Annotated in this window: 92 protein-coding genes, 1 tRNA gene and 1 other RNA gene (2 of these 94 cut by a window edge); 46 read left to right on the forward strand and 48 right to left on the reverse strand. The window is 40.3% G+C overall.

The features are described 5' to 3' along the window. The 3 genes in view from OQX61_RS12085 to OQX61_RS12095 are tightly spaced (at most 44 nt apart) and all read left to right on the forward strand, a layout consistent with a single transcriptional unit that may run on beyond the window. Window positions 1-968 carry the 3' portion of an iron-containing alcohol dehydrogenase gene (locus tag OQX61_RS12085; protein WP_265841946.1) on the forward strand. The gene continues 181 nt to the left of window position 1, outside the view, so only the last 968 of its 1,149 coding nucleotides appear in the window; its start codon lies beyond the left edge, outside the window; its stop codon occupies window positions 966-968. 44 nt (window positions 969-1,012) lie between these two features. After that, window positions 1,013-1,729, forward strand: a complete 717-nt coding sequence (locus OQX61_RS12090) for a gamma-glutamyl-gamma-aminobutyrate hydrolase family protein (RefSeq protein ID WP_265841948.1) — start codon at window positions 1,013-1,015, stop codon at window positions 1,727-1,729. Beyond that, window positions 1,726-3,090, forward strand: a complete 1,365-nt coding sequence (locus tag OQX61_RS12095; protein ID WP_265841950.1) for an aldehyde dehydrogenase family protein — start codon at window positions 1,726-1,728, stop codon at window positions 3,088-3,090. The genes OQX61_RS12090 and OQX61_RS12095 overlap by 4 nt, the downstream gene beginning before the upstream one ends. Window positions 3,091-3,190: 100 nt before the next feature. Here the strand turns inward: OQX61_RS12095 and OQX61_RS12100 are convergent, their stop codons facing one another. Further along, window positions 3,191-4,228 (reverse strand): Atu2307/SP_0267 family LLM class monooxygenase, encoded by a 1,038-nt coding sequence (locus tag OQX61_RS12100; RefSeq protein WP_265841952.1) that lies wholly within the window; start codon window positions 4,226-4,228, stop codon window positions 3,191-3,193. Between the two features lie 153 nt (window positions 4,229-4,381). Further along, a complete protein-coding gene (locus tag OQX61_RS12105) occupies window positions 4,382-5,347 on the reverse strand; it encodes a polysaccharide deacetylase (protein ID WP_265841954.1) in 966 nt (321 codons plus the stop codon). 115 nt (window positions 5,348-5,462) lie between these two features. Between OQX61_RS12105 and OQX61_RS12110 the strand changes: the two genes are divergently transcribed. The 11 genes from OQX61_RS12110 to OQX61_RS12160 all read left to right on the forward strand — a co-directional run bounded on the left by OQX61_RS12110 (window position 5,463) and on the right by OQX61_RS12160 (window position 17,204). Further along, window positions 5,463-5,651, forward strand: a complete 189-nt coding sequence (locus tag OQX61_RS12110; protein ID WP_265841956.1) for a hypothetical protein — start codon at window positions 5,463-5,465, stop codon at window positions 5,649-5,651. 432 nt (window positions 5,652-6,083) lie between these two features. Further along, on the forward strand, window positions 6,084-6,647 hold the full coding sequence (locus OQX61_RS12115) for a helix-turn-helix transcriptional regulator (protein ID WP_265841957.1): 564 nt from the start codon (window positions 6,084-6,086) through the stop codon (window positions 6,645-6,647). A gap of 76 nt (window positions 6,648-6,723) precedes the next feature. Then, window positions 6,724-7,311, forward strand: a complete 588-nt coding sequence (locus OQX61_RS12120; RefSeq protein WP_265841958.1) for an AraC family transcriptional regulator — start codon at window positions 6,724-6,726, stop codon at window positions 7,309-7,311. A 215-nt stretch (window positions 7,312-7,526) separates the two neighbouring features. Beyond that, a complete protein-coding gene (locus OQX61_RS12125) occupies window positions 7,527-8,597 on the forward strand; it encodes an efflux RND transporter periplasmic adaptor subunit (RefSeq protein ID WP_265841959.1) in 1,071 nt (356 codons plus the stop codon). A 21-nt stretch (window positions 8,598-8,618) separates the two neighbouring features. Next, on the forward strand, window positions 8,619-11,735 hold the full coding sequence (locus OQX61_RS12130) for an efflux RND transporter permease subunit (RefSeq protein WP_265841960.1): 3,117 nt from the start codon (window positions 8,619-8,621) through the stop codon (window positions 11,733-11,735). Continuing rightward, entirely contained in the window at window positions 11,735-13,078 is a 1,344-nt protein-coding gene (locus tag OQX61_RS12135; protein WP_265841962.1) for a TolC family protein, read from the forward strand. Before OQX61_RS12130 ends, OQX61_RS12135 begins: the two co-directional genes overlap by 1 nt. 86 nt (window positions 13,079-13,164) lie before the next feature. Then, a complete protein-coding gene (locus OQX61_RS12140; RefSeq protein ID WP_265841964.1) occupies window positions 13,165-14,589 on the forward strand; it encodes an MFS transporter in 1,425 nt (474 codons plus the stop codon). Then, window positions 14,590-15,654 (forward strand): ferredoxin--NADP reductase, encoded by a 1,065-nt coding sequence (locus OQX61_RS12145; protein WP_265841965.1) that lies wholly within the window; start codon window positions 14,590-14,592, stop codon window positions 15,652-15,654. An 80-nt stretch (window positions 15,655-15,734) separates the two neighbouring features. Further along, on the forward strand, window positions 15,735-15,938 hold the full coding sequence (locus tag OQX61_RS12150) for a heavy-metal-associated domain-containing protein (RefSeq protein ID WP_265841967.1): 204 nt from the start codon (window positions 15,735-15,737) through the stop codon (window positions 15,936-15,938). A 12-nt stretch (window positions 15,939-15,950) separates the two neighbouring features. Then, a complete protein-coding gene (locus OQX61_RS12155) occupies window positions 15,951-16,403 on the forward strand; it encodes a heavy-metal-associated domain-containing protein (RefSeq protein WP_265841969.1) in 453 nt (150 codons plus the stop codon). A 75-nt stretch (window positions 16,404-16,478) separates the two neighbouring features. Continuing rightward, a complete protein-coding gene (locus tag OQX61_RS12160; protein WP_265841970.1) occupies window positions 16,479-17,204 on the forward strand; it encodes a hypothetical protein in 726 nt (241 codons plus the stop codon). 116 nt (window positions 17,205-17,320) lie between these two features. Here the strand turns inward: OQX61_RS12160 and OQX61_RS12165 are convergent, their stop codons facing one another. Further along, complete coding sequence (locus OQX61_RS12165) at window positions 17,321-17,728, reverse strand: hypothetical protein (protein WP_265841971.1); 408 nt, start codon at window positions 17,726-17,728, stop codon at window positions 17,321-17,323. 298 nt (window positions 17,729-18,026) lie between these two features. On the opposite strand from OQX61_RS12165, the gene OQX61_RS12170 reads away from it, so the two are divergent. Continuing rightward, window positions 18,027-20,387 carry an outer membrane beta-barrel family protein gene (locus OQX61_RS12170; RefSeq protein WP_265841972.1) on the forward strand — a complete coding sequence of 787 codons (2,361 nt, stop codon included), beginning with the start codon at window positions 18,027-18,029 and terminating at the stop codon, window positions 20,385-20,387. A gap of 71 nt (window positions 20,388-20,458) precedes the next feature. Here the strand turns inward: OQX61_RS12170 and ssrA are convergent. From ssrA to OQX61_RS12185, 3 genes are all read right to left on the reverse strand, one after another. Then, window positions 20,459-20,825: a transfer-messenger RNA gene (ssrA, locus tag OQX61_RS12175) on the reverse strand. A gap of 28 nt (window positions 20,826-20,853) precedes the next feature. After that, entirely contained in the window at window positions 20,854-22,056 is a 1,203-nt protein-coding gene (locus OQX61_RS12180) for a pyridoxal phosphate-dependent aminotransferase (protein WP_265841973.1), read from the reverse strand. 62 nt (window positions 22,057-22,118) lie between these two features. Beyond that, window positions 22,119-22,511, reverse strand: a complete 393-nt coding sequence (locus OQX61_RS12185) for a DUF1573 domain-containing protein (protein ID WP_265841974.1) — start codon at window positions 22,509-22,511, stop codon at window positions 22,119-22,121. A gap of 132 nt (window positions 22,512-22,643) precedes the next feature. Between OQX61_RS12185 and OQX61_RS12190 the strand changes: the two genes are divergently transcribed. Continuing rightward, window positions 22,644-25,067, forward strand: coding sequence for an alpha-ketoacid dehydrogenase subunit alpha/beta (locus OQX61_RS12190; protein WP_265841975.1), 2,424 nt, complete (start codon window positions 22,644-22,646; stop codon window positions 25,065-25,067). Between the two features lie 137 nt (window positions 25,068-25,204). Here OQX61_RS12190 and aroC read toward each other — a convergent pair whose 3' ends face one another. The 6 genes from aroC to OQX61_RS12220 form a co-directional block, all read right to left on the reverse strand. Next, window positions 25,205-26,299, reverse strand: a complete 1,095-nt coding sequence (gene aroC / locus OQX61_RS12195) for a chorismate synthase (protein WP_265841976.1) — start codon at window positions 26,297-26,299, stop codon at window positions 25,205-25,207. A 24-nt stretch (window positions 26,300-26,323) separates the two neighbouring features. Beyond that, window positions 26,324-27,577: a 3-phosphoshikimate 1-carboxyvinyltransferase gene (locus OQX61_RS12200; protein WP_265841977.1), complete on the reverse strand. Its 1,254-nt coding sequence runs from the start codon at window positions 27,575-27,577 to the stop codon at window positions 26,324-26,326. 2 nt (window positions 27,578-27,579) lie between these two features. Further along, entirely contained in the window at window positions 27,580-28,719 is a 1,140-nt protein-coding gene (locus tag OQX61_RS12205; protein ID WP_265841978.1) for a chorismate mutase, read from the reverse strand. A gap of 48 nt (window positions 28,720-28,767) precedes the next feature. Continuing rightward, the gene (locus tag OQX61_RS12210) at window positions 28,768-29,604 is read right to left on the reverse strand and encodes a prephenate dehydratase (RefSeq protein ID WP_265841979.1); all 837 of its coding nucleotides are present in this window, start codon (window positions 29,602-29,604) and stop codon (window positions 28,768-28,770) included. 403 nt (window positions 29,605-30,007) lie between these two features. After that, the gene (aroB, locus tag OQX61_RS12215; RefSeq protein WP_265841980.1) at window positions 30,008-31,072 is read right to left on the reverse strand and encodes a 3-dehydroquinate synthase; all 1,065 of its coding nucleotides are present in this window, start codon (window positions 31,070-31,072) and stop codon (window positions 30,008-30,010) included. Next, window positions 31,072-31,278 (reverse strand): RNA-binding S4 domain-containing protein, encoded by a 207-nt coding sequence (locus OQX61_RS12220; RefSeq protein ID WP_265842157.1) that lies wholly within the window; start codon window positions 31,276-31,278, stop codon window positions 31,072-31,074. Before OQX61_RS12220 ends, aroB begins: the two co-directional genes overlap by 1 nt. A 97-nt stretch (window positions 31,279-31,375) precedes the next feature. Here OQX61_RS12220 and OQX61_RS12225 point away from each other — a divergent pair, with 97 nt between their 5' ends. Continuing rightward, window positions 31,376-32,560 (forward strand): proline dehydrogenase family protein, encoded by a 1,185-nt coding sequence (locus OQX61_RS12225; RefSeq protein WP_265841981.1) that lies wholly within the window; start codon window positions 31,376-31,378, stop codon window positions 32,558-32,560. A 110-nt stretch (window positions 32,561-32,670) separates the two neighbouring features. On the opposite strand, the gene OQX61_RS12230 is transcribed toward OQX61_RS12225, so the two are convergent. The 3 genes from OQX61_RS12230 to OQX61_RS12240 form a co-directional block, all read right to left on the reverse strand. Continuing rightward, on the reverse strand, window positions 32,671-34,176 hold the full coding sequence (locus OQX61_RS12230) for a catalase (protein WP_265841982.1): 1,506 nt from the start codon (window positions 34,174-34,176) through the stop codon (window positions 32,671-32,673). Between the two features lie 114 nt (window positions 34,177-34,290). Beyond that, window positions 34,291-34,608 carry a DUF962 domain-containing protein gene (locus OQX61_RS12235; RefSeq protein WP_265841983.1) on the reverse strand — a complete coding sequence of 106 codons (318 nt, stop codon included), beginning with the start codon at window positions 34,606-34,608 and terminating at the stop codon, window positions 34,291-34,293. Between the two features lie 50 nt (window positions 34,609-34,658). Then, the gene (locus OQX61_RS12240; RefSeq protein ID WP_265841984.1) at window positions 34,659-35,294 is read right to left on the reverse strand and encodes an HAD family phosphatase; all 636 of its coding nucleotides are present in this window, start codon (window positions 35,292-35,294) and stop codon (window positions 34,659-34,661) included. Window positions 35,295-35,361: 67 nt separating this feature from the next. Between OQX61_RS12240 and OQX61_RS12245 the strand changes: the two genes are divergently transcribed. Then, window positions 35,362-35,435, forward strand: a tRNA-Ile gene (locus OQX61_RS12245). 161 nt (window positions 35,436-35,596) lie between these two features. Here OQX61_RS12245 and OQX61_RS12250 read toward each other — a convergent pair. Beyond that, window positions 35,597-35,965, reverse strand: coding sequence for a helix-turn-helix domain-containing protein (locus tag OQX61_RS12250; RefSeq protein WP_265841985.1), 369 nt, complete (start codon window positions 35,963-35,965; stop codon window positions 35,597-35,599). Window positions 35,966-36,071: 106 nt separating this feature from the next. On the opposite strand from OQX61_RS12250, the gene OQX61_RS12255 reads away from it, so the two are divergent. From OQX61_RS12255 to OQX61_RS12265, 3 genes are all read left to right on the forward strand, one after another. Then, entirely contained in the window at window positions 36,072-37,025 is a 954-nt protein-coding gene (locus OQX61_RS12255; RefSeq protein ID WP_265841986.1) for an alpha/beta fold hydrolase, read from the forward strand. 392 nt (window positions 37,026-37,417) lie between these two features. After that, window positions 37,418-38,383: a hypothetical protein gene (locus OQX61_RS12260; RefSeq protein WP_265841987.1), complete on the forward strand. Its 966-nt coding sequence runs from the start codon at window positions 37,418-37,420 to the stop codon at window positions 38,381-38,383. A 305-nt stretch (window positions 38,384-38,688) separates the two neighbouring features. Then, window positions 38,689-39,594 (forward strand): AraC family transcriptional regulator, encoded by a 906-nt coding sequence (locus OQX61_RS12265; protein WP_265841989.1) that lies wholly within the window; start codon window positions 38,689-38,691, stop codon window positions 39,592-39,594. Here OQX61_RS12265 and OQX61_RS12270 read toward each other — a convergent pair. Next, entirely contained in the window at window positions 39,582-40,397 is an 816-nt protein-coding gene (locus OQX61_RS12270; RefSeq protein WP_265841991.1) for a hypothetical protein, read from the reverse strand. The two genes, OQX61_RS12265 and OQX61_RS12270, sit on opposite strands and share 13 nt — an antisense overlap. Further along, window positions 40,394-41,203: a phytanoyl-CoA dioxygenase family protein gene (locus OQX61_RS12275; RefSeq protein WP_265841992.1), complete on the reverse strand. Its 810-nt coding sequence runs from the start codon at window positions 41,201-41,203 to the stop codon at window positions 40,394-40,396. Before OQX61_RS12275 ends, OQX61_RS12270 begins: the two co-directional genes overlap by 4 nt. Window positions 41,204-41,522: 319 nt before the next feature. On the opposite strand from OQX61_RS12275, the gene OQX61_RS12280 reads away from it, so the two are divergent. The 3 genes from OQX61_RS12280 to OQX61_RS12290 are packed head-to-tail and all read left to right on the forward strand — an operon-like array spanning window position 41,523 to window position 48,397. Further along, complete coding sequence (locus OQX61_RS12280) at window positions 41,523-44,636, forward strand: TonB-dependent receptor (protein WP_265841993.1); 3,114 nt, start codon at window positions 41,523-41,525, stop codon at window positions 44,634-44,636. Between the two features lie 10 nt (window positions 44,637-44,646). Continuing rightward, window positions 44,647-46,272: a RagB/SusD family nutrient uptake outer membrane protein gene (locus tag OQX61_RS12285; RefSeq protein ID WP_265841995.1), complete on the forward strand. Its 1,626-nt coding sequence runs from the start codon at window positions 44,647-44,649 to the stop codon at window positions 46,270-46,272. Further along, entirely contained in the window at window positions 46,265-48,397 is a 2,133-nt protein-coding gene (locus tag OQX61_RS12290) for a hypothetical protein (protein WP_265841996.1), read from the forward strand. Before OQX61_RS12285 ends, OQX61_RS12290 begins: the two co-directional genes overlap by 8 nt. A 274-nt stretch (window positions 48,398-48,671) precedes the next feature. Here the strand turns inward: OQX61_RS12290 and OQX61_RS12295 are convergent, their stop codons facing one another. Then, window positions 48,672-50,315, reverse strand: coding sequence for a serine hydrolase (locus OQX61_RS12295; RefSeq protein WP_265841997.1), 1,644 nt, complete (start codon window positions 50,313-50,315; stop codon window positions 48,672-48,674). A gap of 52 nt (window positions 50,316-50,367) precedes the next feature. After that, entirely contained in the window at window positions 50,368-50,754 is a 387-nt protein-coding gene (locus OQX61_RS12300) for a DUF6249 domain-containing protein (protein WP_265841998.1), read from the reverse strand. A gap of 68 nt (window positions 50,755-50,822) precedes the next feature. Between OQX61_RS12300 and OQX61_RS12305 the strand changes: the two genes are divergently transcribed. The 4 genes from OQX61_RS12305 to OQX61_RS12320 all read left to right on the forward strand — a co-directional run bounded on the left by OQX61_RS12305 (window position 50,823) and on the right by OQX61_RS12320 (window position 53,531). Beyond that, on the forward strand, window positions 50,823-51,407 hold the full coding sequence (locus OQX61_RS12305; protein ID WP_265841999.1) for an RNA polymerase sigma factor: 585 nt from the start codon (window positions 50,823-50,825) through the stop codon (window positions 51,405-51,407). Further along, the gene (locus OQX61_RS12310; protein ID WP_265842000.1) at window positions 51,404-51,745 is read left to right on the forward strand and encodes a hypothetical protein; all 342 of its coding nucleotides are present in this window, start codon (window positions 51,404-51,406) and stop codon (window positions 51,743-51,745) included. The genes OQX61_RS12305 and OQX61_RS12310 overlap by 4 nt, the downstream gene beginning before the upstream one ends. 139 nt (window positions 51,746-51,884) lie before the next feature. Continuing rightward, window positions 51,885-52,658 carry a GDSL-type esterase/lipase family protein gene (locus OQX61_RS12315; protein WP_265842001.1) on the forward strand — a complete coding sequence of 258 codons (774 nt, stop codon included), beginning with the start codon at window positions 51,885-51,887 and terminating at the stop codon, window positions 52,656-52,658. A 321-nt stretch (window positions 52,659-52,979) separates the two neighbouring features. Then, a complete protein-coding gene (locus OQX61_RS12320; RefSeq protein ID WP_265842002.1) occupies window positions 52,980-53,531 on the forward strand; it encodes a ferritin in 552 nt (183 codons plus the stop codon). Window positions 53,532-53,662: 131 nt separating this feature from the next. Here the strand turns inward: OQX61_RS12320 and OQX61_RS12325 are convergent, their stop codons facing one another. Further along, the gene (locus tag OQX61_RS12325) at window positions 53,663-57,631 is read right to left on the reverse strand and encodes a hybrid sensor histidine kinase/response regulator transcription factor (RefSeq protein ID WP_265842003.1); all 3,969 of its coding nucleotides are present in this window, start codon (window positions 57,629-57,631) and stop codon (window positions 53,663-53,665) included. Window positions 57,632-57,930: 299 nt separating this feature from the next. On the opposite strand from OQX61_RS12325, the gene OQX61_RS12330 reads away from it, so the two are divergent. The 7 genes from OQX61_RS12330 to OQX61_RS12360 all read left to right on the forward strand — a co-directional run bounded on the left by OQX61_RS12330 (window position 57,931) and on the right by OQX61_RS12360 (window position 71,653). Next, a complete protein-coding gene (locus OQX61_RS12330; RefSeq protein WP_265842004.1) occupies window positions 57,931-59,301 on the forward strand; it encodes a glycoside hydrolase family 88 protein in 1,371 nt (456 codons plus the stop codon). Between the two features lie 5 nt (window positions 59,302-59,306). Then, the gene (locus OQX61_RS12335) at window positions 59,307-60,569 is read left to right on the forward strand and encodes a DUF2264 domain-containing protein (protein ID WP_265842005.1); all 1,263 of its coding nucleotides are present in this window, start codon (window positions 59,307-59,309) and stop codon (window positions 60,567-60,569) included. A gap of 82 nt (window positions 60,570-60,651) precedes the next feature. Further along, window positions 60,652-63,627, forward strand: coding sequence for a SusC/RagA family TonB-linked outer membrane protein (locus OQX61_RS12340; RefSeq protein WP_265842006.1), 2,976 nt, complete (start codon window positions 60,652-60,654; stop codon window positions 63,625-63,627). Between the two features lie 11 nt (window positions 63,628-63,638). Further along, complete coding sequence (locus OQX61_RS12345) at window positions 63,639-65,273, forward strand: RagB/SusD family nutrient uptake outer membrane protein (protein WP_265842007.1); 1,635 nt, start codon at window positions 63,639-63,641, stop codon at window positions 65,271-65,273. A 33-nt stretch (window positions 65,274-65,306) separates the two neighbouring features. Continuing rightward, window positions 65,307-68,345 (forward strand): TonB-dependent receptor, encoded by a 3,039-nt coding sequence (locus OQX61_RS12350; protein ID WP_265842008.1) that lies wholly within the window; start codon window positions 65,307-65,309, stop codon window positions 68,343-68,345. A gap of 6 nt (window positions 68,346-68,351) precedes the next feature. Further along, window positions 68,352-70,085: a RagB/SusD family nutrient uptake outer membrane protein gene (locus tag OQX61_RS12355; RefSeq protein ID WP_265842009.1), complete on the forward strand. Its 1,734-nt coding sequence runs from the start codon at window positions 68,352-68,354 to the stop codon at window positions 70,083-70,085. Window positions 70,086-70,249: 164 nt separating this feature from the next. Then, a complete protein-coding gene (locus OQX61_RS12360) occupies window positions 70,250-71,653 on the forward strand; it encodes a hypothetical protein (protein WP_265842010.1) in 1,404 nt (467 codons plus the stop codon). 45 nt (window positions 71,654-71,698) lie between these two features. Here the strand turns inward: OQX61_RS12360 and OQX61_RS12365 are convergent, their stop codons facing one another. Continuing rightward, entirely contained in the window at window positions 71,699-72,784 is a 1,086-nt protein-coding gene (locus OQX61_RS12365; protein ID WP_265842011.1) for a choloylglycine hydrolase family protein, read from the reverse strand. A 413-nt stretch (window positions 72,785-73,197) separates the two neighbouring features. Here OQX61_RS12365 and OQX61_RS12370 point away from each other — a divergent pair, with 413 nt between their 5' ends. Next, window positions 73,198-73,665: a nuclear transport factor 2 family protein gene (locus tag OQX61_RS12370; protein ID WP_265842012.1), complete on the forward strand. Its 468-nt coding sequence runs from the start codon at window positions 73,198-73,200 to the stop codon at window positions 73,663-73,665. A gap of 21 nt (window positions 73,666-73,686) precedes the next feature. Here OQX61_RS12370 and OQX61_RS12375 read toward each other — a convergent pair whose 3' ends face one another. Then, window positions 73,687-74,208 carry a protease gene (locus tag OQX61_RS12375; protein WP_265842013.1) on the reverse strand — a complete coding sequence of 174 codons (522 nt, stop codon included), beginning with the start codon at window positions 74,206-74,208 and terminating at the stop codon, window positions 73,687-73,689. Window positions 74,209-74,453: 245 nt separating this feature from the next. Between OQX61_RS12375 and OQX61_RS12380 the strand changes: the two genes are divergently transcribed. Further along, window positions 74,454-75,206 (forward strand): substrate-binding domain-containing protein, encoded by a 753-nt coding sequence (locus OQX61_RS12380; protein ID WP_265842014.1) that lies wholly within the window; start codon window positions 74,454-74,456, stop codon window positions 75,204-75,206. Window positions 75,207-75,211: 5 nt separating this feature from the next. On the opposite strand, the gene OQX61_RS12385 is transcribed toward OQX61_RS12380, so the two are convergent. The 4 genes from OQX61_RS12385 to OQX61_RS12400 all read right to left on the reverse strand — a co-directional run bounded on the left by OQX61_RS12385 (window position 75,212) and on the right by OQX61_RS12400 (window position 77,752). Further along, window positions 75,212-75,568, reverse strand: a complete 357-nt coding sequence (locus OQX61_RS12385) for a VOC family protein (RefSeq protein WP_265842015.1) — start codon at window positions 75,566-75,568, stop codon at window positions 75,212-75,214. A 236-nt stretch (window positions 75,569-75,804) separates the two neighbouring features. Next, the gene (locus OQX61_RS12390) at window positions 75,805-76,269 is read right to left on the reverse strand and encodes a hypothetical protein (protein ID WP_265842016.1); all 465 of its coding nucleotides are present in this window, start codon (window positions 76,267-76,269) and stop codon (window positions 75,805-75,807) included. 82 nt (window positions 76,270-76,351) lie between these two features. Further along, on the reverse strand, window positions 76,352-76,810 hold the full coding sequence (locus OQX61_RS12395) for a hypothetical protein (protein WP_265842017.1): 459 nt from the start codon (window positions 76,808-76,810) through the stop codon (window positions 76,352-76,354). Window positions 76,811-76,918: 108 nt separating this feature from the next. Beyond that, on the reverse strand, window positions 76,919-77,752 hold the full coding sequence (locus OQX61_RS12400) for a DUF6266 family protein (protein ID WP_265842018.1): 834 nt from the start codon (window positions 77,750-77,752) through the stop codon (window positions 76,919-76,921). 471 nt (window positions 77,753-78,223) lie between these two features. Here OQX61_RS12400 and OQX61_RS12405 point away from each other — a divergent pair, with 471 nt between their 5' ends. Both OQX61_RS12405 and OQX61_RS12410 read left to right on the forward strand, forming a co-directional pair. Then, window positions 78,224-79,306, forward strand: a complete 1,083-nt coding sequence (locus tag OQX61_RS12405) for a glycoside hydrolase family 76 protein (protein WP_265842019.1) — start codon at window positions 78,224-78,226, stop codon at window positions 79,304-79,306. Between the two features lie 126 nt (window positions 79,307-79,432). Next, entirely contained in the window at window positions 79,433-81,265 is a 1,833-nt protein-coding gene (locus OQX61_RS12410) for a sugar-binding domain-containing protein (protein ID WP_265842020.1), read from the forward strand. Window positions 81,266-81,317: 52 nt separating this feature from the next. Here the strand turns inward: OQX61_RS12410 and OQX61_RS12415 are convergent, their stop codons facing one another. The 4 genes from OQX61_RS12415 to OQX61_RS12430 all read right to left on the reverse strand — a co-directional run bounded on the left by OQX61_RS12415 (window position 81,318) and on the right by OQX61_RS12430 (window position 89,725). Next, on the reverse strand, window positions 81,318-82,082 hold the full coding sequence (locus tag OQX61_RS12415; RefSeq protein WP_265842021.1) for a response regulator: 765 nt from the start codon (window positions 82,080-82,082) through the stop codon (window positions 81,318-81,320). Further along, window positions 82,067-85,234, reverse strand: a complete 3,168-nt coding sequence (locus tag OQX61_RS12420; RefSeq protein WP_265842022.1) for a sensor histidine kinase — start codon at window positions 85,232-85,234, stop codon at window positions 82,067-82,069. Before OQX61_RS12420 ends, OQX61_RS12415 begins: the two co-directional genes overlap by 16 nt. A 68-nt stretch (window positions 85,235-85,302) precedes the next feature. After that, window positions 85,303-86,448 (reverse strand): NAD(P)/FAD-dependent oxidoreductase, encoded by a 1,146-nt coding sequence (locus OQX61_RS12425; RefSeq protein ID WP_265842023.1) that lies wholly within the window; start codon window positions 86,446-86,448, stop codon window positions 85,303-85,305. 28 nt (window positions 86,449-86,476) lie between these two features. Continuing rightward, the gene (locus tag OQX61_RS12430) at window positions 86,477-89,725 is read right to left on the reverse strand and encodes a LodA/GoxA family CTQ-dependent oxidase (protein WP_265842024.1); all 3,249 of its coding nucleotides are present in this window, start codon (window positions 89,723-89,725) and stop codon (window positions 86,477-86,479) included. A 470-nt stretch (window positions 89,726-90,195) separates the two neighbouring features. Here OQX61_RS12430 and OQX61_RS12435 point away from each other — a divergent pair, with 470 nt between their 5' ends. Both OQX61_RS12435 and OQX61_RS12440 read left to right on the forward strand, forming a co-directional pair. Continuing rightward, window positions 90,196-90,900, forward strand: a complete 705-nt coding sequence (locus OQX61_RS12435) for an FkbM family methyltransferase (protein ID WP_265842025.1) — start codon at window positions 90,196-90,198, stop codon at window positions 90,898-90,900. A 90-nt stretch (window positions 90,901-90,990) separates the two neighbouring features. Continuing rightward, window positions 90,991-91,452 (forward strand): DinB family protein, encoded by a 462-nt coding sequence (locus OQX61_RS12440; protein ID WP_265842026.1) that lies wholly within the window; start codon window positions 90,991-90,993, stop codon window positions 91,450-91,452. A gap of 75 nt (window positions 91,453-91,527) precedes the next feature. Here OQX61_RS12440 and OQX61_RS12445 read toward each other — a convergent pair whose 3' ends face one another. Genes OQX61_RS12445 through OQX61_RS12465 form a run of 5 tightly spaced genes read right to left on the reverse strand, consistent with a single transcriptional unit; the run spans window position 91,528 to window position 95,570 of the window. Further along, entirely contained in the window at window positions 91,528-92,358 is an 831-nt protein-coding gene (locus OQX61_RS12445) for a sulfurtransferase (RefSeq protein WP_265842027.1), read from the reverse strand. A gap of 55 nt (window positions 92,359-92,413) precedes the next feature. Next, on the reverse strand, window positions 92,414-93,730 hold the full coding sequence (locus OQX61_RS12450; protein ID WP_265842029.1) for a HAMP domain-containing sensor histidine kinase: 1,317 nt from the start codon (window positions 93,728-93,730) through the stop codon (window positions 92,414-92,416). Between the two features lies 1 nt (window position 93,731). Next, a complete protein-coding gene (locus OQX61_RS12455) occupies window positions 93,732-94,406 on the reverse strand; it encodes a response regulator transcription factor (RefSeq protein WP_265842030.1) in 675 nt (224 codons plus the stop codon). Window positions 94,407-94,417: 11 nt separating this feature from the next. Then, window positions 94,418-95,260 (reverse strand): hypothetical protein, encoded by an 843-nt coding sequence (locus tag OQX61_RS12460; protein WP_265842031.1) that lies wholly within the window; start codon window positions 95,258-95,260, stop codon window positions 94,418-94,420. A gap of 10 nt (window positions 95,261-95,270) precedes the next feature. Beyond that, window positions 95,271-95,570: a hypothetical protein gene (locus OQX61_RS12465; RefSeq protein WP_265842032.1), complete on the reverse strand. Its 300-nt coding sequence runs from the start codon at window positions 95,568-95,570 to the stop codon at window positions 95,271-95,273. A gap of 205 nt (window positions 95,571-95,775) precedes the next feature. Here OQX61_RS12465 and OQX61_RS12470 point away from each other — a divergent pair, with 205 nt between their 5' ends. Both OQX61_RS12470 and OQX61_RS12475 read left to right on the forward strand, forming a co-directional pair. Beyond that, window positions 95,776-96,576, forward strand: coding sequence for a DUF4382 domain-containing protein (locus OQX61_RS12470; RefSeq protein ID WP_265842033.1), 801 nt, complete (start codon window positions 95,776-95,778; stop codon window positions 96,574-96,576). A gap of 43 nt (window positions 96,577-96,619) precedes the next feature. Further along, window positions 96,620-97,117, forward strand: coding sequence for a hypothetical protein (locus tag OQX61_RS12475; protein ID WP_265842034.1), 498 nt, complete (start codon window positions 96,620-96,622; stop codon window positions 97,115-97,117). A gap of 54 nt (window positions 97,118-97,171) precedes the next feature. Here the strand turns inward: OQX61_RS12475 and OQX61_RS12480 are convergent, their stop codons facing one another. The 7 genes from OQX61_RS12480 to OQX61_RS12510 form a co-directional block, all read right to left on the reverse strand. Beyond that, window positions 97,172-97,342 carry a quinol oxidase subunit 4 gene (locus OQX61_RS12480; RefSeq protein WP_265842035.1) on the reverse strand — a complete coding sequence of 57 codons (171 nt, stop codon included), beginning with the start codon at window positions 97,340-97,342 and terminating at the stop codon, window positions 97,172-97,174. 70 nt (window positions 97,343-97,412) lie between these two features. Next, complete coding sequence (locus OQX61_RS12485; protein WP_265842036.1) at window positions 97,413-98,399, reverse strand: metallophosphoesterase; 987 nt, start codon at window positions 98,397-98,399, stop codon at window positions 97,413-97,415. Window positions 98,400-98,491: 92 nt separating this feature from the next. Then, a complete protein-coding gene (locus OQX61_RS12490; protein ID WP_265842037.1) occupies window positions 98,492-98,938 on the reverse strand; it encodes a hypothetical protein in 447 nt (148 codons plus the stop codon). Between the two features lie 33 nt (window positions 98,939-98,971). Continuing rightward, a complete protein-coding gene (locus tag OQX61_RS12495; protein WP_265842039.1) occupies window positions 98,972-100,918 on the reverse strand; it encodes a RagB/SusD family nutrient uptake outer membrane protein in 1,947 nt (648 codons plus the stop codon). A 34-nt stretch (window positions 100,919-100,952) separates the two neighbouring features. Then, window positions 100,953-104,444 carry a SusC/RagA family TonB-linked outer membrane protein gene (locus tag OQX61_RS12500; RefSeq protein ID WP_265842040.1) on the reverse strand — a complete coding sequence of 1,164 codons (3,492 nt, stop codon included), beginning with the start codon at window positions 104,442-104,444 and terminating at the stop codon, window positions 100,953-100,955. A 222-nt stretch (window positions 104,445-104,666) separates the two neighbouring features. Next, window positions 104,667-105,803, reverse strand: coding sequence for a FecR family protein (locus OQX61_RS12505; RefSeq protein ID WP_265842041.1), 1,137 nt, complete (start codon window positions 105,801-105,803; stop codon window positions 104,667-104,669). A 131-nt stretch (window positions 105,804-105,934) separates the two neighbouring features. Further along, window positions 105,935-106,534, reverse strand: coding sequence for a sigma-70 family RNA polymerase sigma factor (locus tag OQX61_RS12510; RefSeq protein WP_265842043.1), 600 nt, complete (start codon window positions 106,532-106,534; stop codon window positions 105,935-105,937). Window positions 106,535-107,267: 733 nt separating this feature from the next. Between OQX61_RS12510 and OQX61_RS12515 the strand changes: the two genes are divergently transcribed. Together OQX61_RS12515 and OQX61_RS12520 are read left to right on the forward strand one after the other, a co-directional pair. Then, window positions 107,268-109,955 carry an amino acid adenylation domain-containing protein gene (locus OQX61_RS12515; protein ID WP_265842044.1) on the forward strand — a complete coding sequence of 896 codons (2,688 nt, stop codon included), beginning with the start codon at window positions 107,268-107,270 and terminating at the stop codon, window positions 109,953-109,955. A 23-nt stretch (window positions 109,956-109,978) separates the two neighbouring features. Next, a complete protein-coding gene (locus tag OQX61_RS12520) occupies window positions 109,979-110,428 on the forward strand; it encodes a GNAT family N-acetyltransferase (protein ID WP_265842045.1) in 450 nt (149 codons plus the stop codon). On the opposite strand, the gene OQX61_RS12525 is transcribed toward OQX61_RS12520, so the two are convergent. Further along, window positions 110,425-111,078 carry a Pr6Pr family membrane protein gene (locus OQX61_RS12525; protein ID WP_265842046.1) on the reverse strand — a complete coding sequence of 218 codons (654 nt, stop codon included), beginning with the start codon at window positions 111,076-111,078 and terminating at the stop codon, window positions 110,425-110,427. The genes OQX61_RS12520 and OQX61_RS12525 overlap by 4 nt on opposite strands. Before the next feature lie 189 nt (window positions 111,079-111,267). Between OQX61_RS12525 and OQX61_RS12530 the strand changes: the two genes are divergently transcribed. Beyond that, window positions 111,268-112,008, forward strand: coding sequence for a hypothetical protein (locus OQX61_RS12530; protein WP_265842047.1), 741 nt, complete (start codon window positions 111,268-111,270; stop codon window positions 112,006-112,008). An 87-nt stretch (window positions 112,009-112,095) separates the two neighbouring features. Here the strand turns inward: OQX61_RS12530 and OQX61_RS12535 are convergent, their stop codons facing one another. The 4 genes in view from OQX61_RS12535 to OQX61_RS12550 are tightly spaced (at most 6 nt apart) and all read right to left on the reverse strand, a layout consistent with a single transcriptional unit that may run on beyond the window. Continuing rightward, the gene (locus OQX61_RS12535) at window positions 112,096-112,350 is read right to left on the reverse strand and encodes a hypothetical protein (protein ID WP_265842048.1); all 255 of its coding nucleotides are present in this window, start codon (window positions 112,348-112,350) and stop codon (window positions 112,096-112,098) included. A gap of 5 nt (window positions 112,351-112,355) precedes the next feature. Then, a complete protein-coding gene (locus OQX61_RS12540; RefSeq protein WP_265842050.1) occupies window positions 112,356-113,657 on the reverse strand; it encodes a hypothetical protein in 1,302 nt (433 codons plus the stop codon). Between the two features lie 6 nt (window positions 113,658-113,663). Further along, window positions 113,664-114,635, reverse strand: a complete 972-nt coding sequence (locus OQX61_RS12545) for a hypothetical protein (RefSeq protein ID WP_265842051.1) — start codon at window positions 114,633-114,635, stop codon at window positions 113,664-113,666. A gap of 6 nt (window positions 114,636-114,641) precedes the next feature. Next, window positions 114,642-115,343, reverse strand: the 3' portion of a protein-coding gene (locus OQX61_RS12550; RefSeq protein ID WP_265842052.1) for a hypothetical protein. 324 nt of this gene lie beyond the right edge of the window; the window shows 702 of its 1,026 coding nt (coding positions 325-1,026); its start codon lies off the right edge, out of view; its stop codon occupies window positions 114,642-114,644.

The raw sequence follows: 115,343 nt of genomic DNA on the forward strand, positions 1-115,343 counted from the left end.
ATCATTGCGCTGTAGTGGTTTTCAGTGAGATTCATAAAAATCCGGTGAAGAGTGATGTTTATAAAGGAACGGAGGTTTGGGACCAGAATTCAAGAGATTGTGTGATCGGAATTGGTGGTGGTGCAGCTTTAGATGTGGCCAGAGCTATCGTTTTACGGGTGAACCATCGGGAAGATTTATTCAAGTATGATGATTTGATTGGTGGTGATGTGTTTGTAACGAATGAGGTGCCCCATTTTATTACCGTTCCTACGACTTCCGGTACCGGGAGTGAAGTAGGTAGAAGTGCAATTATTTCTGATGATGAGACGCATCAAAAGAAGATTTTGTTTTCGCCGAAGCTGATGGCTAAAATTGTATTCGCAGACCCTTTGTTGACGATGGATTTACCGCCACACATTACCGCTGCGACCGGAATGGACGCACTGACTCACAATATGGAAGCTTTCCTCGCCAAAAATTACCATCCTTTATGTGATGGAATTGCACTGGAAGGGATTGGCTTGATTAGAGACTCCTTGGTAACTGCCACACTTCAGCCAGATGTGGAGAGTCGCAGTAAAATGTTATTGGCTTCTATGATGGGTGCCATCGCTTTTCAAAAGGGTTTAGGTGTGGTTCATTCTCTGGCACATCCACTTTCTTCTTTATTAGATACCCATCATGGTTTAGCGAACGCAGTGAATATTCCCTACGGAATGGCCTTTAATATTGCTGGTTTTGAGGATAGATTTGCCAGGATGGCAAGGGCACTAGGCTTGAAAGAGAAAACCGGTGAAGCAGTGGTAAATTACCTTTTTGAACTCAATGCTAAGTTGGGTATTCCCCGTCATTTGAGGGATATTGGGGTTTCAATGGAACATATTGATACCCTGGCTGATCTCGCTTTTGCAGATTTTGCACACCCAAATAACCCTAAGCCAGTGAGCCGGGAGGATTTTAAAGCCTTGTATTTAAAGGCGCTGTAGGTTTTATTGTACCAGATTTAGTAATTACAAAAATGATTTGATCCATGCGGAAAAAGATAGGAATTAGCTTTACGGAAGCTGGTTTTCAAAATTATTGGAATTGGTTTACTGCGGTTGATCTGGGGGAAGATCTGGAATTGCTGGAACTCTCTTTTGAAAAAGGAAACACGGAAGATATTGCGAAATGCGATGGTTTTGTGCTAACAGGAGGGATCGATGTGACCCCTGCCATTTCTGGCGGAGCAGAAGATTATCCTTACCGGCCAGCGCAGTTCTCCCCGGAAAGGGATGAATTTGAAAAACAGATTTATGCCTTTGCAAAAGCAGAACAATTGCCTTTATTGGGCATTTGCAGGGGAATGCAATACATCAATATTCTGGAAGGAGGCGCTGTTTTTGATGACATCGGAGAACCGGAGAATGCAATTCATAAAAAAGGAGCAATAGATAAAGTTCATGAGGTGAAGGTGATTGAAGGCTCTTTATTAGCCGGTATTACCATGGAGAATAAAGGTATCGTGAACAGTGCGCACCATCAGGCAGTAGACCCGGATCGTCTCGCTGAAAACTTAATGATCAATGCCTATTCGGTTTCAGGAAATGGCATGGTGGAAGGCTTAGAGTATAAGGATAAAAAGAACCATGGCTTTATGCTTGGGGTACAATGGCATCCGGAAAGAATGGAGGAAAAGGAAATCCAGCCTTTCTCTCAAAAGATCAAAGAACAATTTATTCAGGAAATAAGAACCCATCGAAAATGAACATTATAAATCCAGCTACTGAAGAAATCATTAAGACAGTTCAGGAAGACAGCCTTGCTTTATTGCATGAAAAATATGCGGTTCTCCGTCAGGCACAAAAAGAATGGGCAAAGAAAAGTTTAGCGGAACGATTGAGTGTTGTACAGCGCTTTTTTGACCTGTTAGGGGTAGAAACAGAAGGTTTGGCTGCGGTATTGACTGCTGAAGTGGGGAAACCAATACAGCAGTCGCGGAATGAAATTAAGGGGGCAAGAACGCGGATTTCCTGGATGATAAATAATGCGGAACGTTATTTATCTGAAGAATTGGTAACGGATACAGCAGCGCTTCAGGAGAAGATTTCTTACGAGCCTTTAGGTGTGATTTGTAATATTTCTGCCTGGAATTATCCTTATCTGGTAGGCGTAAATGTGTTTGTTCCGGCACTGATTGCCGGAAATGCTGTGCTGTATAAACCTTCTGAATATGCAACGATAACAGGACTTGAAATTGAAAGGTTATGGGAAAAGTCGGGATTACCCGATGGCATTTTTAAGGTCGCTATTGGTGGGAAGGAAACAGGGGAGGCTTTGCTGGATCTTGATTTCGATGGTTACTTTTTTACAGGTTCCTACCGCACCGGAAAATATATTTATGAAAGGGTAGCTAAGAAAATGGTGCCTTGTCAGCTCGAATTAGGAGGGAAGGATCCGTTATATGTGGCAAATGATGTGCCTGATGTGGCTGCGGTAGCCATAGGGACGGCGGATGGTGCGTTTTATAATAATGGTCAGAGTTGTTGTGCTGTGGAGCGTATTTATGTTCATGAAGATGTTTATCAAGCTTATGAAACTGCATTTTTGAAAGAAGTAGAATCCTGGAAAATAGGTTTGCCAACAGAAGAAGTCGTTTACATTGCTGCGTTAACGAGGAAGGAGCAGCTGGATGTGTTAGAGGATCAGGTACAGGATGCGTTGTCAAAAGGAGCGATACTGTTGTGCGGAGGGAAAAGAAGGCCGGGGAAGGGCTATTATTTCGAACCAACGGTATTGATCGGGGTAACCAATGAGATGAAAGTGATGCGGGAAGAAAGTTTCGGTCCGATCATAGGTATCATGAAGGTGAAAGATGATCAGGAAGCGATTGCGCTAATGAAAGACAGTGATTATGGTCTGACTGCCGCGGTATATTCTGCTGATGGGGATCGCGCTCAGCGGATTCTTGGCGATATTGATGCCGGTTCCGGATATTGGAATTGTTGTGACCGGGTAAGTGCAGGTTTGCCCTGGAGTGGCAGGAAACATTCCGGTTTTGGCGCTACGCTTTCTCATCAGGGATTACGCGCTTTTGTGAAGCCGAAAGCCTGGCATCTGAGGAAATAAGTTGCCTCCGGTATTTTGAAGGCAACTTAACGTAATTATTTATCTTCTCTGGTAGCCTTGCTTTTTGTGTAGTTTTTCATGCTGATCCAGGCAGATATGCTTAAAGTTTAGCCCTGGTTTCTTTTCTGATGACCGGGGCAATCTGAGTGCCCAGTAATTCAATGGTTTTCAATACCTGTTTGTGCGAAATAGATCCGGTTACAAGTTGCGCCAGGAATCTCGTGTTTTTGAAAAGTTCATACTGATGCATGATTTTATCAATCGCCTGTTGTGGACTTCCTACCACCAATGGCCCATCAGTACGCAGATAATCGAATTGATGTCTGCTCATCGGCGACCATCCTCTGTCTTTACCTACGCGGTTCATCAATTGCTCATAAGATGGGTAAAACTCATCGGCAGCCTGTTGTGCGTTTTCTGCTACGTAAAACTGCGAACTAATCGCCAGTTGAAGTTTAGCGGGATCATGTCCGGCTTCCTTCGCTGATTTACGGTAGAGGTTGATAAATGGTACGAATTGCTCTGGTGGGCTACCCAGGATGGCTACTGCCATAGGAAGGTTCATTTTTCCTGCCCGCTGTGCCGATGCCGGTGTGCCACCTACGCCGATCCATACCGGTATTGAAGGTTGGATGGGACGTGGATATACGCCTCTGTTTACAATAGAACTGCGGTGCTTTCCTTTCCAGGTCACGATTTCTTCCTCATTTAGCTGAAGTAATAAGGCTAGCTTTTCCGTGAAAAGTTCATCGTAATCATTCAGGTTATAACCGAATAAGGGGAATGATTCTGTAAATGATCCTCTACCCGCAATAATTTCAGCCCTTCCGTTGGAGATTAAATCTACGGTAGTAAAGTTCTGAAAAGTCCGTACGGGATCTGCCGAACTCAATACGGTTACGGAGCTTGATAATTTTATGTTTTTAGTGATGGCCGCTGCCGCAGCCATCATAATCTCAGGAGCAGAAATGACAAAATCGGAACGATGATGCTCTCCGAATGCAAAAACGTCGAGACCGACTTCGTCTGCAAGCTTTACTTCTTCTAATAATTCCTGAACCCTTTTATGCGCGTTAACTGCTTTTCCTGCTACGCGATCAGGTTGTAATTCTCCAAATGTACTGATCCCAATTTCCATGTGTCAATTTTAATGTGCTTTGCTTTTATGATTTTAATGCAGCTTGCTATTCGGTTTTTAATGCTGGCGTTGTATTTTATTGGTACTGATTTCTCCTACCCTAAGTGATAACCAAGAGGCCTGTTTTTAGTTTTAATTTATACCCTGATTTTATTATTTGAATTCATTTTCAACACTGGTTCTCAAATCATAAAGTAGCCATTGTTGCTGGTTAATGGTTGCTTTCTCAGCTACCAATAGCTTGAGGAAGTCCTTAACACCAATCGGTTCATTACCGTTGCCATGAATAAGCACAATACTTCCTGCGTGGCTCTGCTGTCCTTTTGCAAGCCAGGCATCGCTTCCAATTGGAATAATACCATAGCTGGTCACTTTGTCTACTAACTTTTGATCCGATACCAAACCTGGAAACCTAAAGAATACCGAAGGTAGTAATCCCCTTTCGATCATGGCCTGTTCCATCCCTAATATTTCAAAATTAAGGTCAGTTCCCGGTTCCATCAGAAAGTTGAGCGCTAACGGAGCTTTTGGATCATAATGATGGTTATAGGTATGGTTAGTCCAGGTGATACTTAAATCTCCCGACTTTTCAAGTCCCTGTAACCAGGTGATGTCGGCGCTATGGCTTAGCATAAACTTTCCGGTGAGGGATAAGGCCACAGGAACAGGGCGCTCTTGTTTTTGAAATGCAGCGATCAATGAACTGAAAATACTTCTGTCCAATGGTTTATGGGAAGGGCATAAATCTATGGTAAGCGTAATCCCTTTTTCCTTTGGAAAGCCATGTGTAATTCCTGCATCCTGAAGGTTTAGTGATTGTTGTTGCGCCGTTTTAATGGCCTTATAATAGGGTGTTTTTTTGAGGTATGTTTCAAATTCTGGAAATGTAACCGGCCTTACTGAAATCTGTTTACTGCTTATTATTTGCGTTTCCAGGGTCTGTGGATTCACAATGAGGTAGGAGTGCTGACCTGATTCTTCAAATTGTCGTAAGACAAGTATCTTTTTTCCGCCGTAACTGCCGGTTGCAAAGTAAGTTTTGTACTGTTTTATTTCTTTTTGAGCCAGAGAAATAAGGCTACAGAACAAGAGTATCAGCGTGACGTATAATTTTATCATCTGTTGATGGTATAGAATTATGATTAAGATAGCGATATTTGCCAGATATCAGGCTTAGCTATGGGAATTTTAACGCCTGTTTTACCAGAACCATTGTCAAACAAAAGAACACATCATGACGGAAATTGAATTTTTAGATTATTGCAAAGCCCAGGTTAGCGGGGAACTTAAAGAAGAAGATATTGTATTAATGCTGACTGCCTGGGGGAAAATTAAATATTCTATCGGATACAATCAGGCATTGAAAGATAGTGATACTGAGCTGGATAGTTCAGTGAATGATGTTAATCAGGAAGAAGAGTAAATTCTTAGCATTTCGTAATTATGATTTTACATCAATCTCTTTTAATTATTGGCACTATTTCTATTGTGAAATTAGTGCTTTATCCAGGTTTAGTGATTGTTATGGTCATTTTCTTCAGGAAAGCTAATCAGGACAAATCAAAGTTTGGGATAAACCTCAAAAGAGTTTATTGCCCTGTATGTAAAACGAAACAGTCAATAATCAGGATACCTAAGAACAAGATGCAAATGCTTTATGGTGGAACTACTTGTCCGAAATGCCAGACTAACCTTGACAAGTATGGGGATATCATATTGTAATTCGTACAGTTATTTCCTGTTTTAACTTTCCAGGGTGTCTGAAGATTAACCGGATTTTCAGGCTGAAATTATATAAGTTTTTTCAGAAATTATGTAGTTTTTGCCCCTTATAAGTAAGCTATGTTTGCTTTAAATGAAGGTGTCAATCAAGAATATGGTATGTTGCAGGTGCATCACAGTTGTCAGACAGGGCTTTGAAAAGATGCATGTAACACCCGTCCGGGTGCTGATGGGGGAAGTTGAATTAGCAGAGGATCTCTCTATCATACAGCTTTGTTATTTAAAGAATTGGTTGTCAGAAATGGGGTTTGAGTTATTAGACGACCGTAAAATGGTGCTGGTAGAAAGAGTCAAGAATCTCATTATTGAAATTATTCATGGGGCTGATCGAGTTAATCTAACCATTAAATTATCCTACCTGATTCAGCAAAAGATCCGCATAGATTATAATTACATCAGCTCACTTTTTTCCAATATTGAAGGCATCACTATTGAGCAATATATCATTCTGCAGCGTATAGAAAGAGCCAAAGAATTTTTAGAATACAATGAACTTACGTTAAGTGAGATTGCTCATAAATTAGGTTATAGTAGTGTCCAGTATCTTTCTACTCAGTTCAAAAAAGCCACGGGTTTTACCCCTTCTCATTTTAAAAAGATAAAAGAAAATACGCGCAAGTCATTAGACAAGTTGTAAATTCTATAAACTATTCCCTAAATAGTGTAACCTCAATTTTATCCTGTGTTTTATTTTTGAGTATAAATTTTTTGTTATGAAAAAGAACAATAAGTTATTCATTAAAGGGATGGTTTGTAACCGCTGCATTACCGTGTTAAGCGATGAACTATTCAAACTCGGTTTAGATGTTTCGAGTATAAATTTGGGCGAGGTCATCTTAAAAGAGAATAACAAAACTCCTGTTGATGAAGAAACCGTAAAAGCGGTTTTACAAAAGCATGGATTTGAGCTGCTGACTGATAAGAATGAGCAATTGATCAGCCATATTAAACATGCTGTCGAACTTGGTATCAACGAACAATCTGAAACCGGAGACCCGGTAAGATTTTCAAAGCTGATTAGTGATGAATTACAAAGAGACTATGATTCCCTGAGCGCCATATTTTCCATTGCCCAGGGTAATACACTGGAAAAGTATATTATACAAAAGAGAATTGAGGAAGTAAAGGCACTTTTAGTGTATACCGATAAGTCTTTAACCGATATCGCTCATACCCTTGGCTATAGCAGTGTGGCTTATCTGTCGAGGCAATTAAAGAAAAATACGGGATTCGATTTTGCACATTACAAAAGAATCAGGCGAGACAAACTTGCCATTATGAAGAAAAGTAAGCGCGAATAATCTTAATAAGATGAAGCTTGAAAGGAAGCACTCAATCAGATAAAAAACATAAAAAAACTCTAATGCCCGGCCTTTAGCCGGGCATTTTTTTTTAAAATATTCCTCCAGAAATTCTATAACACTTAGCCGCAATAGTATAAAGCTGAGGGTAGGCTATGCCCCTAGATTTGTACCCATTAAAATAACTATTTGTTCCACCATTTATTAATCCTATCATGTTAAAAGATACAAATAAACTAAAAGTTATTTTCCTTCCTGTGCTCTGTAGCATGCTGCTGGTTGCCTGTGAGGCCAGTAAGGAAAAAACGCAAAAACCCTCTGCTGCGGCAAGTGCTGAGGCGAACAAATTAGACGTGGATGCCATCGTCGTAAATGAAGAAAACCTGAATCATGAAGAAGTCATTGTGGGCACGATGGCTCCATTCCAGGAAGTTGCTATCGTTAGTGAAATCGCACAGAAAATTATTCAGGTTGCTTTTCAGGACGGAGGATATGTCAATAAAGGCCAGTTGCTTTATAAATTAAACGATGCCGACCTGAAAGCCCGGTTAAAGGGATTGAATTCCGAGCTTCAATTAGCCCGCCTCAATGAGCAAAGGATAGCCAATCTGCTAAAAACGGAAACGGTAAATCAGCAGCAATACGATGAAACAGCGGTGAAATTACACGCGCTGGAAGCCCAACGGGAAGTACTCCAGGTAGCACTGAATAAGACCGAAATCAAGGCCCCTTTTTCAGGGAATATCGGTATTTCAAAGGTCGATCCGGGTTCTTTTGTTTCACCGGGAACGGAACTGGTGAGCCTGCAGGACCATGGTACCATTAAGATAAACTTCTCTGTACCGGAAAAGTACCTTCCACTGGTTAAAACAGGTAGTAAAATTAATTTTACAACCGCAGTTTCTGATCAGCAACAGTCAGCCAGCATTAAAGCGACTGAACCGGGCCTTAACGCCCAAAACAGGGCATTACAGGTACAGGCAATCACTGCTAATCCTGGTGGAAAGTTTCGGTCAGGTTTGTCTGTTAAGATCCATTTTTCGACCTCCGCAAAAGATGCAAAAGCGATTAATTTACCAACTGAAGCACTCATCCCAGGCGAAGCAGGATATAGTGTTTTTGTAGTTAAAAATGGCTCGGCCAAATCAATGCCGGTCAGTATTGGCAACAGAACTGAAACCGTAGCCACTATCATCTCTGGTTTAAACAATGGCGACAGTGTCATTGTGTCCAATCTTCTTCGTCTTGGCGACGGTGTGCCGGTTCAGGCTGCTGTGTCCAAATAATCTATTTCAAATATTAAAGACATGAGTTTATCATCATTAAGTATAAAAAAACCGGTTCTGGCGGGTGTGTTTTCCGCCTTTATCGTTGTTATGGGGATTGTTGGCTGGAAATACTTAGGAGTCAGGGAATATCCCCTCACAGAACCACCAGTGATCTCAGTGGTTACCTATTATCCGGGTGCGAGTCCTGATGTGATTGCTTCCAAAATTACCAAACCCATGGAAGAATCTATTGCCGAATCCAATGGCGTCAGAACAATTTCTTCTGAATCCAGGGAGCAGGTAAGTGTGATTTCTATAGAATTTAACAGAGATATCGACCTGGAAGATGCGCTGAATGATGTCCGCGATAAAGTGGCCAAATCCAGAAAACAGCTTCCTGCCGATGTAGATCCGCCTGTTGTTGAAAAGGCTTCCTCACCCGATAACCTCGTTGCCTTTTTAGAGGTAGAAAGCGATACCAAGGACATCAGGGAAGTCAGCCACCTTGCGGCTACGGTCATAAAAGACAGAATGCAGTCTATTCCAGGCGTAAACAGTGTTGCCGTTGTTGGGGAACACAAGTATGCCATGCGACTACAGTTTGACCCGGCTAAACTGGCCGCTTATATGCTCACGCCCGAAGACATCCGACAGGCATTGTCAAGAGAGAACATTGACCTGCCTTCCGGAAGAATAGAAGGTGCAAACAATGAGCTAAGTGTACGTACCCTCGGCCGTTTAACTTCGGTGGAAGATTTCAATGAAATGATCATTAAACGCGAGGGTAATACCGTAGTTCGCTTAAAAGATATTGGATCTGCGAAACTGGGAGAAGAAAACGAACGAACTGCAATTATCAATGAAACCGGCAATTTAAACCGTGTTGGTGTCGGCATTGCCGTCCAGATTCAAAGGGGTGCTAACGCGATTAAGGTCGTGGATGAATTTCATACCAGATTAGATCAGTTACGTAAAGAAGTTCCCAAAGAGTATCGTCTGATTGTTGGTTTCGATTTCACCAGCCCTGTGCGTAAATCCATTAAGGAAGTAGAAGAAACTCTTTTTATAGCCTTCGGTTTAGTGGTGCTGATTATCTTTCTTTTCCTCCGCGACTGGCGTTCTACCATTATCCCGGTACTGGCCATTCCGGTTTCCATCCTTTCGGCATTTTTCATTATGTATGTGGCCGGATTTTCCATCAATGTACTTACCCTGCTGGGATTAGTGCTTTCGATAGGTTTGGTGGTTGATGATGCGATTGTGGTACTGGAAAATATCTATAAAAAGATCGAAGAAGGCATGTCGCCAATTCAGGCTGCTTTCAAAGGTTCTAAAGAAATTTATTTCGCGGTAATCTCTACCACCATCACCCTGGCTGCGGTATTTATGCCAATTGTTTTTATGGGTGGGATCAGTGGCCAGTTGTTTAAAGAATTTGCCATTGTGGTATCGGGTTCCGTACTGGTTTCCGCTTTTGTGGCCTTAACGCTTTCGCCAATGTTAAGTGCCTTGTTGTTGAAAAAGAACGACAAGCCAAACTGGTTGTACAGAAACACAGAGCCCTTTTTTATCCGCTTAAATAATGGTTATGCGAATTTATTAACTGCCTTTATGAAACGCCGCTGGTTAGCTCCTGTATTTTTAATCGGTACGGCCAGTCTTATTTATTTTATTGGGAAAAAGCTCCCTTCTGAGCTTGCTCCGATAGAAGACAGATCGAACATGAGTTTGATCGCTATTGCCCCGGAAGGTGTTTCTTTTGATTACATGCAAAAGAGAATGATCGAAGTCGGGAAATTTGTGAACGATTCTACGGGTAGCAGGTTGTATCAAACGTATTCTATGGTCGGTATTTCCTTTATTCCGGCGCCGGCACCAGTTAATATCGCTGTCCAGAGTATTTATCTGAACGATCCTGGAAAAGGTAAAGCTTCTACCCAGGATTTATACAATAAATACGCCATGGCATCTGGTCAGTTCAAGGGTTTTCTTTTATTCCCTTACCTGCCACCTACAATTGGTACGCGTTATGGCGGTGGTATGCCGGTACAGTACGTACTTCAGGCGCCAACATTGGATAGCCTGAACAAGGTGCTTCCGAAGTTTCTGGCTGCCGCAAGACAGAGTAAAAAGCTCATGTTCGTAGATGCCGATCTGAAAATTAATAAACCAGAATTAAAGATCAATATAGACCGGCAAAAAGCCGCCTTAATGGGCGTTTCTGTGCAGGAAATCTCAAGAGCTTTACAGCTTTCGTTCTCTGGCCAGCGTTATGGTTATTTCCTGCGATCAGACAGGCAATACGAAGTGATCGGTCAGGTAGAACGCAAGAATAGGAACGACATCAGTGATCTTCGTTCCATTTATGTTCGTTCCGCTGATCAGCAAATGATCTCTTTGGATAATCTGGTGACGATTGATGAAGGTATCAGTCCGGCTGCGATTTATCGCTATGACCAATATACTTCTGCCACTGTTTCTGCCGGATTAGCACCAGGTGTAAGTCTGGAAGCTGGTATTGAAGAGATGGCACGCATCAAAAAGGAAGTATTGAACGAAAACTTCAAAACGAGTTTAGCGGGTCAGTCCAGAGATTACGAAGAAAGTCAGGGCAATATCGCATCTACACTTATTCTGGCCCTGTTGCTGGTTTATATGATCATGGCCGCACAATTTGAAAGTCTGCGTGATCCGCTCATTATCATGCTTACCGTGCCGATGGCCGTAACAGGTGCAATCCTGAGTCTATACTGGTTTGACCAGAGTTTAAATGTGTTCAGCCAGATCGGAATCATCACCCTGGTGGGATTAATTACTAAAAATGGTATCCTGATCGTAGAATTTGCCAATCATTTGAAAGAACAAGGACTTTCAAAATATGATGCGGCGATACAAGCTGCGGTATCTCGTTTCCGTCCCATTCTGATGACCTCTCTGGCGATGATATTTGGTGCCTTGCCAATTGCCCTTACGGTGAACAGCCGTCAGTCGCTGGGAATTGTAATTGCAGGCGGATTGACCTTTGCGGGGATTCTTACCCTGTTTATTATCCCTGCGGTTTATTCTTACCTGTCAGGAACCAAGCGTAAAGAAGTGGTTGAAGAAGAAAATGAGGAAACGGAATCAGCGCATGCTGACCTATTAAAACAATTATAATGAAAAGGAAAATTTTAAATATACCACTGGCTTTGCTGCTTCTGTTTTCGGGCAAAGCTTTACATGCCCAGGAAAGAGAGTTAAGTCTTGCGGAGGCATTAGCAATGGCCGCAAAGGGCAATAAAGAACTTCAGATACAAACGCTGGAAGAGATTCGTTATAAGGAGATTACCCGGGAAACGAAGAGTCGGTTACTACCCGGTATTTCGGCAACTGCGGGCTATTCCCGTTACTTCGACCGCCAGGTAATCTTTCTTCCGGGCACATTTGCCGGCACCACTAATCCTGTCCAGGATGTTGCAGTGGGAGGGAAGAATGCTTTCAATGGGTTTTTATCCTTAAATCAGCCCGTATTTATGGAAAATGCGCGCCGCCAAAAGCAGGCCGCTGAGCTCAATGAAAAGATTCAGAAAGAAAAAACAACTGACCTGGAGAGCCGGTTGGCTTTTCAGATCTCAGCCAGTTATTTTGACCTGCTGTTAATGAACAGCCAGCTCAGTTTACAACAGCAAAGCTTGTCGCGGAATAACAGGGCCCTGGTAGATACCAGAGCATTGTTTGCGCAGGGGAGAAGCCTGAAAGTAGACACCTTGAGAAGCTATATCGCAGTTGAGAATTTAAGGTCATCGATATCCTATCTGAGAAACAACATCGAGGTCAGTGGGATTCAGTTAAAAAGGCTGATAGGTTTAAATGAGGCTGTAGAAATTAAGCCGACTGACAGTCTGAATGTGGAACAGGATCAGGCGGAATTTTATACGTTGGACCAGGCTTTAAAAACCGCTGAATTGAATCGCCATGATATCAGACTGCAAAAACTTTCTATTGAACAGCAGGAAAAGCAATTGTCTGTCAGCAAAGCAGAACGCCTGCCCCAGGCTTCTATTATAGGACAGTACCAGTTGCAGTCACAGGCTGATAACCTGAGTTTAGGAAGTTATACGGTACCCCGCACTTCATTTCTGGGATTTCAGGTTACTGTACCGATTTTTAACGGAAACCGTACCAATGCGCAGATCAATCAGGCCCGCATTAAAGTACGGCAGGAAAACATCCGGTTAAATGATGTGAAGGAAGAAATGAATGCGGAGTTGGCGGCCATCATCAGCAGGTGGAAGGAAGCCAATGCACAGCTCCATATTCAAAAAACAACGGTAGATGCGGCAGAGTTAAATTATACCATGATGAACGACCGTTATCAAAACGGATTAAGTTCCAGACTGGAGTTAACCGATGCCGAATTGGCCCTGACACAAGGTAAAATCAACTATTTACAGTCGGTATATCACCTTAAGGTGCTGTATGTTGAGTTACAGCGATCTTTGGGTTTATTAAAATTATAGGGATCCTAAAACTCTATAACATATTCCGGTAATTGTATAAAATCCCGGAGGCGGTGTTCTCTAATTTTGGCACAAATAATAAATTTATGTCAAGAAATAAAACACAACCAATTATAGAAGTGCTGCCTTACGCCAAGCGATGGGCAGCACTTTCTTTGCTATGTATGGCTCAGTTCATTGTAATTATGGATACCTCCATCATAGGGGTGGCCTTACCGGCCATCAAAACCGATCTGGGTTATTCGCAAACCGGACTTCAATGGATATTTAATGCCTACGTTATTGTTTTTGGCGGTTTCCTGCTTTTAGGTGGCCGTTTGTCCGACCTGTTTGGCTCCCGCAAGGTTTTCATGTGGGGATTTGCAATTTTAACGGCTGCTTCCCTTTTAGCTGGAGTTGCCTGGTCAGAAGCCATTTTAAATACCGGTAGAGCATTGCAGGGTCTTGGTGCTGCTTTTATCGCGCCAGCAGCATTAACGCTGGTTTTAACCAAATTTACTGACCCAAAAGAACTGAATAAAGCCCTGGGATTCTGGGGTGCTGCCGCTGCGGCAGGTGGTTCTGCCGGTGTATTCTTTGGTGGTGCGATTACGCAATGGCTTTCCTGGGAATGGGTTTTCCTGATCAATATCCCTTTGGGCCTGATCGTGCTGGCACTAAGCCCTGGTTTATTACTTAAAGGCGCAACGCGAAAAGGAAAAGTAGATGTTCTTGGCGCTGTACTGGCTACAGCAGCATTAATCCTGATGGTGTATGCTATTGTTTCTGCTGAAGCTGCGGGCTGGGCTTCGCTTCAAACCATTGGACTACTGGCTTTAGCGGTAGCGCTGTTTATCGTCTTCCTTGTCGTACAAAAAAACAAAAAGGAGCCATTGGTACCCCTATCTATTTTCAAGGTGCCTAACCTTTCAGGCGGTAATCTGGTGATGGGCCTATTGGCAGGAGCATGGATTCCACTATGGTTTTTCCTGAATCTTTATTTACAACAGGTATTGAATTATTCAGCTTTCCATAGCGGCCTTGCCTTACTGCCAATGACCTTTGCCATCATGATCCTAATGATGGGGGTTACCGGAAAGCTGGTCGCAAAATTTGGTTTTAAAAGCACCCTTATCGCTGGTTTTATAGCGCTTACGGCTTCCCTGATTCTTTTTAGTACGGTTCCCGTAGATGGATCTTTTATGGTTAACGTATTACCGGCATCGCTGTTAGGAGCACTGGGAATGTCGCTGGCCTATATTCCCGGAACGATCGCTTCCATGTCGGGCGCCAAACCGGAAGAAACCGGACTGGCTTCTGGCCTGGTGAATACCAGTTATCAGATTGGTTCGGCGATGGGACTTGCGATTATCGTCGCGATTATAGCCTCAAAAACGGATATGGTACAGGCCGGGGGGACAGCAGATATAAGTCTATTGAATGAAAGTTTCCGTACTGCATTTAAATCTGCGGCTGTAGTAAGTGGCTTAGGCGCATTAATCGCTGTTTTTTCCATCAAGACATTCAAATAAATGAAAAGGTATAAAATGATCTGGCCATGCCATAAAGTGATCAGGGAGACAAAAGATGCGGTAACCCTTGAATTTGACATATCAGGATCAAAATTCAAATACTTACCCGGGCAATTTATTAATATCAGCCAGGTGGTAAATGGAGAGAAAATAACCCGTTCCTATTCTTTGTCGTCCTCACCAGATCTTGACCCTTATCCTGCCATCACTGTAAAACGGGTAAAAGATGGACTGCTGAGTAATTACCTCGTTGATAATGCGGAGCAAATCCGCGAATTGGAAATAGAAGGGCCTTACGGTTCATTTGTTGCGCTTAAAAGCAGTTATCAATGTAAGGATGTGGTGTTATTATCAGGGGGAAGTGGCGTAACACCGCTTCTTTCTATTGCTAAGTCCTTATTAAGTAAATCACCTGAGGTTAAGGTTACCTTAATTTATGCAAACCGGAATTGGCCCGACGTGATCTTTGCAGCTGCGATTGAAGCATTAACACTTCAATATAAGGAGCGGCTAAGCCTGGTCCATTCCCTATCACAGCAGGATGGAGCAAAGCCTATGTTCACAGGAACTTTAATTGAGGATAGATTGAGCAAGTTACTGGTCAAAAAGCTATTGATGAAGGCAATTACCGGAAAACCAGCAGACAGTCAATTCTTTCTTTGCGGGCCTTCAGGGCTGATGAAAATCTATCAGGAGGCATTAGAATCTTTACATGTTCCCGAAACAGGGATTTTTATGGAACGATTTACTGAGGAGGAGGTACCTGCGGAACAGCTAAATCTGCCTGAGATCACACGCGAAGTACTGGTTCATTTTTATGAGCAAACTCATTTGATTGAAATCGCGCCGGGAGCAACGTTGTTGACTGCTGCACTAAAAGAGGGGATTGCTTTCGGGCATTCCTGTAGAGCAGGAAGTTGTGGTGCCTGTGTCGCTATATTAACTTCAGGAAAGGTTAGGATGGCTAAAAACTATGCGCTAACGAAAGAGGAAGTCGCGCAAGGCATGATTTTGCTGTGCCAGAGCTACCCTCTGACTGAGGATATTACCATCGAGTTTGATTAAAATTTCATAAAATATTGCGGCAATTGTGTAAAAGCTGTACCTGTCCCGGGAGATAACTTTGTACTATAAAACTAATGATTATGGAAACACTTAATTTAAAGATAAGCGGAATGGCAAGTGCTCATTGTGTTGGCGTAGTAAGAAATATAATAGTTAGACAAGACGGTGTAGCTATTGAAAATATCGAATTCGGACAAGCAACTGTAAGTTATAACCCGGAGAAAGTTAAACCAGAAACCATTATTCAGGAGATTGAAAAGATGGGATATAAGGTTGATCAATAAATTGTCCGGGAAATGAAACTGCTAGGTTTAGACATCAGCGACCTGAAGGATGGTTATTGCATTTCAACAGTAACACTTTCCGTATTAAAGACTCCCGGAGCATATCTGATTGCGGTACTGCCAGGTGTTATGGTCATCTCCTATGAACCCCTGTTAACCTCTGTCGAGAAAATAACCAGGGCTGTAACACGACTGGGATATAAGATTAAAAGAATAGTTCAACAAAATACATTAACACAAATATTAGCATCAATGAAAACATTAAAATTTAAAACGAACATCAAATGTTCGGGATGCCTGGCAAGAGTTTCTCCGATTCTGAATGAGGCCATAGGAGAAGACAACTGGGAAGTAGACGTGAAAACACCGGAAAAAATATTGACTGTTGTCTCCGATGAGGTGGATGAAAGCTCCATCATTTTTGCAATTAATGAAGCCGGTTTTATTGCAGACCGCTTAAATTAAAAATAGTAAATCAGAGAATAAGTTGCTCCCTGGAGCAGCTTATTCTCCAGTAATCACATTCTAAATAATAAGGATATGGAAAATAGCGAATACAATATGGAACTCAGTACTGAGCCACAACACATTGTTCCGGAACAAGAAACCAGTTTAACCTTAACGCTTCAAAAACCGGTAAAATTAGAATTGTCGCATGAACAGAAAATTCACCTGATCATCGTGAATGAAGACCTTTCGTATTTTAACCACATTCATCCGGTAGAAACTATCGCAGGTTATACGGTTAAAACAACGTTCCCTGCCAGTGGTAAATTTTATCTTTTTGCGGACTATAAGCCGGAGGGAAGTCCCCAGGTGGTTAGTAAACTGGAAGTATATGTCCCGGGTTCCGCGCCATCTCCTGCTATATATCGGGAAGAAAAACTAACTGGAAATTCAGGGGCTTATAGCATCTCTCTGATTGCGGATGAGGGTAAGTTTACAAGCGGCCACATGATGATTGATGGTATCCTGAAAAAGGATGGAGCAGAAATTGATCCGGCAACAATAGATGATTTCTTAGGAGCAAAAGCCCATGTCGTATTAATCAGCGCTGAGGATAAAGCATATATCCATGCTCATCCTGAGGTGGAAAACGGAAGGTATAAATTGCATGCTTCCTTTCCGAAACCAGGTGTTTACAGAGGCTGGATACAGTTTCAGGCCGAAGGAAGGGTACACACAACGGATTATGTGATCAACGTTGTTCAAGGACAGCATCATATTGGAGGCGGACATGCAGAAGCATTAAAAGCACATCACTAATTTTTAAACATCCCCCTCAATTTTTTTAATTACAAAGCCCTCCAGAGATACACTGCCCCCAAAAAGTTAGACACTATTTGGGGGCAGTGTAAGATGAAGGGCTTTGTGATATTTGTTTAATCGTTATTGATCAACTCTTCATCAAACAGTTCAAAAAACAGATTCTGTAATTTATGAACGTGTTGTAGTGTTTTAAAATCTCCGGTATCATCATTTGATGGTACTTGCTTATAGCAGTCATAATACTCATCTTCTGCCACATGAAATAGGAAGAAATTGAAATCCTCATGCTGAAAGTAACCACCACCATTGTCTTTAAAACCAAGTTTGTTAACCAGCCAGTCAGCGTCCAATAGGATAGGCTTAACCTGATCCTGACTGCATTCTACCATTGCAATCTCTGTTTTGTAGGCTATCTTTTGACCTGGCAGTATACCGAGTACTTCGCAAGGACTGGCGATGTCATTTAAGCCCTTAGCGTCTGTAAAAACGTAATTGCCAATTCTTAATTCGTTTAAATTCATATCTTTTTGTAAATAACTGATCTGCCTTAAAACAACAACATACTTTGAAAGTCTGAAAGTTACCAGGTAAGGCGCCTTAAGTTAGGTTTGCGAAGCTAAGGTTCTTTCTGTATACATTTGTGCCGTTAAATTGTAATTACCCATTTTAACATATTTAGCCTCTGAATTTCATTTTTTTTGACATAAGGTCAAATATCTTGTGATTGATTTGCCTGAGGTGTTCTTCTGTTTTTTATATCAAAATTATATTGTTTTTCTGAAAAAAAACCTTTGCTTTACGATATAGAAAATATCATGTATGTCCAGTAGATTGTTTTTATTTTTATTATTCATTTTTGTTTTTATTGTGGATATTGGAGCGTGTTTGGCTCAAAATTTCACTTTAAAGGGAAGGGTTGTTGGTAATAGTCAAAATAACATTAAATATGTCAACGCCTTATTATTGAGGAGTGATAGTGTTATCGCAGGAAAAGCTGTAACAGATAGTTTAGGTAGGTTTTCTATAATTGTCGAAAAAGGTAATTATGTTTTTGTTGTAGAGCAGTTTGGCGTTAGGCTTTTAAAGAAGGATATTTTTTTGAATCAGGATACAGACATGGGGGAGATAAAAATTAATGAAACTGTTGTATTGGAGGGGGTTGCTATAAACGGTCGCCGGAAGTTAATTGAGCGAAAGGTGGATAGATTGGTTTTTAATGTAGAGAAATCGGTCTACAGTTCAGGAACAAATGTTTTAGATGTTTTAGCTAATACTCCGTTAGTTTCTGCTAATGATCAGGGAGTTAGTGTAATCGGAAAAGGATCTGTAAAGGTTATGATAAATGACAGAATCCTTCAAATGTCAAATCAAGAGTTGGCCTCCTATTTACGGACATTGCCTTCGAATGATATTTCAAAAATTGAAGTTATAACTTCTCCACCAGCTAAGTATGATGCAGAGGGAAACAGTGGGCTAATCAACATTGTCACAAAGAAAGTGCTTAAAGATCTATTTAGTGGTAATCTATCTACAACTTTTGTGAAGAATTCAAAAGAATCATATCAGAATAATTTAGGTTTAAACTATAACACTACTAATTTTCAGAGCTCATTAGGGTTAAGGCATTCCGATAGAAATATGGGGGTTTATGAAAACCAAGATGTATTATTTAATACTGGAAAGGCGCTCAATAATCATACAGACCGGGTAGACAACAACAAGAATTTAGGGGTTAATATAGATATGGCTTTTAAAACATCTAAAAGAAACACCATAGGTTTAGTCTATGACTACAGCAATACCAGGAACACCTACGAAAGTACAAACAAGGTTTCTTATTTAACGGGTTCTGTATTGGATTCATTGCTTACTACTAGCTCCTCCTACAAGAATCCGTCAGATATCCATGTACTAAGTGTGTATGATGATCTTGTCCTGGACTCGATAGGTTCCAGGCTTAGTTTTGCACTTAACTATTTTAATAATAAACCAGAAACCAATCTTGAATTTGTAACTAATAACACCGTGAATACTTTACGTGTTTTAAATACAAGCGGATTGTGGTACAAGGTCTTGTCGGGGCAAATAGATTATGCGCTGCCTGCAAAATGGGTAAACCTGGAGTCTGGATTGAAATTCACACGATTTGACAACAATTCTGATATAAAGTACTTGGAATTTAGAGATAATCAATATGAGCTCAATAATGATGGAAATAATCAATTTCAATTGATTGAGGATAACTATGCCGCTTATCTTTCCTTAAATAAAAACCTAAATGATTATTGGACTGTAAAAGGAGGGTTAAGGTATGAATACACTGACTTAAAATCTTCTGCCTCTTCCGGAAACACTAATTATACAACAAATTACGGGAAATTATTTCCGACTCTTAATTTAATGTATAAGACTAATAGTAATACATATACACTAAATTATAACAAACGGATTAACCGTCCCCGACTGCGTCAACTGAATCCTTTTAAATGGTATTCTAACCCGTATATATACATTGTAGGTAATCCACTTCTACAGCCATCCATCAGCCATAATCTTGAATTTAATTACCTATATGATGGCATGTTTACGGCTAGCGTTTTTGGTACACAACAGGAAAATGCATTTGGCTCCATCATAAAAATTGAGGAAGGAATAAAAGAGACAAAAATGGAAAATATTTATACCATTCGAAACCTTGGGCTCAATATGTCATTTGAGAGAGATATTCTATCCAAATGGAATTTATCAGTAACTACGGTTGGGTTTTATTCCAAGGCTGCGAGTAGTTATCGTGAAGTCGCGCCATTAGAGGGCTGGTCTGCTAATTATTCTATCAATAATACTTTTACTATTTCAAAACAAAACTCCTGGTTATTCTTCCTGAATTTCCGTCATATATTATCAGGTACAGAATCAAACGTAGAAAGTCGACCCTTAACTAATCTCACCCTCGGAACAAGGTTTAACTTATTCCAGGATAAATTAACTTTTAACCTGCGGGGAAGTGATTTACTAAAAGGGGACATCAGTAAAGGGCATTTGATCTACAATGACTTTGTACAATACTATAACAATTACTATGATAACAGGAGTTTCACGGCTAGTATAAGCTATAATTTTGGTGCAGGAAAATCATCAGGCAGGAATATGAAATTTAATGATCAATACAGGGCCAACTAAAAGTAGCAGGAGCAGACCGAAAAGCCTTAAAACAACAACAGGCCGGCAAGTTTATGTCTTGCCGACCTGTTTTGTGGAGCCGAAGGGGTTCGAACCCTTGTCCAGTTGTGTGTTAAGTTATGCCTTCTACATGCTTGTTTTCCAATTTATTGTCGGGAGCAGACGGGCCGGAAACCTACCTTGTCTTTTTCCTTAGGTATTTTATCTCGCCGCTATACCATACCTTATAGCAGCCAGCATTGTTATTTCGATGCCCCATATTCTAACCTAACAATGCAGCAGTCAGAGGGACAAAAGCTAGCGAAATTCTAAATTAGGCAGCTAAGGCGTAGTTATTTTCGCCAATTATAGTGTGAACGTTCTCTTTTAAGTGCTCTCCGTACAACGCACTGCATGCTAACATACGTAGCGCCACCCTGTCAAATCCAAAACGGCCCCATGTGTTAGTAACACAAATCTACGAAATTTATGCCATAGTTCTACCAGGATATTGTTTTAATGCAATTTCAAGACAATCCATAGACTTGTTAATATCATCAGTATTTAATACATATGCCATTCTCACTTCGTTTTTTCCGGAACCTGGAGTTGAGTAGAATCCTGTAGCAGGAGCCATCATAACGGTCTGTCCTTCATGCTCAAAGCTTTCCAGCATCCACTGACAAAATACATCAGCATCATCAATAGGGAACTTTGCTACCACGTAAAATGCACCACCTGGATTCGGACAAAAAACACCTTCAATAGCGTTCAATCTTTTTACAATCGTGTCTCTGCGAAGTGTATATTCTTTATTAACGGCTTCAAAATAACTATCAGGGGTATCCACAGCTGCGGTTCCTGCAATTTGTTCCACCATACCCGGACTTAATCTTGCTTGCGCAAATTTTAACCCTGATTGGATCACTTCCTTGTTTTTGGTAATCAGACAACCTAATCTTGCGCCACAAGCACTGTATCTTTTAGATACGGTATCAAGGACCACTACGTTTTCATCAAGACCATCTAAGTGCATTGGAGAGATAAACTCTTTTCCATCATAGCAGAATTCGCGGTAAGCCTCATCAGAGAATAAGAATAAATCGTATTTCAGACAAAGTTCTTTCAACGCTTCTAATTCTTCTTTTGAATACAAGTAACCAGTAGGGTTATTAGGATTACAAATGATGATTGCTTTGGTACGAGGCGTGATTAATTTCTCAAATTCAGCGATAGGAGGAAGGGCAAAGCCATTCTCAATATGTGATAAGATCGGTTTTACCACCACATTGCTCATACAGGCAAAGCCATTGTAGTTCGCATAGAAAGGTTCTGGAATGATGATTTCATCACCTTCGTTTACGCAGGTTTGCATAGCGATAGTGATCGCCTCAGATCCACCAACGGTTACCAAAATATCCGCAGGAGTGATATTGTAACCTAATTTATTATAGTATTCTGCTAATTTGGTTCTGTAAGATAATGTTCCTTCAGATGGCGTATAAGCCCATACATCGAAGTCTATGTTTTTGATGGCATTTAACATGCCTTCCGGTGTTGCAATATCCGGTTGTCCAATGTTCAAATGAAAAACTTTTTTACCATCCTTTTTTGCCTGGTCAGCAAATGGAGTTAGCTTTCTGATTGGTGATGCGGGCATTTGAAACCCTTTTTCTGAAATGTTAGGCATATCGCAAAAATAAAAGACCTCGTTGTATAACGAGGTCTTAATAAAAAATATCGTTTATAAAATTACTTGGTTGGAGCAGTTACGGTTTCACCTTTAATGTATAAAACTTTAGTAGTGGTTTTAGCATTTGAAGTGATGGTAATCGCTTTGCTAAATGGCATTGCAGCACCAGTTGGGTTATAAGTAACTTTAATAGTACCCGCTTCTCCTTTTTTAACAGGAACCTGCGTGTATTCAGGAACAGTACAACCACAAGTAGTCTCTACTTTTGAAATAATCAATGGTTGATCTCCGATGTTAACGAACTTAAACTCAATGGTTGCAGCTTTGTTTACAGGGATTTTACCAAAATCGTTCAGCTCCTTGTCAAATTTAAATTCAGCTGGTTTTGTTTGAGCGTTAGTAGCAACACTTACTCCTAAAATTAATGTAAATAATAGTAATAACTTTTTCATGATTATGGTGATTTAAAGCAAATTTAAACTTTTGATTCATAAATCAAAAAGTATTCCAATATATAAATTACAGAACAGCCATAAGTCATACTTTAGATTTTATGTATCTTTGTGCCCTAACTAATATTGCTTATGATGCCGGATATTACACCTACTACCAATCCTATTGATGCTTCAGAGTTAAGTTTTGATGACTTTAAGACTATTGTGGTAAACGATTATAAAATAGCTTTCGAAAGTAGACAAGCCAGTTTATTAGGTCGTAAGGAGGTATTAACGGGCAAGGCTAAGTTTGGTATTTTTGGTGACGGAAAGGAAATTCCTCAGATTGCCATGGCCAAGGCCTTTAAGAATGGAGACTGGCGCTCCGGATATTACAGAGACCAGACTTTTGCATTTGCTACAGGCATTTGTACCATCAAAGAATTTTTTGCCCAATTATATGCCAACCCTAGTGTTGAAGCTGAACCTGCATCCGCAGGCAGACAAATGAACTGTCACTTTGCAAGCCGTACTATTGATGAGGACGGAAACTGGAAAGATCAGACAGCCATGAAAAACTGTTCTTCAGACATTGCACCTACAGGTGCACAAATGGCGAGATTAGTCGGACTGGCTTATGCCTCGAAACTGTTCAGACAAAATGAAGAACTGGATTACCTGAAAAACTTCTCTGTAAAAGGAAATGAAGTGGCTTTCGGAACAATTGGCAATGCCTCTACTTCCGAAGGTATCTTTTTCGAAGCAATCAACGCAGCCGGAGTATTGCAAATACCTATGGCCATCTCTATCTGGGACGATGGTTACGGAATTTCTGTTCCTGCAAAGTATCAAACCACTAAAGAAGATATTTCTGAGATTCTTAAAGGTTTCCAAAGGGATGAAAATGCCGGTGGATATGAGATCTATAAAGTAAGAGGCTGGGATTACCCGGCTTTATGTGAAACCTACCAGAGAGCAATCGATGTATGCCGTACAGAACATGTTCCGGTAATGATCCACGTAACAGAAGTGACACAACCACAAGGACATTCTACTTCTGGTTCTCATGAGCGCTATAAAGATAAAGCACGTTTAGAGTGGGAAAAAGAGTTCGATTGTATCGTTCAGATGCGTAAATGGATGATTGAATCAGCCATTATCTCTGAAGATGAACTTGTCGAAATGGAAAACACGGCTAAGAAAATGGTTCGTGATACCCAAAAAGAAGCATGGGATGAGTTCCTTGCCTCTATAAAAACTGAAAAAGATCAGGTAATTGAACTGATCGATAAGGTAGCTAACGGAAATCCTGCAATCAGCAAAATTACCGCGCAACTGGCCGGTACGCCGGATGCAATGCGTAAAGAAGTGATTTCTTCCGCCAGAAAAGCATTGCGCTTAACGGTTCAACATTTATCAACAGAAAGAACGGAGCTGCTGCAATGGTATAATGAACAAAGTGAGCTTAACGCAGAAAGATACAATTCAAAACTATTTACCGATGGAAAAGAAAGCCCGTTCTTAATTGATATGCTTCCTGCTGAATACAGCGATTCCAGCAAAATGGTAGATGGCCGAGAATTGTTAAACGCTTGTTTTGATGCGAACTTTGGCCGCGATCCAAGGTTAGTGGCTTTTGGTGAGGATTTGGGTGCTATTGGTGATGTAAATCAGGGTTTTGCTGGTCTACAGGCTAAATATGGCGACCTGAGAATCACCGATACAGGCATCAGAGAGATGACTATTGTTGGACAGGGAATCGGATTGGCAATGAGAGGTTTAAGGCCAATTGCTGAAATTCAATACCTGGACTATCTGTTATTCGCCCTGAATGTATTGAGTGATGATCTGGCAAGTTTATCTTACCGCACTAAAGCCGGACAAAAAGCACCGGTAATTATCAGAACCCGCGGTCATAGATTGGAAGGCGTATGGCACTCCGGATCTCCTATGGGACTGATTCTTGGCTCATTGCGTGGATTACACATCTGTGTGCCTCGTAATATGACTCAGGCTGCCGGTATATATAACACGTTGTTCAGATCTGATGAGCCTGCTTTAGTGATTGAATGCCTTAATGGTTATAGATTAAAAGAGAAACTTCCTGAAAATGTAGGCGATTTTACTGTTCCATTAGGTAAAGCCGAAGTGATTAAAGAAGGAACTGATATCACAATTGTTTCTTACGGATCAACATTGAGAGTGGTAGAAGAAGCTGCCGAAGAACTGGCTCAGTTTGGTATTTCTGTAGAAATCATCGACCCTCAGACTTTACTTCCTTTTGATACAGATAAACTTTGTGCGCAGTCCTTAACTAAAACCAATAAATTATTGGTTGTTGATGAAGATGTGCCGGGTGGTGGATCTGCTTTTATCTTACAACAGATTTTAGAAGAGCAACAGGGTTATTATAGCCTGGATGCACAGCCAAAAACGATCAGTGCAAAAGCACATCGTCCTCCGTATGGTTCTGATGGTGATTATTTCACTAAACCTTCAGTAGATGATATCGTAGAGACTGTTTATCAAATGATGCACGAGCATAATGCCGCTAAATTCCCCGCTATATTTTAATCGTACTTAGAAAGATACGATCATAAAAAAGTATGATCAAAAAAAAAGGTGTTCCTCAACAGAACACCTTTTTTTTTGATCATTTGATTAGCATGATCTGATATTTTAACAGGACACACTGTTTTTTTAGCGCTGGATTAATCCAGTTTACTACTCTTATTTCTAAGGAACTGATCTGCCAATACCAAGGCTGCCATTGCTTCCACAATCACAACTGCACGAGGTACTACACATGGATCATGACGACCTTTTCCTTTAATTTCTGCGGCTTCACCCGCTGCATTAATGGTCTGTTGATTGTGCATAATCGTTGCTACAGGCTTAAATGCGACTGTAAAGTCAATTTCCATCCCGTTAGCTATACCTCCCTGAATTCCTCCGGAGAAGTTGGTTAATGTTTTAGGCTGATCTTTTCCAACAAGGAAGATGTCATTGTGTTCTGATCCTCTCATTTCGCTTCCGCTAAATCCTGAACCATATTCGAAGCCATGTACCGCATTGATGCTCAACATTGCTTTTCCAAGGTCTGCATGCAATTTATCAAAAACAGGTTCGCCTAAGCCAACCGGACAGTTTCTGATGATACAGCTTACTTTTCCGCCAATAGTATCTCCATCTTTTCTAATCTCATCAATACATTCGATCATCTCCTTTGCCGTAGCCGGATCTGCGCAACGTACGATGTTCTCTTCTCTGATCGCTAAAAGCTCATCTATTGTTAAAGAAGATTCCAGATTTGGTGCATTGATCTTGCCTACTGCTGATACATGAGCAAAGATTTCAATGCCCTGGTGTTTTAAAAACAACTTGGCAATGGCACCAGCAGCTACGCGTGCAGCGGTTTCTCTGGCAGAGGAACGGCCACCACCACGGTGATCGCGGATACCATACTTAGCATCATACGTATAATCGGCATGAGAAGGACGGTAAACATCTGTATTGTGACTGTAATCTTTACTACGTTGATCTTCATTCGGAATCAGCATCGCAATAGGAGTACCGGTACTTTTCCCTTCAAATACACCAGAAAGGATTTGAACAGTATCGCTTTCTTTCCTTTGTGTGGTGATTTTTGATTGTCCAGGTCTGCGCTTGTCCAGTTCCGACTGAATAAACTCCAGATCTATGGGCAATTGTGCCGGACAACCATCTAAAATAACACCAATAGCTGCACCATGTGATTCGCCAAAAGTGCTGATGCGAAATAATTGTCCGAATGTATTACCTGCCATTTTTCGTTAGTTTTATAGGTTAATTTAAATCACTGTAACTGTAAATCCTGCTTTTTCCAGGTCTTTCCAAAAGTCAGGGTATGATTTCTCCACCACATCCATTTCTTCCAGTACCACTTCTTTGATCAGCAAACTCAGCGGAGCAAAAGCCATCGCCATGCGGTGATCTTCATAAGTACCGAAAGTAACGCGCTCAGGGAAATGAAGGTTTTCGCAGTTTAAAGTATAAACCAGGTTGTCCTCATTTAAAGTTACACCAATTTTTGCAAGTTCATTTTGTAAAGCTTTAACACGGTCAGTTTCCTTAATTTTCAAGGTCTCCAGTCCGGTGAAAGCAAGGTTTTGCTTCAAAGCTGCCGCGCATACAATAATCGTTTGTGCTAAATCCGGACAATCTTTAAGGTCTAAAACCTCGTCGCTGAAATTCTTATCTGTAGAGCTAAGTGTGATTCCCTCAGCTGTAGTTGCCGTTTTTACCCCAAAAGCAGTCATAATAGACCTGATCCGGCTATCGCCTTGCAAGCTTTTTTCCTTTAAATAAGGAAGCGAGATTTCTGCTTTTGTGGCCAGACAAGCAATGCTGTACCAGTAAGAAGCAGCGCTCCAATCTGGTTCCACTACTAGTGTTGCAGGTTTAAAAGGTTGTGGTTTGATGCTGATATTCTGGCCATCCCATGAATGACTGATGCCAGCTTCCTGCAACATATTCAAGGTCATGTTTACATAAGGAAGGGAAGTTAATTCACCTTCAATCTGTAAAGTAAGGCCCTGCTCCAGGGTTGGGGCAATCATTAACAAGGCAGAAATATACTGACTGCTAATGTCACCTTTAATTTTTACAGTTGCCGTGGTTTGTTTTAATGGGCCTTGAATGTTCAATGGCGGAAAGCCATCTTTTTCAGCATAACTGATATCGGCACCTACTGCTTTTAAAGCTTCTGCCAGAATACCGATCGGACGTTGTTTCATTCTTTCGGTACCAGTCAGCAAAAACTGCCCTGGAAGGGTAGGAAGGTAAGCCGTTAAAAAGCGCATGGCAGTACCCGCAGGTCCCACATCAACGGTTTGTTGATGTGGAGTTGCGGTTGAAATCTGATTTAAGATGCGTTCAAGTGTAACGGAATCGGCAGCGATAGACATATTCTCTACTTTAACCGCTCCTTTACTTGAAGCACTAATGATTAATGCCCTGTTGCACTCGCTTTTTGAACCCGTAAGGGTGATCTCTGTATGGATTTCTGTGTTTCCGGTAAAAGAAACAAGTGCATGCTTACTCATTCTTAAGATTTAACTTCTGTATGTGTTTCTGCTGCAATACCTTTTTCTGCTTTGCCAGCATTCATAATTTCTGTTTGCTTACGGATAGACTCACCGTGAACCAATTCTAAGAATTTCTCTGTAAAGTTCAGGTCTAGTTTCAATGCTTTTGCAAATGCTTTTCCTTTGTTCATGATCGAATCCCAACGGTTAACCTGTAAGATCGTTACCTGGTTATCACGTTTGAACTCACCAATTTTACCTACGATCGCCATACGCTCACCTAGTTTTTGTAACAATTGATCATCGATTTTGTCGATTTGCTTACGTAAGTCAGCCAATTGATCTACAAATACTTCGTTCTGAGATTCTGGTTCACGAACAGTTAAACGCTCTACTAACTCGCTTAAAGCAGCAGGAGTAACTTGTTGTTTTGCATCTGTCCAGGCTACTGAAGGGTCAACATGTGACTCAATCATTAGACCTTGCATGTCTAAATCAAGTGCTTTTTGTGAGATGTAAGGGATTAATTCGCGGTTACCGCAGATATGACTTGGATCGTTGATGATCGGAAGATCAGGACATAAAGTTTTCAATTGAATAGCAAGTTCCCACATTGGTTCGTTACGGAACGAGCTTTTCTCGAATGAAGAGAAACCACGGTGAATAGCACCTAATTTAGTGATACCAGCACCATTGATACGCTCTAATGCGCCAATCCATAATTGAAGATCAGGATTAACAGGGTTTTTAACCAATACAGGAACGTCAACACCTCTTAAAGCGTCAGCAATTTCCTGTACACAGAATGGATTTACAGTTGAACGTGCACCAATCCAAAGGATATCTACACCAGCTGCTAAAGCTTCTTCCACATGTTTTGCATTGGCAACTTCTACTGCTGTAGGTAAACCTGTTTCTGCTTTTGCTCTTTTTAACCACTCTAATCCAATGCTTCCGATACCTTCGAATTCTCCCGGACGTGTACGTGGCTTCCAGATACCAGCTCTAAGTACAGATACTTTACCTGTTGCAGCTAATAAATGTGCAGTAGTTAATAATTGCTCTTCAGTTTCTGCACTACATGGTCCTGAAATGATTAGTGGTTCGTTGTTGGTGTTCAACCAAGTACTGATTGGCTGGATGTTCAATTGTAATTTCATCTTTTTGGGGTTTAATTTTTGTATGTTTTATGAAGGGTTATCTATTTATTATACTTTATCGTTTCTCATGTATTCTCCCATGATATTGAAGTTTACGGTGTACTTCAGCGTTTGACGGATGGCTTTGTCGTATTGCTCATTGTTTGTCCATTCCATATCTACGTAGAAGTAGTATTCGTTTCTTTTTCCAAGAACCGGCATACTCTGGATCTTAGTTAAGTTCACATCCTGCTCTGCAAAGATGTTAAGCACTTTAGATAAAGCTCCAACATGGTTACCTACCTGGAAGCAGATTGATGCTTTATTGATTTCCGCCAAATCATCTGTTTTGTCTTTTTTTAACACAAGGAAACGGGTATAGTTCTTTTTGTTAGACTCGATTCTTCTTTCGATGATGTTCAGTCCGTATAATTCTGCAGCTAAGGTGTTTGCGATAGCTACGGTATCAGTTAATTGTTCTTCTTTAATTCGTTTTGCACAAGCCGCTGTATCGTTGCTTTCAATCACCTGGATATTTGGAAAGTCATCGAAGAAATCTACACACTGACGAATCGCAATAGGGTGGGAAGTTGCAAACTTAATGTCCTCAAATTTAACACCTGGTAAAGCCATCAGGTGCAATTGAATCGGCAGGTAAACTTCACCAACGATTGCGAAATTGTATTCACGGATCAGGGTGTAGTTTGGTAAAAGGCTTCCTGCAATAGAGTTTTCAATAGCCATGATCACGAAATCAGACTGCTTGTTTTCCAGGCTTTCACAAGTCTGCTTAAAAGAATTACATTCTATGGTTTCAATGTCTTTTCCGAAGAACTTGAAAGCGGCCTCTTCATGAAATGACGCTTTAATACCTTGAATTGCTACTCTTGTTTTTTTCTGTTTCATTTTGACTGATTGAATTTCTGTGGTTCTTTAAGCTTGCGGAAGATTTGTTTTTGTTTGCTTCTGCGGGTTTAAATTTTTGGGTTAAAAAAAAAGTCCCGGCTTTAGGCCGGGACTTTTCATATACACTCTTATCTTATGATTCATGTTGCATATCAGTCCCGGCTCTTACTAAAATAGTAAAAGTAACCAAACCAATATGTAGTAACATTTTTCATCTCGATTGTTTTTTCGTTTTCGTTTTTCCAAATGTACTAACAAAATTTAATTTGTCAATACTTTCTTTAAAAAAATTATTTATGGTGTGTCGGGTGTTATTTGTTGTATTACAAAACATTAGCTGTTTCTGCTTCCCGAAGTCTAATATTTTTTTTCTAAAAAACGCAGCTAAAATTGGTTTCTGACCTTATTTAGCCTGATTATTATAGTAAGCTAAAGCCTCCAGAATATCCTGTTCTGTAACGATACAATTATAATCACAAGCCCCTGTTTTACTTAGTAAAGAAAACATAATTTGTCCATGTTCGTTCTTTTTATCGCTCTGCATGAAACCTAAAAGGTCGGTAAAGCTCTCTTTTTTGATGTGATATGCAGGGTAAATACTTAGAATATATCTGGTAATGTCTTCCAGTTCTTCTTTAGTCAGGGTGTTGTTGGTGCTCGATAAATAAGCTTCCGCAACCATGCCTATCGCGATAGCTTCCCCGTGGGTAAGTGGCGCTTTATCGTTGATCAGGGCATAACTTTCTACCGCATGACCAATGGTATGACCAAAGTTTAAGATTTTACGGCGACCTTTTTCCTGAGGATCCTCAGTAACCACTTCATTCTTGATTTCTACCGAACGGTAAACTTCAACAGGAGCGATGTTTTTATAGTCAGCAGCCTTTAAACGCTCATAATAATCCGCATCTACAATCAAACCATGCTTGATCATTTCTGCAAATCCAGATAGCAATTCTCTTTCAGGAAGCGTTTTCAGGAAGGACGTTTCGATAAATACAGCTTGTGGAAGGGCAAAAGTACCCACCATATTCTTTACATTATCAATGTCGATACCAGTTTTTCCGCCTACAGAAGCATCTACTTGTGCCAATAAGGTGGTTGGGATGTTGATGAAATCAATGCCTCTTTTATAAGTTGAAGCAATGAAACCACCCATATCTGTAATCACACCTCCACCGAGGTTGATCATCAAACATTTGCGGTCTGCTTCAAAATCTAATAAGGTCTTCCAGATACCAATACAAAAATCAATGTTTTTGTTCTCTTCTCCAGGATCGGTTTCAATCAGGTCGAAGTTGGTATAGTCGTCCAGCATTCCTTGTAACAAGGGCAGACAAAATTCCGAAGTATTCCTGTCAACGAAGATAAATACCTTACTGTAGTTACCTTCTTCTATGATTTGTGCTAATGGCGCAAGTTCCGATTCAAAATGAATGTTATGGCCTGAGCTTTCTATAACGTTCATTAAATTACTTTTATTTGTTGACCCATAAAGCTGATTACGTCGCCTACGCGTACTTTCAATCGCTTACGAAAGTCTACTTTACCATTATATTTTACCAAACCGTCTTCTACAACCGTTTGTGCTTCGCCACCACTTTGTACTAGTGAAGTTGCTTTTAGCAACTGAATGAGTGGAATAAACTCACCTTCTAATTTGAATTCTATCATTATACCTGCAAATTTACAATTATTTATAAAGTCTTGTACCATGGATAGCCGTGGAATTTATACTTTTGCATGCAATATGACTAACCATACGACTTAAATGGAAATTTTCCCCAAAAAAACATTAAACTTTGACAACACTGAGGTCGCTTTTCGTAATAAATCCAATTCAGACCTAAACGCTGGATACTGGCTTTTTAAAGTAATCAGCAGTAATTTTTTAACAAAAGTTGGTCCTCCAATTACCAATTTTTTCCTGAACATAGGTTTGCCTATAAAATCAATCATCAAGGCAACTATTTTTAAACATTTTTGTGGCGGAGAAACAATTGCGGAGTGTGAACACACCATTGCGCAACTTGCTGTCGGAAATGTAGGTACCATTCTGGATTATTCTGTAGAAGGAGAAGAGGAAGAATCGGTATTTGATTTTACTTGTGAGGAGATCATCAGAACGATAGAAAGAGCGGCAGGAGACAAACGTCTTCCAATCTCTGTATTTAAAGTAACTGGTATCGGCCGTTTCGCATTATTAGAGAAGCTAGATGCAAAACAAACTTTAACAGCTGCTGAAGAAGCGGAATATGCTAAAGTGAAAGCGAGATGCGAAAAGATTTGCAGGGTAGCCTATGATAAAAACGTACCAATCATGGTGGATGCAGAGGAAACCTGGATTCAGGATACGATTGATGAGCTGGCAATTGATATGATGCGTTTATTCAATAGAGAACGTATTATCATTTACAATACTTATCAAATGTACCGTCATGATAAACTGGCTGATATGAAAGCAGATCATTTGATCGCTAAAGCAGCAGGTTATATCCTTGGTGTGAAAATGGTAAGAGGTGCTTATATGGAGAAAGAACGCAGAAGAGCGGAAGAAATGGGTTATTTATCACCAATTCAACCTAATAAAGCGGCTTCCGACAGAGATTATGACGAATCATTAAACTATTGCATGGCTCATATTGAGGAGATCGCTATTGTTTGTGGTACGCACAATGAAGACAGCTGTAGAGTGCTTGCAGACCTGTTGGATAAGCACAAGGTAGATCACAACCATCCTCATGTGTATTTTGCACAGTTATTGGGAATGAGTGATAATTTAAGCTTTAACTTGTCTGATGCTGGTTATAATGTGGCTAAATATGTTCCTTACGGGCCAATTAAAGCAGTTATGCCATATCTTTTCAGAAGAGCACAGGAAAACACTTCCATTGCCGGACAAACGAGCAGAGAGCTTGGTTTGATCATGAAAGAGAAAGAACGCAGAAGATTGTAATCTGATTATAAATGAAAAGCCCCGTCTGATTTTAGACGGGGCTTTTTCATTGGAGACTATTTCATTTGAAACAATTTCGTAGAATACGGTTTTGCAACAAGGATTTTTGACTAATGCCTAACCGGCATGGCCTGTTCTACATCCACACCAAGACCTTTTGCAACAGCCATTCCCAATTGAATGTCTGCTCTAAAGAAATGACACAACTGTAAATTAACAATCTGTGCTTTTTTAGGGCCGCTGATACCATTCATAGCACCAACAATATTGTTCACCAGATTTGTACGGTCTTCCGGGCTCATTACCTTGCGGTAAAGGTCGCCTGGCTGCGTATAATGATCGTCATCACCAGGACCTGCATTTCTATCGTACCAATCGGCAACGTTAGAATCTAATTCCCAGGCTGGTTCTTTATAGCTTTCATCAGGAATTACATCCCCAAAACTGTTCGGGTAGTAGTTCGGATCGTCGTTTCCATTATCGTCAATGCGCATTTGTCCATCACGATGGTAATTGTTTACCATGAAAGGGCAAGCATTTACAGGGATTTGCTCATAGTTTACTCCTAAGCGGTAGCGATGTGCATCCGCATAAGATAATATACGTCCCTGGAGCATTTTATCCGGAGAATAACCAATACCATCTACTGTATTAGAAGGCGCAAAAGCGGCCTGTTCTACATGAGCGAAGTAATTTCTTGGGATTTGATTCAATTCAAGTACACCTACATCTATCAGTGGAAAATCGCCATGTGGCCATACTTTAGTCAGGTCGAAAGGGTTCCATCTAAACGTTTTAGATTCGGCTTCCGTCATCACCTGGATTTTCAGGTCCCATTTAGGAAAGTCTCCACGGTCAATTGCGTCTACAAGATCACGCTGAGAATGGTCCATATCCTGGGTACGCATCGCGTCAGCTTCCGGACCGGTAAAGTTTTTGATGCCTTGTTGTGTTTTAAAGTGGAATTTTACCCATACGCGTTCATTGTCTTTATTGATGAAGGAGTAAGTGTGACTTCCAAAACCATCCATATGACGAAGCGAGTAGGGGGTACCACGATCAGACATTAAGATCATTACCTGGTGTAGACTTTCCGGGTTTAGCGACCAGAAATCCCACATCATCGTAGGGCTTTTCAGATTTGTTCTTGGATCTCTCTTTTGAGTATGGATGAAATCACTGAATTTCTTAGGGTCTTTGACGAAGAATACCGGTGTGTTGTTGCCAACAAGGTCCCAGTTTCCGTCTTCAGTATAAAATTTAAGGGCAAAGCCACGTGGGTCTCTTTCGGAATCCGCACTACCTTTTTCTCCGCCAACGGTAGAGAACCTTAGAAATACTTTACATTCATTACCAATTGCTCCGAAGATTTTGGCTTTTGTATATGGAGTGATGTCATGTGTTACTTTAAACGTACCATAGGCCCCGGTACCTTTTGCGTGAACTACGCGTTCAGGAATCCTTTCCCTGTTAAAGTGGGCCATCTTTTCATGGAGAATAAAGTCTTGAAGCAGCAATGGTCCGCGGCTTCCAACAGACTGAGTATTTTCATGTTCGGCATAAGGTCTGCCGGATGCAGTAGTGAGTTTACGCTTGTTCGTATTGTTATTTTCCATAAACGGTGATTTAAGTGTTTTTATAAATCTATGGATAATAACTATCGGTATCAAACTGTAAATATCTATACTGATATAGAGTTTTTCTATGAAGATAATCGGGATTGCTCTATTTTACCTGACCTTGAAATCCTGATTTCCGCAGAGTAATTCCCAGAACAGTAAAAAGTCACTGGCAAGGCTAAACATCGGATATTTGAAGGTTGATGGCTTGTTCTTTTCGAAAAAGAAATGGCCGATCCAGGCAAATCCGTATCCCAGGAATGGCGTCGCTAAAATGAAACGCCATTCATGAAACAGGATTCCTGTAAATACAGAAAGGATAACGAGGCCTGTTCCTATAAAATGTAACACACGACTGGTTAAATTTGTATGCTCTGTCAAATAGTAAGGGTAAAATTCTTTCAGAGTTTTAAACTTTTGTTCAGTCATTGCGATGGATTTTTATTTAGGCCCGCAATTTACGTTTTTTTTGGGAGGCATTAAAGGATATCGTGCTCCATTAATACTTCTTCAAGGTATTTCGGGTGCTTTGTCATCAATAAGGTCTGCATACCTGCTGCTTTTGCGCCTACAAGGTGCTGCGGACTGTCGTCAATAAACAAAGTCTCTTCCGGATTGAGGTTATTCTCTATTAATACTTTTTCAAATATTTCTACATGCGGTTTCCTTAAGAACATGTGTTGAGAGTAATACGCTTTTTCAAATAAACCACTATTGTCTGGCATATCGAATTCCCTTTTCAGGTAATCCACGATCCAGTTGTAATGGATTTCATTGTTATTACTCAGCAAAAATGTGCGGTATTTGTCTTTCACTTTTAACAGGACTTCGTGCACATTTTCCGGAACTCCGATCAATAAACTGTTCCAGGCCGCATCAATTTGCTCATCTGTGATGGCTTTATTTGACGATGCGTCGCGTATTCCGGCTCTAAATTCGGCTGGACTGATGGCTGCGGTCTCAAAATTGTTAAAAATATCGTGGTGACTTTTATGCGCGAAAAAGTCGTCGATATTCTCGATACCAAGTTGTATAAGAGCTTTTTGAGCCCGTTTAAAGTCTATTTCAAAGATGACATTGCCGTAATCGAAGATGATATTTTTTATTTTTTTCATAGAAACTGTTTCCAAAATTCGATTCAAATATGTAACATTGCATTCGCAAAATCAATAAGATTTTTCAGGGCCGTTAGCTCAGCTGGTTAGAGTAGAAGACTCATAATCTTTTGGTCCAGGGTTCGAGTCCCTGACGGCCCACTGCTTAAAAAGCCGTTTTTCGATAAGAAGAACGGCTTTTTTTGTTTATTTCTGAACTGATTTTACACCAGTAGCACATGATTTAAAGCTTAACTTTCTTAAGACCATTTTTAAATTGTTGTCCAGACAGGAAGTCGAGGGAAGCCGGAAATGATTCCGGTTTAATTTTCTTTTACGCTCATGGCTCTGATTACTCTTTCGCGATGCTGCATTCCCCAGGACGCCATTTCATTGATGATTGGCTTAAGCGAATAACCATACTCTGTTAACTCGTATTCAACGGTTACCGGTTTGGTGTTCAATACCGTACGCTTTACCAGGCCATTCAACTCTAACTCCTGCAATTCTTTGGAGAGCATTTTTGCTGCAATACCATCTATGCTTCCTATCAACTCCATGAAGCGTTTTTTACCAAAGCTCAGTGAGCCAATCAGCCTTATCTTCCATTTCCCGCTTAATACATCCATCGTATCGCGGATCGCCAAATGATGCGCGGAACAGGCGTCCATATCCAAGAGTTCTTTATCCATTTTAATGATAGTTTCTATGAGGAAACCAGTTTCCTTAAGTAAACCCATTACAAATATAAACCATGTCCACTATATATTTGCCGATGAATTTTAAGAATAAATACAAATGGATCATATTGTAAAATTTCCTCCGGTTGTTTCTGTAAGCCCGATTACCTTAGAAGCTCCTGGCCGCGACTATCCACTGCAGGTGCGGGCCTCAGTGCCTGCTTATGGTGAACAACTACCTGTAATTGTTTTTTCACATGGTTTTGGCTCTTCTATGGATGCTTACGCTCCCCTTGTCAATTATTGGGCTGCTCATGGCTTTGTTGTTATTCAGCCTACTTTTCTCGATTCCCGAACAATCAACCCTGACCCCAGGGCCGAACATAGTGAGGCCATCCAGGCATACTTGCAAGATCCGCGAAAACCGATGATGTGGCGCTATCGTGTTGAAGATGTCAAGCGGGTGCTTGACCAGCTTGATTTTATAGAAAATTCTGTTCCTGGTCTAAAAGGACGCTTGGACCAAAACCGGATTGCAGCAATAGGCCATTCGTTCGGAGCCCAAACCACCGCGACGTTATTAGGCACGAGAGTGATCAATGCCGATGGCAGTTTAACTGAAGATATGCTCGATCCAAGGATAAAAGCAGGTGTACTTCTTAGTGCAGGTGGCCGCGGCGGTGAAGCGCTAAGTTCATTTGCCAATGAACATTTTCCGCATCTAAACCAAAGCTACGTTCAAATGAATACGCCAACGCTTGTTGTTGCCGGCGACCAGGATAAATCTCCATTGACGACCATGGGGCCTGAGTGGTTTACCGATGCCTATAAACTAAGTCCGGGGGCAAATAGCTTGGTTACCCTGATTGGGGGCGAGCATATGCTTGGCGGGATTTCAGGCTATTTGGTAACGGAAACAACCGATGAGAGTCCTGACGGGGTAGAAGCTGTACAACAACTTACCACAGCTTACTTGCGGTCTGTTCTTTATCATAGTGATCCGGCATGGTCTTCAGCTTGCACTGACTTTCAGGAGAACCCTAATCCAATAGTTCAAATAACAAGTAAATAATTTTTCTCTTGCCCGGCAAGAGGCACTGCCCGGTCGAATTCTTAGGTTACTAATGTCAAGTCTCTTGCTTCAAAAATAATCTGCTGGCGTTATATTATTATCAAACAAATCAGCGATTAAATCAGATAGGAAATGGTTCGCGGTCTAAAGCGCATCTATTTTGGAGACAGTATGCGCTGTGGTGTATGAACACCACGAGGAAGGGAGTTCTTTAGTTTGCTTATTCTTTTATGGAAAGCTGATTTATATTTCCCAAAGTGTTTAGCTTTATGTATCTAAATTAAAAGGGATTTTGAGGTTACCTGTACGGGGGACCTGAGGCTTGGCCATTTGGAAGTGAATAGTACTTTGCATACAATGCTTTATAATTAACCAAATAACTATTGATCAAATTGAAAAAAACAGAATTAAAAGAGAGACTGACCCAATATAGTATAGATATCCTCAATCCCGAAAACTTTCATGATAAACTCGCCCCTGCAGTAATGGGTTATGCTGATCTTTTATTTGAGGAATTCAACCTTGATGGTTCGACTGGAAGAGAACATATTCAAACGCTTAATGGCAATGCAATAGGCGCTTTTTGGGCCGCAAAATGTATCAGGGAGATTTTTAGAACCCAACGCTTTTCAAGGGCCCTTTATTCATCTGTGTTAGGAGTGATAGGCCAAAATAGAAAACCAATCCATGTTCTGTATGCTGGAACCGGCCCATTCGCAGCACTTGCATTACCGATTATGATGATGCTCAAGCCTGAAGACGTACAATTTACATTTCTGGAGATTAACCCTGAAAGTATTGAGGTACTAGAAGAGGTTATTGACTTATTCGATTTGCATGCTTATGTTAAAAACATTCATCAATGTGATGCTTCGTTATGGGATGTGCCCTCATCTGGGATTGATATTGTAATCAGTGAAACGATGTCCCGGGCTCTGATTGCAGAACCTCAGGTGGCGATCATGCTCAATCTTGCAAGCCAATTGCCTAAAGAAGTTGTCTTTTTACCTGAAGAGATTAAAGTATCACTTTGCAAGCTAAGCAGGGATTCCAGAGAACCGGAAAGAATTGCTGAATTAATCAATTTTAATAAAGCATCGATTTATTCGATTATCGAGAATTCCTCAATGAGAAACTGGAACTTCAACGATCAGAATATTCAAACCAACATATCTGAAGGCGACCAGCTCTACTTTATGACGGAGATCAGGATTAATGATGGTAACATTCTAAATTTAAATGATAGCTCACTAAATCTGTTGGAGAAACTAAAGGTCAATAAAAAACTAGGAGTGATAAACTTGAATGTTAAATACGCTCTTGGTAAAAGGCCTGGTTTTAGTGTAATAGAAAAATAAAGAAGATTGATAGGATTCAAATTGATTGATAAATCAGCGATTAAACATAAATGACTTTTAGTACAACTTGAAATAAAAATTTAGCGGAACGGACAAGAGTTTATTTATTATGATGGGAAAAAGAAGAGCGTAGTACTAATACCAATATCTGGATAAGAAGCTTGTTGAGGCTTTTTATTATCAATTAGTGACGATCAGGTTTTAAATTGCCGGAGTAGGGTTAAATAGGAAAAACAACGTTATATTTATCATGGGAAGGGGAGTTTTTTTGAGTGTTTACGACACTATTATTAAACAATTAATCAATGACAGCGCATAATACCTTTTTTAAATATTTGAGTATTAGTGAAAGGGAAGAAAGGTGGGGGATGTACATCACGTCGGTTGGTTACTCAAAAGTTGAACCCAACGAAAATTATCCTAATCAAGCCCATCCTCAAAGCCATGAACTGATCTGGAATAAAGGGCGCATCTTGAATGACTTTTATATTGTCTTTATTTCCAGAGGAAAAGGGGTGTATGGTTCCAAAAGTACACCTCCGAAGGATATCAATGAAGGTACTTGCTTTTTTCTTTTTCCAAAGATCTGGCACCGCTATAAACCTGATATTAAATCTGGCTGGGAAGAATACTGGGTTGGTTTCAATGGCTCCTATGCTCAACAGCTTATGCAGGCAGATTTTTTTAGTGCTAATGACCCTTTAGTTAACATTAAACTTAATAGAGATATTCTTGTCCTCTTTAGGCGCTTGCTAGATACTGCAAAGGAATCCTTAACAGGATACCCACAGCAGCTTGCCGGGATAACCATGCAGCTTCTTGGTTTGGTGAATACTATTTCTCAGCATATCGAGTTTGACAATGACCCTGTTGGTCGCCTGATTTCGAAAGCGAAATTCTTGCTGGAAGAATCCTTCGAAAATCAATTGGATATGGAGCATCTGGCAAATCAGTTACCTATGGGTTATTCATCGTTCAGGAAAGCATTCAAAAAAATCACGGGCGAGTCTCCAAATCAATATCACCTTAACCTAAGACTAAATCGTGCAAAAGACCTCCTGTCATCTACAGCTTTGAATATTAATGAAATAGCAGATCAAACAGGGTTCGAAAATGTCTTTTATTTTTCAAAGCTATTTAAAAAAAAGAATGGAGTATCGCCGAATTTATTTCGTAAAATGAATTGTCAAACTGATCATCAGGTTCTGTAACGCTCCATAAGAAACTTTTTCATAAAAAGGTTTAGTGCAAACTGGTGTTCAATGGGCGAAAGCTTGTCGGGATTGCTCATCATATAAGGGAAGGGGCCAAATTCAGTTGTAAATGTCATTATTTCACGACCTTTCTGTTTATTGACGGCAACGATTTCATCCCACCAACCTGCAAATTTATCCAAAGCATAGCGCCATTCTGGTAATCCGGGGTCAGGAACCTGTGGCCCCTGTTCATAGCCCACCCTTGCATGGATATGAATGGATGATTCAATAACCGCTTTAACTGCCGTTGTAAAATTATCCAGCAGACTTTCAGTTACACATACCCAATGAGAAAGGTCCGCGGTTACCGGAAAACCAGGCCGCTTTTTTGCCATGCTTAAAAACATTTGCGGGCTGTAACCCAGTCGGCCGCGATGGGTTTCATGTGCAACCACAATACCAGTCTTGTCAGTAAATTCTGCTGCCAGATCCAGGAGTATGGTATGTTGTTGCAAGCTGAAATAATCATGCCCGGTATGTGAATTAATAAGCACCGGGCCAGGCTCTGCACACCTTCGCAGCTCCTTTAAAAAGGAGGTTTGAAAGGCTTTAAACGTTGAGCCCCTGGCTTGATGTTGATGTGCTACGATCAGTAATTCATTCTTTTGTAAGTAATCAAACAATACTTTCTTTTCAACTGAGTCATCGGGTATCCAGGTATCCAAACCGTCATAGCCGGCATTTTTTATCCGGTCTAGCATTTGTCGGAATCCCATGGCTTGTAAACCCCAGGTTGGACAAAGTATTTTGATCATCATTTTTTATAGATTAAGGGGTTGATCTCCTCATCATTCAATGGGCTACCTATCTGGAGGTTTTTTAGCTGTTCCTCATTCAATATATTTGGTATCCCATTATATACGTTTCCATCTGGCATATAAGCGCAGGTCATTGCCCTCCTTTGCCCGGAAGTCATATTGGCGTGCGCCCCGTGGATAGTAAGTCCATTATGGAAAGAACAACTTCCAGCTTTCATAGGCGCTGGTACTGATCTCGACTTTGAAAATTCAGGATACATTGTAAATATGACCCCCATATTTTTTCCTATACCAGGATTTTCGAAAGTGGTTTTAAGATAGGAACCAGGAATGAAAAACAGGCAACCGTTCTCATAGGTCGCATCGTCAAGTGCTACCCAGATAGACAATGCTCGTTTATCACTAAAAGACCAATAAGGGGTGTCCAGGTGCCATGAGGTTGGATTTGCCCATGGTTTCTTAATCAGGGCCTGGTCATGCCATATTCGGATGCCATCCACATCAGCAAGCTCTGCTGCCATCTTGCCAAGTCGCTCATCAAGCATGATCTGGCGCATTTTATCATTGTCTTTCCATAGATTGATCAATTGCGCAAATACGTTGTCATAATAAGATTTGTCGGCATCATCCCCTTTACCATAGACCTCTTCTCTGTCCGGCATCTTTCTTCCTGCTCTTTTTTCCAGGGCTTCATCCAGAGCTTGTCGCCAAAAACCAAGTTCTTCTGCTGATAAAAAGTCTTCGATAATTAAAAAACCATCTCTTTTATAGTGTTCTTTCTGGTTTAGGGTTAGGTCGCTTTTCATAAATGTTTTCTATTGTTTCAAAACTCAAAACTATAGGTTTCCAATAGAGCTGGACAGTAAATAAATGACAATATTTTATACTTTTTGATATTTCTGTTGTACAGAATACAGTTTGTCCCGGGGTCCATGATTCCTAAAACATGATTTGTCAAAAAGTATAAAAAAAAGTCAATTTAGGATATACGGCAGATTTTAACTGTCAATACTTTTGATGTATTCGAAGCAGTGTTCAAAAACATAGATAAAACCAAACCTATGTGTTTTTATACATCCTGTCAAATTGCAAACTATTCCTAACCAAATATTAAACCAAACAATTATGAAAAAAAGATTTCTACAAATCGCTGATTGGCGGAAGGTTCTGCTGCTTGGAATGGCGTTCTTCTATGGGAATGTCGCTATTTCCAATACATCCACCACAGCACATTCTGCCGGAGACCTGATGCGTTCTGCCTACCAATTGATAACGATCAAAGGGAAAGTGACGGACGAACTGGGGATGCCAATCCCAGGGACCACGGTACGCCACAAAGAAACCGGGGGAACTACAGCGACAAATGCTGATGGTGAATATAATATCAATGTGCCTCAAAGCTCTGGTACCCTGGTTTTCTCTGTTGTCGGCTACCAAACAAAAGAAGTAGCGCTTAAATCTAATACCGTTATCAATATTACCATGGAGGCGGTTGCAGGAAACCTGAATGAAATAGTGGTTGTTGGTTATGGTACGCAGAAAAAAGCAACAGTTACCGGTTCTGTAGTATCCGTTAAGGGCAGTGAGATTGTTAAAAGTCCTGCCATTAATGTGGCAAATTCATTAGCTGGCCGTTTACCGGGTGTTATCATTAATAATCGTTCGGGTGAACCAGGACGCGACAATCCGTCAATCAGTATCCGTGGCCGCAGTACAACAGGGAATTCATCTGCACTGGTTATTATAGATGGTGTGGAGCGGAGTGGTTTGGGGCAAATCAACCCGAATGATATTGAAAGTATTTCGGTACTTAAAGATGCGTCAGCGGCAATCTACGGAGCGCGCGCAGCTAACGGAGTTATATTGGTGACTACTAAGCGCGGAAGTGCTAATGCTGCACCTACCGTTAATTTATCATATAATCAGGGGTTCACAGGGCCTACAAGAAATCCTGTAATGGCAGATTCTTATACCTTTTTTAATGTTTACAATGAAATTGAAGCGGGGGAGGGCCGCCCTGCAAAGTATACTGCGGAGGAGCTGGAGAAATTTAAAGCCGGAACAGATCCCGGGTATGCCAATTTTAACTGGTATGACTTCATTGTGAAAAAATGGACCCCTCAGCACAGAACCGATCTTTCTGTTTCTGGTGGTAGTAATGGTACACAATACTTTCTTTCATTCGGTGAAGTGATGCAGGATGGCCAGTATAAGTTTGGATCAACTAAGGTAAAACAGTATAATTTGCGGTCAAATGTAGATGTACAAGTCAGCGATAATTTTAAAGTTGGAATGAATTTGGCCGCACGCTTTGATGACAATCATTTCCCTTACCGGAGTATGAATGAGCTCAATAGTCATATCTTTCTGTACCAGCCAAATTGGGTGCCATACTGGCCAGGAACAGATCTTAAAACGCCCAATCGTGCCAATGATAATATCATCAATTTTGTGAGCGATGATAACGGCTATCAGCGTGTTAAAACGACCACTATCCAAACGACTTTATTTGCTAAATGGACATTGCCCTGGGTTAAAGGTCTATCTTTAAGTGGAAGTGGGAGCTATGATCCCAATACGCAATTCCGAAAAACATGGCAGCTACCTACTTATGTTTATTATAAGAACGCAACAGGTGACGGGTATACCCGGGCAAGGTCAGGTTTTGGTGTGGATAAAGCAGACCTGCTGGATCGTACCGACATGGGCTCATTGTTTTACTTAACCGGAAGGATAAATTATGACCGTAAGTTTGGTAAACACAATTTTGCCGGCTTATTGGGTTATGAACAGCAAACCACTAAAAGTAATTATGTAGCTGCCTATCGTAGTGATTTCGTGTCAACGGCCCTGCCAGAGATTTTTGCCGGGAGCAGTGATAAGGCTAAACAAGGCAATGATGGATCAGCAGGCCAGGGGGCACGCAAAAATTATTTTGGAAGGATTACCTATGATTATGAAAGTAAATATCTCGCTGAATTTACCATGCGCCGGGATGGTTCACCCAATTTTCCATCTGCTAAAAGATGGGGTAATTTCCCAAGTGCATCAATCGGATATAGGATATCTGAAGAGCCTTTTTTAAAGAAATACGAGTTTATTAATGATCTGAAAATCAGAGCATCCTATGGTGTTTTAGGGAACGATCTGGTCAACTCTTTCCAGTATCTTCAAACCTATGGATATGGTAATAATTATGTAATCGGCAATAATGACGTCACCGGTCTGATTCAAACGGGTGTTCCAAATCCAAATATCACATGGGAAACTGCAAAAACGGGAAACATCGGCCTGGATGCAAACCTTTGGAATGGGAAATTAGGTGTTACGTTTGAATATTTTAAAACCAGAAGGGCGGATATTCTGATGAAACGATCAGCCGTTATTCCTGGCTACACAGGATTGGTATTGCCCGATGAAAATATTGGTATTGTGGACAACAGAGGTTTTGAATTGGTGTTAACCCATGTCAATAATGATCATGCATTTAAATATGACTTTTCCGGAAATATAGCCTTTGCCAGAAATAAGGTGGTTTTTAGTGACGAGCAACCAGCGGCTGAGCAATACCAACTGGCTACAGGGCGCCCGATCGGCGCCGGGCTTTACTACAATGCCATAGACGTATTTAAAGACAAGGCGGAAGTAGATGCCTATCCGCATTTTGTGAATGCACGGCCCGGAGACTTGAAATATGAAGATGTTAATCAGGATGGTGAACTGAATTCCAGAGACCAGATTCGTGTGAATCAAACCAATGTTCCCGAGATTACTTTTGGTTTCACTGCTAATTTCCGTTACAAAGGCTTCGACCTTTCTGTATTGTTGCAAGGCCAGGAAAATGCAAAATCTTACTTCGGGGGCTATTTCCCTGTGATGAGTTATTCCCTGGGGAATTTTCTTTCATGGCGCGCAGAGGACCGTTGGACGCCGCAAAACACCAATGCGACTATGCCCAGGGCATCATATGAGCTATTTAATGATAACACCAGCAACTCTACTCAATGGTTGTTGAATGCTGGTTTTTTAAAGTTAAGAAATGTCGAATTGGGATATAATCTTCCGAAAGATCTGTTGGCAAAAATTAAGGTGAAAAATGTGCGGGTATCCGTTAGTGGAAGCAATCTGCTGATCATCTATGACCATATGAAGGATCTGGGATTTGATCCGGAAACAACCGACTACTGGTATTACCCCCCGCAACGGGTAATTAACTTTGGTATCAATGTTACCTTATAAACCTAACGAAATGAAAAAGATAATCTATATATTATTGATATTAATCACTGGTAGCTCCTGTAACAAACTCGAGTTAAAACCTTTGGATAAACTATCAGAAGCAGACATCTGGAACGATCAGTTACTGATCACCTTATACGTAAATGCTACCTATAATACCCTTAAGCATGGTTTTCAGCAAGATTTACTTTCAGCAGCTACCGATGAGGCGTATAATATCCATAATTGGACAAGTTTGCGAACAGTTCAAACCGGAGCAGTTACTGCTGATAACATTGGTGGCATTGGTGCTAAAGTCAACTACTTTAATTTTGCCTATAACAATATCCGGAATATCAATGTATTTTTTGCCAGGATTGACGGGGCACCTGGCGATGATGCTTTTAAAAATGGTGTAAAAGGTGAAATGAGATTCTTGCGCGCTAATCTGTACGCCAATCTTATCTGGCGTTACGGAGGGGTACCTTTGATAACCAAAGTATTTCAACTTAATGACGACTTTAAAGTTTCCAGGGCAAGTTATGATGACTGTGTGAAGTATATTGTTAGCGAGCTGGACAATGCTGCGGCTTTGTTACCACCCGATCAGCCCAATAATCAGCTGGGACGCACCTCTGCCAATGCCTGTAAAGCACTGAAGAGCCGTGTATTGTTATACGGTGCCAGTGCGCTAAATAATCCGACACATGACCAGAGCAAATGGAAGGCGGCGGCCGATGCGAGCGAAGCATTGCTGAATGCAGGCTATAGCCTTAACGCTGATTACCAGGGTACATTTCTGGCTAACAATAAGGAAATAATCTTTGCCCGATACTTTACTCAAGCCAATAGTACCAACTTTAATTTGGAACAGGGACGCAATGGATCAGATGGCTGGGGTGCCCACAATCCAACCCAGAACCTCGTTAATGCCTATGAAATGAAGGCTACAGGAGAATTGCCCTATATCGAACAGCCCGACGGCTCTTTGTTATTAAATCCAGCTTCTGGTTATGATCCAAATAAGCCGTATGATGGACGAGACCCAAGATTTGAGGCATCCATTTTACATGACGGATCTGTTTGGGCTGGCAGGGAAACAGAAAGTTATCATGGTGGAAAAGACTCGCCGGAAGGTAATCAAGGCTTCAATGCCTCTCTTACTTCCTATTATCTGAAGAAGTTTCTAATAGAAAATATACCGCCGTCCGGCTCTACCCTCAAACCTACAAATCCCTGGATATTTTTCAGGTATGCCGAAATTTTACTAAATTATGCAGAAGCCAAATTTGAACTGGGTGACGAGGTCACTGCCCGTGAATATTTAAATAAGGTCCGTTCGCGCCCGGGTATTAATATGCCAGCTGTAAATGATAGTGGCGAAAAACTGAAGAAACGTATTCAGAATGAAAGACGTATAGAACTGGCCTTTGAAGAACACCGCTTTTTTGATGTTCGTCGCTGGAAAATTGCCAGCTCTACAGAAAGTAAAAGTCTACAGGCAATGAATATACAAAAGACGGGTTCGGTTAAAACCTATGCATTTGCCAAAATAACCGATAGAGTATTTAAAGATGCCAATTATCTGCTACCTATTCCACGTGCGGAAATTGATAAAAGTCAAGGTTCACTACCACAAAATCCGGGCTATGAATAGAATGAAATATACGCTTATAATCAGGAATATCCTGATGTTAATTCCTTTATTGATAAGTACGCAGGTATTTGCTCAGGAATTAAAGTCCGGTACGATCAACCGAAAGGTATTGGTTCAAAGGCACAACATAAAACTTACAGACCTGGAAGCTGCGGGGCCAACACAGGTGGGTAACGGGAATTTCGCCTATGGGTTTGATGTTACCGGGATGCAAACCTTTAATGATCAGTTCACAACCATGTCGCATTGGAGCTGGCACAGTACTAAACCTCCAAAGGGTCTTACAGCTGCTGATTTCATTAAAACGAAGAAAAAAACAAATGGCCGGATGGTGGCTTACGATTTACCGAATCCGAAGCAACCCGAACTTACCCAATGGCTGGCCAGCAATCCACATCGTTTTAATCTGGGGCGTGTTGGTCTTTGGCTAAAGAAAAAGAATGGGGATATGGTCAATAAATCAGATATCGGGCAGCCGGTTCAGTATTTCGACTTGTGGACAGCAATGGCCGAAAGCAACTTCACCATAGAAGGGCTGCCGGTTAAAGTAATTACTGTGGGCGACCCTCAAAAGGATATCATAGGGTTTAAGATAGAGTCGCCGCTTATCGCCGCCGGGCGACTTGGTGTCTTCATAGAGTTTCCATATGCGAGTCTTGAATATTTTAGTACAGGAGCTGATTATCAAAATCAGCCTGCACATCAAACAACGATACGCAATGAGGGACCTAATCAGGTCAGCTTTAACAGACAGCTGGACAGTACAACATACCAGGTAAAGGCGCGGTGGACAGGAGCGGGGAAAGTGGAGAAAGAAAAGGAACATCATTTTAAATTCAGTCCTAAAGGGTCGAATGCTGTTGAATATGTGTTTTCTTTTTCACCTGAGGGGATTTCTGATGCTATACCGACTTTCACACAGGTTTGTTTAAACAGTGCTGCGGCATGGCCGGAATTTTGGAAAAGTGGTGCCGCCATTGATCTGTCCGAAAGTAAAGATAGCCGATGGATGGAGTTAGAGCGACGAATTGTGTTGTCTCAATACCTGATGAAAATAAATGCATCTGGAAAATACCCACCACAGGAAACAGGCCTGGTTAATAACAGCTGGTATGGTCGTTTTCATTATGAAATGTACTGGTGGCATTCGGCTCACTACGCATTATGGGATCGTTGGCCCTTACTGGAAAATAGCTTGCATGTTTATGCCGACAACTTATCCGCTTCGCTGGAAAGAGCAAAGTTACAGGGGTATGAAGGTGCCAGATGGCCCAAATGTACAGGTCCTGACGGGATGGAATGGCCAGACGAGACACATGCCTTTTTAATCTGGCAGCAACCTCACCCCATTTTCTTTGCTGAACTGGATTACCGTGCACATCCTACTTTGCAAACGCTAAAGAAATGGGACAATATCATAGAAGGTACAGCGGATTTTATGGCCTCCTATGCCTATTTAGACAAAACCAGGAATGAATATATATTAGGCTCGCCTATAAAATCAGTTCCGGAGAACAATAATTCGTATACGACACAAAACCCGGCTTTCGAAATGTCGTATTGGCGATTTGGCCTGCAGACAGCGCTGCAATGGAAACACCGGCTTAAGGTAACACCAAAGCCTGACTGGGAAAGGGTATTGAATGGTTTGGCTCCGATACCGACAAGAGATGGCCTGTATGAACAATGGGAAGGCATCGATAGCATGTGGACAAAATTTAACTTTGAACATCCGGCGATGACAGGAGTGTTTGGCGTTTTGCCAGGTAATGGTGTTGACCTGAAGATCATGGAAAAGACTTACCAAAAAGTACAGTCTGTATGGAAATATGATACCGGTTGGGGTTGGGACTTTCCAATGGTAGCCATGTGTGCAGCCAGACTTGGACATCCAAAAGATGCGGTGGAGATGCTTTTACATCCATCTAAAAAATTCGGATTTGATAATCATGGCTTTGTAGGCGGCGGCAATCCTTATCCTTATATTCCTTCTAACGGAGGTCTGTTATATGCAGTCGCTATGATGACCGCCGGTTGGGATGGGGATAAAAATATTCATCAACCCGGATGGCCAAAAGATGGTTCATGGGTAGTAAGATGGGAGAATCTAAAAAAAGCGCCATAATAAGATCATACTTGTATTATCGCAATGCAGATTAGTATAATATGCATTGCGATAAAAACAAGAAACGATGACTATCGCAAACGTTACTGCAGTTTTTTATAAGCTTTTAGATCATGTCTAAAGTTTTTTTACTTCTATGCCTCAGTATGTTGAATGGTTTGTCCGGCGGAATATCCTGCACTTTTATTGACTGATCTTACAGTCTGTATTGATGCTGGAATGACGATATCATCACCTATATTCCCTCGTATCTCTTGTTTCTAGGGGACCTGTGCTACATTTTCTTAGCACTCATTTCGCTGTTCTGGATCTTGGTCAGGCTGATGACGTTTCCTTTGGCATCCAAATTAAAAATAATGGAAGCGTCCAAATCCCGGGCGAAAAACTTGTGCTTAGCAAATGGCACCAGCTCTTTCCTGTCATTTCCAACCTTTCCATACAGTGTATTGTTCTCTAACACTACCTCAAATACCGGCCCCGGATTAAATTGATATTTGCCTGGATAACTTTGCATTAATTTGACAGGTACGCTGATTTTTTTCCTGGCTTGCAGTCTGGTGTTTTTGCGGGTGCCTGTATTGGGTAGTCCCGTTCCAGTTATGGCAACGCCTACTATTTTTCCGTTTTGATCTTTTTCAAAATTCAAACTGGTCAGGCTGTTTTCCAAAACAAAATGATCTTTTTTATAGGGGATCAAGCGGATTCTTGGGCCACCCAGGTAGTAATACATCAGGTTCCCCTCCAGCATCCTTACATAATATTCCCCGCCATTTGCCAATTTGTATATTCCCTGATAAGCTTCTAGTTCAGACGTTGTCATGGTAATGGCCTTATAATCGTAAGGCTTTCCTAAAGCAGCGGCCAGCATTTTTGAAGCAAGGATGTCCGGGTCGGCAGGGTTGTCGCAGTTCCTTAGAATGGCTATGAACAAGTTTTTTTTCGGCAGGTAAGCAACGTAGGTGAAAAAACCGTTAACTACTCCGACGTGTTTGACACTCGGAGTTCCCTGCACATTGCCGGTTTCCCAGCCATAACCATAACCGGTTAGTCTCCCGTTGCTAAGCTGATAAGAGGTATGTGCTTTGTTAAGGATCTCCGGTTTCAGGAATTTCCCATCGTACAATGCAGAATACCATTTTTGAAGATCCCCGGCACTAGAAGCCAGCGAACCAGCGGCGTACGGCAGGGTCATACTCAGGTAGTCCGCATTCTGGTAACGTCCCTTCCTTTGCACATATCCCGATACCCTGCCAGTGATTAGCATGCCTGGGCTGTCGTAATAGGAATTTGTCATCCCAAGAGGTTTGAAAATTGTTTCATCGATATATTCTCCATACGGTTTACCGGTTATTTTTTCAACGATATATCCCAGCAATATATAACCTGAATTGGAGTATTTGTAGTCCGATCCCGGCTCAAACTCCAGCGGTTCATCTTTGAAAAGATCAACCAGCTGTTTAGGCGCCAAATCCTTACGTTTGAGTTCTTCCGTGAAGCTGGGTAATCCGCTATAGTTAATGACTCCCGAGGTATGAGTCAGCAAGGCCTTAATCGAGATCATTTTTTGCTTTTTGGGGAAATCCGGGATGTATTTGCGGATGTCATCGCTCAACGATAATTTCCCCTGCTCTGCAAGCTTAAGGATAGCGCAAGCCGTAAATTGTTTAGTAATGGAGCCCAGCCGGAATACATGGTCTGATTTCATATCCACATCAAGTTCTATATTGGCTTTACCAAAAGCTTTATTATAAATCAGCTGAGGCCCTTTAGAAAGGTAAATTACTGCGCCCGGACCGTCTTTGAGATAAATATTTGCTGCCAGAGAATCAAATAACTGATCTCCATTTTGCCCCTGGGTCACGAGCGGAGCAAGAGTAGAAAAGATAAGGCATAGCGCTGCCATTAATGATGTTTTCATTTTTAAAAGGTTATTGATAAATAATTAGGTTTGTGTACCGTTGATCCGGAAGCTAATTGCCTTTTTGCATTCGTTTTAATAAGGCATAAGAAAAGATCAGGGCTATCCCCAGGCCGAGAAAAACACCAAAGGCAATGGTAAAGAGTTTTTCCAGCTGGAGTAAAGTGCTGACTACGGTGCCGGCGGCGATTCCAAGCGCTATGCCTATACTGGTCATTCCCAATATAAGTAGATAGGGTAACAGATTGGTCTGACCCTTAAAGTGATCGGGGGAAAGTCCCCTTGCAATAATTTCCATTCGTTCCTTGTGCCTGGTGGTGAAATAGTAGTAGCTAATGCCGAATACGACCAGGGAGATGGATATAAATAATGCTGCTGATGTGGTTTCCATGTTTTTGCTGATTTCCTGATAAGACTGTATATATTTATAAGTGGTCACATATGTGACCTTTAGTTTTGAAACGCAGTCTAACCTATTGTAAATATGAAATTAATTTAGCCACAAGCATGCTGTTCGGACGCGACCGTAACGAAGATCATTTTTTAAAACAGGCCATTCTCGGTGAACGGGAAGGTTTTGAGTATTTGGTGAGGATCTATCAAAACTTAGCTTATACCGTGGCTATCAAAATCTGCGGAAATAGCGAGGATGCAGAAGAGGTGGTTCAGGATGCTTTTATGAAAGCCTTTAATGCACTAGCAAATTTCCGTAGTGCCTCCAAATTTTCGACCTGGCTATATCGGATTGTTTACCATACTGCGTTAACTAAAAAAAGTACCAGACGCATGAGCAGTGAAGAATTAAATGAGGAATCGGGTGCAACCGGTTATTTACTGGATGAAAAAAAGGAATTTGGTGCTCTGGTACATGCCGACCGGAAAAAATACCTTAACCTGGCGCTAGGGCAACTATCGGAAGAAGAAAGGATCGTGGTGACACTCCATTACCTGGGAGAAAAAAGTACCTCAGAAATTGGAGAGATATTGGACCTTGGAAAATCCGCGATCAAAATGCGGTTGATGCGAGGAAGAAAAAAACTGGAGGAGTCCTTAAAAGGGTTACTTAGGGAGGAATTAAAAGATCTATTATGAAACACAAGAAATTAATGGAGGTTGATCCATTGGCTGGTTTGGTGAAGGAAGAGTTGATGGATGTCCCTTCAGCGGAATTTTCGGACAAACTTCTGCATGCATCTATGACTAGTTACCGGATAAGTTACAGCACAAGATATCGAAAAGAAGAGCGATTAGGGAAAGCCATTTTAGTCATATTGATATTTTTCAACGTGATGATGTTTTATCGTTTGAACCTTTTTGATATAAATCCTGGATGGTTATTGATTTCTTTACCTTTCGTGGTTGGATTGGGGGTTTTAGTTAAAATGAACATTCAGGTAGCGAAAAAGCTGTTTGCGGAGCGTAAATTTTAGTTAACTTAATTTATTTAAACAAGTTCAGTACAATATGATGAAGGTCAGGTTTTTCACGCAAGTTGTTCCCCATCAAGATCCTAACCATCCATTAGTTCAGGATTATGTAGTAATTATAAAAAAATATTAACCTTTAAAAATGATGAAATCGATCTTTAATTACGCCTGTTTGCTCTTGCTGCTTGTTTTGACTTCCTTTTCAGGAAAAAAAGAGCAAAAAATAAATATTGTTTTTATAGGTGACAGCATTACTGAGGGAGGTGCTTTAGCAGATCCAAAAAACGAAGCTACACCAATCTATGTGGCGGAGCTATTGAGACATCGTAAAGATATTAGCTCAGTGAATATTAATAATAGGGGGTTTAGTGGACATACCACTGTAGATTTTTTGCCAAAGAACAATATTGATTTCCCAAAAGTACTGCAGGCAGCCGATAGCTTTGCACAAGATAAAACAGCCGTCTTATTGTTCTCTATCCTATTGGGTACAAATGATAGCGCCATGTTCGGGCCAAATGGTGCACCTGTCCAGGCAGTTCAGTACAAAGATAATTTGAAGGTCTTAATCAATACCTTGATGGAGAAATACCCCGATGCCAGATTTGTCATACAATATCCGCTTTGGTACAGTCCAAATACACACAATAATGCAGGATACATGAAGGAAGGACTAGATCGCTTAAACAGTTACTTTTCACAGATAGAAACCTTATGTCCGGAGTATAAACTTAGCCATCCAAATAAGGTTTATCCAGGCAGTAAAGGTGTTTTCAGTTTCTTTCAAAAGAACCATAAAAAACTGTTTAAAGCTGAAGACGGTAAGCATGGGGTTTTTTATTTGCATCCCAATGCTGAGGGCTCTAAAGCTTTAGCTGAATTTTGGGTAAAGGGAATTCTAAATGCAATTAAATAATTTTTAGCCGTTGTATCTCGTCAATTCCCTGGTTGCATCTATAATTACCAGGTGGTTATTTACTGCTGAATTGAGCAATCAATCCAATAGCGCCTATGATACCTGAGTTTTTAATTTGAGTGATACAACCTTCAGAATAGACAAGTCGAATAATCATACGGACTTTAACATATCACACGATAAAATTCCGGCCATTTTTTTGTAAGATGCCTGGCCATAAGGATAGAAAACAATTGGTCTGGATTCCTGTTAATAGCTTAGAGGTTAACAATAGCTGCTGTTGTTGATACCTCAAAAGAATATTTAATAGAATTTAGAATTATGGATACGAACAGACTTTCAAAAACATTAGCTGCCGGGTTAAATACTCAAATGACTAAAGAAGCTGCTGCTGCACAAATTTATCTTTCCTATGCTTCATGGGCAAGCAGTGCAGGTTATGATGGAATCTCAAACTTTCTATTCAGACATGCAAATGAAGAGCGTAGCCACATGATGAAATTTCTCGAGTATATTCTGCAACGTGGAGCTAAAGTGAAAATTGAGGCCATACCTGCTCCACCGGAAGATCCGACTAGTGTACAGGATTGTTTTAGTAAAGTGTTCGAATCTGAAATCGATAATACGAAGGCAATTTATAAATTGGTGAAAATGAGTTTGGAGGAAGAAGATTGGGCAACCTGGAATTTTATGCAGTGGTTTGTGAAAGAACAAACGGAAGAAGAAACCATGGCCATGAATTTATTGGATAAAATCAAAGTTGCTGGTGGATTAAAAGCCAGTGGCGATGCACTCTATGAACTAAATCGAGATCTGAGAGGTACACCAGATGATGCTGCTCTTGCAGAAACAAAAACGGCCGAAAACCCCTAGTGGTTTTACTTTTATATGTATTTAAAAAAGGAGTTAAGTTGCATTAAATCCTTTTTTAAAATAGTGAGTTTTATCCGAAAAGTATCCTGTAGATGTATTGGATGAGTATATATTAGGTGCTGGTAAATTACTTAAGAGGTGGGAGGAGTGGTGTATTGACTTGGTGGTGTACCAAATTGCTTTTTAAATTCTTTAGTGAAATATTTGCTGTCAACAAAACCTACCATATACGCAATTTCTGATACAGAATTTTTTTTCTGACTAAGCAGTTGAGCGGCTTTTTTCAACCGGATACTTTTCGAAAAATCATTTACAGTCATACCTGAAAGCGCTTTAATCTTTTTGTATAAGACCGATTGACTCATTCCCATTTTATCTGACAATATATCCACGCCAAATTCCCGATATTCCATACGGCTCTCAATTACTTCGATAAGCTTTGATAAAAATTGCTCGTCCAGATTGTCTATAGCAATATTTCTGGGTTCAAAAAGAAACTGTTGACGGTATTTTGCGCTAATCAATTCTCTTGATTCCAGAATGTTACGCACATTTAATTGTAACACATTTTTACTAAATGGTTTCGTTAAATATAAATCTGCCCGCATGGCTAATCCACTAATCTGATCAGCCTGCGAACTTTTAGCAGTAAGTAACACTACTGGAATATGACTCGTTCTTTCGTCAGTTTTAATGTCCTTACATAGTTCCAATCCATTTTTATTGGGCATCATGATGTCACTGATAATCAGGTCCGGAATTTCATTTTTTGCCATTTCCAATCCGGTTGCTCCATCTACACTTTCCAATATTTTATATTCTTTTTCAAGAATACTTTTTATTAAGGCACGAAGCTTTTCATTGTCCTCCACAATCAGGATGGTGAATTTTCCGGCGTCTTCTTCAGGGGTACCCACTTGCATGGTGTTTTCCAGGAATTGAACCTGCTTCTGGCTATTTTCGCCTGCTTCCGGGGCCTGAGGAATATTTGAAGTATGGGAAATAGGGAATCTAATTGTAAAACAAGTATTTCCTACTTCACTTTTTACCGACAATGTTCCATTGTGCAAATTAATAATGCGTTTACTTAATGCTAAGCCAATACCATAACCAATATCCTGGTGTTGGTCTTCTAACTGGTAATAGTTTGTAAATAACTTTTCATGATATTCAGAAGGGATTTCCTTTCCGGTATTTGCTACACTTATGATAATGGACTTACCCTCTTTATCAATGGTGAGTATGATGCTCCCGTGTTCAGGAGTAAACTTTACCGCATTACTTAATAAATTAAATATGACTTTTTCCATTTGCCCCTTTTCAAATGATACAATTAACTCGTTTTCTACATGGAAGAAGGACAAGCTTATGTTTTTTCTGCCACATACTTCTTTGAAAGATTCATAAATCTCTTCTAAAAAACCAATGATTTCATAATCAGCTGGATTTAGTCTTAAGTTATTAGTCTCAGCTCTTCTAAAATCCATTAATTCAGTGACTAACCTTACCAGTCTATCTGTATTCTTCTTAATAAAATTCAGCTGCTTATTTACTGGCGTGTTGTTTTTGGTATCTTCAATTACCCCCTCAAGAGGCACCATAATTAAGGTGAGGTGGGACCTTATTTCATGAGAAACATCGGTGAAAAAATTCAACTTTAACTGATGAAGTTCTTCGTCTCTTTTCATGAGCTGTCTGAGGTAAAAAAAACGCACAAAGTAGAAGGTGATTACACCAAGACAAATCGTATAAAAGGTATAGGCCCACCAGGTTTTCCATATTGGAGGTAAAATCTTTATGGATATATCGATTGGTTTACTCCATATACCATCATTATTAGCTCCTTTTACAGAAAATACATATTCTCCTGGAGGAAGATCCGTATAGGTTGCTTCCGGTAAAGAACTCTCATTCCAATTTTCGTTGATTCCCTGTAGTTTATAGGCGTATTTGTTCTTTTTGGACTTGATATAATTCAGCAGCGCAAATTCAATAGTGAAAATATTCTGATCGCTGTTAAAGGTTAACTTAGGATTGAGAATGATATTTTTTGTCAGGATTTTATCTTCTCTTTCTGTCTTTTTTATGGTATCATTAAATAGCCTCAAACCCCTGAAAATTAGGGGAGCATGGTAATTGTTTTGTTGAATCTCTTCCGGATTAAAGTAGGTGATGCCATTTAGTCCGCCAATAAAAATTGTTCCGTCTCCTGCTTTGTATAAAGAGTTATAGTGGAATTCATCTCCGGCAAGGCCATCAGCCATCGTATAGGTTTGGAAGGTTTTCCGGTCGGCTTTTAATCTTGACAAGCCATTTATGGTACTAAACCATAAGTTATGCGTTTTATCTTCAGTAATACTCAGCACATTGTTATTACATAGCCCATCCTTTGTGGTGTATTTTGCAATAATTTTTCCTTTTTTAGGGCTATAAACCTGGATACCTCCGTAGTATAATCCAATCCAGATATTTCCTTCATGGTCTTCTGCGAGATTATTGAAAGTGATCGTTTCGGGATCTTTTGAACCTGAGCTAATAATGCTGAAAGTTTGTAAATCCTGATTATAGAGAATTATTTCCTGATTCGTAACGATCCACAAGTTCTTATTTTTGTCTTCATAATACTTTTCGATGATTTTATCTTTAAAGTATTTGGCAAAGATCGGAGGTGTTATATTCTTAAGTGATTTCCCTTCACGTTGATATACCCCATTAATCCTTACGCCACCGATCCAAAATCTTTTCCCGGAGTCTTCCAGAATACTGACTACAGCAGACTGTTTTGTTTCAAAATCGTTTTTTCCTAAATTAAAGTGTTTAAACTTCCCGCTTGATTGATCAAATAAATTTAATCCTGCTCCACTGGTGCCAAGCCACAATTGGTTATCCGTGTCCAGGTATACTACTTTCACCAGATTCGAGCTCAGACTTGCAGGATCGGCAGGATTGTTAACATAATATTTAAATCGACGTGTTTGTCTGTTGAAATGATTTAGCCCACCACCTTCAGTTCCAATCCATAGGTTTCCATTGGGATCTCCTGCAATTGAACGAACAACGTTATGATTAAGACCGGTGCCGCTTACATTACTACTCAAAGTTTTGAAGGGGGTTTTTACACCATAGGAAACACTTACGCCTCCAAAATAAGTGCCCAGCCAGAGGCTTCCTGTCTTATCCTCAAAGATACTGTAAATGGAATTTTGGACCAGGCTCAAAGGATTGCCAATCTGATTCTGGTAATTGGTAAAGGTATGATTTGCCGGTTGAAATACGCTTATCCCTTCTTGCGTTCCGATAACAAGATTACCTTCCTTATTTAGGATCATTTTCCTGATGGAGTTATGGATAAGGCTGTTAGGGTTGTTGTGCTGATGAACATAGTGTTCAAAAGTTTCAGCCGCTCTGTTAAATCGGTTAAGTCCCCCGATTCTCGTTCCGATCCAAAGGTTTCCTTTCAGGTCTTCTACCATAGACTTCACCGGGCCATCACTGATGCTTTTCTCTTCAGCAGCTAAATGTCTATAGATTTTAACAGCTGAGATTTTTTTGCCGAACCGGCACCTGATCAGTTCCTTACTTGTACCAATCCATAGAAATTTTTGATGGTCCTCAAAAACGCTCAGCACCTCACCAGTGATTGATCCGGGCTCCATGCCTAATTGATCTACGTTTATAAATGAGCTTTTTTGTCTGTTATTTAAAATATATAAACCTTTATCTGTACCAACCCATAGATTTTTACGCTTATCCTCATAAATGCATGACACATTGGGGTGTACCACTTTTTTTTGCTGTACTAATTTTATGGACTGAAAATTATCATTTAATACACCGTATTTATTTAAGCCCGTTGCTGTACCAACCCATAGCGTTTTTTGATAATCACAATATATTGTATTGATATGGTTATTGCTTAATGATGTGGTGTCATTTGGCAGCGACTTATAGATGCTAAAGCTTGTCCCGTCATATCGGTTCAAACCATATCGGGTGGCAAACCACATGAAACCATAACCATCCTGAGTAATGTCAAGAACTGAACTTTGAGAAAGTCCATCACTCACTTTAATAGCATTAAAACTTAGTTGTGCATTCACATAAAAAAGCGGGTTTAAAAAAAACAGTATAAATACTGTTTGACATAATCCTGATTTTAGACGGTTGTGCATTTGGAAGAAATATTTGGTGGTGCCACGCTAAATATAGGCTTAAAAAGCCAATTAGAGGGTTAAAAACAAAATATTCCTCCATTATAAACAGGATTGCCCACCATTGGTTTCAAAAGATAACTTGATTTTTGATTTCCATGTATCCCGGGCTTTTAACAGGCCTAAGGAAATATTTTCAGGATGTAATCATCCAGGGAAAACACAACTAAACCAAATTAAACCTAGTAATGCAAATCTACAAACGAACATTTTTATTCGTTTTGATCCTTTTCGGTTATAGTACTATAACGGTGAAAGGACAGAATGAAGTATTGAAAACTGACTCCTCTTATTTATTAATGAAAAAAGTTGCCGATTGGCAATGGAATACCCTGGAAACAAAAGGCTGGAAAAATCATAAAAAGGATTGGACCAGTGGTGCTATGTATACCGGTATGATGGCCTGGGCTAAATTGGCAAATGATGAGAACTATTACCATAAGTTAATACAGGTAGGTGTAGATAACAAATGGGATACAGGTCGGTACAGATATTTTGCTGATGACTATTGTGTGGGCCAGCTTTATTCCCAGCTGTATACAGTTTATAAGAAACCAGAATACATTCAGAAGTTTCAAGCCCTGGCAGATACCATTGTTACGCTACCACATTCAGAAAGTCTCGAATGGAAAAATGGAATTTATACACGTGAATGGGCATGGTGTGATGCTTTGTTTATGGGGCCACCAGCTTTAGGTTACTTAACTCAGGCAACCGGAGACACCAAATATTTGGATAAATCAATTGCACTATGGTGGAAATCTACCGCGTATTTGTATGATAAGGACGAAAATCTTTATTACAGAGACAGCCGCTACTTCAATAAAAAGGAGAAGAACGGGACTAAGGTATTTTGGAGTAGGGGTAACGGTTGGGTGATTGGAGGTTTAGTACGTCTATTGTCTGTAACACCGGAAAATCATCCGGAGCGTAAAAAGCTGGTAAAACTTTTTGTAAAAATGTCGGAGCGCTTAGCTTCATTGCAACAGGCAGATGGAAGCTGGCATGCGAGCTTGCTGGATCCGGGTAGTTTTCCTGTAAAAGAAACCAGTGGTACCGGCTTTATTTGCTATGCGATGGCCTGGGGTATTAATAATGGACTTCTTCCGTATAAAAAATATGAGCCTGTTGTTTCCAAAGCATGGGTAGCACTGACATCTTCAGTACATCCCGATGGAAAGTTAGGCTTTGTACAAGCTCAGGGTGCTGCTCCGGATAAAGTTGGTTATGATGATACTGATGTATACGGTGTTGGGGCTTTTCTATTGGCCGGCAGTGAAATTCTTCCTATGCATATCAACCATAAAAAAGATGTATTTGTAACCGAAACTTACAATGGTACCGCTCTGGAAAAAGAGCAAAAGATGGAGGTTAAATGGTCTGATATATCCAAAAAGCTTAAAAAGCTTAGTCCTGATAAAGTCGTAATCAGAGATGCATCATCAGGTATGTCGATTCCTTCAAATGTAGAATACGATGGCAAAAAGCCACAATTACTGCGCTTTACCGTAAAGGTCGCGCCGGGAACAAGTAGAATTTTTGAAGTTAGTAAATCATAAAGAGCATGAGGAAGATATTTAAATATGCGTTTTTAATAGCGGTAATTCTTTTTACCGGAAATACAGCACTTGTTGCACAACAGAAAAATAAAAAGAAGCCGGCCGCAATAGTTACCGGGACCCAGGATCGTGAATATTGGGCGAATTTATTGTATAAAATGTCCTCACCGGTAATCTTTAATCTGGCTAATGGAACATTAAAACAGCAGATGCCTGTTGAAGTACCTCCAGGGGAAAAAACTGACTTTTTTAAAAAAGTAACTTATCTGGAGGCAGTAGGACGTACAATGGCTGGCGTTGCCCCATGGCTTGCTTTACCGGATGATGAAACAAAAGAAGGAGCGATGCGTAAAAAATTACGTATAGCGCTTTTAAAGGGAATTGCAAACGCTGTTGACCCGGCTAATCCAGATTATCTGAATTTCAGAACCGAAAGTCAGCCTATAGTTGATGCCGCTTATATGGCTCAGGCTTTTTTAAGAGCACCAAAAGCATTGTGGGAGCCACTGGATGCAGTGACCAAAGACAGGATAGCAACGGAGTTTATGGCCTTGCGTACCAGAACAGGAGCTTATAACAACTGGTTGCTTTTCGCAGGAATCAATGAAGCATTTTTATTGAGTATAGGAAAACAGGCAGATCCGGTACGTATCGAGTTTGCAAAAAGAAAAATTACCGAATGGTACCAGGGAGATGGTTGGTATAGTGATGGACCTGGTTTTAGCATGGATTATTACAATTCCTATGTAATCCATCCGATGCTGGTTGATTTCTTTAAAGTACTATCCGATAAAAAACGCCTGAATGTTGAGGCGTATAATACTGCGGTAAAACGAATGGTTCGTTACTCTGAGTTTTCAGAACGCATTATCAGTCCTGATGGAACTTATCCACCTATGGGTAGGTCGGTAACTTATCGTACTGCAACATTTCAGGCTTTAGGCCAGGTCGCATTAATGGATAGGTTGCCTTCAGGCATTAGCCCTGCTCAGGTTCGCTGTGGACTAACCGCTGTGATGCACAGGATGTATGATCAGTGCAACAACTTTGATAAAGACGGTTGGCTGGTTTTAGGTTTTTGTGGTGCTCAGCCTGGCATTGCCGATGGGTATACTTCTACAGGCAGTCTATATATGGCAACCCTCGGATTCCTGCCTTTGGGATTACCTGCCGATCATAAATTCTGGACTGATCCGGCAGCAGACTGGACTTCAAAAAAAGCATGGACCGGGCAGCCCTTCAAGAAAGATTACCATGTAGAATATTAATGCTCAACCCTAAATAGTAACCTAACCAAATGTATATGAATATGAAATGTTTGACTTGTACTCAACTAATTATTAGAAGCGTATGAAGAAGATTTACCTAATGTTTTTTATGGCATCAATGGAATTGCTGTATTGCAATGATATGTATGCTTCCTCTCTTACTGAACCCGGATATTATGCTCAGCAGAAATTAATAAAAGGGCAGGTAAAAGATCGCTTTGGCTCCCCTTTGCAAGGAGTTCTGGTACGTCTCAAAGATAGAGCGGGCAGTACCCAAACCGATGCCAAAGGTTATTATAGCCTGGAAGCAGATGTTAACGATGTGTTGATCTATGAATTAGAAGGATATGCTCAGCAGGAGCAAAAGGTTAAAGGGCGAAATATAGATGTATTTCTTCAGAAAAATGAGCTGGATGAATTCTACAACACTTTATATGGCAAACATAAATCTTCAACTTTTTCCGGATCAATAGCGGAGATCAAGGCAGAGGGGTTAACGACTATCCCGGTTCCTAATGTCAGCAATACCTTAACAGGACGATTGAACGGACTGATTACTACGCAGTCAATTAATGATGGCGTTGACCGCTCTTTTTTTACCCTGAGAGGGAGAAGCCCGATTGTAGTTGTAGATGGAGCCGTTAGAGATATTGATGGGCTAACCACCAATGAGATAGAAAGTATCACCGTACTTAAAGACCCGGTGTCACTTGCGGCAATGGGGATGCGTAGTGCTGATGGGGTAGTGCTTGTGCGAACAAAAACTGGTTCTCCGGGCAGGCAAACGATCACCTTCTCCGCCCAGGGAGGAATGCAGGAATCTCTTCAGTTGCCTAAATACCTGGATGCCTACAACTATGCATTTTTGGCTAATGAAGCCTCAGCTAACGACAAGCGTCCTCAAATTTACAGTCCGGCAGATCTGGAAGCCTATAAGAATTCTTCAGATCCTTACCACCATCCTAATGTCGATTGGTACGACGCCACACTTAAACCCCGCTATGGTTTTAATCGTGTTAACCTGAATGTTTCCGGTGGCGGTAAATCTGCCCGTTATTTTGTGGCCTTAGAAAACCAGAATCAAGGCGGTATCTTTAAAGAAGGAACCAATAATTTTAATACCAATAATACGGTAAACAAATACAACTTCAGGTCTAATGTAGATGTAGATATCGACCAGAATTTAAATATAGGTTTACGTTTGTCCGGGAAATATGAACAAGCAAATAGTCCGGGGGCAGGAATAGATGCAATACTTAGTCAGATCAGGCAGACACCGGTTAATGCTTATCCTATTTTTAATCAGGATGGTTCATTATCAGGAAATTCATTATATAAAAAAAATATCTTCGGACAGCTTTACAGCACCGGGTTCACCCGTGATAACCGTCGTACCTTGTTGATAGATGCCGATCTGAACCGGAAGCTGAATTTCATTACCGATGGCCTTTCTTTAACAGGTTCCATACATTATACTTCTTTTTATAACAATACTGTATTAAGGAACAGGTCTAATTATGCCGTGTTTCAACCTGTATACGATCCTGTAACACAAAAGGATACCTATTTACAGTTTGGTACTACTTCTGGTTATGCCAATGCAAATTCTTATGATAATAGCTTTTTCCGGAGGTTAAATTATGATTTTGGCTTTAAGTATAACCACAGTTTTTCGAAACATAATATTGATGCTTCCGTAAGATATACCTGGGACCAATATGATATAGGGACCTCACTTACCCATGCTTACCAGGGTCTTGTTGCCATAGCCTCGTATGATTATAATGAGAAATATTTTGCGGATTTTTCCCTTAGCTATCAGGGAACTGAGCAATATCAGAAAGGTAGAAGATATGGGGCATTCCCGGCTGTATCTGCTGGATATAACCTGAGCAAAGAAGAATTTCTAAAGAATAGTATTTTTGACCTCCTAAAATTGAAGGCTTCTGCCGGCCTGCTTGGTTTTGACAGGTCAGGTAATTATGCTTATCAATCTTATTACAACACCTCAGGTAACGCCTATTATTTTGGAACTACTGCTACCGGTATGGCAGGCTGGAATGAGGCATCAATAGGGAATCCTGAGGTTACCTGGGAAAAAACAAGGTCCTTCAATTCAGGTATTGAAGCCAGATTTTTGAAAAATAGCTTAGGGGTATCTATTGACTATTTCAACCAACGCAGATATGATGTCCTGCAACAAAGAGGTGCATCAAATCCAATACTCGGCGTTGCTTATCCTTTAGAAAATATTGGTGTCTACAACTATAGTGGTATTGAACTCGCGGCAGATTACAATAAAACAATCGGCCAGGTAGAACTTACCTTGAAAGGAAATATGCAGCTTTCTAAAAGCAGGATAGTAAATATAGATGAACTGCCATCGAAATATGCTTATCAGCAACGTACAGGTCAGCAAATAGGTCAGGTTTTCGGATATCAGGCCTCCGGGCTTTTCCAAAGTCAGGAAGAAATAGACCGTAGCCCTAAACAGTTTTCAAGTTTGTTACAGCCCGGCGATATCAAATACATTGATCAGAATGCTGACGGAATGATTAATGAAGATGACGCCACAACAATAGGCAGGAAGGGCGCTCCGGTTTACTACGCAGGTTCTATCGGATTGAAATATAAGAATTTTGATTTTTTTGCACTGTTAAACGGGGTAGCTAATAAAGACTTTTATCTTGTAGGAAGTGATGCCTGGGAATTTCAGAACAATGGAAATGTTCAGCAATATCATTTAAATCGCTGGACTCCAGCTACTGCCACTACCGCTGATTATCCACGGTTAAGCTATGGAACCAATACAAATAATCAAAGAGTTTCAACCTATTGGATCAAAAATGGCGGATATCTAAGGCTTAAAAATGTAGAATTAGGTTATACCCTTCCATCATCAGTCACACGCAAGGTAGGATTAGGTAATCTAAGGTTGTTTACTTCGGGCTTCAACCTCCTGACCGTTACGAAGCTTAAAGATCTGGATCCGGAATCTTTGTTCAATAATTACCCGCTTTATAGAAGTTATAACATTGGTTTGACTGCCAAATTCTAAAGACGTAACATATGAAATTTTATAACCTATTAATCGCAATACCTTTTGTATTGCTCATCGCATCTTGTGAAAAAGATGTATTATCCCAGCTTCCGGTAGAACGCACTGAGCTTAGCGACATCTTTAATCCAAAAGATAAGCAAGGGACACTAATTGATGAATATTTAGCTGCTGTATATGCAGAGCTACCCAGAGGATTTAACCGGATTGGAACAAATTTACTCGATGCCGGAACAGACGATGCCTTAAGTGGTGATATTTCAGTAACCGGCGTCGATAAATACAAGATCGGACAATGGGGGCCTTCAGATTTACCTGAAAATCCATGGGCTTCCGGTTACAGTGCAATAAGACGGGTTAACGTGTTATTGGCGAATGTAGATAACTCAGGTATTGTAGATTCCAGAAAAGATGCATTTCGTTTCCAGGCAAGAGCATTGCGTGCTTTTTTTTATTTTGAAATGGTAAAGCGATGGGGCGGCGTTCCATTAATCGGAGATAAAGTGTTTGTCTTAAATGATAACCTACAGCTAGCCAGAAATACAAGGGCTGAATGTGTAGATTATATCGTGTCGGAATGTGAGTTCTTAAAAGATAAATTACCAGCTACGCTGACTACCGCCGACCTGGGCCGGGTTTCTAAAGGAGCAATGTTAGCACTTAAATCACGCATACTGTTGTATGATGCCAGTCCATTATATAATCCTTCCAATGATATCACCAGGTGGCAGACTGCGGCAAAAGCTGCTGATGACTTAATCAAATTGAATTTGTATGCTTTGGAAGCTAACTTTGGAACCTTATTTACCACTAGAAGTAACAAAGAGTTTATTCTTGCATATCAACAAGCCGACAATTCAACAATTGAAAGTTTAAATGAGCCTCCCGGCTATATGCGTGGAGGGCAGGGGATAACCAATCCAACTCAAAATCTGGTAGATGCTTTTCCAATGTCGAATGGTAAGGCCATTGCTGAACCGGGTTCAGGATACAATCCTGCTGATCCTTACAAAAATCGAGATCCCAGATTTTATCTAAGCGTATTTCATAATGGTTTCTCCTGGCTTGGCAGCGCTGTCGAAACATTTGTCGGTGGTAAAAATAATACCCGGAATGGCATAGGAACCGGAACCAAGACAGGTTATTATATGCGGAAGTTTATGACAACCAGTGGTTCTGCCGCCAGCTTTTCAAATGCAACACATAATTTTCCGATTTTCAGATATGCTGAAATACTCCTGAATTATGCAGAAGCACAGAATGAGGTATTGGCTAGCCCTGATGCTTCGGTTTATAAGGTCATAAATGACATTAGGAAGCGGGCAGGCATTACCAGTGTTATCGCTATCGGATCAATGGATAAAGATCAAATGAGAAAGTTCATCAGAAATGAAAGACGTATTGAACTCGCATTTGAAGAGCATAGATTCTGGGATATCCGCAGGTGGAAAATTGCAGAGACCGTTTTGAATGGAACCCTAAAAGGGATGAGAATTACACTGAATCCCGACAAGTCCTTAACCTATGATCCCAATTTTGTAGTGCAGACGGTAACGTTTGATGCCGCTAAAATGTACCTCTATCCGGTGCCTTATATCGAATTGCGAAAGAATCAGGCACTTATTCAAAATCAAGGCTGGAATTAAGTTAGGTTATTAATTATTATTATATCATATATAATGAAGAAGATATATATCATACTGGTTTGTATGCTAAGTGTACTACTTAGTGTTGCTCAAACCAGATCTATTAGCGGAAAGGTCTCAGATCAGACCGGCCCAATCCCGGGAGTGAGCATTAAAGTGGAGGGAACCTCTATTGGATCTACAACGGATAATAAAGGAATGTATGTGATGAAAGGAGTACCGGCAGAAGGTAAATTGGTATTCAGTGGTATTGGTTATAAAACTGTTGTTGAGAAACTGCAAGCCAAAAACGTATATAATGTCCTGCTTGAGGAGAGTATAGAAGGATTGAATGAAGTGGTGGTGGTCGGCTTTGGGACACAGAAGAAAGCTACATTAACAGGATCTATTTCCAGCCTCGGTGGAAAGGAGCTGAAGCAGAGTCCTGTAGCAAACCTGACCAATGCTTTATCCGGTCGTTTACCAGGGCTTTTTGCCCAGCAGAATAGTGGACAACCCGGTAAAGATGAGTCTGCAATACAGATCAGGGGTGTCAGTACATACCGCTCAGGGACAGGACCTTTGTTAATTGTAGATGGTGTACAACAGGATAACATTGGTCAGATCGATATGAATGAAGTAGAAAATATTTCTATTTTAAAAGATGCCTCAGCTACTGCTGTTTATGGAATACGCGGTGCAAACGGGGTAATCATTGTGACTACCAGACGTGGCCAGACAGGAGAAGCACAGGTTTCCGTTAGTAACCAAACCGGAATTCAGCAGTCAACCCGTTTACCAAAACTACTGGATGCTTATAATTCACTGCTTTTGGTAAAGGAAAGCTATGTTAACGATGGCCAGGCTGCGAATTTCCCTTATACGGATAGCCAGCTTGAAGAATTTCGTTTGGGAACCAATCCTTCCGTTTATCCGAATGTGAACTGGTATGATGAAGTAATGCGTCCTTATTCCTTGCAAACACAGTTTAATGCAAACGTTTCCGGTGGTACAGAAAATGTAAAATATTTTGTATCCGCAGGGATGATGAATCAAAATGGCTTGTTTAAAGAGTTTAAACAAAGTGAAACAGATAACACCTACTACTTTAAACGTTATAATTTTCGGTCTAACCTGGATATCAAAGTAAATAGCAATCTGGATATCGGAATTGATTTATCTTCGAGATTAGAAAACATCAATCAGCCGCATCCTGCAGAAGCAGGACGTTCAGTTTTTAATCAGTTGTTGCGTACAGGCTTTGCGCCTTATTCATTCCCGGTTTATAATCCTGATGGATCTTTTGCTGCGCCACCTCAAAGTGGTCAACATCCAAATATGGTTGCTCAGCTAACCTTAGCGGGTTACGACAGGAGTTACAATACGGTAATGACTTCTACAGTAAATGCGGTACATAAACTTGATTTCTTATTGAAAGGATTGTCGGCAAGGGCAGCATTTGCTTTTAACAATACCCAGTATTCCCTAAAAAGTCTGTTTAGAAACGGATATCCTACTTATAGGTATAATCCAACTAATGATACTTACAGTTTATTCAATGTCAGTTATCCTGTATTGAGACCTTATGAACTGGCCACAGGAAATCTTGCGCCAAAAGGCTCCACAAATCTTGAAGCCGCGCTAAATTACGCCAACCAGTTTGGGAAACATAATTTAACAGTCCTTGGACTCTATAATCAAAATACAAAGGTTTATGTGAACGGTTCAGGAGTGCCGGACCCATCGCGTAAAATCAGTTATCTGGGTTGGGTTGGAAGGGCAACTTATAATTATGCCAGCCGTTACCTTGTAGAATTTAACCTGGGTTATACCGGCTCAAATCAATTTAATGATCAAAGTAGATTTGGTCTTTTTCCGGCAGCCTCAGTGGGATGGGTTCTTTCTGAAGAGTCTTTTATAAAGGAGCATGTTAAATTCCTGGACTATTTTAAGATCAGAGGTTCTTATGGAATTGTAGGAAACGATAATGTTGGATTAGACCTGACCACCTACGCTTATTTAAGTACCTATGTGCCTTCCGGTAGTTATCAGTTTGGGGAGTCAAATACCACTTACAATGGATTGGCAGAAGGAAAATTGGGTAATAGCACCCTGACCTGGGAAAAGGAAAGAAAAGCCAATATTGGATTCGATGCACAATTATTTGGATCTAAAATGACTTTGACATTTGATTATTTCGATAATTACAGGTATGATATCATCACCACTCGTGCAACAGTAGGGGATATCGTAGGAGTTAGCCTGCCGGAAGTAAACCTTGGGAAAGTAAGTAATAAAGGATTGGAGTTTGAGTTGGGGTATAGCAGTAAAGTAGGGAAGGTAGGTTACTTTGTAAAGGGTAATATCGCTGTCGCCAGGAATAAGGTGCTATACAGAGATGAGGAACGTAAGAAATATCCCTGGTTACAATCAACCGGGCAATCTGTAGGACAACCTTTCGGTTGGACCTGGATTGGTTTTTATGAAAGCAAAGAGGACATCGCGAACAGTGCAGTCACTGCTTTTAATCCGCAGGTAGGCGATTTGAAATATGCTGACCTAAATGGAGATGGGATCATCAATGACGATGATAAAGGGCCTATTGGCTATCCTGTAATACCAAATACAAGTTTTGGCCTTTCCGGAGGTTTTAACTATAAGGAATTTGATTTTAGCGTTCTATTTCAGGGGGCACTGAACAATAGTGTAAGGCCAACAGATGAACTGGTTTATGAGAATATCGGGAACTTTCAGGAATTTCACCTGGGGCGCTGGACACCGGAAAATGCGGCTAATGCGACTTTTCCGAAACTACATCTTGCAAGTGGTGGCGCCAATAACAGGCCAACAACATCCACTTTCTGGCTTCGTTCGGGAAATTACCTCCGCTTAAAGAATTTTGAAATTGGCTATAGGATAGCACCTTCGGTACTTAAACGAATAGGGATAGGAAGTCTTCGTATTTATGCAAATGGGACAAACTTATTTACCTGGGATAGGATAAAACTCCTGGATCCAGAGTCGCCAAGCGGCCGTGGAGAGAATTACCCACAGCAAAAAATTTATAGTCTTGGATTAAATCTTAATTTTTAGAAGGTCATGAAATTATTAAAACGTATTGCATTAGTTGTATTGGCAATCAGCGGGCTATGGGGCTGCAAGAAGGAAAGCGTATTGTCAGGTGATACACAGTCCGATATTTTTGACAAAGATGTATGGACAGATAGTGTGCGTACCACGCAGATATTAACTAGTATTTATGCGGACTTAGGCCCGGAAAGCTTCACCACACGGATAAATACCTCAAACTCTTTGTCTGAATTTAGTGATGAATCCGACGAACGTTGGGCAACCACCACCACCACGCCTGCCGGAACTTTTCAAAAAGGGAACTATAGTTCCAGTTCTTTACCGGATCCCTTTAATAACACCTGGAAGAATTCTTACAAATCCATTAGAAAGGCTAATATATTCTTAAGTAGGGTAGATGAATCTCCATTGTCTGCCGCAACAAAGAAAAGAATGAAGGCAGAGGCCCGGTTTCTAAGGTCTTATTACTACCATATTCTGATGAAACACTATGGTGGTGTTCCCTTGATTGATCGTGTATTAACCATTGACGAAGACTTTAATTTGCCGAGAAACAGTTATGAAGCCTGTGTAAATTACCTGGTCAGGGAACTGGAGGAGACAGCGGTTGATCTTCAGATGGAATATACAGGGACTGAAGCTCAGAACCTTGGAAGGATTACAAAAGGCGCTTGTCTGGCCTTAAAAGCCAGGGTATTATTGTTCGCAGCAAGCCCTTTATTTAATGGAGGCGCAGCTGATCCAAATCCTGTTTTCGGATACCCTTCCGAAGATAAGCAACGTTGGACTAAGGCTGCGGAGGCGGCCAAAGCGGTTATAGATTTAAATTATTATAGTCTTGTGCAAGGTACAGGAGGAGATAACTCTACTGCAGAGGGATTTTATAATGTCTTTCTAAAACGTGTGAATCGTGAAATGATCTTTGCAAGACTTGCCGGAAGTAACCGTACTTATGAAAGTTCGCATCTACCTTCAAGTGTCGGCGGAGCTTTCCATAATTCACCTAATGGAGATTATGTGGATACTTATCCGATGCGTAACGGGATGCCTATTGATGCTCCCGGATCAGGCTATAATCCACAGAATCCTTATGTAAACCGCGACCCCAGGTTTTATCGTTCCGTTATTTATAACGGGGGATTATGGTTAAGCCCTGCTACAAATACCAAACAGCCAATATATACTTACCTTAATGCGCCTAATGATGGTTTTAGTATCCCTTTTATTGCCCCGGGAACTCAAACAGGTTATTATAATAGAAAAATGATGAGCGAAGATGTTACTGGTACAACCGGTGGGACCGAACATTTTTTTCCATTCTTAAGATATGCTGAAATATTGTTGAATTATGCGGAAGCTTTAAATGAATCCGGAAAAACCATGGAGGCATATGAACCAATGAGGGAAATCAGAGACAGGGCAGGTCTGAATCCGGCAGCCTTGCCTTCCGGATTAACGATGGAGCAAATGCGAAAATTCATTAGAGATGAAAGGAGGATTGAACTGGCCTACGAGGATCACAGGTTCTGGGATATCCGTAGGTGGAAGATCGGTGCCAGTACATATGGAACTGTACTTAAAGGAATAAAGATCATCAAGATTGCAAATAATACTTATAGTTATGAAAAAGTTAATCTGGCAAAACCTGCTTCTGTATTTATAGAACCAAAAATGAACTTGTTGCCAATTCCTGCTACGCAAGTAAATATTTCTGATCAACTGATCCAGAATCCCGGCTGGTAAAATTAAAATTGCAAAAATGATTACAAAGAAAACAGCTGTCTTCTTCGTAATCATTTTTGCTAAATCAGCACCGGGACAAATAACTAAAGATAACCCAATGCATTTATCATTTGTGTGGATGATATGGGCTATGGTGATTTAACACTTTGAAAAATAAGAAGAAAATGAAATGTCATTTAAAAATAATAGCAGCCACTTTATTACTGATTACAGGTATAAAATCAGCGAAAAGCCAAATCAGTACAGCAATAGGAAACACTGATCCCTCAACAACGGTGGCACCGATTAATTGGAACAAGTTTCAAAAAAAAGCACCTCGTAATAAAGTCACAAATGCAGTAAAAACAGCATTGCTCAATGCCAATAAGTTTGCACTCAGCGCCTGGTTTAACGATGTGAAGAAATATCAGATCGATTCCAGCGGGTATCTTGACTTGAAAAGTAAATCTAAGGTAAATGAATACCGGTACCGCTTTCCTGCTGCGATGGCTTTCGGTATAGCCATTGCCATTAAAACAGGCATATATGATCCCGCTGTAACTGGGGTGTCATTGAAAGAAGCTAAAGATAAAACGACCCTGATGATCCGGTCTGTGGCCTATGATCATAAAATCAATGGTAACCGTAAAGTATGGGGTGGCGATTGGCAGGCAGCTCACTGGGCTTATTACTCAGGATATGTAGCCTGGCTCCTTTGGGATGAATTTTCGCCCAAAGATCAATCCAATATCATAAAAATGATGGTTTCTGAAGCAGATCGTTTTCTTCCAACAGCGCCGCTTTATTTTAAAGACAGCACAGGAAAAGTACTTTTTCCAGGCGATTCTAAAATTGAAGAGGATGCCTGGAATGCTGAATTGCTGTATTTGGCGGCAGTCATGTTACCGGATCATCCAAACTCGAACAAATGGTTATATAAGTCTGTTGAATATTTGATCGCCTCTACCTCCCTGCCTTCTGATTTAAATAACCAAAGAATTATACATGGCCGTCCGGTGAGTAGCTGGGTTAATGGCCATAATATGGAGGAGCCTGGTTTTGTAATCAACCATGGTATCATTCACCCACAATATAATGCGCTTGCTTCGATGATTAATGCGCCAATTGTTTTTTCATTGGCAGGTAAAGCAACACCAGAAGCCGCACGCTTTAACCTTGATAAAATTTACTACTCGGTAACGACACATTCGTTTTCCGCTCCGCCTTACAAAGCTCCTGGTGGTACCATGTATCGTGAAGGAACAGCTGATGTTTATTACCCTGAAGGTTCTGATTGGGGCTTTGGTGTTTATGATAATTTTGCCAATCTGGATATCGCTGCTTTTACCTATGGCTGGGATCATCTTTCGCAAAAGCATAAAGGCGAATATTGGGCAAAACTCCACATTGATAAAGTCCTGCAACAACAAAATCGTTTTGCCGATGGACATACCTATACCGGTGATGATGAAAATAGCTATCCAGGTAGGGAAGAGGCAATAGCCAGTAGAATGGGCTCTGCCTGGATGACAATCTGGTTACAGCAACAGATACCTGCAGTTTATGATAATAAACCGATTTCAAATTAAAGTATAGACGAGCATTCCTGGTCATCTATACTATTCTATGTTAATCTATAGCACCAGATCAGCCACTTTTTTATGATCAGCCATATTGATAATGTTAGGCCTTTGGTTGATACTCATCGTTACGATTTGATCGGTAAATTTCCAGTTGGCAAGATCTACCATACGGATGGTTCTGTCGTTTACGGTATGGAAATAAAACTTTCTTTTTTCCAAATCGCTGGCTACTGTCCATTGGGTATATTCCGGATCTCCTTGCGAGTCTCGTATAGTTCCAAGCGGTATATCAAATGCATCAAGTATGTGAAATGCCTGGAGTACGGCTTCTTCATTTTCTTTCACTGGTATAACAGACTGCGAATAGAATACGGCACGAATAAAACGGGAAGGAGGTGTGTAATCGCCCGGTAGTCCGAGTAAGCCTGTTCCCTGGCCAAAAGCCTTTACCGGAGGCAATTTGGCTCTTTTATCGGTCATGTTTTTCAGAGGTAGTTCTGTTACATTAATAGGCGTTAGATTTACATAATTGCTGAGATTAGTATAGTGCCACATGTAATCTGGTGAATTGGTTAAAACACCAATCGGGTTATCATGCATATGTAATTCACCATGTGTATATTCAACCACCAGAACATTGCCTTCAGCATCATGAATGTTATAGTGCAGTGCAACAGCTTGAACCTGAGCCGTTGCATCCTGTGCTAATTGATTTGGTGCTCCGGTGTGCGCCCCTTTATTAACTTTAATTTCTAATAAGGCTATTTTTACTTCTTCGACCGTTTTGCAGGTAGACAATAAGTACGTAGGTAAATCAGTAGAGCATAATGATTGGTCTGCTTCTTCTGGTTGTACTTTCATATAGTCTGCATAATTAGTAAAGTAGAACGCACCAACAGACAGTCCTTCTGAATTGATACCATCTATTATCAGATTCAATTCCATGACATTGAGACCTGTGATGTCGTACCGGGAAGTCCAGTGGAGACCAGGCACATTAACCTGTGGTCCCGCCCCGACAAAGTGGATTCCCTTGGGAATGACCAGGACTTCTGATCTTAAATCTGTTGCAAATTCCATAGTACGACCATAGATCGGCGCACCGCTTTCTGTTTTAACCTGAATACCTGTACACATAAGGATGATTTTTTGTTTATACAATAGGTTTTTTGAAAATACGCAGCAGTTTTTTCTTTAGAACAGCCACGATATAACAATATAAATAATATTTTCTTGAAAGTTGTTCGGTTGAATATTTTTAACGAAAATGATACAATGTACTGATATACAGTGTAGTTGTGGGTGTGTTGAGCTGCTGAAGAGTATATTTCTCTGGCAGGGTTTTAGAGTTGCTTCTGTTATGGTTTGGGGAGTACAAGTGTAACATCAAGATCGCACCTGGAAAACCATACTATAATCAACTTTTTTCTCTAGTTTTAAATTTGCAATTTTTCGGGAGGACATCAGTGTGTATTTACTCCCTGATTGCAATGACGATCTTTCGATCAGATAAAAACTGACATTAGGAAATTCATTTAAACCCGGATCAAATGTTACCGCAATCAAAACTCAATTCACTTCTGTTTTCTGTAGTTTTATTAATAGTCAGTTCAAACAGTTTTGGTCAGACAAAACAAGATAGTTTAGACGTTAAAGTTGCTGTTCTAGACTACATCGAGTCCCAGCATACGCCTGATCCTGCACAAATGGACCGGGCATTACACCCCAGAATGGTGAAGCGAACTTTTTGGAAGGACAAGGAGACTGGTAAAGACTACCTGAGGGAGACCAATGCTGAATCCATGATACTCTTAGCCGAAAGCTATAATAAGAAAAAAGATAAATTCCCGGAGGTACCTAAAAAAGAAGTCCGATTTCTTGATGTTTCCGACAGAACAGCATCAATTAAACTCATCGCAGATGATTGGATTGACTACCTACACCTCGTGAAATTGAATGGTACATGGAAAATAATTAATGTGCTTTGGCAATATCATGACAGTGCCCGACAGAAATAAGGGTCTATTTTAAACTTTTTACTATTTCGAGTAAACGAAAGAAATACTGTCTTTAACAATCAGTCCACTCATGTTTTGGCCTACATAAATAATCGTGTACTTACCAGGTTTGCTGAGGTCATATCCTTTTAAAAGATCCACCTGAGTAGAAACACTGTCTTTAGAATTTACAGCGATATAACTGCTGGCCGGTGCTGGCATCATTCGTTTGGCCATCGCACCTTTGTAGTTTATCTCTTCACCAGAAGCTGATTTTACATCCAGGTATTTGCTGATGAATGGCTCAAAAGGAGTGTGCCATTTGCAAAAACGTTGTGCAGTGTCGGCATTGTTGTACACTGTAAATTTCAATTCCACCAATTCGCCAGCCTTAACGGTGTCTTTCACTGACATCTTTGCAAATAAACCTTTTTCAGCTGTGCTGTCTGCAGCTATAGGGGCCAGGGCTGCGTCATTACTGTTTTTTGCAGCATTGTTATTCATCCCGCAAGATGAAAGTGTCAATACAGCAGCGGTAGATATTAAGATGCTTAAGTTTTTCATAGTGTAAAAATATCCTTTTTGCCTGGCTTCTACATTATCTTTAAGTGATAGCTTACAGAAAGACTTTAGAGGGCATATAGGCTTTCCTGAAATTTTGATCGTAACTGAAGTTTAAATACCTTAGAAATTCTAAACAGCGCTTAAATAGGCAAGTTGTTGGATTGGCTTAAAATGTTATACCATGAAGTCAATATCTAATTGCACAATTCTCTGGCAGAAATTACCATTTAAATGGAATATCAAATATGAAAAGTTTATTTAAAAAAGTAGCATTATCGGTAACACTACTTACCGCAAGTATAACTGTAAATGCACAAACAGATACCATATATGTTTATGGTCCCGGCGGACCACTTTCTGCAATGAAAGCCTGCGCTACACAATTTACGGCAACTACAAAAATACCGGTTAAAGTAATTGGCGGCCCGGAAAGTAAATGGTTAAGCAGTGCTGAAAAAAATGCCAATATCATCTATGGTGGTGCTGAATATATGCTTACCCAGTTTACACAAAACTACCCTGATATGGTAAACAAAGCCAGCAGAACGGCCTTGTACCAGAGGCGGGTAGCAATTTTAGTGAGGCCAGGTAACCCAAAGAAGATTACTTCGTTAAAAGATTTAACGAGAGAAGGCATTAAAATACTCGACGTAAACGGCGCAGGCCAGTTGGGACTTTGGGAAGATATTGCAGGGAAAGAGAATTTGATTGGTTCAATTCAGAAAAACATTGTTCAATCTTTTACCAATACTGCATTAGGGATAGAAGCATGGAAAGCTGATAGTGGTTTTGATGCCTGGATTACTTATGCCTCATGGCATAAAAATCTTAAGGATATCACCACGGTAGTAGAATTGCCGGTTTCATTGCGTTTGTATCGTGGTACACCTATTGTCCTTACAAAAAATAAGAAGAACACTGTTAATGCTCAAAAATTTGTTGCCTTTTTAAAGAGCACAGCCGGACACCGGATATTTCAGCAATGGGGATGGGAGTAAGCTGCCTACAAATATATATGAGCGAGAATGTTTATTAATTTATTGAAAGGGTCACGGACAAAAAATCTACGCACACCCCATGGTTCATCCACTGGTCCGTATTCAATAGCTATGCCCGCCTTTTTCATTCGCCTGTATGCTTCATTAACATCATCTACCTCGATTGATAAATCAGGTACAGGTGTCCCGGATCCGCCCTCTATAGCAAAACTGATCTGAATTTTTTGATGATTTTCAGATCCGTAGGTTGCTATCCAATTATGATCCATTAATAAATCAAGTCCAAGTATGTCTTGATAGAATTGTTTGGCCGCATCAACGTTTTGCGTAGGTATGTCCACTACGATTCTTTTAACTTTCATACATCAATTTACAAAAAATGGACGGTAATCCTGTGCTGTATTTTTAAAATTTCAGGTTTCCATTACCGGCAAGTAAAGTATGTAACAGATATCTCATGGAATCAAGTCCGGGTGATTTATAGGAAAGGATTGGTTGTATTTTCCTTGTTTATTTTGCGATTGCCCGGTTTATTTAAACCTGTTTTTTATGGTAGGAAGTCGCCAGGGTTTAATGATTGTAAGGCTTATCAAAAAAACTAATTTTTAATTGGTTTAAGATATACGCCTCCTTTATCAATCTCTTCAGTTCGTCGAGGATCCATTAACAATACCTGGCTTATTTTCATAGCCTTACCACTGGGTTCGATAATGAAATAGGAAGTCAACTTGCTTTTATCCTTTATCTTGTTAACAACAATAGATAAAAGATCAGTGATTGACACTGTATTAATTTTTTTGAATTCAGCCAAGGTAATTGGTTTACTCTTTGCGAATTTAGATTTTTCAAAATTTATATTACTTCCCAATAAATTACACCTACATGGTATGTAGTATGAGATACCGTGCTCTAATGAGTCTTTAAAAACCATGCGGTCTTTAATTGCCACTGCAGCAGTATCAAGGTAGTAGTAGACCGAGTCTTTTTCTTTTACACTATTTTGGCCTTTACAATTTTGAGTGATTAAAAGGAAAATTCCGAATAAATAAGTTATAGTTCTCATAGCGTGAATCTTCGAATCCCAAATTTTTCCAGCGAGACTTTGTTAAATGGGATCGGATGAAGGACTTTTGTGTTTTTAGGCGTCAATTTTTTATGGGTTTAATTTCTATAATCGTTGAATGGGTTCTTGGTTTAGTAGGCCAGGCTAAAATGACTTTTGTTATTTTCATTTTGTCACTCACTGGTTCAATAAAATAAAAATTATATTTATAAATCCTGTCTTTTGCATATTGAATTGCAATGTCAATAAGGTCTGGAAGTGATACTGTTTTAATTTCGTTAAATTCTTGTAAGGTAAACGGTCTGGTATCCTTAGGATTAATTGAAAAAAAATTAACATTTGTATTCCAGGGGTAGCATCTGCATAAGATGTTAAAATTTTTAGTATAACCGTAACTGTATAAATCAAAAATTCTATCCTTAATTGGCACAGCTGCGGTATCAAGGAAATAGTAAATATTACTCCTTTCATTGTCCTGAGCTTTTGATACTTGTGTGTTGAAGATCAGATAGCCAAACAACATAAATATTAGGTGTCTCATATTTTTATTCTATTTATAACCCGAAGTTTAAAAAACATACTTAACTCTTAATGAGGAACGGAAATACCTATTCCCATATCTAGCTATTATTGCATTCCTTAAGTTTAGTTAACCAGGTTTTCCTGGTAAGTGTTCCAGTTGTTTTTTGAGTGTCTGATATTCTTTTTCCAGGTATTTAAAAGCTTTAGTCCGGGGTCTTTCGCCGTAATTGGCTATCATTTGCGCTGAATAACTGCCTTCCACCTGATCAAACCTTGCTTTTACCTGCAGGTATTTCTCTTCTTGTTGTTTTTCTGCTGCATTTTTACCCGTTCCATTCAAATTACCCAGATAAACACTGTCTGAAACCTTTTCGCCATCCGCAGAAATAAAGGAGATATAGGGTTCTATCTGTTGATTCAATACCTGGTCATGCATTGGGATAAAACATTTTCCCTCTGATCTTCTAGCCACATTCAGGTATTCCTGGTCTTTTCCGGTTTCCGGGCAACAAATCATGACCATCACACTGTCGTTGGATTTTAAGTCTGCATAATCTTTTGGATCCCAGGTGATTTCCAGTCCACCAGCTAACTTATTGATTTTTAAATCAGCGGTTTCCGGCATGACACCCTGACTCAGCTTTACCTTGCTGTAATCGATACTGATATTAGGGTATTCACCGGTTAAAGCCTGTTTTTTATGGTAGGAAGTCGCCAGGTTATGTGCATTATGTACCGTTCCTCTGGCCTGTAAACCGTAACCGAGTTTAATAAAACCACCCATTCTTTTAAGCAGTTTGGTGGTGACTGCCATCTCCTGGTAATTGGCCAGTTGAAGCGTACTTGGTTTTCCTTTTCTGCCGATTAAGCGTACTATAGGTTGCCCGTTCAGCATGTAGAAAACAAGGTTGCCTACTTTTCCGTTAAGATGGCCCTGTGGACCGTTTGAAGCTATTGCCATATCAGAGAGGTTAAGTGTTTGAGGTAGAGTTAGGTGTCATCCGGTGTGGATAGTATGAAGGTACTGAATATCTTAGGGGTATTCAACTATTGATGTTATAATTATTTAAGTATTAAAAGAAAGCTATAAGGTATTCTTAAAGCTGTTGATAGGGCTATAGGTCAGCTTAGGCCCTATCAACCTCCATGCAAAAGGGGAAAGAGGCCCTGATAATTGTAGTGTCAGTATGGAGGCAGGCTAGCCTCAGACTGATTTTCCTATAACCATAACAGCGGCATTGCATAGCCGGGGATCATAGATTTCATGACGTTCATACTTTTAAAATTAAGTGAATTTCATTGCCTGCAGTTTGAAAATGACTCTGTTTGTTGAAGTATTGATATGTTTTGCTGAATGAGTACAACTTAAAAGCACTTAGTTTACTGATGATAGCTTTAAACCCCTAAATTAACTAACCAAAATAAACGATTGATGAGAAATAGAATTGTACTTGCATTTTTAGTGTTCATGGCCTGGTCTGTGAAACCAGCTGTCTTTGCGCAATCTTCGGGTTTTGAAGGGTATCTTCCACAGATTACTAAAAACATTAACGGCCTCCTGAAAGACGGGAGTACAGGTTTGTATTTTGAGACTACAGATGTAGTGCAAAAAGATAACCCACACTCCTGGTTATGGCCGCTCTGTGCGCTGGTGCAGGCTGCCAATGAAATGGACGCACTTTCTGGTAAACGGGAACAGCTGAAGCCAGTAGTGAAAGCAATTGATCAGTACTATAGTGAAAAACAGCCCCTGGCTTACCAGGATTATGTGACGGCCGAGCGCTTAAGCTCCCGTTTTTATGATGATAACCAATGGATCGCTATTGCTTACCTGGATGCCTATAACCGGACCAAAGAAGCTCCCTATCTTAATAAGGCGATCATGGTTTATGATTATATGATTACCGGAATAGATGCTAAGGCTGGAGGAGGCTTATACTGGAAGGAAGGGGATTTTAGTACCAAGAATACTTGTTCCAATGCACCAGCCATATTGGTTGCTTTGCAGCTGTATAAAATCACGAAAGAAAAAAAGTATTTAGAAACAGCTTTATCAGTTTACGACTGGACCAATAAAACGCTTCGTTCTCCGGAAGGGTTGTTCTATGATGCTATAAAAATACCCGGTGGAGAGATTGACCGCAAGTTCTATACTTATAATGCGGGTGCAATGCTTCAGGCCAATGCTTTATTATTCACTATAACCAGTAATAAGAAGTATTTAATAGAAGCACAACAGATTTCTAAAGCAGCGAAGAACTATTTTTTTAAGGATAATCGTTTACCTGGACATTATTGGTTTAATGCGGTATTGTTAAGAGGAGGGATTGAACTTTATAAAATTGACAAGAATAGCGACTGGATCAATATTTTCAGAAATGAGGCTCAACGGATTTGGAGCGAGGAACGGGATGACGCAAACCTGATTGGGCAGCATAAAGAAAAATCTCTAATTGATCAGGCCGCAATGCTGGAGATCTATGCCCGACTGATACAGTTAGAAAAACAAAAATAAATAGGTTTGAGTTGTTATGCGCTAATTTTTAATTAAATAGAGACAAAATGAAGAAAGTATGATACAAAACTATAGAATGACTTATAGGTAAAAATCCAATATTTGGTTACCAAATATTAAATTGTTATGAACAGACTTCTATCAGGCGCACTACTTTGTGTGCTTAGTTATACCTCATTGCAGGCGCAAGAAAAAAAATGGGCGTTAATTAAGGATCGAATTGCAACGCCATGGGCCGAAAAGGTTGATCCTAAAAACCCGCTGCCAGATTATCCCCGTCCACAACTTGTCCGTTCACAAAACTGGAAAAACCTGAATGGCTTATGGAGCTATGCCATTACCCCAAAAGATCAAAATGATCCGGTTAAGTATCAAGGTAGCATTCTTGTACCCTTTGCGGTAGAATCTGCTTTATCAGGTGTAGGTAAAACCATAGGTAAAGACAGCGTATTATGGTATAAAAATAATATTACCGTTCCGGCTTCTATGAAAAATAGTGAGGTGCTGTTGCATTTTGGTGCCGTAGACTGGCAGACGGAAGTTTTTGTGAACGGCAAAAGCGCAGGTCAGCATCAGGGTGGTTTTGACCCTTTTACTTTCAACATCACCAGTTTGCTTAAAAAAAGCGGAACGCAGGAAATAAAAATCCGTGTCTGGGATCCGACAGATGAAGGACCACAACCAAGAGGTAAACAGGTCAGGAAACCGGAAGGAATCTGGTACACCCCGGTTACCGGCATCTGGCAGACAGTTTGGCTGGAAAGTGTTCCAAAAACACATATTGTAGCGACTAAACAGACCCCGGATATCGATGCGAAAACACTTTCCCTACAGGTAAACGTTGCAGCTGGCCAACCGGGTGATCAAATTAGAATAACCGCATTTGAGGATGAAAATCAGGTTGCTAAAAAAGAAGCAAACCTAAATGACGAAATTTCTTTAGCCATAGCAAACCCAAAACTATGGTCTGCAAAAAGCCCTTTCTTATATGATCTGAAAATTGAATTGCTACGCAATGGAAAGGTAATTGATCAGGCAGGTAGTTATTTTGCGATGCGTAAATCATCCATGGCAAAAGATCAGAATGGTATCGAAAGAATGTTACTTAACAATGAGTTTGTCTTTCAATATGGTCCGTTAGACCAGGGTTGGTGGCCGGATGGTTTATATACTGCGCCTACAGAAGAGGCCTTGATCTATGACATCATAAAAACCAAAGAAATGGGCTTTAACATGATCCGCAAGCACATTAAAGTGGAACCGGCAAGATGGTATTACGAATGCGATAAGTTAGGAATGCTGGTATGGCAGGATATGCCTAGTGGAGATCTCGGTAACCATTGGGAACCTAATCTGGGTACAATGGGTGGGACAGATAAAAACCGTACTCCGGAATCAGAAGCAATGTACCGCAAAGAATGGAGTAAAATCATGGACGACCTTCATAATTTCCCTTCAATTGTCGTATGGACTCCTTTCAACGAAGCCTGGGGACAATTTAAAACCAAAGAAATTGCGGAATGGACTAAGGCAAAAGATCCTTCCAGACTGGTAAACAGTGCTAGCGGTGGTAATCATGTTATCACCGGAGATATTGTGGATTTACATCATTATCCGGAACCAAAAATGCCAAGACCAGACCTTTTTGGCCGGACTCATGCTATTGTTTTGGGGGAATTTGGCGGATTGGGTTTGCCGGTGCCAGGGCATACCTGGAAGGAGAAAAACAATTGGGGATATCAGTCTTTTAAAACTGCTGATGAACTTTTTGAAAAATATGATTCTTTTATCCGTAGCATCGAAGGTTTAATCAAAAAGGGATTATCTGCGGCAGTATATACACAGACGACCGATGTGGAGCAGGAAACGAATGGATTGATGACCTACGACAGGATCTTAAAATTTCCTGAAGCAAAAATAAAAGCGACGAACGACAGGTTGTATTTGATCACTCCGTAATTTTCATTTAAACATACAACCAAACCGATGAAACGATAAGTAGTAGGATATGCTATGATTTGTTGTTTGCATATTCAGTAGGAGACATTCCGAATTGTTTGGAGAAAACTCTCCCAAAATGAGTTTGGGAGCTATATCCAACCAAATCGGAAATCTCATAAATCTTTAAGGCACCCTGTTTCAATAGCGCTGCACCTCTTTTTAAACGGGAAATATTGATCAGCTCATTGGGGCTAAGATTTGAAATAGATTTGATTTTTCTGTATAAAGTAGGCCTGCTCATGTTCATGTGATTGGCCAGATGTTCTACATCCAGATCGGGGTTGCTGATGTCTTTATCAATAATGTATTGAATCTTTTCTAGGAACTGTTCATCCGCTTTGGAATGGGCAATTCCTTTCAGGTGCAATAGTGGCGAACTGGAGAAATAGGCTTTAATCTTATTTCTATTAGCGATTAGACTGCAAACCTGCACTTGCAGGAACTCTGGTGAAAATGGTTTTTCAACAAAAACATCGGCCCCTAGCTCCAATCCCTGTATTTTAGAGTCCAGGGTATCCTTTGCCGTCAAAAGAATTAATGGGATATGGCTAAATTCAATGCTCGACTTAACTTTCATACAAAACTCAAAACCATCCATTTCAGGCATCATGATGTCACTGATGATCAAATGGACAGTCTCTGTCTCCAGAATGGCAAGTGCGTCCAGACCGTTCGTTGCCGTTAGGATCTGAAACTTTTCACTTAAATCATCTGCAATGAACTCTAAAATTTCTTCGTTGTCGTCTACAAGTAGGATCGTTATCTCTTTTTCCATTTTCCGTCTAAGTTAAATTCCATTTCCTGATGAATCGGGAATACAGCCACAAATACATTGCCTTCCGGATCGCTTTCTTCCAGGTATAAGTAGCCCCGGTGTAATTCTGTCAGAGATCTTGATATGGATAAGCCAATGCCGGTGCCCCTTTGCATTTCTGTTTCTCTGGACCGGAAAAAGGGCTCAAATATTTTATTATTTATTTCCGGAGCAATCTTAAGTCCATCATTGAAGACCTGAATACTAAACTGATCTTCCTCCGGATTTATACTAAGTACGATTTTTACTTTCGATTTACCATACTTAATCGCATTGTCCACCAAATTACTCATGACCTTGTACAAGGCTTCTGTATCTACATAAGCAAAAAAATGTGGAGGAAGTATGGTTTCAAAGTTGATCTTTTTGCTTTCCACAGCATCTTGAAACTGCATGTTGACGGCCTCAATGAGTTCTGAAATGTCGACTTTTACAAAGTTTAAAGAATAGCCCTTAACCTCTGTTTTTCTGAAGTCCAGCAGCTGATTGGTGAGGTTCAGTAAACGATCCGTATTCCGGTTCATGGTTTTCAAATTCTTCTCAATGACAGGGACCTCTTTTGAAAGTTTAATGATCTTTTCCATGGGCCCTTTGATCAAGGTGAGTGGAGTACGGATTTCATGAGCTACATTGGTGAAAAATTCGATCCTGGCCTGGTAGATTTCCTTTTCTTTTTGATGCTCAAAGAGCTTTATCCGTCTTTTGTTTTTCAGGTCTGTTCTCTTATGATACTCCAGGATTACCGCAGTAACCACTCCCAGAAATAAAATCGAATAGAGCGCGTAAGCCCATGACGTTTTCCAGAATGGGAGTAGCACAACGATGCGTAACTTAATATTATTTTTACTCCATTCCTTACTTCCGTTAATCATCGCTTTGGCTTCAAATACGTAGGTTCCAGGGGCTAGTTTTGTAAAATAGACTTTTCTATTGGTTTTTAAATATTCCCAGTTATCGTATAATCCGGTCATCTTATAAGCGTACTCCGTTGTTACAGGGGAAGCATAACTGAGTCCTGCGAAATCAATACTAAAGGACGATTGGTTATACCTCAAGGTAATCTGATCCGTGTAAAGAACAGATTTGGTCAGGATCTTATTTACTGCCGGATCCGTACTTTCTGTATTGTCAATCTGGAAGCCTGTTAGAAATATAGGTGCTGTTTTAGAAGTGGTATTTAGCTGTTCCGGTAAGAAACTGATCATTCCCCTCAAACTACCAAAATACATTCTGCCATCAGTGTCTTTGTAAGAAGAGTTGTAATTAAACTGATCTGTAAGCAGGCCGTCGGCCATGGTATATGTTTTTACTTCCTCTGTCTGCGGATCAAAGCGAAACAGTCCGCGGGTACTGCTGATCCATAATTTATGTTGATGATCTTCCAGAATTCTGAAGAGGAAATTACTCGGCAGTCCATTGCTGGCATTGTAAGATTTAAAGGTTAATTTTTTCTTGTCCAGCAAGGATAATCCACCGCCATCTGTAACTATCCAGATGTTCTTTTTGTTGTCTTCGAAAATCCCGTTTATGGTGTTGTTGCTCAGGCTGTTTTTATTGCCCTGTTGGTGCGTTAAATTGAGATAGCCGTTTTCGCCTAACCTGAAACGAATAAGGCCTTTATCATAAGTTCCAGCCCATATATTACCTTCACTATCTTCCATGATATTGTTAAAGAAGTGAAAGGGGATACCTGGTATGGCATCAAAATCATCCTTTTTACGGTTATACTTATAGATCCCTACAGTGGTTGCAAGAAGTATATCTCCGGCTCTGGTTTTAAACAGACTCAATACGAAACTGGATCGTAAAGAATTTCCTTTTCCAGCTACATAATGTTTAATCACCAGGCCGGTATTGATATCCATCACATCCAAACCATGCTCGAAAGTACCAATCCATAATTTGTCGCCATCCGCCACCAAACCATGGATATTGGAATGTGCAATAGAGGTTTTGTTTCCATTAGGAAAAAAGGAGGTAAAGCGGCCTGTTTTTGGATCCAGCTTATTCAGACCGGCGTCCTCAGTACCAATCCAGAAGTTGCCGTTTTTATCCTTACAAATTTCGCGGACATCGCTTCCACTAATGGAGTTATGCTGCTGCTCCGGGAAGTATTTGCTGAAAATGGAAGAAGAGGGGGCGTAATAGTTCGTGCCACCAAAATAGGTTCCCATCCACATGCCTCCATCCCTGTCTCTGCATACCGAGTAAATGGCATTGTCTGAAAGCGTATAAGGATTGCTATATTGTTTTTTCTGCTGAGCAATGGTTCCATTTCGATGGTTATAAATATATAATCCTGATTCGGTGCCAATCCAGAATTCATCTTTATTTATGGATTGTATAGCTCTTACATAAATATGTGTTTTATCCTTATTCCGGGTAATGACATCTTTTAATACATTTGTTTTAGGGTTGTATAGCTTAATTCCCTGACTGCTGGACCCGAGCAATAGCTGATGGTCTCTGGTTTCTGTAAATACGGGAACCCAACCAATATTAACCGAGCCTTTTTTATTCATTTGATAACGGGTCTTAAAAGACTTGCTCAGGGGGTTATACATCGCAATCTTACCGTTAGGACTCGTGATTAGAATTTCTCCGTCCGATTGACAATAAATAGAACCGACCTCAAATGCGTCGTTAACGCTTACTGGTAAAAACTCCTTTTTCGTAGGGTTATAGCGATAGACCTTGCTATTGGAAAGGAGCCATAGGATGCCATTGTTGTCAATGTGTATGCTGCTAATTCTAATCTGGAGGGTTTCCTTTATTGCGTGGAACGTTTCCTTTTCAGGGTTGTATTTGTAAAGCCCGCGATCTGTACCTATCCAAAGGCCCGCAGTTTTGTCGCTAAGCAAGGCATAAATCTTATCGTTTCCCAGACTGGTCGGATTTGCAGGATCATGACGATATGTTTTAAATGAATAGCCATCGAATCTGTTCAGACCATCCTTTGTTCCAAACCACATGAACCCTTTATCATCCTGAACACTGGCAAATACACTGTTGTTGGACAGCCCGTTTTCTACCTGATAGTGTTTAAAATAATAAGGTTGCGCATGCAATATTTTCGCGAATAGCAGGAAAAAAATGAAGGTGGTTATTTTCAATATATTTTGGCTCGGTAATCAAATATATTAAAGATAACATTGCTTTTAGTATATAACAGAGATTTCAGTTAATGTCTCCTTTTCCAAAAGGCAGAATCCTTCCAACGCATTTCTTCGCGGTAATACATTCTTTTATGCCTGTTGTAATGTTCCCAGATCCGATCGAGTTGATGCGTATAGCTTGTTTGGATTTCTTTTAAGCTTTCAGCTTTTAAGATACTTTTCGGGTCAGACTCCATCATCAATTCTGTCAATTGGATAGCATTAGCCATCGCATTAAACATACCTTGTGAGGATAAGGGATCAAAACTCATCGCAGCATCACCAAGTGCTACCCATTGTTGGCCGGCAACCTGATTAAGGCGCGTGGAGTTGGCTGCTACGGTTTGATGAATGCCAATGGCGCTGGAATTTCTCTGAAGGAGAGTCGCCATTTCCCGATTGGTTTTTGCTAACCTGAAGAACTGATCAACATCATTTAAAGTACTCCGGTCTATCAGGTCCGGGTCAGTTTGTAAGGCCAGAATTCTTTTGTTCCCGGGTAAAGGCGAGCTGTACCACCATCCGATTTCGCTTGCCGAAATGGTACTCATTTTATTGGCTTCCAGATTGGGGAGTGTAAGCCAACAGCTAATTAATTTGTCGTATTGCTGGCGCCCGATACCAATTTTTCTTGCGAAATGTGACTGTCGGCCACTGGCATCGATTACAAATTTCGCCTTGAAGTGGTAAAGCGGATCATTTGATCCCTTATCTTGTGCTGTAGCTGTGATAGACCAGCGATGATCTTCAAAATTGGCGCTTTGTAATTTGGCGGGCCAAAAGCAATTTACACCCCGTTTCAAAGCGGCTTCCCGTAAATAAATTTCAAATGCCTGGCGATCTAAATGCCAGCCAAATCCATCAGGGTTGCGCAAAAGATCTACGATATAGGCTTGTTCGTTACCCCAATAGGATTGTGTACCGATATGTTTGAGGTGCTGACTTTGATTGGTCGCCCGGAGGGTGCTGTCTAAGCCCTCCAACAAATCCAGCTGCTTTAGAATACGTCGTGTTGCCGGAGGCAAACATTCGCCAATCCGTTTGGGAGGGCTGTCTGTCTGATCGAGCAACACCACGTTATATGATCCGGCGAGCGCGATGGCGGCGGTACAACCCGCCACACCACCGCCAATAATCGCAATATCAACTTCTTTATTTATTTCTGCTTTCATCAGGGAAATACGGTCTGTTAATTCATTTTTATTTTGGGATAAATCGGGAGAAGCGATTGCTTTTCTCGGTCACACCAGTACTTCCTCCGGTACTTGTCTGAGATTTCACCATCAATGGTCTAGCTGATTTAGGAGCTTTGGACGACAATAAATTCAGTAGTTTTTGAACAACCGGACTTGATTTGAAATCTTCATTCAGTTCCTGATTAACGAGTTCGATCAGGTTGGCTTTTGCACTTTCTATCAGGTTTTGCTCCGTTAGTAATTGTTTATGTGATAAGTCGGTAATAGCTTTAGCAAGAAGGTGTGGAGAACTTATTTTCGCGGCTTTCTGACGGTTTAAAATACTTTCCAGTTCTTTTACGGCTGCGGCTAATAAGGTAGCTTCCTGTGCTGGACTTGGTGTGATTCCAACCTGCATTTTCGGTGGAAAGGCCGGGTCATTTGGTACGCCAGGGCGTGATTGAACCACAGCGAGCTTATCAAAGTGTGTTACCATACTATTAATCTGGGTAGTGTAACTTGGTTCTTCGCCCCCAAGCGGTAAATCATCCAGCCAGTCTTTACGGTAGGCAAAGGCTTGTTTACGTGTTTCTTCAGATAGCGCTGTATCTATAGATGCTTTGTATTGCGCTTCAGTTAAGATATTATTGGGAACCCTGGCCGGCCAAAAGGTTGGAACGTACGGATCGTAGGTCGAACTATAGCCATCACGGCAACTCGCGGTATCGGTTTGCCAGGGGATAGCCATCCATCTGGTAATACCACCGGCTACTTGTCCACCAAGTAAAGGGCCTTTTGCTAAAGTGAATACATCGCTATTCATCACCGGACCATAGTAAGAGGAGTTTACCGGTGGCGTTTTTGGTGCATGTTTAAGTCGGAAAGCAGACATATACATACCGGCAGTTCGCATTGGCCATGTCATTTCACAACCCGGATGGAAGGCATCTGCCAGGCAAAATTCCATGGCTGCTCTGGTCAGCATATCCGGTTGTTCAGCAACAGGTAACTTATCTATTGTAATTGGCTCCGGGATATGCGGGCAACCGGTCATATCCACATAATCTGCATCAAAGTCACCTTTTACCCATTGGTCAATAAAAGACAATTGTAATTGGGATAGTGTGGAATGCTGACGCACAGAACCTAAACTAGGGATAGTAATGGCATCACCATACATCCATGGCCATAATTGGGGCGCTTCTGCACCCGATACCTCATAACGACGGAAATTATTAGAAATCGTACGTCGCATTTCCATATTTGCAGAAGAAGGGTCATTCAACTTTACCATCCATTTAGCCGTGGTGTAATCAAACTGACCACCCCAGCCGAATGCGGCTCCAAAGCCTGCATTAACCCATTGCAGGTTAGTCATGCGCTGGAAAACAGGCAGGATGTCCTGAGTAAAAGAAGGCCTTTTCGGTCGGGCCAGCATTCCTGCATCAATGGCCAGGTCTCTCATTAAATCCCACATGGTACGAACCGATTTCTGTAGGGGAGCGTAATCAGGTGGACCACAAATTACCCATGCCGGCTCCACTTTAAGTTTAACCCCATTGTATTCCACATCTGCAGTAACGGGACCATCAGAAATATCGTCATACCAGCCTTCGTTGTTCGCGAATGTAATGGCAATATCTCCGTTTAAATTTTTGGCTACACCATGTCCGCCGAGCATGATTAACCTTCCTTTTACATCAGTACGCATTTCACCAAGGTAAACGGTCTCCGTCTGGAATTTCCCTATAAAAGGATGGCCCTTATCTACGTTGGTTGCGCTTACCGACTGATGTCCGCCATCTATGATTAGTGAGTTCCGGTCGGCCACGTTAATATTACGTAACATAGAAGCTGGTGCGCCAATAGCATCCGGAATGTCCAGGGCCATTTGAAATTGATACCAGGATGATTTTTGATTTGCTAAATGAGCATGCCAGACAATATTGGCATTTTCGGCAGTCAGCTCTTTAATTGCTTTTCCGGCGGCATTAAATCCGTAAATTCTGAATTGGGCAGCTTGCCGTTTTAGTGCTCCGGTTTTATCGCGGTAGGCATAGTCATCTGTTAAGACTACCGGTTCGGAAACCAGGGGACCAATAAAATATTCATGATCACTATTCCCGACACGCATTACTCCGATTGGGGGATAGATTCCGGCCGTAACAATGCAGTCGCTGTCTTCGTCTGTATCTCCTTTAAAGGGAGGATTAATATGTTCAGGTTCTTGTAATTGCTGGCCGTTGGCCTGATGGCGGGCTTCGGCACTTGCTGCGTAAACCACTTTTCTGGCTTCAGCAATAGATCCAAGCGGCTCATGTTGTGCTAAGGTTCTCCAGATGTTAAAAGCAAGAATACTTCCAAATTCAGGCTGGCCAATTGCGCAAATATCCTGCTGAGGGAATTCTAATTCAGCAATACAAATATAAGGACTCTCTTCAGTGCTCCAAACCACCTGGGCATCATCAAGGGGCATGGTTGCATCATTGGTACGGAATTGTATCTCAAAGCGGAATTTTGCGGCCTTATTGCGCAGGCGTTGTTGTAAATCAAGTGCCAGGTAATTTTTATCATTAAAAACTGCTCCATGATCGGTTTCATCCGGTACTAAACGATATTTAACAATGTTTTTATCGCCCAATCTAAAAGGGAGTATTGCCCAATAACCGGCACTCAGACAGCTCGCTTCGACTTTTGTCATGTCTTTGAGAATATCGGAGAGCTCCGGGTGTTTATTGATATAAGAGTCGTAGTCATGATCTACCGCACCAGCAGTAGTGAAACTGCACATTTGTTGTGCGTCACGTGCAAAAAATCGGTCTATGTTTTGAAAGATGAAATCCGCATTGCTGCTGTCGCCTAATAATTTAGGCCCCTCAACGCCAAATAGTTTTAGTCCCAGTCCGAGGGTGGTGTGCAGGTCCGGTGAGCCGGGGTCGGTGTCGCTGGAAAAGCGTACCGCACATTCGTAAGTGTCTCCGGCGAAAATCCCTACTTTAAACTCGGGCCTGATGTCTTTTTTTACGCGAAAGGTTCCATAGGCTATGCCATGTTGTTTTCTGAAAACGGCACGTTCAGCAGGCATTTGCCCTTTTTCGATGCTTGTCTTCTGACCCATTTCAACGAACATCTCTTTGAGACGTTCTGTTACAATTTTTGTAGTTCCGTCGCTATCCCAGCATGCTACATTATTAGCGGTAGCTTCACCTTTAATTGCAGCTGAAGATTCAGTGTGCAGTGCTGCACCTGACTTTTTTTTCGATTTTTCAGTCATGGTATTATTTTCGTTTAGGTGGTAAAATGATTAAGGGTTATTACAAAATTTGAATATTGCATTAACTCTGCTTACGAAAAAAATGACTGATTACTGGCGTTGAATTAAAAGAAGGACATCATTTAAATGATTCATAATGGAGAGGTTAATTTAAAGCAATAGGGTTTGATAGATTAAAGCTATAAAAAATAGCTTAGTAATTAATGTTTTTTATGTATATGATCAAATAAATAGTTTAAACTTTTTTGAAAGCGGTATACATGGATTTGTTATTTGGTAAAACATAAATTTCTGTGTCGGATTATTGCGGTTTCCTGAAGAAATGATAAAAGAAGAGCCTATAAATTGGTGAGGAGTCATTGAAGATGGAAATAGAATGCAGTAAAGCCTGGTTTTAAACTAAGTCCCAAATAAAAATGTAACTTGGGAAAAGTTAAGTAACTAATTTTCACAACTATTATTAATCAATAATGTTATCTAAGATTAAAAAATCTATCTCTAAGTTGAAGGGTGAAAGTCCTTATTTAAAACGATCATATGCGCAATCAGGTGAAGATTTAATTATTGATTTCATTTTTAAAGAAATCGGGATTAATCAACCTTCCTATTTGGATATTGGTGCTCATCATCCCTTCTATTTAAATAATACTGCGATATTTTACGAAAGAGGTTGTCGGGGAATTAATATAGAGCCGGATCCTTCTCTTTTTGCTGAGTTTACAAAATCCAGAAAACAGGATATCAATCTTAATTTAGGTATTGGAAATGAAAAAGGCATATTAGATTTTTATCAGATGTCGGCACCAACATTAAATACATTTTCTGAGCAGGAGGCTAAGAATTACGCGAATGAGGGAGACTTCAAAATTGAAAAAGTAATACCTGTAACCGTAGAGACCGTTGCTAATATTCTAAGGGATTATAACCATGGAAAATTTCCGGACTTTCTGACACTTGATGCTGAAGGTATCGATGAGATCGTTATTCATTCAATAGATTTTGAACAGAATTTCCCTAAAATTATATGTGTAGAGACGATATCCTTTTCTTCATCAGGAACGGGGGTTAAGAATAATCAATTGATAGCCTACCTGGAGGATAAAGGTTACCTATTATACGCAGATACCAATATTAATTCAATTTTTGTTAGAAAAGACCTTTGGATAAGAAAGTAGTTGTATTCAGTGAGATACAACGGAATTTGTTATTCAGGAACAAAGATCATGGATAGGGAAACTTTACTCCTGATGAATTGTATTACTAATATGGAACCCTTAATTGAAGAACTTAAAAAACTATTAAAGGGCGGCGGCGCCCATGTGGGATTAAAAGATGCTACGGCAGATATTCCTTTTGAACTACTTGGCGAAAGGCCGTATGCTTTACCATATAGTATCTGGCAGCTTGTTGAACACATCAGAATTGCCCAATGGGACATGCTGGAATTTAGCAAAGATGGCAATCATAAATCGCCGGTGTGGCCCGATGAATATTGGCCAAAAGAAGTTGCTCCGACAGACAAAAGTAGTTGGGATAAAGCTTTGAGACAGATTGAAGAGGATTTAAAGGCATTTGTTGAACTGATGCAGCAGCGGGATTTATATGAACCCATTGCACATGGAACTGGACAAACCATCCTGCGGGAAGCGTTTCAAATTGTTGACCATGCAGCCTATCATATTGCCGAAATTGTGGTCATACGGCGTTTGCTAGGTATATGGAAATGATCAATAAATACAGCTATACTATGGAATGGCACAGCTGTATTTGTTAAAGATGTATGTAATGTTATAAATCAAAACCTAAGCTAAAATCATTTTCTTGTTATTCCTGCTCCACTCGCTCCAACTACCCACATACAATTTTGGAATCTCTAAACCTGCATAGTCTATCGCCAGGAGCGTATGACAAGCGGTTACACCGGAACCACAATGTACAATCACATTTTCAGTTTTATAATCAGCCAACGCTTTTGAATATTTTTCCTTTAGAATTTCAGGAGCTAGAAAAGCACCATTAGCATCTAGATTCTCCGTAAAAGGAATATTTATAGCGCCGGGTATATGACCAGCAATTAAATCTATAGGTTCGGTTAATCCTGCAAAACGATTTGCATCACGAACATCAATAACGACATGATGATTACTGTTGCCAGCAAGTTCCACTTCATCGATTTCTGCCAATGGCAACTGCCATGCTGTAATTGGATAGGGCGCTGTTGGTTTCGCTGACGGAATCTCCGCATTTACAGGAAATCCGGCTTTAACTGCAGCAGGATAGCCGCCATTTAAAACCTGAACCTTTTCGTGACCTAGTGACTTTAACATCCACCAGAATCTTGCAGCAGCATTAGATCCGTTTTTATCGTCGTAAACAATTACATGCGTATCCTTTGTAACGCCGTATTTCCCCAAAAGCTGAGCAAAATGTTCAATAGTTGGTAGCGGATGCCTGCCACCCATAGCGAAATCTTTAATATCGGCCAGATCAGTATTTAAATCCAGATAAAAGGCACCATTTAAGTGTTGTTCATCATATCTGGGTTTCGACCCTGCACTTACATCAAAAAGGATGAAATCGGTTTCACCTGGTAAAATCAATTCTTCAGGTTGTATAATGGATGATAGTTTCATAGTCTTTTTAAAATTGTGAATATATAAAAATGCTAACTTAAAAAATCATAGCCTATCAGCTTTCCGGGAATACTATTTTAAAAGTTGTGCCCTCGCCAATTTCAGATTGAATACTGATCTGGATTTGATGATATATGGCAATGCTTTTTACAATGGCGAGTCCTAATCCATAGCCTACGTCTCCTTCCAGATTTGTTTTCATGAAACGGTCAAACACAAAGGGTAAATCCTGTTTTGGGATTCCTATTCCCGTATCCCTGATGGTTATTTCATAAGCATTGTTGCTTAAATGTTTTTCAGTTATGAAGATCTTTCCGTTGTGACGATTAAACTTGATGGCGTTATGTATCAGGTTGAAAAATAGCTGGAACAGCAGATCCTTATTCACGCCTTTCAGGATCACCTCCGGGGAAATATCCAGAAAGATTTGTATGTGTTTTTCTTCTAGTCTATGACTGATTTCTTCAATGATCTCATTAAATAACAGGAGTGGTTTAACCTCTTCTTTTCTGATGTATTGCTCATTTTCAATTCTGGAAATTAACAACAGAGATTTTGTGATATTTTTTAACCTGTCTACGGTTTTCATCATTTCTATAATAGCCATAGCCGATTTTTCATCGAGTGTTTCATCCGCAAGCAGGTTTTCCATTTTATTCTGGAGGATACTGATGGGGGTCATCAGTTCGTGTGAAGCATTGGAAGTAAACTCCCTTTCCTTGTAAAAGGCCTCATTGATCTGGTTCATTAAAAGGATCAGTGATTCATCCAGATATTTAAAATCAGCGGTACTGGTTTGAATCCGCTTTTGTCCGTCTTTAAAGGGAAACCTTCTATTGATCAATTTGCTGCTGATAATTTTTTCCAGTGGGCGGATCAGCATGCGGATAAAGGTCAGGTCAATTAATATCGTTAGAACAATCAGGAAAATCAGCACATACAAGGCAAATCTCTGTAATGGTTTGTTGTACTGATTGATACTTGTTGTCGTTTTACCGATTTCAAGGAGATAATTTTTCCCTTTGTTTTTAAAGGTATAGCTTAAAACTCTATAGTTTAAAGTATCACTTTCAATAAGTCGTTGAGAATCTTTTATGAAATTCATGCTTACTCCTTTATCAACCGGGAGTAAGGCTATAAATTCTTCTTTAAGCATGGTGTAACTACCATAGTTCTGATCACCCTGAAAGTAATAATCCAGACCATTTTTCCCGACAATGCTAAGTACCTGTTTTCTCTGCTGCTTTAAGGTGTAATTGGTGTATTCAGAAGCGATCTGTTTCACCAGGAAGGGCAGTGCCAGCACAAACAACAATACAATCACCAGTTTTGATCCGGTGATGAAAAGGGTAAGTTTAGTAGATAGTTTCATGTTATTTCTTAATTCGGTAGCCTACACCACGTACGGTTTCCAGCCATTCGGTGTTCGCCCATACATTTAATTTTTTACGAATATTCTTAATATGAGCATCGATATAATTGGAGTCATAATCATCATTGACAAAAGTCCCCCAAATGTGTTCGCTTAGCTGAGCACGTGTCAGTACCCGGTTTTTATGGAGGATAAGGTAACTCAGCAGGTCAAATTCTTTGCGGGAAAGTTCGATCTTTTCCTGCCCAAATGTGACCACTCTTTTTGGGAGGTCTATATGGAATTCGCCGATAGCTAATAACTCTTCGGTGATGCTGAATTTCCGTCGGGCAATGGCCTGCATTCTGGATTGCAGTTCTAAAAGGTAAAATGGTTTGGCCAGATAATCATCGGCACCAAGGTCCAGACCGCTAACCCTGTCTTTTAGCTGAGTTCTTGCGGTAATAATGATGTAAGCTGCATCGGGGTTGCTCTGTTTTGCTTTTTTTAAAATCTCCAGTCCATCGCCATCCGGTAAACTTAAATCTATTAATATAAAGTCGTACTTGTTCAGTTCCAGTTGCTCCAGTCCGTTCTTAAATGAATGTGCAATATCACACAGATAAAAGCTCTTTTTCAGAAAAGCCTCCATTTCATAAGCTAATGATTTTTCATCTTCAACGATTAATACCTTCATAGGGAATTAGATTAAAACTGATAGTAAAAAGCGAGACCAAAAAACGATTGCCGGCGTTTTAGCTCAGCTTCAGCCTTAGGCCCAAGAACAGACAACTGGTAACTAAGCTCTGCCAGATAATTTGCGCGGCTTAAGCTAAGCGGTAATTTAAAATTGTATGACAACATATTAAAGCTGTCGGAAGGTACAGTAGTGCTGATCGTTGAATTGGAATTTCCAGGTGAAACAGGGGCTTTACCTTTTCCATTAGCTTTTTCGCGATTGCTTTTTTCTATGGTATAGGTTTCATAAAAATGTCTGGTACCTGCTACCAGTTCTATGGCAGGTTCTAAGGAAAGTGTGTTTTTCTCGTTAAATAAACTACCGATGACAATCTCTTTGGAATGGGTTAGACTTATAAAAATATCATGCTGTTTACCAAAAGCATAATCGGTACTAAGAGAACTTTTGAGCCATGGCCATGCATATTTTACGGATAGATTCACATTGTTTTCATTCGCAGCCTGTAATAGCGGTGAATTTTCAGGGAAAAAAGAGCGTGTATAAGCGATGCCGGTAGAAAACTGATCATTAAAATCATGATCAAAACCAGCTCCGATATCTGTCTCGGATATACCCGATCCATAATTCAGCAGTTTATAGGATCCGCCTGAAAGGTAGAGACCAAGAGGAAATCTTACTGTTGCATTTACGAGTACATAAGGAAGCTTTTCATTGGTAGTCTGCCCATAGTAACTCACATCACTGCTATAAAGCGCAGCTATAGTTACGGTCGTTTTTTTAATACTGTCCTGTTGTGCCAGCACTTTAAAGGAAGTCATGCAAATCAGGAGGAGTAGGGATGTGAATCTCATGGGTTACACACTAGGGTCTTTTAATCCTTGGACGAATAATTTTAATCGGTTTTACTTTAACATTTGGCTTCATTACTACAGGGGGTCTTGTCTGCTTACGTGCTTTAGGTACTTCTCTGATGTCTGGTTTATCAGGTGTCTGTTTGTTAACAGGTTTTTCCTGACTACCAGATTTTTCTTTTTTTTCATCTTGCTGCTGGTCCCTGGCAGGATCTTCTTTTTTTATCGGGACGCCCGCCTGAACTAAAGGTGGCAGCATCAAAATAAAGATAGCGGCTAGTAATGTGTTGAAAATGAATGCTCTGCCCATTAGGTAAATATAAAGAAGTTTGTCATATAAAAGCCGAAGCGTGCTATTGAACTATTGGTCTGTATAATCCTAAACAAATGTCACCGTCGAAGATGAAATTAAGATGAAATTCCGGGCTCAAATAAACTCAGGATTTCATGTTGAATTCATGTTCTCTCCTCAACTTTGAGTAACGAAAATGTTAATATTCACAAAATCTAAAATTATGAGAAAGAGAATTATGTATTCCGGAGTAGCGTTGTTTTTTATGGGACTAGCTATCCTTATCGGATGCAAAAAAGACAATAATGGTTCAGCAAGCGGAACAACTAAAGTCGAAATTAGAATGACCGATGCTCCCGGGGATTTTGATGAGATTAACCTGAGTGTTAAGGAAATCGTACTGTTGTCAGAAGGTAAACCTTATCGCTTTGCGGCAACCTCGAGTATCTTTAATATTCTGGACTTCAGAATTGGAAGCAGTAACCCCGATATTCTGGTAGCTTCAGGAGAAATGCCAAGCGGAGAAATCACTGAAGTAAGACTGGTACTGAACGATTCAGGAAATACTATTGTTGTTGCCGGAGTTTCACAGGCGCTAACCACGCCAAGCGGACAATCTTCGGGCTGGAAAGTGAAGCTTAAAGCGAACCCATCATTGGTACCCGAGGTTACCTATTCATTATTGCTTGATTTTGATGCAGCGAAATCTATTGTAAGTACCGGAAATGGTAAGTATTTGCTTAAACCTGTAGTAAGGGGGATCACAGCGGCTACATCTGGTTTAATATCGGGAACTGTATTGCCATTGTTGAGCCATCCGGAAGTATTGGTTATTGCAGGAACTGATACCGTAGGTACAATTGCAGATCCTTTGAGTGGAAAATTCACTGTTGGTGGACTTGCAGCAGGTAGTTATTCTGTAAAATTTGCTCCTGTAATTGGATACAAAGATAGTACGATTACAAATGTTAATGTATCTCTTGGACAGAACACCAGCTTAGGAGTTGTTACGCTTAAACAATAAATAAAAGACTTATATTTATTTACTAAAGTAACCGACTAACCTTATGAAAAGATTATTTATAACTCTTCTGGTCGCAATTGGACTTATTTCATTGAGATCCTCAGCACAAGTGAGTATAAACGTAAATATCGGATCGCAGCCCTTATGGGGGCCTGTTGGTTACGATCATGTAGATTATTATTATCTCCCTGATGTGGAGAGCTATTATTCTGTACCTAAAAGGCAGTTTATCTATTTTGATAATGGCAGGTGGAATTTTTCAGCATCCTTACCGTCCAGATACAGTGGATATGATCTGTATAATGGATATAAGGTAGTTATCAATTCAAGAGACGCTTATCATAATTTTGATAATGATAGGGTCCGCTATGCAAAATATAAAAAAGTTAAAGGTCAAAAGGCGATTAAATATAGTGATGATCCCCGCTATTATGAGGTTAAAGGCCATCCTCATGGAATGCCACCCGGACAAGCCAAAAAAATGCATTCCAAAGGAATTTCGAAGGGCCATGGGGGCGAAAAGGGTAAAGGGAAACATTAACCTATCTATTAGGTGATAAGGGTGCTATCTGATCAGATAAGCACCCTTTTTTAATTAATATTTATGCTGTTGTCCCGGGGCGAAAGGTTTAGCAGACCTTGATCCGGTTCTTTTCTTTGCTTGTCCAGGGGGGACTTTACCACTATTTCCTGCTGTTCTTGTGGTGTAACATGAGCTTGCGAACATCATGAGTACTACGGCAAATATTAAATAACTGTTTTTCATATCATTTGTTTTAAAAACAGAGTCTAATAACGTGCCAAATACGGGAAAATACCTTTGTAGGTAATTTGATTTAGCTAATTTTAGTAATCTTCCTCTTGCTTATTGATGGTACAATTTCCTTACCTGCTGTTAATCCTGTACGATCAGTATAGTTTAATTCTGCTGGGGATTGACCTACCCATTTACTTTTTCGTCCTTCGATATGTATAACCCCAGCGGCCGGATTAATAGTTAATGTGGTAAACAAGGCATCTTCATAAGGACAAGTGCTGGAAATCCATGCATGGGATTTATGAATTTCTTCCGGATAGCTGTTGTGTTTGTATTCGCTCCCGACCCAAAAATAAGAGGCAGAATTGATATGCACATAATTGATGTTTTTTATAAAAAGCTGGCAATCTATATGCGTATGACCATTTATGGCCAATAGTATTTTATCAGCAGCACTGCTCAAAATATCCTGTATCTCTGCCGCATTATCTACAGCAAGGGCTCCGGCAAGTGGTTGGTGACTAACAATCACAATAGGTTTGTTAATTTCCTTTAATTGTTGTTGTAACCATGTTTTTTGCTCATCATTAATGTAGGAAGGATATCCACCTTTGTGTGTAGGCGAACCTTTATCATTGCCATCTAAAATAATAAAACACACGCCATTTATTTCTTTAGTGTAATACCTTGCAGGCATTTTCCAGTATCTGAGGCATTGTTCTTTGGTGTGTCCTGAGTCGGTATCGTGATTGCCTATCACATGTAGTGCAACCGGATGCGCCTGATTAAATTGGTCAATGAGTGCTTTATTTTTATCATTAGGATACGCAAAATCACCCAGTTGCATGATGAAATCGGGATCAGTTTTTTTCATGTGGCTTAAAAAATCCTGCAGGCGTTCATTGCCATTATGTATTAGATCCTGGTGTAGATCTGTGATCAGTCCTGCTTTGATCAACTTTGCTTTGGATGGAAACATGGCCATCGCCGATTTTGGAATTTGTAAAATAATCCCCGTGGCAAGCAGACCACCTATAAATTTTCTTCTATTCAGTGTTTTCATCATCTTTGAAAAGTGTTTTAAATTACCCGGTTGTTTTTTCGGGGGATAAAAAAGCCAGACGGGAGTATCCCATCCGGCAATTCATTGAGGTAGATTTAAGGCGCTACAGTTACCGTAATTGTCCAATCGCGTATCGTCCCATCTGCGGAGTATAGCCGATATACAAATGGACCTTTAGAAAAATCAGCAATGATACCTGCAGCAGGCGCTCCATTCAGTGGTTCTATTTTTTTAGCAAAGTGAGAAAACCGAATGCCGATCTTTGTCAGATCTGTTCCCTTAACGGCTACAATATTTATAGTGGCCTTTTCTTTATCCAGGACATTTGAAGTTGTGGATATGCCTACATTTTGATAGCCGGTTACGACTTCGTCATAACCCAGCTGATTTTTCACTTCTTCATATTTAAACAATACAGCGGAGCTGAGGGTAGCATTATCACCCCACATGGTATCATCCAGTGCTACACGTGGTTTCATACAGCCTGAAAAAATCAAGAGCGCAATTAGCGGCAGGCCATACCATATATTTTTATGTTTCATTATTTTTAGTTTTATGGATACACGTAAAATGAATTAATTCCAACCCGGATTCTGACTGAGAACCGCATTATTTGTCTGATAAAGCTTGATTTGTTGTAAAGGAACCGCGCTTAAATAATCTCTTGCCGGATTGATATAAAGACCTCTTCCGCCAGTTCTGAAATCTGCTTGCTTAAACCATGGGTTTATTCTTCCATTCGGGAACCTGTCCACATTACTGCCGGTAACCAGGTTAAATTCGCTAAGCATATAACCATCTTTTCTAATCTGGCTGTACAAGGTCTGGTTAGCGCCTTTATCCAGTTCTATCTGACTCGCAGAGCGATTGAAATAATCCAGAGACTCCTGCAATATGGCGCCTTTTGGCTGGTAACCGTTGATTACTTTCTCATAGACCGCCCATCTTTTCAGATCATTCAAACGAAAGCCTTCTAACGCAAATTCTACCGTTCTTTCTCTTCTGATTTCATTCACAATGGCCGGAGAATTAAGGTCAAATCCAAGATCTTCCCGATACGCTGTTGCAGGTAAAGCAGCCATATTTAACGGGGCCATACCAACACGATTTCTAATCACATTTACCGTCTTGTCAATATCAGCCTGACTAATGGTTCCTAAGATTGCTTTAGCTTCTGCCAGCGACAACAGGCTTTCCTCATAGCGCATCAGGATATCATCAGTTTCTCCTTTTGTAGCTTCCTGTGCAAGAACAGCCCCTTTAAAATTCCGGTATCCTGTGGACGTGAAACCGATACTTGTGTATGGCGCCTGACTGGCAATAATCGGATATCTGAAAGGGTCACCATCACCACCACGTCCCGCTAATTGATTGAGTGGACCGCGGTCTGGTGTCCATACCGTTTGTCTGAATCTCGGATCAAGATTTGTGCTCAATTGGTTCAGGGTAGCAGTATAAGTTGCTGAAGGAACCTGTGGCGTACCATCTTTGTTCAAATAGGTATCTGTTAAGTGATCGGTAATCGAAGGACCGGAGTCAAGGATTTTGAAAAAGAAATTGTGGCTAAGAGTAAGCAGCGCCGCATCATAGACTTTGTAAAGAAACACCCCGTCAATATTTGCTGCATTCTTTTGCGCAAAAAGCTGATTATAAGCGTTCATTTTATCGCCAGCTGCGGTAAAAATCTTAGCACCGTGCCTGTTGATCAGCTGCGAAACGGTAGTTTCCACCATCTCCAGAAATTCAGTCCCATTTTTGCCAGGCATCGCATATGGACTCGCTTTTCTGCTGTGATAATACTCCCATGAGCCTTCATATAAGGCCACTCTGGCTTTTAAAGCAAGCGCCGCATCCTTAGTGACCCTGCCGGCAATAGCGCCCTGGCCTTCACCTTTCCAATGCAACTTAGCGATCGCCAGATCCAGGTCTGCGATCACTTGTTTGGCAACCTCATATCTGGAAGCTCTCGGTACAAATAGCTTTTCCGTATCGTTGTCGTTTAGTAATTCCGTAATGATCGGGGCAGCACCGAAATTTCTCAGCAGTCTGAAATAGTCCCAGGCACGGAAAAAATACCCCTCGCCAATGTAATGACTGGCGGCCTCTGTCTTTTCCGAATTGAGGTTCGCATAATAAAGAAAATAGTTGTCAGACCTGATATTGGCATAACTTCCAGACCAATTGTCGTCCGCTTCGGCAGGGACAGAATTTGAATCCCATCGGTACAAACTACCGGTCACCGTGGTCTGTACAATCATCATGTCCGTATTGGCATCCATGGCCAGATTACTGTTTCCACCGCCGGTAGTACCGGTGCCACCCTGTGTATTGTATTGAGGAGCCAGACGGCCATAGAATCCGTTCACAAAGATTTGAAGATCGGATGCGGTTTTAAAGAAATTAGTGGAATTTACGGAGTCCAACGGACTTTTATCCAAAAAACCTTTTTTGCAAGCCACAAGATTCATCACCAAAAATAGGGTGAATATCATCTTGCCTGGTTTACTGAAGTAAGCTTTCATCTCGTTTATATTTTGGTATAATTGATAGATTAGTTTATAAGGTAATGTTTAGTCCAAGTGAATAGTAGCGTAAGGGCGGATAATTGTTTATACCGCTTTTCAATAACTCAGGATCATATTTTATAAATGATTTATTGTAGATGAATCCCAGGTTTTCTCCGCTGAAATAAATGCTGGCTCTTTTGATTTTAGCTTTATTTAGCCAGGTTTGAGGGATATCATAACCCAGTGTGATATTCCTGATCCTAAGATTTGCCAGATTTAACATATACTTATTCGTTGCCGATCCTCTTCCGGTATTGAAAGCAGGGAAAAAAGCATCGGTATTACCCGGGTTCCAATAACCTAATTTCGTGCTTTCTTCAAAAGCAGGGGTATAGAAATAAGCAAGATCAGCACCTGCACGCGTACCCCATACCCATTCTGTGCTGTTGTAAACACGCCAATGCATCACACCTTCCAGCACTGCTGAGAAAAAGAAATTGTTCCAGGAAACTGTAGGAAGGATCGAATAACTCTTACGTGGGTAGTCAAATCCATCCTTAATTACGTCACCGCGACTATACCAAAATCCACCGTTCCCGGAATTGATATAGCCATCACCATTTTTGTCGTTGTACATGATATACCCGGGGTAGTTATAAGTTCCGGTTAAGGTTCCTTTATTGAGGTCGCCGGTATTCTGAGCAATCTGGGTCACATCATACACGTAATTCTGACCAAATTGCTCACCTTTTGTCCAGACTCCACTCATTATACCGGATTTATTTTCCGCATACTCCGTCACATAACCGATGTAATCACTGATGTTAAATTTCAGGGAGTAAGCCAATGGTTTATGCGCTACCTGGAACTGATCATTCCAGCCGATAGAAAGCTCCCATCCACGGGTTTCTGAAACAGAATTGTTTAAACTTGGCGCGCCTGTGCCCAATACCTGTGGCAATGGATTAGGTGGCCCGATCTGATCTTTTACGGTTCTCTGGTACCAATCATAGCTCAGGTTTAATCTTCTCCTAAAGGCAGAAATATCCAGACCCAGATTGATGACAGTAGGTTTCGCCCAGGTCAATGTGGAACTTACCAATCCAGGAGGACTGGCGACATTCGAATAACCACCGTTTAACAGCGTACTTTTATTCACCGAAAAGCCAAGCGTAGGCAAGTAAGTATAGTAATTGCTGGCACCCACGGAAGTTAAATCTCCTGACGTTGACCAGGAAGCACGTGGCTTGAATTCTGAAATTAGCTTTTTCAATGGAAAGAAATCTTCTTTCGCAGCATTCCAGGCTACAGAAGCAGAAGGGAAGAAGCTCCAGCGGGATTCCGGTGAAAAGCGTGAACTGGCATCTTTTCGTCCCGCAAATTTGACCATATATTTCTCCATGAAATCATAGGTCACCACACCATAGAATCCCAAAGTACTCCATTCGTACATGCTATCATTTGCCTGTTGATTATTGGCTGCACCATTTAGGGCAAGAATTACATCCTGAGCAAACAGGTCTGTGCGGCTACCGGTTAATGATCTGTAATCATTTTCCTCGGCCTGCATCCCAAATTGAGCTAGTAAATGATGCTTGTCTGCAAAGGACCGGTTATACTGTGCGCTTAATTTTGACATCTGATATTCCTGTATTCCATTTGTTTTGGAGATACTGCTCACATTGGCGGTACGATTGTTCGGGATTTTAGTGCCATCAGGCAGTTCTGTGTAAGCAATCTTATCTACCCTTTGATACTCGGTGTAACTTTGTCTTCTGGAATAGTCTGCATTGATTTCAAAGTATTTGAAGGGTCTGATCGTCGTTCCTCCACTAAGTACAATTTCGTTTCTCCTGTTATTGATGAGTCCACCTTCTCCCATGATACCTGCAGCGCCCAATATCCAGGAATAAGCATTTCCGGAAGGTACCCTCAGCGGAGTTGCAAAATACTGCATCATGCTGGCGAAGATGGTTTCATAGTTGGCTATCGAACCACCGCCAGACAGGTAATTTGGTCCCTGGTTTTCTTGTCTCACATAATTCACATCAGTCCTGAAATCTAACCAGTCGGCAGCTTTGTAGTTGAGCTTGGTTTGAAAATTATATCGCTTGTTGTAATTGAAATCACCCTTAAGCAGGCCTTTAGTATCATTATACCCGAAGCTGGAGAAATAGCGGATTTTATCTGTACCTCCATTAAAATTCAGGTTGTGCTGCTGACTGAAATCGTTCTTTTTAAAATACGCATCATACAGTTTTGTGGTCGCAAAAGACTGCTCTCTGGTCCAGTTCTTAAAGCCTGCATTGGTGGTCGGGAATTGCCCGTTTTCAATATATTGCTGCGCCTTATCTCCGAATTGGGTCCTTAACGCATCAAATGCAGGATTAGTCCAGTCTTTTGCCAACCAGGCCTCCATTCTGGCAATGGTGAGGGCATCTACACCATCAGTTCCGGTGCCATTTGGCTGTCCATTTTTGGAAGCAATGTTGATGTAACGCGCCCAGTCCGGAGAGTTAGGTTGGGTAGGGGCGAGCACCATAGTTCCGATTTTTGTATTTGCAGAATAGCTCACTGATGCTTTACCTTCTTTGCCACTTTTAGTGGTAATCAGTAGGACCCCATAAGGTGCTCTGGAACCGTAAATAGCGGAAGCCGCACCATCTTTTAATAAGGAAATACTTTCCACATCATTGGGATTAACATCCTGAATCGGTCTTTCTATCCCATCAACTAAGATCAACGGGGAGCCATTGCTATTGATAGAGGTAAAGCCGCGGATGTTAATGGAAGGATTTGCCTCAGGAGCTCCACTCGACATTCTGATATTCAGTCCGGGAGCCAGGCCAATTAATCCATCTGCAACTGTTCGTATCGGTCTGTTCGCTAACTTATCGCCGCTAATGGTTTCCACAGCATCCGTGAGACTGCTTTTTTTAACTTTACCGTAGGCTGTTACCACGATTTCATTCAGTTCAGCCGGAGATGGAGTCAGTGTGATGGTTAAATCCTGACCTGAACTTACTTTAACTTCTCTGGATACATATCCGAGGTAAGAAGCGACAAGCATGGCGTTTTCTTTCACATTGCGCAGTCTGAATTTACCATCAGCATCACTGATAGTACCCTGTTTTTCTCCTTTTACTTTTATGGTAGCCCCTGGAATAGCCTTGCCGTTTTCATCTACAACTCTTCCGGAAACATCTATCGTCATTTCAATGATAGACTTTGGGAAGGATATAGACCATGGCTTTTCTTTCACAATGATGGAATTGCTCTTGATGGCAAAAGTCAGGTTCTGATTTTCAAATACCTTCGTTAACACCTTTAGAAATTCTTCATCATTCACTTGAATATTTACGGGCTTGGCATTTTTCAACATCGATTCCGTAACTAAAAAATCATATCCTGTCTGCGTTCTTATCTTTTCAAAGACCCTGGTCAGGGGCGCATTTTTTTCAGATAAGGTAATTTTTTGTGCAAATGAATTTGCGCTTAACTGTAAGATCACTGTGGTTAATAGTAAAATGGTCAGTTTCATAACCAATAGTAGTTTATTTACGCCTCTGGGGAGAGTGCATAAGTTTGGTTTCCAAATTTTGTACATTTGTTTAGTTTGGTTTTAGCGTTTGCCTATTCATTGTCGAGATGCCTGGCAATACGCAGTTAAAGATTAATTGTTAAATTATTCTGATTTTCCAGACCTGGCCAGGATTTCGATTAGCGTCGATTCCTGGCTTTCCTGGATTTTTGAAATGTAGCTTTACTTCATAACCAAAATCCTCCTTCCTTCAATTTTAAAGTGAACAGCATTTGTTTCCTCCAACATTTCCAGTACCTGATTTATATTTTTAGCTCTTGAACTGGTTCCGCTAAACTTCTCCTCAGTAATCTTTCCCTTAAATTCGACACTCACATCATACCATCTGGATATCTTGCTCATGATGCTTTCAATACCTTCGTGGTCAAATCTGAAATAACCGTTCTTCCAGGCAATAGCCGCTTCCGTATTTGCCTCAGTAATTGCAATGCTTTCATTTTTCGAGACCTCTGCCTGCTGACCTGGTTTAAGTAGTACCATGTTTTTTAAAACCAACACTCTTACACTTCCTTCCAGTAAGGTGGTTCGCTGTAGACCTTCTTCTTTATAACTGTTGATGTTGAAATGCGTTCCCAGGACCTCCACAGTCTGACCATTACTAACCACCCTGAAAGGAAGTTTCTTATTTTTGGCAACCTCAAAGTAAGCCTCTCCCTGCAGCTCAACCCTACGTTCCCCGGCCTTGAACGCTACCGGGTATTTTAATCTGGATGCAGCATTCAGCCAAACTTCAGTTCCATCTGGAAGCGTTACCTGGTACTGCCCACCTCTTGGAGTCTCTATGATATTGTCACCATCGGCTGGTACAGCTGATGCTGCGTGACTATAAGTCAATTGACCATTGGCTGTTTTTGTAATTAATACGGAACCCTGACTGGCCACTTTACCTGTATGCTTGTCGTCCAGGACAACTTTAGATCCGTCAGCCAGGATCAACATGGCTTTATTACCTCCGGATACAATAGGATGCTTATGCTGGATTGCTGTTTGTGGGAGCTCTTCCCTTTTAGGTGTAAAGAATAAAATCCCAATCGTTAGACAAAATAAAACGGCAGCAGCCACTGAAGCCTGGGGTAAGAAAGGTTTAATTGAAGAAAGCTTTACTGATTTTTTGGATACCGGAGCTACCTGGTAAATCGCCTGAAGTATGGCTTCACTTTTTCCCGGATCAATATCCACTTCCGTTTTTGGTGTTTGATAGGCCTTAAAGAGCAAAACTTTAACCAGTTCTTCATGTTCAGACAATGCCATTAAATAGGACATTTCCTCCATTTGTTCGGGAGTAGCTTTCTGATTCATTGAAAGCTCAAATAAATATTCAAGTCTGGTTACGTTCATAAAAAAATATCCACTAAATAAATGCAGGCAGTATCAAAATACCTGGTTTAAAAAAGGATAGACAATAACAAAAAGACTTTGGGGGGTAAGGCTTAAAAATATTTTGAAGAAAAATATAGCCCGATGATTAAAGGAGCATCTTTCAGTTGGGCCATACAAAAGGCACGGACACTCCTCATCGCCTGATCCAGGTTCCATTTCACTGTTTCAGGAGAAACATTTAGCGCCAGCGCAGCCTCATCGCGTTTCATTTCCTGTTCCTTGATCAATTGATAGGTAAGTTTCTGCTTTGGTGGGAGCCGCTCGATCGCCTGCCTTAAAATATGCTCAAACTCTTTATCCTGAGTCAGGTAATCTGTAGGCGGGTAATAAATCGATTCTTTGGCCGCAAGAAGTAGTTTCTTCTTCTCATTTTGAGCTTGTTTAATGGAATTATAAGTCAGGTTCCTTGCAATGGTATATAACCAGCCCATAAAATTCTCCAAATCAGGAAGTATTTCACGATTAATCCAAACCTTTAAAAAAGTATCCTGAAGAATTTCCTCTGCTGTCCATTCGTTTGCAGTAATTCTCAATGCAGTAGTATAAATATTTGCCCGGTGCTTATCAAACAATAAACGGAATGACTGTTCGTCACCGCTCGCTACGCTCGTCAGTAGTGACAGATCATCATTTGAATTCCTGGTTTTCATGTTACCCTCCCTGTTTTGTTAAAAGTATGAATGTTTAGGCATACTAAACAAATCTGTGTATTTTTTTAGTAAAAACAGTACTAATGGAAAAATAAAAAAGAGGCATCAGGTTAATGGTTGTTGGTTCATCTTTGGAATTGTATCTAAATTTAATATTTTGATAATAAGTAGGTTACATTGATGTTTCTGGGCTGGGCCCAGGGTGTTCGCAGCGAAGGTTATTAAGCCTTATGCTCAATTGTATCTGCTAAAAATCAGACTTATACTGTCTCAAAAACTGTAAATATTTTCGGCAATATTATTGAAACGCACAAGGATAGCAGTGGGAGAGATGCTGTTGTGATCAAACATTCGACTAATATTTTTGGAAAAAAGATAAAAAATGTGACCGGTCCGGGCGGTAAACAGATAAAGACGGTAAGTAAATCCAGGTATATATTCGGAAATGAGGTGGTAGAAATTTATGATGGAAAAAGAACGGTTATTCATCAGGATGGACGGGAGTTGTTAGCTGTTGGGAGCGATGAGAATCCTGAGTTAATGAATCTAATCATCAAATTGATGCAAGAGACAAGGCATTGAGGCTTTAGGGAAACAGACCGGTATTTTCGCTTGTACCGATATCCTACCTGAGTTCATTATAGTTCGACAAAAAACAGTTATCTATGCTAAGCTGTTATTAGAGGAAATTGCTTAATCATTATTGTTTTAATCATCTCTAATTATTGAACGAATGTCTGATAAATTGTTTCATACCGTACCTATGGTTACGGATGAAGAGTTACGGGAATTGGCCATATTTAATGATACAATAACGCCTTATTCTAAGTATAAAACACTCCATATCCTGTTTGAAGAGCAAGTATTGATCAGTCCTGATCATGTAGCTTTGCGGTTGGGTAGTAAGTTGTTAACTTATAGAGAGTTAAATGCCCGCGCTAATCAACTGGCGAGGAAAATTATGGAATCAGGTGTACATCCCGGTGATAATATCGGATTGCTTACCGGGCGAAATTTTGAAATGATTATTGGGATGTATGCGATACTTAAAGCGGGTGGAGCCTATGTGCCTGTTGATCCTGATTACCCAATCGAAAGGCAACAATATATCCTTTCAAACTCTGCGGTAAGTTTATTGTTAACTGATGCGATCCATCCGGTAAATGTGTTGATTCCAGATTTAAAGTCTTTAATTATCAGTAATTTATCAATAGCTGATTACAGCCCGGACAACCTGAATCTATCTATTGACAGTAAGCAATTGGCTTATACGATTTATACCTCAGGCTCAACCGGTAAACCTAAAGGGGTTATGATTGAGCATCATGCGGTCATAAACCTCATTCAATGGGTAAATAAGCGTTTTGACGTTGGATCAAATGATCGTCTGCTTTTCATCACCTCCATGTGTTTTGATCTTTCTGTGTATGATATATTTGGAATCTTATCTGCCGGTGGATCAGTAGTGATTGCAGAACAGCTACAGGTAAATGATTTCAATCAATTGCTGCACATGCTCCAACACTATCAGATAACTTTTTGGAATTCGGTACCTTCTACACTCGATTATCTGATTAGAGAACTGGAGTCAACGGATAATGACTATAAACAACATGATTTAAGGTTGGTGTTTTTGAGTGGAGATTGGATCCCAATGAGTTTGCCGGACAGAATTAAGCAGTTTTTTCCAGCAGCTGGTGTAATCAGTCTGGGCGGGGCCACGGAAGCTACAGTATGGTCGAACTATTTCCCCATCGAGAAAATGGAGGTTAACTGGAATAGTATTCCCTATGGCAGGCCTATTGCAAATAACTTCTTTTACATTCTTAATGACCAATTGCAACAGGTGCCAATTGGTGAAATAGGGGAATTATTCATAGGTGGTGTAGGTGTCGCTCGTGGTTACGCAAACAATGCTGAAAAAACGGCAGTATCTTTCCTGACAGATCCCTTTAATAAGAAAGCTGGTGGATTCATGTACCGGACAGGGGATCAGGGGCGCATGTTACCTGGCATGAACATGGAGTTTCTTGGCAGAAAAGATGATCAGGTTAAAATTCATGGATTTAGAGTAGAGCTTGGAGAAATTGAGCATTTACTGAATCAATCGCTGGATTTAAAAGGCGCGGTAGTACTCGCAAAAAAAAATAGAACCGGTCAGAAGGATTTGATTTGTTTTGTAGTTCCTGTCAAAAAGTTCGATAAGCATGCCATCATAGATTATTTAAAGCTGAAGTTACCAGATTATATGATTCCTGCGATATGGCTGGACTTGCAAAATCTTCCCCTGAATATTAATGGTAAGATTGATAGAAAAGCTTTATTGGATATGGAAATTCCAGAGGAGGTCTCCAGGTCACATACACAGGCCGTTACTCCACTCGAAAAAATAATGGTTACCATTTGGGAAGATGTTTTTTGCAAAGAAAATATTGGTATTGAGGATGATTTTTTTGAACTGGGAGGACATTCTCTTATGGCGCTTCATATTATGTCTCAGTTTGAACGGCAAACCGGGACAAAACTTCCCGCTGAAAGGTTATTTAAAAACCCAACTATTTCGTCTTTATTAGCCTCTATAACTGATCAGGATGAGCTGAAGAAATCGCAATCGCTTGTTCCTATCAAAACTACCGGAAGTAAAATGCCTTTATACATCATACATGGGGACGGCCTCTATGTATTGAGTTTTAAAGATCTTGCAAAACATGTAGATGCCGAACAGCCCTTGTATGGTCTGCAGCCAGCTGACCTGAATGGAGTTAACCATCAGATCGAAACCATGGCTGATATCGCTGGCCATTATGTTGATGAAATTATAGAACATAATCCCAATGGGCCTTATGCTATAGCAGGTTATTCTTTTGGGGGATATGTGGCGATAGAAATGGCCAGGCAATTCGCTTCCCTTGGAAAAGAAGTGAAGCTGCTCGGGATTTTTGATACAGATGCAGAAAATGTCTTTTATGCCAAGTCATGGCGGGTAAATTACCCGAAGAAAATTAAGCGACAATTTCCTAAACTGCTCTGGATTTTAAAATCCTTTATGAAGGAGCCTGGAAGTACAATAAACTACCAATCTAACTTATTTTTAAAAAGGATGAAAAAGTTGATGTATAGGTTAGGCTTACAGAAAGATCCCAAAAAAGAAGGGGTTTACAGTCATATCAACGTGATCAATCAAAAACATCAGGATGCTTTTAAAGCGTATAACATGGTGCCATTTAACCATATGGTTCATCTTTTTAAAGCTAAAGACCGGGTCTACTTTGTCGATGATTTTAAAACCCTGAGCTGGAAGAAATATGCCATAAAAGGTGTGAAAGTTATTGATGTCCAGGGAGATCATGCCACCATGCTACACGAGCCCAATGCCCGGGGATTTGGGGAGAAATTACAGGAAGCATTAAATAATTGTTAATTGATTACGCTAACGCTGAGGCTATGACCATCCAACCAGTAACAGAAAATGATCTTGAAAATTGCGCAAAAGTATATGTGCAGACCTATAATCAAGCCCCATGGAATTATCAATGGGAATTTAAAGATGCTTTAAATTATTTAGCTGAATACCGTTCTTCGCCTCAGTTTAAGGGCTTTGTTCTGTATGATCATGATGTTTTTGCCGGTGCAATATTTGCCCATACGAAGACATGGTGGAACGGTAGTCAACTTTATATTGATGAGTTATTTATTTCTCCTCATGCTCAGAAAAAAGGATATGGAAAGGCTTTAATGAACTATGCCGGACAGTATGCACAGGAAAACGGTTTAGGTACCATCACGTTAATGACCCATAAGTTTATGCCATCGATGAAGTTCTATGAAGGCCTTGACTTTGTGCATGCACAACCCTTTGTTATTCTATTCAAACAAATGGGAGGTTATGATTAAAACCTATTCTTTTTATGACGGTTTGTAATCAATTTCCCAATCCAGATCAGTATCAGTGACAACACCAGGAAAACTATTAAGAGGTAAAAGCTATTTATCAGAACCTTGTGGTATCCAAAGGTATCCACATCAATAAATGGATAAGGATAAAACCCGGAAACTGCACCCCTTGCAAGTACAAAAACTAAATAAGCAAAGGGATAAATCAGCCATGTAAAAGCACTGGCCCATTTCAACTTGCTTTTAGGGGCAAAAATCAGCCAGTATATCAAGAATAAAGCAGGGATAAATGCATGGAGTAGCTCATCTACAACAAGCTGTAATCCTTTTGGCTGCCATGTGAAGCGCAGTATTAAGTTGTAAACAATGCCAACCACACAGATGTAAACTGTTACGGCCGCCAAAATCGCTGGCTTTGAATATAAACGCTCCTCTTTTTTATCGAAATTCAACAACAACAGCGTACAACACAAGACCACCATCATATTAGTCAGGATGGTGAAGTAACTGAAATACCTGGTCACAGATTCCATTACCGGGATCTGATTATTTACGATAATGAGGTATAGCTGTGTGATTAATGCAAACCATCCCGTAAAAAAACCGGTTATCAAAAATAATTTATTGGCGTTATCGTGTTTTTTATCCATATTATTTGCGACTATTTAGCTATTGAATATAGCTAAATCCGGGAAAATTTAGCGTTTTGTTTGTCTTTGTTTTATGCGCTTAAGGTGTGGAAATATTGAAAATTATATATAACACGAAAATAGATTTTATGGAGAATTAAGGTGGATAATGCTATTTTTAGGGGATCAACCCATACCAAAACCTTGTAAATGAAATACACGCTCCAACTTCTTTCGCTCTCTATATTATTGCTGCTTAACGCTTGTCAATCTCCCTTATCTGAGAAGAAAGTAACGAGCTTATCACCAATAGGAGTAACAATTGAGATGTCTCAGGAGCTGGACAATCAAAAAAAGAATACGGCCGTTGTTCGGTTATTTGATGAGGAAGGGTACACCGTCGCCAATGAAGGAATAAAAATAAAAGTGAATCAGGTAGAGCTGGAATTTCATGTGAAAAAAGAACTTTACTATACCACCACCACAACCTATGTGGTCAATAATATTCCAGTAAGTCCGGTATATAAATTTACCATCACTTTAACGAATGGCAAAACCTATAATTTAGGTAACCTGGAACCCATCGCTGAAAGTTCTGAAAAGAATATTTTATGCGCGGAAAGGGGGAGTCCTGACAAAGATTTTGTGATTTCCTGGAATAATTTAAAGGAAGTAAATGAATTGTCAATTATGAAAAGCGTGCTATTGAATACCTCAACCAAAAGAGAACGTAATTATGATTATGAACCAATTGTTACGAAGAAAATTGGGACTGCCGGAAAGTATATTGTACCAATATCAGTTTACATCGATTCAATTTCGACGATTGCCGGTTTAGAGATCAAATTTAATGCTTCCAAAAAAGGGAAACTCAATCCTCAACTCCTGGAAAAAAGCAGCATTGTAATCTCCGGACATCTGGATAAAAATGTCAATTTTGAGGAGCATTAAATATTACATTTAGGCTTTGCCTGGAGTTGCCCTCTCTACAGCTTCATTGTTCGTATTCCTGACTATCCCTTTCATTATCCAAGGGTATTAAAGCTTATGTTTCTTCTTTGAAGGAACCTGCTGCTTTTGTTTTAGAACTTCCCAACGACATAACGTTTTTTCATCTGCCTTCGCTTTCTCCAATGTGGTTTTTACAAGTTTGTAATGGCATTTACTTAGGCCCCGGCAATTGGATTTAAGATGGTAGCGCTTTGCATGGCCACTATTGCAGGTATACACGATGGTTGAGGCGTTACAGGCAATATTGGTAAGTACAAACAGCATTAAAATGAGTGTTTTCATACCTGCTATCGATTTGTTTTATATACCCGCTGATTTGAACGTAAAAAATCTACTTTTTCAGGCTGATAGTATAAAAAATAAGCCGTTGTAGCGGCCCAGAGTAGGAATAGCATTATAGCCATAACTTTATACAGGCTTGTACCCCCGGAAGATCTTTCGGGTACCTGATCATGGTCATTTGTTCTAAAATCAGGCAGGGTAGAATTATTATTTGAAAAAAAGGTGGTTTTTTGTGATTCCGTAAGCTTAGTAATGACTGGGATTTCCAGTTTGTTTTTTGCTTCATCCAGTTGCTGCTGATCCTTTCCTAATCGGATAAATACTTCTTCCGGGCTTTTTGTACCCGTCTTAATCTCTTGTATTGCTGCATTGAGTTTGCTTTTTTGATCATCAAAGGATTTACCTAATTTGATTAAATAATCAGCCGATTTTTCGGTCTGCGCGCGATCAGTATTTAGTTGACTGGTAAATTTATCTATCTGTACTGCATTCTGACTCAGTTGATCTTTAGCAGACTTAATCAAACTATTATTGTGGTCAAAATAAAAATGTCTGCTGTCTTCAAATTGATTTATTCTTGTTTCAACCTGGGCTGCAGCCTGGTTTATTTTTCTATTTTTCTCTTCTTCAATTTGAATCCGGATTCCTTTAACTTCGTTTTCCATACCTTCCGTATTTTCAATGAGCTTAAACAATTGTTTCTCATTTACGAACTTTGCGATCTCTGGGCTATCGGTAAAAAAAACAGTATCATAAACATTTAATAGTTCCAGAGAATCCTGAAGTGTTTTAGGTTTAATCAAGTTGTATACCACAGCATCTTTACTGGTCATAGTGAAATTAAGCTCTCCGAATTCTTTAAGGTTAAGCTCAAGCTTATCGAAATCTGCTGGTTTTTTAAGCCCATTAAAGTGGTTTGAATGGTTGACTTGAAGTACATGCTGATTAATGTTTTTGGTATTGGTAATCAGTGTGTTGTGGAATTCATCAAGGCATTTTATAGTCAGGTTTTCTTCAGCAATTTTATTGTAATACACCATTGCAGAACCAATGAATGTGCCTCCTCTATCGGAATTCTTTTCTTTGGCGAAGGAATAAACGGCATAGGCAATTGTGTTATTTCCGTTGATATGTTGCTTTCTGATGGAATAAATTCTGGTATCCGGAAATAGCTTTATCGCATTCGTGTTTAAATCAAATGATTTGATCCTTCCTGAATTTTCCTTATCTCCTGCAAATGGAGTTTGTCTAAAGCCATTTGGAATTCCGAAAGTTCCAAATGCAATTAAGTTGATGTTGTTATTCATGGATACTTAATTGAAAAGATTGAATTTGATGCGTTCCCAAAATGTTCCTTCATAGTTGATCTCGTAGCCTGTAATGTTCTTGTACAACCATCCGGCTAAAACCTCTGCAGTCTGTAGATTTAAAGAGGTAAGACGTTCTTTTCCAGCTGCATTTTTTTCAATGTTTCCAATCGTATAATAGGTTTTATTCAGGCCATAAGTGTCCAGTCTTTGATTTGTCATTGGCAAACGTTCTGCTATAAAATTTTCCAGTTGTTCTTCACTGGCTACATTCATAGATCCTGATTTATCCCATTTAGAAATCACCAGAATCGCATTGACATTTCGTAAGCTTCTGCCTTTTCTTTCTAACTCATTCAGGAAGGTATGTATCAGAGTATCATCCTGATGTGCTGTGTCGTAGCTGGTTACGATGATGAAATTTAAAGGGACATTAGAACCAATATATTCTTCAATACTACTGTGATAGCTACCACCTCTTCGAATGTCATTATGGTTTTCCCCTGAGGTCTCCAAGAAGGTCAGGTTAATTGGCGGAACCATTTTTGATTTATTATTGGGTTCAAATACCAGATCTAATCTGGTGACCTGATCCTTTGTTGTTCTGTTTGGCAGGATTCCCTTTCTTAGATCTTCGAGAAAGTCAAACAACAATACTTCGGCTTCTTTAGTATTCGGTGTACCTAATTTTGGCCGGATTGCTCCTGCCTGAGCGCTTAAATAATAAAGCATGGAAGATAATATTACAGATTTTCCGGATTCAGCAGTTCCGAAGAAAAAGATGAAGTTACTGTCTTTATCCTTGATGGTATTGGCGCTTGTGGTGGCGGTTATCGGCACAAAAGCGGAGCTATAACCAGTGTTACCATTATCTCCTGAAAAAGAATCTGAGGTATTTGTATGGTTCGTATTGAAATTTAATGGCTGGAGGATATCTTCCTCTTCATTGATCAGCGGCCTTAATTCTTCGTTATTCATCTTTTTTTATCTAGGTATTAAAGTTGTTCCGCTGCGTTTATTATTAAAAACACTAGTGGTGTTTTTGATTCCTCTATCGGCATCAGTAACCAATAAAATAATGATGACGATGACGAAATCTAATAAGATACAGCCAGCTAGAACAACGAATTGATACATTCCGAAATTCTTAATGGCATGGTCAAACGCATAGCCAATTTTCCCTACATCCTGAGTTTTAGAGAATAAAGGCTCAAACTTAAATTTGTCTTCACCTAATACAGAATGGGCTCTGTTTCCCAGTTTATTGTACTCTGTAAGTGATTCATCAATAAGGCCCTGCGCCATAGCGTCCTTGTCGTCTTTCGACAATAGCAATAGCTCCTGTATCTTTTTGTTCCATTTGAGTACCGCATTATTTACATCAGTTTTCAAGTCTCTTTCATCAGGTGATAAATCGGTCAACATATTGTCAATCTGTCTGCCCATCCTTTCTGCCAGATCATCATAATCACTACCCACGGCAGTAAGGAAATCGATCTTTTGACCGGTCAGCTTTTCTATATCTCTGATTAAAGATTTTGATCGGTCACCAACGCCTTTATTGCCTGGGTCTTTGATCTGGTCCATCAATTGTTTTTTCTTAATCTCAATATTCTGGGTGATTTCTTTGTTGTATTTATAGCTCAGTTTGGATTGAATATTCGTTTCTAAACTATTAAAGGATTC

It is taken from the genome of Pedobacter sp. PLR (assembly GCF_026239675.1).
Classification (GTDB): domain Bacteria; phylum Bacteroidota; class Bacteroidia; order Sphingobacteriales; family Sphingobacteriaceae; genus Pedobacter.

Bases quoted from the DNA above. Each gene is read 5' to 3' on its own strand.
- OQX61_RS12110 (WP_265841956.1), top strand. From the start codon at position 5,463: ATGACGGAAATTGAATTTTTAGATTATTGCAAAGCCCAGGTTAGCGGG.
- OQX61_RS12310 (WP_265842000.1), top strand. From the start codon at position 51,404: ATGAAACACAAGAAATTAATGGAGGTTGATCCATTGGCTGGTTTGGTG.
- OQX61_RS12315 (WP_265842001.1), top strand. From the start codon at position 51,885: ATGATGAAATCGATCTTTAATTACGCCTGTTTGCTCTTGCTGCTTGTT.
- OQX61_RS12430 (WP_265842024.1), bottom strand. From the start codon at position 89,725: ATGACTGAAAAATCGAAAAAAAAGTCAGGTGCAGCACTGCACACTGAA.
- OQX61_RS12205 (WP_265841978.1), bottom strand. From the start codon at position 28,719: ATGAAATTACAATTGAACATCCAGCCAATCAGTACTTGGTTGAACACC.
- OQX61_RS12355 (WP_265842009.1), top strand. From the start codon at position 68,352: ATGAAATTATTAAAACGTATTGCATTAGTTGTATTGGCAATCAGCGGG.
- OQX61_RS12225 (WP_265841981.1), top strand. From the start codon at position 31,376: ATGGAAATTTTCCCCAAAAAAACATTAAACTTTGACAACACTGAGGTC.
- OQX61_RS12305 (WP_265841999.1), top strand. From the start codon at position 50,823: ATGCTGTTCGGACGCGACCGTAACGAAGATCATTTTTTAAAACAGGCC.
- OQX61_RS12145 (WP_265841965.1), top strand. From the start codon at position 14,590: ATGAAAAGGTATAAAATGATCTGGCCATGCCATAAAGTGATCAGGGAG.
- OQX61_RS12250 (WP_265841985.1), bottom strand. From the start codon at position 35,965: ATGGATAAAGAACTCTTGGATATGGACGCCTGTTCCGCGCATCATTTG.
- OQX61_RS12475 (WP_265842034.1), top strand. From the start codon at position 96,620: ATGAAAAGATTATTTATAACTCTTCTGGTCGCAATTGGACTTATTTCA.
- OQX61_RS12400 (WP_265842018.1), bottom strand. From the start codon at position 77,752: ATGGCAATAGCTTCAAACGGTCCACAGGGCCATCTTAACGGAAAAGTA.
- OQX61_RS12425 (WP_265842023.1), bottom strand. From the start codon at position 86,448: ATGAAAGCAGAAATAAATAAAGAAGTTGATATTGCGATTATTGGCGGT.
- OQX61_RS12345 (WP_265842007.1), top strand. From the start codon at position 63,639: ATGAAATTTTATAACCTATTAATCGCAATACCTTTTGTATTGCTCATC.
- OQX61_RS12235 (WP_265841983.1), bottom strand. From the start codon at position 34,608: ATGACTGAACAAAAGTTTAAAACTCTGAAAGAATTTTACCCTTACTAT.
- OQX61_RS12495 (WP_265842039.1), bottom strand. From the start codon at position 100,918: ATGAAAGCTTACTTCAGTAAACCAGGCAAGATGATATTCACCCTATTT.
- OQX61_RS12180 (WP_265841973.1), bottom strand. From the start codon at position 22,056: ATGCCTAACATTTCAGAAAAAGGGTTTCAAATGCCCGCATCACCAATC.
- OQX61_RS12350 (WP_265842008.1), top strand. From the start codon at position 65,307: ATGAAGAAGATATATATCATACTGGTTTGTATGCTAAGTGTACTACTT.
- OQX61_RS12335 (WP_265842005.1), top strand. From the start codon at position 59,307: ATGAGGAAGATATTTAAATATGCGTTTTTAATAGCGGTAATTCTTTTT.
- OQX61_RS12295 (WP_265841997.1), bottom strand. From the start codon at position 50,315: ATGAAAACATCATTAATGGCAGCGCTATGCCTTATCTTTTCTACTCTT.
- OQX61_RS12455 (WP_265842030.1), bottom strand. From the start codon at position 94,406: ATGAAGGTATTAATCGTTGAAGATGAAAAATCATTAGCTTATGAAATG.
- OQX61_RS12365 (WP_265842011.1), bottom strand. From the start codon at position 72,784: ATGTGTACAGGTATTCAGGTTAAAACAGAAAGCGGTGCGCCGATCTAT.
- OQX61_RS12380 (WP_265842014.1), top strand. From the start codon at position 74,454: ATGAAAAGTTTATTTAAAAAAGTAGCATTATCGGTAACACTACTTACC.
- OQX61_RS12385 (WP_265842015.1), bottom strand. From the start codon at position 75,568: ATGAAAGTTAAAAGAATCGTAGTGGACATACCTACGCAAAACGTTGAT.
- OQX61_RS12155 (WP_265841969.1), top strand. From the start codon at position 15,951: ATGAAACTGCTAGGTTTAGACATCAGCGACCTGAAGGATGGTTATTGC.
- OQX61_RS12340 (WP_265842006.1), top strand. From the start codon at position 60,652: ATGAAGAAGATTTACCTAATGTTTTTTATGGCATCAATGGAATTGCTG.
- OQX61_RS12255 (WP_265841986.1), top strand. From the start codon at position 36,072: ATGGATCATATTGTAAAATTTCCTCCGGTTGTTTCTGTAAGCCCGATT.
- OQX61_RS12290 (WP_265841996.1), top strand. From the start codon at position 46,265: ATGAATAGAATGAAATATACGCTTATAATCAGGAATATCCTGATGTTA.
- OQX61_RS12435 (WP_265842025.1), top strand. From the start codon at position 90,196: ATGTTATCTAAGATTAAAAAATCTATCTCTAAGTTGAAGGGTGAAAGT.
- OQX61_RS12490 (WP_265842037.1), bottom strand. From the start codon at position 98,938: ATGAAACATAAAAATATATGGTATGGCCTGCCGCTAATTGCGCTCTTG.
- OQX61_RS12485 (WP_265842036.1), bottom strand. From the start codon at position 98,399: ATGATGAAAACACTGAATAGAAGAAAATTTATAGGTGGTCTGCTTGCC.
- OQX61_RS12415 (WP_265842021.1), bottom strand. From the start codon at position 82,082: ATGGAAAAAGAGATAACGATCCTACTTGTAGACGACAACGAAGAAATT.
- OQX61_RS12125 (WP_265841959.1), top strand. From the start codon at position 7,527: ATGTTAAAAGATACAAATAAACTAAAAGTTATTTTCCTTCCTGTGCTC.
- OQX61_RS12115 (WP_265841957.1), top strand. From the start codon at position 6,084: ATGAAGGTGTCAATCAAGAATATGGTATGTTGCAGGTGCATCACAGTT.
- OQX61_RS12510 (WP_265842043.1), bottom strand. From the start codon at position 106,534: ATGAAAACCAGGAATTCAAATGATGATCTGTCACTACTGACGAGCGTA.
- OQX61_RS12320 (WP_265842002.1), top strand. From the start codon at position 52,980: ATGGATACGAACAGACTTTCAAAAACATTAGCTGCCGGGTTAAATACT.
- OQX61_RS12500 (WP_265842040.1), bottom strand. From the start codon at position 104,444: ATGAAACTGACCATTTTACTATTAACCACAGTGATCTTACAGTTAAGC.
- OQX61_RS12480 (WP_265842035.1), bottom strand. From the start codon at position 97,342: ATGAAAAACAGTTATTTAATATTTGCCGTAGTACTCATGATGTTCGCA.
- OQX61_RS12285 (WP_265841995.1), top strand. From the start codon at position 44,647: ATGAAAAAGATAATCTATATATTATTGATATTAATCACTGGTAGCTCC.
- aroB (WP_265841980.1), bottom strand. From the start codon at position 31,072: ATGAACGTTATAGAAAGCTCAGGCCATAACATTCATTTTGAATCGGAA.
- OQX61_RS12105 (WP_265841954.1), bottom strand. From the start codon at position 5,347: ATGATAAAATTATACGTCACGCTGATACTCTTGTTCTGTAGCCTTATT.
- OQX61_RS12535 (WP_265842048.1), bottom strand. From the start codon at position 112,350: ATGAAAACACTCATTTTAATGCTGTTTGTACTTACCAATATTGCCTGT.
- OQX61_RS12280 (WP_265841993.1), top strand. From the start codon at position 41,523: ATGAAAAAAAGATTTCTACAAATCGCTGATTGGCGGAAGGTTCTGCTG.
- OQX61_RS12275 (WP_265841992.1), bottom strand. From the start codon at position 41,203: ATGAAAAGCGACCTAACCCTAAACCAGAAAGAACACTATAAAAGAGAT.
- OQX61_RS12545 (WP_265842051.1), bottom strand. From the start codon at position 114,635: ATGAATAACGAAGAATTAAGGCCGCTGATCAATGAAGAGGAAGATATC.
- OQX61_RS12530 (WP_265842047.1), top strand. From the start codon at position 111,268: ATGAAATACACGCTCCAACTTCTTTCGCTCTCTATATTATTGCTGCTT.
- OQX61_RS12090 (WP_265841948.1), top strand. From the start codon at position 1,013: ATGCGGAAAAAGATAGGAATTAGCTTTACGGAAGCTGGTTTTCAAAAT.
- OQX61_RS12395 (WP_265842017.1), bottom strand. From the start codon at position 76,810: ATGAGACACCTAATATTTATGTTGTTTGGCTATCTGATCTTCAACACA.
- OQX61_RS12460 (WP_265842031.1), bottom strand. From the start codon at position 95,260: ATGAGATTCACATCCCTACTCCTCCTGATTTGCATGACTTCCTTTAAA.
- OQX61_RS12130 (WP_265841960.1), top strand. From the start codon at position 8,619: ATGAGTTTATCATCATTAAGTATAAAAAAACCGGTTCTGGCGGGTGTG.
- OQX61_RS12165 (WP_265841971.1), bottom strand. From the start codon at position 17,728: ATGAATTTAAACGAATTAAGAATTGGCAATTACGTTTTTACAGACGCT.
- OQX61_RS12410 (WP_265842020.1), top strand. From the start codon at position 79,433: ATGAACAGACTTCTATCAGGCGCACTACTTTGTGTGCTTAGTTATACC.
- OQX61_RS12390 (WP_265842016.1), bottom strand. From the start codon at position 76,269: ATGAGAACTATAACTTATTTATTCGGAATTTTCCTTTTAATCACTCAA.
- OQX61_RS12375 (WP_265842013.1), bottom strand. From the start codon at position 74,208: ATGAAAAACTTAAGCATCTTAATATCTACCGCTGCTGTATTGACACTT.
- OQX61_RS12190 (WP_265841975.1), top strand. From the start codon at position 22,644: ATGATGCCGGATATTACACCTACTACCAATCCTATTGATGCTTCAGAG.
- OQX61_RS12505 (WP_265842041.1), bottom strand. From the start codon at position 105,803: ATGAATCAGAAAGCTACTCCCGAACAAATGGAGGAAATGTCCTATTTA.
- OQX61_RS12450 (WP_265842029.1), bottom strand. From the start codon at position 93,730: ATGAAACTATCTACTAAACTTACCCTTTTCATCACCGGATCAAAACTG.
- aroC (WP_265841976.1), bottom strand. From the start codon at position 26,299: ATGGCAGGTAATACATTCGGACAATTATTTCGCATCAGCACTTTTGGC.
- OQX61_RS12265 (WP_265841989.1), top strand. From the start codon at position 38,689: ATGACAGCGCATAATACCTTTTTTAAATATTTGAGTATTAGTGAAAGG.
- OQX61_RS12470 (WP_265842033.1), top strand. From the start codon at position 95,776: ATGAGAAAGAGAATTATGTATTCCGGAGTAGCGTTGTTTTTTATGGGA.
- OQX61_RS12140 (WP_265841964.1), top strand. From the start codon at position 13,165: ATGTCAAGAAATAAAACACAACCAATTATAGAAGTGCTGCCTTACGCC.
- OQX61_RS12445 (WP_265842027.1), bottom strand. From the start codon at position 92,358: ATGAAACTATCATCCATTATACAACCTGAAGAATTGATTTTACCAGGT.
- OQX61_RS12405 (WP_265842019.1), top strand. From the start codon at position 78,224: ATGAGAAATAGAATTGTACTTGCATTTTTAGTGTTCATGGCCTGGTCT.
- OQX61_RS12100 (WP_265841952.1), bottom strand. From the start codon at position 4,228: ATGGAAATTGGGATCAGTACATTTGGAGAATTACAACCTGATCGCGTA.
- OQX61_RS12270 (WP_265841991.1), bottom strand. From the start codon at position 40,397: ATGATGATCAAAATACTTTGTCCAACCTGGGGTTTACAAGCCATGGGA.
- OQX61_RS12095 (WP_265841950.1), top strand. From the start codon at position 1,726: ATGAACATTATAAATCCAGCTACTGAAGAAATCATTAAGACAGTTCAG.
- OQX61_RS12150 (WP_265841967.1), top strand. From the start codon at position 15,735: ATGGAAACACTTAATTTAAAGATAAGCGGAATGGCAAGTGCTCATTGT.
- OQX61_RS12330 (WP_265842004.1), top strand. From the start codon at position 57,931: ATGCAAATCTACAAACGAACATTTTTATTCGTTTTGATCCTTTTCGGT.
- OQX61_RS12440 (WP_265842026.1), top strand. From the start codon at position 90,991: ATGGAACCCTTAATTGAAGAACTTAAAAAACTATTAAAGGGCGGCGGC.
- OQX61_RS12525 (WP_265842046.1), bottom strand. From the start codon at position 111,078: ATGGATAAAAAACACGATAACGCCAATAAATTATTTTTGATAACCGGT.
- OQX61_RS12240 (WP_265841984.1), bottom strand. From the start codon at position 35,294: ATGAAAAAAATAAAAAATATCATCTTCGATTACGGCAATGTCATCTTT.
- OQX61_RS12185 (WP_265841974.1), bottom strand. From the start codon at position 22,511: ATGAAAAAGTTATTACTATTATTTACATTAATTTTAGGAGTAAGTGTT.
- OQX61_RS12160 (WP_265841970.1), top strand. From the start codon at position 16,479: ATGGAAAATAGCGAATACAATATGGAACTCAGTACTGAGCCACAACAC.
- OQX61_RS12465 (WP_265842032.1), bottom strand. From the start codon at position 95,570: ATGGGCAGAGCATTCATTTTCAACACATTACTAGCCGCTATCTTTATT.
- OQX61_RS12360 (WP_265842010.1), top strand. From the start codon at position 70,250: ATGAAATGTCATTTAAAAATAATAGCAGCCACTTTATTACTGATTACA.
- OQX61_RS12515 (WP_265842044.1), top strand. From the start codon at position 107,268: ATGTCTGATAAATTGTTTCATACCGTACCTATGGTTACGGATGAAGAG.
- OQX61_RS12520 (WP_265842045.1), top strand. From the start codon at position 109,979: ATGACCATCCAACCAGTAACAGAAAATGATCTTGAAAATTGCGCAAAA.
- OQX61_RS12370 (WP_265842012.1), top strand. From the start codon at position 73,198: ATGTTACCGCAATCAAAACTCAATTCACTTCTGTTTTCTGTAGTTTTA.
- OQX61_RS12120 (WP_265841958.1), top strand. From the start codon at position 6,724: ATGAAAAAGAACAATAAGTTATTCATTAAAGGGATGGTTTGTAACCGC.
- OQX61_RS12135 (WP_265841962.1), top strand. From the start codon at position 11,735: ATGAAAAGGAAAATTTTAAATATACCACTGGCTTTGCTGCTTCTGTTT.
- OQX61_RS12200 (WP_265841977.1), bottom strand. From the start codon at position 27,577: ATGAGTAAGCATGCACTTGTTTCTTTTACCGGAAACACAGAAATCCAT.
- OQX61_RS12170 (WP_265841972.1), top strand. From the start codon at position 18,027: ATGTCCAGTAGATTGTTTTTATTTTTATTATTCATTTTTGTTTTTATT.
- OQX61_RS12230 (WP_265841982.1), bottom strand. From the start codon at position 34,176: ATGGAAAATAACAATACGAACAAGCGTAAACTCACTACTGCATCCGGC.
- OQX61_RS12540 (WP_265842050.1), bottom strand. From the start codon at position 113,657: ATGAATAACAACATCAACTTAATTGCATTTGGAACTTTCGGAATTCCA.
- OQX61_RS12210 (WP_265841979.1), bottom strand. From the start codon at position 29,604: ATGAAACAGAAAAAAACAAGAGTAGCAATTCAAGGTATTAAAGCGTCA.
- OQX61_RS12220 (WP_265842157.1), bottom strand. From the start codon at position 31,278: ATGATAGAATTCAAATTAGAAGGTGAGTTTATTCCACTCATTCAGTTG.